Annotated in this window: 96 protein-coding genes and 1 pseudogene (2 of these 97 cut by a window edge); 78 read left to right on the top strand and 19 right to left on the bottom strand. The window is 41.7% G+C overall.

All coding sequences use genetic code 11. The features are described from left to right. From glyA to IJI01_RS09550, 12 genes are all read left to right on the top strand, one after another. A protein-coding gene (gene glyA, locus IJI01_RS09605; RefSeq protein WP_292189357.1) for a serine hydroxymethyltransferase crosses the window boundary here: on the top strand, window positions 1-354 show its 3' end. It extends 885 nt beyond the left edge of the window; only the last 354 of its 1,239 coding nucleotides appear in the window; its start codon lies beyond the left edge, outside the window; the stop codon is at window positions 352-354. Between the two features lie 708 nt (window positions 355-1,062). Beyond that, window positions 1,063-2,343, top strand: a complete 1,281-nt coding sequence (locus IJI01_RS09600; protein WP_292189354.1) for a glycoside hydrolase family 3 N-terminal domain-containing protein — start codon at window positions 1,063-1,065, stop codon at window positions 2,341-2,343. 53 nt (window positions 2,344-2,396) lie between these two features. After that, complete coding sequence (locus IJI01_RS09595; RefSeq protein WP_292189351.1) at window positions 2,397-4,511, top strand: hypothetical protein; 2,115 nt, start codon at window positions 2,397-2,399, stop codon at window positions 4,509-4,511. Window positions 4,512-4,523: 12 nt separating this feature from the next. Further along, entirely contained in the window at window positions 4,524-5,420 is an 897-nt protein-coding gene (locus IJI01_RS09590; protein ID WP_292189348.1) for a hypothetical protein, read from the top strand. After that, window positions 5,417-7,240 carry a DUF2194 domain-containing protein gene (locus IJI01_RS09585; RefSeq protein WP_292189347.1) on the top strand — a complete coding sequence of 608 codons (1,824 nt, stop codon included), beginning with the start codon at window positions 5,417-5,419 and terminating at the stop codon, window positions 7,238-7,240. Before IJI01_RS09590 ends, IJI01_RS09585 begins: the two co-directional genes overlap by 4 nt. A 5-nt stretch (window positions 7,241-7,245) precedes the next feature. Next, window positions 7,246-8,643, top strand: a complete 1,398-nt coding sequence (gene pelF / locus IJI01_RS09580; protein ID WP_292189345.1) for a GT4 family glycosyltransferase PelF — start codon at window positions 7,246-7,248, stop codon at window positions 8,641-8,643. Between the two features lie 3 nt (window positions 8,644-8,646). Beyond that, the gene (gene pelG, locus IJI01_RS09575; RefSeq protein ID WP_292189343.1) at window positions 8,647-10,107 is read left to right on the top strand and encodes an exopolysaccharide Pel transporter PelG; all 1,461 of its coding nucleotides are present in this window, start codon (window positions 8,647-8,649) and stop codon (window positions 10,105-10,107) included. After that, the gene (locus IJI01_RS09570) at window positions 10,104-11,936 is read left to right on the top strand and encodes a CotH kinase family protein (RefSeq protein WP_292189340.1); all 1,833 of its coding nucleotides are present in this window, start codon (window positions 10,104-10,106) and stop codon (window positions 11,934-11,936) included. The genes pelG and IJI01_RS09570 overlap by 4 nt, the downstream gene beginning before the upstream one ends. 9 nt (window positions 11,937-11,945) lie before the next feature. Next, a complete protein-coding gene (locus IJI01_RS09565; protein WP_292189336.1) occupies window positions 11,946-12,671 on the top strand; it encodes a polyphosphate polymerase domain-containing protein in 726 nt (241 codons plus the stop codon). 24 nt (window positions 12,672-12,695) lie between these two features. Continuing rightward, window positions 12,696-13,367 carry a DUF4956 domain-containing protein gene (locus IJI01_RS09560; RefSeq protein WP_292189334.1) on the top strand — a complete coding sequence of 224 codons (672 nt, stop codon included), beginning with the start codon at window positions 12,696-12,698 and terminating at the stop codon, window positions 13,365-13,367. A gap of 16 nt (window positions 13,368-13,383) precedes the next feature. Continuing rightward, window positions 13,384-14,820 carry a DUF4832 domain-containing protein gene (locus IJI01_RS09555; protein ID WP_292189331.1) on the top strand — a complete coding sequence of 479 codons (1,437 nt, stop codon included), beginning with the start codon at window positions 13,384-13,386 and terminating at the stop codon, window positions 14,818-14,820. Between the two features lie 108 nt (window positions 14,821-14,928). Then, window positions 14,929-15,810 (top strand): YitT family protein, encoded by an 882-nt coding sequence (locus IJI01_RS09550; protein ID WP_292189329.1) that lies wholly within the window; start codon window positions 14,929-14,931, stop codon window positions 15,808-15,810. Window positions 15,811-15,866: 56 nt separating this feature from the next. Here the strand turns inward: IJI01_RS09550 and IJI01_RS09545 are convergent, their stop codons facing one another. Next, window positions 15,867-16,865, bottom strand: a complete 999-nt coding sequence (locus IJI01_RS09545; protein WP_292189326.1) for an AraC family transcriptional regulator — start codon at window positions 16,863-16,865, stop codon at window positions 15,867-15,869. After that, window positions 16,862-17,749, bottom strand: a complete 888-nt coding sequence (locus IJI01_RS09540) for an aldose 1-epimerase family protein (RefSeq protein WP_292189323.1) — start codon at window positions 17,747-17,749, stop codon at window positions 16,862-16,864. Before IJI01_RS09540 ends, IJI01_RS09545 begins: the two co-directional genes overlap by 4 nt. A gap of 205 nt (window positions 17,750-17,954) precedes the next feature. Between IJI01_RS09540 and IJI01_RS09535 the strand changes: the two genes are divergently transcribed. The 5 genes and pseudogenes from IJI01_RS09535 to IJI01_RS09515 all read left to right on the top strand — a co-directional run bounded on the left by IJI01_RS09535 (window position 17,955) and on the right by IJI01_RS09515 (window position 22,849). Further along, on the top strand, window positions 17,955-19,205 hold the full coding sequence (locus IJI01_RS09535; protein WP_292189320.1) for an L-rhamnose isomerase: 1,251 nt from the start codon (window positions 17,955-17,957) through the stop codon (window positions 19,203-19,205). 22 nt (window positions 19,206-19,227) lie between these two features. Then, window positions 19,228-20,075: pseudogene (gene rhaD, locus IJI01_RS09530) on the top strand (rhamnulose-1-phosphate aldolase). 152 nt (window positions 20,076-20,227) lie between these two features. Next, entirely contained in the window at window positions 20,228-21,655 is a 1,428-nt protein-coding gene (gene rhaB / locus IJI01_RS09525) for a rhamnulokinase (protein WP_292189317.1), read from the top strand. 103 nt (window positions 21,656-21,758) lie between these two features. Then, window positions 21,759-21,944, top strand: coding sequence for a CooT family nickel-binding protein (locus IJI01_RS09520; RefSeq protein WP_013281167.1), 186 nt, complete (start codon window positions 21,759-21,761; stop codon window positions 21,942-21,944). An 11-nt stretch (window positions 21,945-21,955) separates the two neighbouring features. Further along, window positions 21,956-22,849, top strand: coding sequence for a DUF362 domain-containing protein (locus IJI01_RS09515; protein ID WP_292189313.1), 894 nt, complete (start codon window positions 21,956-21,958; stop codon window positions 22,847-22,849). A gap of 24 nt (window positions 22,850-22,873) precedes the next feature. Here the strand turns inward: IJI01_RS09515 and IJI01_RS09510 are convergent, their stop codons facing one another. Genes IJI01_RS09510 through IJI01_RS09495 form a run of 4 tightly spaced genes read right to left on the bottom strand, consistent with a single transcriptional unit; the run spans window position 22,874 to window position 26,280 of the window. Then, the gene (locus IJI01_RS09510) at window positions 22,874-23,113 is read right to left on the bottom strand and encodes a hypothetical protein (RefSeq protein WP_013281163.1); all 240 of its coding nucleotides are present in this window, start codon (window positions 23,111-23,113) and stop codon (window positions 22,874-22,876) included. Between the two features lie 15 nt (window positions 23,114-23,128). Beyond that, on the bottom strand, window positions 23,129-23,356 hold the full coding sequence (locus IJI01_RS09505) for a hypothetical protein (RefSeq protein WP_292189309.1): 228 nt from the start codon (window positions 23,354-23,356) through the stop codon (window positions 23,129-23,131). 27 nt (window positions 23,357-23,383) lie between these two features. After that, a complete protein-coding gene (locus IJI01_RS09500; protein ID WP_292189307.1) occupies window positions 23,384-25,072 on the bottom strand; it encodes a 2-hydroxyacyl-CoA dehydratase family protein in 1,689 nt (562 codons plus the stop codon). After that, the gene (locus IJI01_RS09495; RefSeq protein WP_292189304.1) at window positions 25,069-26,280 is read right to left on the bottom strand and encodes a 2-hydroxyacyl-CoA dehydratase family protein; all 1,212 of its coding nucleotides are present in this window, start codon (window positions 26,278-26,280) and stop codon (window positions 25,069-25,071) included. The genes IJI01_RS09500 and IJI01_RS09495 overlap by 4 nt, the downstream gene beginning before the upstream one ends. A 236-nt stretch (window positions 26,281-26,516) precedes the next feature. Between IJI01_RS09495 and IJI01_RS09490 the strand changes: the two genes are divergently transcribed. From IJI01_RS09490 to IJI01_RS09450, 9 genes are all read left to right on the top strand, one after another. Continuing rightward, window positions 26,517-27,284, top strand: coding sequence for an AAA family ATPase (locus IJI01_RS09490; RefSeq protein ID WP_292189302.1), 768 nt, complete (start codon window positions 26,517-26,519; stop codon window positions 27,282-27,284). A gap of 20 nt (window positions 27,285-27,304) precedes the next feature. Beyond that, a complete protein-coding gene (locus IJI01_RS09485) occupies window positions 27,305-28,498 on the top strand; it encodes a 2-hydroxyacyl-CoA dehydratase family protein (RefSeq protein ID WP_292189291.1) in 1,194 nt (397 codons plus the stop codon). After that, window positions 28,498-30,273, top strand: coding sequence for a 2-hydroxyacyl-CoA dehydratase family protein (locus IJI01_RS09480; RefSeq protein WP_292189288.1), 1,776 nt, complete (start codon window positions 28,498-28,500; stop codon window positions 30,271-30,273). The genes IJI01_RS09485 and IJI01_RS09480 overlap by 1 nt, the downstream gene beginning before the upstream one ends. 216 nt (window positions 30,274-30,489) lie before the next feature. Further along, window positions 30,490-31,284, top strand: a complete 795-nt coding sequence (locus tag IJI01_RS09475) for an acyl-CoA dehydratase activase (RefSeq protein ID WP_292189285.1) — start codon at window positions 30,490-30,492, stop codon at window positions 31,282-31,284. An 18-nt stretch (window positions 31,285-31,302) separates the two neighbouring features. Continuing rightward, a complete protein-coding gene (locus IJI01_RS09470; RefSeq protein ID WP_292189282.1) occupies window positions 31,303-31,470 on the top strand; it encodes a hypothetical protein in 168 nt (55 codons plus the stop codon). 34 nt (window positions 31,471-31,504) lie between these two features. Continuing rightward, a complete protein-coding gene (locus tag IJI01_RS09465) occupies window positions 31,505-32,227 on the top strand; it encodes a hypothetical protein (RefSeq protein ID WP_292189280.1) in 723 nt (240 codons plus the stop codon). Window positions 32,228-32,249: 22 nt separating this feature from the next. Then, window positions 32,250-34,313 carry an oxidoreductase gene (locus tag IJI01_RS09460; protein ID WP_292189277.1) on the top strand — a complete coding sequence of 688 codons (2,064 nt, stop codon included), beginning with the start codon at window positions 32,250-32,252 and terminating at the stop codon, window positions 34,311-34,313. 322 nt (window positions 34,314-34,635) lie between these two features. Next, window positions 34,636-36,141, top strand: coding sequence for an ABC transporter substrate-binding protein (locus IJI01_RS09455; protein WP_292189274.1), 1,506 nt, complete (start codon window positions 34,636-34,638; stop codon window positions 36,139-36,141). A 24-nt stretch (window positions 36,142-36,165) separates the two neighbouring features. Next, window positions 36,166-39,105 carry a bifunctional diguanylate cyclase/phosphodiesterase gene (locus IJI01_RS09450; RefSeq protein ID WP_292189271.1) on the top strand — a complete coding sequence of 980 codons (2,940 nt, stop codon included), beginning with the start codon at window positions 36,166-36,168 and terminating at the stop codon, window positions 39,103-39,105. An 81-nt stretch (window positions 39,106-39,186) separates the two neighbouring features. Here IJI01_RS09450 and IJI01_RS09445 read toward each other — a convergent pair whose 3' ends face one another. Further along, window positions 39,187-40,104, bottom strand: a complete 918-nt coding sequence (locus IJI01_RS09445) for a PilZ domain-containing protein (protein WP_292189268.1) — start codon at window positions 40,102-40,104, stop codon at window positions 39,187-39,189. 93 nt (window positions 40,105-40,197) lie between these two features. Between IJI01_RS09445 and IJI01_RS09440 the strand changes: the two genes are divergently transcribed. From IJI01_RS09440 to IJI01_RS09405, 8 genes are all read left to right on the top strand, one after another. Continuing rightward, on the top strand, window positions 40,198-40,890 hold the full coding sequence (locus IJI01_RS09440) for a YggS family pyridoxal phosphate-dependent enzyme (RefSeq protein ID WP_292189265.1): 693 nt from the start codon (window positions 40,198-40,200) through the stop codon (window positions 40,888-40,890). Between the two features lie 100 nt (window positions 40,891-40,990). After that, window positions 40,991-42,631: an EAL domain-containing protein gene (locus IJI01_RS09435; protein WP_292189262.1), complete on the top strand. Its 1,641-nt coding sequence runs from the start codon at window positions 40,991-40,993 to the stop codon at window positions 42,629-42,631. After that, the gene (locus tag IJI01_RS09430) at window positions 42,628-42,900 is read left to right on the top strand and encodes a hypothetical protein (protein WP_292189259.1); all 273 of its coding nucleotides are present in this window, start codon (window positions 42,628-42,630) and stop codon (window positions 42,898-42,900) included. Before IJI01_RS09435 ends, IJI01_RS09430 begins: the two co-directional genes overlap by 4 nt. A 125-nt stretch (window positions 42,901-43,025) precedes the next feature. After that, window positions 43,026-44,177, top strand: a complete 1,152-nt coding sequence (locus tag IJI01_RS09425) for a GGDEF domain-containing protein (RefSeq protein ID WP_292189256.1) — start codon at window positions 43,026-43,028, stop codon at window positions 44,175-44,177. Between the two features lie 282 nt (window positions 44,178-44,459). Beyond that, window positions 44,460-47,180: a right-handed parallel beta-helix repeat-containing protein gene (locus tag IJI01_RS09420; protein WP_330623116.1), complete on the top strand. Its 2,721-nt coding sequence runs from the start codon at window positions 44,460-44,462 to the stop codon at window positions 47,178-47,180. A 4-nt stretch (window positions 47,181-47,184) separates the two neighbouring features. Then, complete coding sequence (locus IJI01_RS09415) at window positions 47,185-48,450, top strand: hypothetical protein (protein WP_292189253.1); 1,266 nt, start codon at window positions 47,185-47,187, stop codon at window positions 48,448-48,450. Window positions 48,451-48,453: 3 nt separating this feature from the next. After that, window positions 48,454-49,119: a DUF6320 domain-containing protein gene (locus tag IJI01_RS09410; protein ID WP_292189251.1), complete on the top strand. Its 666-nt coding sequence runs from the start codon at window positions 48,454-48,456 to the stop codon at window positions 49,117-49,119. Window positions 49,120-49,134: 15 nt separating this feature from the next. After that, window positions 49,135-50,340 (top strand): pectin acetylesterase-family hydrolase, encoded by a 1,206-nt coding sequence (locus IJI01_RS09405; protein WP_292189248.1) that lies wholly within the window; start codon window positions 49,135-49,137, stop codon window positions 50,338-50,340. Between the two features lie 41 nt (window positions 50,341-50,381). On the opposite strand, the gene IJI01_RS09400 is transcribed toward IJI01_RS09405, so the two are convergent. Further along, window positions 50,382-50,552, bottom strand: a complete 171-nt coding sequence (locus IJI01_RS09400) for a hypothetical protein (RefSeq protein ID WP_292189245.1) — start codon at window positions 50,550-50,552, stop codon at window positions 50,382-50,384. A 152-nt stretch (window positions 50,553-50,704) separates the two neighbouring features. Between IJI01_RS09400 and IJI01_RS09395 the strand changes: the two genes are divergently transcribed. Together IJI01_RS09395 and IJI01_RS09390 are read left to right on the top strand one after the other, a co-directional pair. Continuing rightward, window positions 50,705-51,871 carry a hypothetical protein gene (locus IJI01_RS09395; RefSeq protein WP_292189242.1) on the top strand — a complete coding sequence of 389 codons (1,167 nt, stop codon included), beginning with the start codon at window positions 50,705-50,707 and terminating at the stop codon, window positions 51,869-51,871. Between the two features lie 77 nt (window positions 51,872-51,948). Beyond that, window positions 51,949-53,337: a uracil-xanthine permease family protein gene (locus IJI01_RS09390; RefSeq protein WP_330623115.1), complete on the top strand. Its 1,389-nt coding sequence runs from the start codon at window positions 51,949-51,951 to the stop codon at window positions 53,335-53,337. Window positions 53,338-53,452: 115 nt separating this feature from the next. Here the strand turns inward: IJI01_RS09390 and IJI01_RS09385 are convergent, their stop codons facing one another. Next, on the bottom strand, window positions 53,453-53,755 hold the full coding sequence (locus IJI01_RS09385) for a hypothetical protein (RefSeq protein WP_292189235.1): 303 nt from the start codon (window positions 53,753-53,755) through the stop codon (window positions 53,453-53,455). Window positions 53,756-54,015: 260 nt separating this feature from the next. Between IJI01_RS09385 and IJI01_RS09380 the strand changes: the two genes are divergently transcribed. From IJI01_RS09380 to IJI01_RS09345, 8 genes are all read left to right on the top strand, one after another. Continuing rightward, window positions 54,016-55,863 carry a carboxylesterase/lipase family protein gene (locus IJI01_RS09380; RefSeq protein WP_292189232.1) on the top strand — a complete coding sequence of 616 codons (1,848 nt, stop codon included), beginning with the start codon at window positions 54,016-54,018 and terminating at the stop codon, window positions 55,861-55,863. Window positions 55,864-56,092: 229 nt separating this feature from the next. Continuing rightward, window positions 56,093-56,674: a glycerol-3-phosphate responsive antiterminator gene (locus tag IJI01_RS09375; protein ID WP_292189229.1), complete on the top strand. Its 582-nt coding sequence runs from the start codon at window positions 56,093-56,095 to the stop codon at window positions 56,672-56,674. Window positions 56,675-56,717: 43 nt separating this feature from the next. Further along, window positions 56,718-58,220: a glycerol kinase GlpK gene (gene glpK, locus IJI01_RS09370; RefSeq protein ID WP_292189226.1), complete on the top strand. Its 1,503-nt coding sequence runs from the start codon at window positions 56,718-56,720 to the stop codon at window positions 58,218-58,220. Window positions 58,221-58,276: 56 nt separating this feature from the next. Beyond that, window positions 58,277-59,716, top strand: coding sequence for an NAD(P)/FAD-dependent oxidoreductase (locus IJI01_RS09365; RefSeq protein ID WP_292189225.1), 1,440 nt, complete (start codon window positions 58,277-58,279; stop codon window positions 59,714-59,716). Between the two features lie 5 nt (window positions 59,717-59,721). Next, window positions 59,722-60,990 (top strand): NAD(P)/FAD-dependent oxidoreductase, encoded by a 1,269-nt coding sequence (locus tag IJI01_RS09360; RefSeq protein ID WP_292189223.1) that lies wholly within the window; start codon window positions 59,722-59,724, stop codon window positions 60,988-60,990. Between the two features lie 55 nt (window positions 60,991-61,045). Beyond that, window positions 61,046-61,411, top strand: coding sequence for a DUF1667 domain-containing protein (locus tag IJI01_RS09355; protein ID WP_292189220.1), 366 nt, complete (start codon window positions 61,046-61,048; stop codon window positions 61,409-61,411). Between the two features lie 476 nt (window positions 61,412-61,887). Beyond that, window positions 61,888-62,616 (top strand): hypothetical protein, encoded by a 729-nt coding sequence (locus IJI01_RS09350; protein ID WP_292189218.1) that lies wholly within the window; start codon window positions 61,888-61,890, stop codon window positions 62,614-62,616. After that, window positions 62,609-63,586, top strand: coding sequence for a pyruvate kinase (locus tag IJI01_RS09345; RefSeq protein ID WP_292189215.1), 978 nt, complete (start codon window positions 62,609-62,611; stop codon window positions 63,584-63,586). The genes IJI01_RS09350 and IJI01_RS09345 overlap by 8 nt, the downstream gene beginning before the upstream one ends. Window positions 63,587-63,649: 63 nt before the next feature. On the opposite strand, the gene IJI01_RS09340 is transcribed toward IJI01_RS09345, so the two are convergent. Then, window positions 63,650-64,930 (bottom strand): endo-1,4-beta-xylanase, encoded by a 1,281-nt coding sequence (locus IJI01_RS09340; protein WP_292189212.1) that lies wholly within the window; start codon window positions 64,928-64,930, stop codon window positions 63,650-63,652. Between the two features lie 240 nt (window positions 64,931-65,170). Here IJI01_RS09340 and IJI01_RS09335 point away from each other — a divergent pair, with 240 nt between their 5' ends. From IJI01_RS09335 to IJI01_RS09325, 3 genes are read left to right on the top strand one after another with little or no spacing between them, the layout of a single operon-like run. Further along, window positions 65,171-66,952 (top strand): MATE family efflux transporter, encoded by a 1,782-nt coding sequence (locus IJI01_RS09335; RefSeq protein WP_292189208.1) that lies wholly within the window; start codon window positions 65,171-65,173, stop codon window positions 66,950-66,952. 41 nt (window positions 66,953-66,993) lie between these two features. Next, window positions 66,994-68,022, top strand: a complete 1,029-nt coding sequence (locus tag IJI01_RS09330; RefSeq protein WP_292189205.1) for an RluA family pseudouridine synthase — start codon at window positions 66,994-66,996, stop codon at window positions 68,020-68,022. 54 nt (window positions 68,023-68,076) lie between these two features. Beyond that, window positions 68,077-70,557 carry an adenosine deaminase gene (locus tag IJI01_RS09325; protein WP_292189203.1) on the top strand — a complete coding sequence of 827 codons (2,481 nt, stop codon included), beginning with the start codon at window positions 68,077-68,079 and terminating at the stop codon, window positions 70,555-70,557. A 25-nt stretch (window positions 70,558-70,582) separates the two neighbouring features. On the opposite strand, the gene IJI01_RS09320 is transcribed toward IJI01_RS09325, so the two are convergent. Together IJI01_RS09320 and IJI01_RS09315 are read right to left on the bottom strand one after the other, a co-directional pair. Next, the gene (locus IJI01_RS09320; RefSeq protein ID WP_292189201.1) at window positions 70,583-71,923 is read right to left on the bottom strand and encodes a DNA polymerase Y family protein; all 1,341 of its coding nucleotides are present in this window, start codon (window positions 71,921-71,923) and stop codon (window positions 70,583-70,585) included. Beyond that, window positions 71,907-72,821, bottom strand: coding sequence for a CPBP family intramembrane glutamic endopeptidase (locus tag IJI01_RS09315; protein ID WP_292189199.1), 915 nt, complete (start codon window positions 72,819-72,821; stop codon window positions 71,907-71,909). Before IJI01_RS09315 ends, IJI01_RS09320 begins: the two co-directional genes overlap by 17 nt. Before the next feature lie 138 nt (window positions 72,822-72,959). On the opposite strand from IJI01_RS09315, the gene IJI01_RS09310 reads away from it, so the two are divergent. After that, complete coding sequence (locus tag IJI01_RS09310) at window positions 72,960-73,739, top strand: class B sortase (protein WP_292189197.1); 780 nt, start codon at window positions 72,960-72,962, stop codon at window positions 73,737-73,739. A 235-nt stretch (window positions 73,740-73,974) separates the two neighbouring features. Next, entirely contained in the window at window positions 73,975-74,535 is a 561-nt protein-coding gene (locus IJI01_RS09305) for a CAP domain-containing protein (protein ID WP_292189196.1), read from the top strand. A gap of 339 nt (window positions 74,536-74,874) precedes the next feature. On the opposite strand, the gene IJI01_RS09300 is transcribed toward IJI01_RS09305, so the two are convergent. From IJI01_RS09300 to IJI01_RS09290, 3 genes are all read right to left on the bottom strand, one after another. Next, a complete protein-coding gene (locus IJI01_RS09300; protein ID WP_292189194.1) occupies window positions 74,875-75,321 on the bottom strand; it encodes an aspartate carbamoyltransferase regulatory subunit in 447 nt (148 codons plus the stop codon). A gap of 12 nt (window positions 75,322-75,333) precedes the next feature. After that, window positions 75,334-76,281: an aspartate carbamoyltransferase gene (gene pyrB / locus IJI01_RS09295; protein ID WP_292189533.1), complete on the bottom strand. Its 948-nt coding sequence runs from the start codon at window positions 76,279-76,281 to the stop codon at window positions 75,334-75,336. Between the two features lie 72 nt (window positions 76,282-76,353). After that, the gene (locus tag IJI01_RS09290) at window positions 76,354-77,361 is read right to left on the bottom strand and encodes a DUF5050 domain-containing protein (protein WP_292189192.1); all 1,008 of its coding nucleotides are present in this window, start codon (window positions 77,359-77,361) and stop codon (window positions 76,354-76,356) included. Window positions 77,362-77,530: 169 nt separating this feature from the next. Between IJI01_RS09290 and pheA the strand changes: the two genes are divergently transcribed. The 8 genes from pheA to rho all read left to right on the top strand — a co-directional run bounded on the left by pheA (window position 77,531) and on the right by rho (window position 86,724). Then, the gene (pheA, locus tag IJI01_RS09285) at window positions 77,531-78,658 is read left to right on the top strand and encodes a prephenate dehydratase (RefSeq protein WP_292189190.1); all 1,128 of its coding nucleotides are present in this window, start codon (window positions 77,531-77,533) and stop codon (window positions 78,656-78,658) included. A gap of 45 nt (window positions 78,659-78,703) precedes the next feature. Further along, window positions 78,704-80,248 (top strand): Ppx/GppA phosphatase family protein, encoded by a 1,545-nt coding sequence (locus IJI01_RS09280; RefSeq protein WP_292189188.1) that lies wholly within the window; start codon window positions 78,704-78,706, stop codon window positions 80,246-80,248. Window positions 80,249-80,255: 7 nt separating this feature from the next. Continuing rightward, window positions 80,256-82,409, top strand: coding sequence for an RNA degradosome polyphosphate kinase (locus IJI01_RS09275; protein ID WP_292189186.1), 2,154 nt, complete (start codon window positions 80,256-80,258; stop codon window positions 82,407-82,409). A 4-nt stretch (window positions 82,410-82,413) separates the two neighbouring features. After that, a complete protein-coding gene (locus tag IJI01_RS09270) occupies window positions 82,414-83,001 on the top strand; it encodes a Maf family protein (RefSeq protein WP_292189184.1) in 588 nt (195 codons plus the stop codon). A gap of 46 nt (window positions 83,002-83,047) precedes the next feature. After that, window positions 83,048-83,302, top strand: a complete 255-nt coding sequence (locus tag IJI01_RS09265) for a hypothetical protein (RefSeq protein ID WP_029230929.1) — start codon at window positions 83,048-83,050, stop codon at window positions 83,300-83,302. Between the two features lie 87 nt (window positions 83,303-83,389). Continuing rightward, window positions 83,390-84,202, top strand: a complete 813-nt coding sequence (locus tag IJI01_RS09260) for a Cof-type HAD-IIB family hydrolase (protein WP_292189180.1) — start codon at window positions 83,390-83,392, stop codon at window positions 84,200-84,202. A 21-nt stretch (window positions 84,203-84,223) separates the two neighbouring features. Further along, entirely contained in the window at window positions 84,224-85,072 is an 849-nt protein-coding gene (locus IJI01_RS09255; protein ID WP_292189177.1) for a PHP domain-containing protein, read from the top strand. 182 nt (window positions 85,073-85,254) lie between these two features. Beyond that, window positions 85,255-86,724: a transcription termination factor Rho gene (rho, locus tag IJI01_RS09250; RefSeq protein WP_292189174.1), complete on the top strand. Its 1,470-nt coding sequence runs from the start codon at window positions 85,255-85,257 to the stop codon at window positions 86,722-86,724. A gap of 52 nt (window positions 86,725-86,776) precedes the next feature. Here rho and IJI01_RS09245 read toward each other — a convergent pair whose 3' ends face one another. Further along, window positions 86,777-87,193 (bottom strand): LysM peptidoglycan-binding domain-containing protein, encoded by a 417-nt coding sequence (locus tag IJI01_RS09245; protein ID WP_292189170.1) that lies wholly within the window; start codon window positions 87,191-87,193, stop codon window positions 86,777-86,779. A gap of 219 nt (window positions 87,194-87,412) precedes the next feature. On the opposite strand from IJI01_RS09245, the gene IJI01_RS09240 reads away from it, so the two are divergent. The 15 genes from IJI01_RS09240 to IJI01_RS09170 all read left to right on the top strand — a co-directional run bounded on the left by IJI01_RS09240 (window position 87,413) and on the right by IJI01_RS09170 (window position 106,544). Further along, window positions 87,413-88,153 carry a YjjG family noncanonical pyrimidine nucleotidase gene (locus IJI01_RS09240; protein ID WP_292189167.1) on the top strand — a complete coding sequence of 247 codons (741 nt, stop codon included), beginning with the start codon at window positions 87,413-87,415 and terminating at the stop codon, window positions 88,151-88,153. Between the two features lie 318 nt (window positions 88,154-88,471). Beyond that, window positions 88,472-89,830 (top strand): ABC transporter substrate-binding protein, encoded by a 1,359-nt coding sequence (locus IJI01_RS09235; RefSeq protein WP_292189164.1) that lies wholly within the window; start codon window positions 88,472-88,474, stop codon window positions 89,828-89,830. Window positions 89,831-89,941: 111 nt separating this feature from the next. Continuing rightward, the gene (locus tag IJI01_RS09230; RefSeq protein ID WP_292189160.1) at window positions 89,942-90,856 is read left to right on the top strand and encodes a carbohydrate ABC transporter permease; all 915 of its coding nucleotides are present in this window, start codon (window positions 89,942-89,944) and stop codon (window positions 90,854-90,856) included. A gap of 2 nt (window positions 90,857-90,858) precedes the next feature. Further along, the gene (locus tag IJI01_RS09225; RefSeq protein ID WP_292189158.1) at window positions 90,859-91,707 is read left to right on the top strand and encodes a carbohydrate ABC transporter permease; all 849 of its coding nucleotides are present in this window, start codon (window positions 90,859-90,861) and stop codon (window positions 91,705-91,707) included. Window positions 91,708-91,799: 92 nt separating this feature from the next. Continuing rightward, a complete protein-coding gene (locus IJI01_RS09220; RefSeq protein WP_292189155.1) occupies window positions 91,800-93,560 on the top strand; it encodes a sensor histidine kinase in 1,761 nt (586 codons plus the stop codon). Window positions 93,561-93,598: 38 nt separating this feature from the next. Continuing rightward, window positions 93,599-94,390 carry a response regulator transcription factor gene (locus tag IJI01_RS09215; protein ID WP_292189152.1) on the top strand — a complete coding sequence of 264 codons (792 nt, stop codon included), beginning with the start codon at window positions 93,599-93,601 and terminating at the stop codon, window positions 94,388-94,390. A gap of 7 nt (window positions 94,391-94,397) precedes the next feature. After that, window positions 94,398-95,066, top strand: a complete 669-nt coding sequence (sdaAB, locus tag IJI01_RS09210) for an L-serine ammonia-lyase, iron-sulfur-dependent subunit beta (protein ID WP_292189149.1) — start codon at window positions 94,398-94,400, stop codon at window positions 95,064-95,066. Between the two features lie 24 nt (window positions 95,067-95,090). Then, entirely contained in the window at window positions 95,091-95,966 is an 876-nt protein-coding gene (sdaAA, locus tag IJI01_RS09205) for an L-serine ammonia-lyase, iron-sulfur-dependent, subunit alpha (RefSeq protein ID WP_292189146.1), read from the top strand. Between the two features lie 69 nt (window positions 95,967-96,035). Continuing rightward, window positions 96,036-96,758: a glycosyltransferase gene (locus tag IJI01_RS09200; protein WP_292189143.1), complete on the top strand. Its 723-nt coding sequence runs from the start codon at window positions 96,036-96,038 to the stop codon at window positions 96,756-96,758. Then, a complete protein-coding gene (locus IJI01_RS09195) occupies window positions 96,746-97,972 on the top strand; it encodes a protoporphyrinogen/coproporphyrinogen oxidase (protein ID WP_292189138.1) in 1,227 nt (408 codons plus the stop codon). The genes IJI01_RS09200 and IJI01_RS09195 overlap by 13 nt, the downstream gene beginning before the upstream one ends. A gap of 43 nt (window positions 97,973-98,015) precedes the next feature. Next, window positions 98,016-100,187, top strand: a complete 2,172-nt coding sequence (locus tag IJI01_RS09190) for a hypothetical protein (RefSeq protein ID WP_292189135.1) — start codon at window positions 98,016-98,018, stop codon at window positions 100,185-100,187. A 222-nt stretch (window positions 100,188-100,409) separates the two neighbouring features. Next, window positions 100,410-102,197: a methyl-accepting chemotaxis protein gene (locus IJI01_RS09185; protein WP_292189132.1), complete on the top strand. Its 1,788-nt coding sequence runs from the start codon at window positions 100,410-100,412 to the stop codon at window positions 102,195-102,197. A 145-nt stretch (window positions 102,198-102,342) separates the two neighbouring features. Beyond that, window positions 102,343-103,989: a cellulase family glycosylhydrolase gene (locus IJI01_RS09180; RefSeq protein WP_292189129.1), complete on the top strand. Its 1,647-nt coding sequence runs from the start codon at window positions 102,343-102,345 to the stop codon at window positions 103,987-103,989. A gap of 344 nt (window positions 103,990-104,333) precedes the next feature. Further along, window positions 104,334-105,215: a sortase domain-containing protein gene (locus IJI01_RS09175; RefSeq protein WP_292189126.1), complete on the top strand. Its 882-nt coding sequence runs from the start codon at window positions 104,334-104,336 to the stop codon at window positions 105,213-105,215. 132 nt (window positions 105,216-105,347) lie between these two features. Then, on the top strand, window positions 105,348-106,544 hold the full coding sequence (locus IJI01_RS09170) for a GGDEF domain-containing protein (RefSeq protein ID WP_292189123.1): 1,197 nt from the start codon (window positions 105,348-105,350) through the stop codon (window positions 106,542-106,544). Between the two features lie 205 nt (window positions 106,545-106,749). Here the strand turns inward: IJI01_RS09170 and IJI01_RS09165 are convergent, their stop codons facing one another. Both IJI01_RS09165 and IJI01_RS09160 read right to left on the bottom strand, forming a co-directional pair. Continuing rightward, complete coding sequence (locus tag IJI01_RS09165; RefSeq protein WP_292189120.1) at window positions 106,750-108,441, bottom strand: methyl-accepting chemotaxis protein; 1,692 nt, start codon at window positions 108,439-108,441, stop codon at window positions 106,750-106,752. Between the two features lie 218 nt (window positions 108,442-108,659). Next, window positions 108,660-109,991, bottom strand: a complete 1,332-nt coding sequence (locus IJI01_RS09160; RefSeq protein ID WP_292189118.1) for an MFS transporter — start codon at window positions 109,989-109,991, stop codon at window positions 108,660-108,662. A gap of 193 nt (window positions 109,992-110,184) precedes the next feature. Between IJI01_RS09160 and IJI01_RS09155 the strand changes: the two genes are divergently transcribed. Continuing rightward, window positions 110,185-111,048 (top strand): serine hydrolase domain-containing protein, encoded by an 864-nt coding sequence (locus IJI01_RS09155; protein WP_292189114.1) that lies wholly within the window; start codon window positions 110,185-110,187, stop codon window positions 111,046-111,048. Window positions 111,049-111,107: 59 nt separating this feature from the next. After that, window positions 111,108-111,953, top strand: coding sequence for a deoxyribonuclease IV (locus IJI01_RS09150; RefSeq protein WP_292189111.1), 846 nt, complete (start codon window positions 111,108-111,110; stop codon window positions 111,951-111,953). On the opposite strand, the gene IJI01_RS09145 is transcribed toward IJI01_RS09150, so the two are convergent. Further along, window positions 111,950-112,729: an REP-associated tyrosine transposase gene (locus tag IJI01_RS09145; protein WP_292189108.1), complete on the bottom strand. Its 780-nt coding sequence runs from the start codon at window positions 112,727-112,729 to the stop codon at window positions 111,950-111,952. The two genes, IJI01_RS09150 and IJI01_RS09145, sit on opposite strands and share 4 nt — an antisense overlap. Before the next feature lie 209 nt (window positions 112,730-112,938). Between IJI01_RS09145 and IJI01_RS09140 the strand changes: the two genes are divergently transcribed. From IJI01_RS09140 to IJI01_RS09125, 4 genes are all read left to right on the top strand, one after another. Next, entirely contained in the window at window positions 112,939-113,742 is an 804-nt protein-coding gene (locus tag IJI01_RS09140; RefSeq protein WP_292189104.1) for a PrsW family glutamic-type intramembrane protease, read from the top strand. Between the two features lie 190 nt (window positions 113,743-113,932). Further along, the gene (locus IJI01_RS09135) at window positions 113,933-114,424 is read left to right on the top strand and encodes a GNAT family N-acetyltransferase (RefSeq protein ID WP_292189100.1); all 492 of its coding nucleotides are present in this window, start codon (window positions 113,933-113,935) and stop codon (window positions 114,422-114,424) included. Further along, window positions 114,421-114,951 carry an NUDIX hydrolase gene (locus tag IJI01_RS09130; RefSeq protein ID WP_292189099.1) on the top strand — a complete coding sequence of 177 codons (531 nt, stop codon included), beginning with the start codon at window positions 114,421-114,423 and terminating at the stop codon, window positions 114,949-114,951. Before IJI01_RS09135 ends, IJI01_RS09130 begins: the two co-directional genes overlap by 4 nt. Before the next feature lies 1 nt (window position 114,952). Next, window positions 114,953-115,343: the 5' portion of a GNAT family N-acetyltransferase gene (locus tag IJI01_RS09125; RefSeq protein ID WP_292189098.1), read on the top strand. It continues 92 nt past the right edge of the window; the window shows 391 of its 483 coding nt (coding positions 1-391); it begins with the start codon at window positions 114,953-114,955; its stop codon lies beyond the right edge, outside the window.

Raw genomic sequence — 115,343 nt, 5'->3', positions numbered from 1 at the left:
CTTTGCAAGGGACTTATGGACAGAGGCATCAAGATTGTATCTGGTGGTACAGACAATCACCTCATGCTTGTTGATCTCACAAACTTCGGTCTTACAGGAAAAGAAGTAGAGGCTTGGCTTGACGATGCTCATATCACTGCTAACAAGAATACTATTCCTAATGAGCAGCAGTCTCCATTTGTTACAAGTGGTATCCGTCTTGGAACTCCAGCTGTAACAACACGTGGAATGAACGAGGAAGATATGGACAAGATTGCTGAGGCAATTGCTATTGTTATCAAGAATAAGGGTGAGAAAAATGATGATGCAAGAGCTATCATCGCAGAGCTCACAGCTAAATATCCTCTTAAGTAATCAGAATAAGATTAGTTTTTGGTGTTTTTGAAATAATACGCGCATCATTTCCAAAAAGGATGATGCGCGTTTTTTCTTGCTTCCAGGAGGTGTCTAAATTGTATATAATGAATATACAATTATAATAATTAGCAGAAAATAGAACAATTATAGCTCTATTATCAAATTAATTAAAAGAAATACGAAATATGTATTGACAATTTGATACCCCATGAATATAATAAAAACATCTAAAGAAACAAAATACTTCTCCAAAGATATACAGATCCATTGGAGAAAGAAAGGTAGGTACAGTCCAAAGGGATAAGTAGTTAAAATATTCAAAGAAAGGATGGTACGGACCACCAAACTAAGAAGTTAGGTTCTATTTAAAAGTTTTAAAGTTTTAAAGTTTTAAAGTTTTGTTTTAGGAATTAGGTTTTAGAAATACAGCTATCGAGTACATGATAGGTGGTAATTGCAATATCAACATCTTGCAGCCACAGCATATGAATGCAAAAGTTAATGGAAAGAAGGAGCTGAGAAACCGGAGGATTAGTCCATTGGACGAAATAAAGGAAGTTAATAAGTACTCGGCATAGGGCAGAAGCAGGTTTTATCGATGAAGCTTCTGCCCTCAGTTTTTGTGCTTTTTTTCTTCATAGGAAACTCTTAATATGGTAAAATTTATTTAATAGATTTACTTTAGAGGGAGTTTTTTGGGGAGATATGGGAAGATTAGAAGAACAAGATTTTGATGAGAAGAGACTGGCTCGCAGACAGCGTAGGAAAAAGAGTCAGCTCATGGCTTTGATCATACTTATTACCACATTAGTTATTGTTATAGCAGCTGGTGCCTTCGGAGTTTATTCCATCAGGAAGGTTACAAGCGCAAGAAAGGCAGAAAAAGAGGAAGCTGCAGCTATTGCTTCCAGTGAGAATCAGGAAGTTGTGATTGAGACTCCTCAGGAAACTACTCCGGAGCCGGAAGTTATGACTTCTGGAGATGTTCTTGAAGAGATCGTTAACAGCTGTATCTCTGAACTGACACTGGAGGAAAAGGTTGCAGGTCTTTTTATGGTCAGTCCAGAGCAGATCACTGGTGTAGCGACTGTTGTTAAGGCTGGTTCAAGTACTCAGGATGCTCTGTCTAAATATGCTATCGGAGGTCTCTACTACTCAGCCAAGAATATTAAATCTCAGGAACAGATTTCTGAGATGATCAAGAATACTACCGATATGAGTAAGTATCCTATTTTTACTGCAATCATGGAAGATGGAAGCGGAAACGGCGCAATTGCAGCATCTGTAGGTGGCCTTGAGATAGGAGAGGTCAATAATTCTGACACAGCTTATAATGCAGGTTCAGCTGTTGGAAGTGCAATGTTCAAATATGGCTTCAACTTCTGCATAGCACCAGATCTTGATATTACAGAAAATGGCAGATATGGAACTGAAATGGAGACAGTGGCAGATATTTCGGTGTCTATGACATCAGCTCTTCATGACAGTGGTGTTACAGCCTGTGTTTATCAGTTCCCTGTCTGTGGAGACACCAAGTCAGCAATGGTTTCCAATGAGATGACCAAGGAAGAGCTTACTACTACAGCCTATGTTGTTTATCAGAGAGCAATTGGCGATGGTGGTACAGGCGCAGTGATGATGAGTAATGTATCTTTTCCTACTATCACTGGTGATAACACTCCGGCATCCCTTTCCAAGGTTATGATCTCAGATGAGCTCAGAGGAATGCTCGGCTATGATGGTCTAGTTCTGACAGGCCCTCTCAATGAAGGTGCTATCACTGAGAATTATTCATCTGAAGAGGCTGCTGTTAATGCTATCACAGCAGGAGCAGATATGCTTTTCCTTCCAGCGGACTTTGAGCAGGCTTACCAGGGAGTACTGGAGGCTGTTCAGAATGGAGTTATTACAGAAGACAGAATTAATGAATCATTAAAAAGAATATACAGACTAAAGTATTCAGGCAAAGTTGACGAAATAAAATAAAGGATACTATCGATATTGCATAGCTAATTGTTTACCTGAGGATTAAAGCCGTTATGGATACGCTATTAGTAGGCAACACGAGTTATTTTAGAAAAGATGAGATATCTGTCGCATGCCATGGAGATATGGTAGTGGTATGTGACTGTACTCGTGACGCCAATAAAGAGGGTAGCATAACCTGGTTTGATCAGCCTGTAATGTCAGCCAAATTCCGTAGATTGTTTGATACCTACGGCTTTGAGCGAGTAATGTTTTTCTCCAGAACTCTTACGAGAGATTCTAATGAGGTCGGAGAAATAGAGGAGCTTAGGCGCGTTCTTTCACTTAGCCAGAAGCACCATGTTAAGCAGTTTATCTATATTGTTTCTGACGAGGCACTTGTTGACGTTGATAACAGTGACTCTATCATTTTTGATTCCACAGAGAATATCTGCAGATACTATGCAGAGACTTACCACATCGATGTCAAAATTATATATTCGCCTTATCTTTTGAGTGCTTTTAATCGTGAGGATTATTGGTGCCGTATTTTGCACAGCGTAGAGAACAAAGAAAAGGTTGAGATCAAATCTCTGGAAGATGAAGTGGCTTATTTCTTAAAGCCAGCGGATCTTGCAGATTTTTTGACGCGCCTTTATGCAGATTGGGAGCCTGAGACCAAAGAGTCAGATAAAGAGATTTCTTTTGAAAAGATATATCTAAAGAGCGGCGCAAGGACTACTTATGGAGAAATAAAAAATAAGATTCTTGAAGCGTATCCTCATGCAGATATTACCCTGTCCAAATCTGGAATAAAGGGAAAGATTGTCCACGGAGAAAACAAGGCTAGAGAGATTTATGGCTGGTTTGCTCATCATGATGCCTGCTGGGACTTTGAAACGTATATAGCTCAGTTCCAGGCGCTGTATCATCAGAAGCCTACACTCTCAGAACGAATCAGAAAAAGATTCAGGCGCTGGGGCAAAATAATGGTTCCAATAGAGATCATTGGCGGCGCTGCATTTGTCGAAGCCTATAACTATATGTCTAATGGCAGTGTGCAGTTCAAGGTAATCGATGTAAGGCTCATGTTTGTAATGATAATGGCTCTGATGTATGGGACCAGAATCGGCTCTTTAGTAGCGATAATCGAGATCATATCGCTTATTGTAGCCTATCAGCTATCTGGCACCAATGCACTTTTACTGTTCTATGACCCCAGTAACTGGGTAGCGTTTATTCTTCTTTTGGTAGCAGCGGCATTTTGCGGATATATCAAGCAGAAAAGAGAAGAGGACATTCTTTTTGTAAAAGAAGAGAGCGAGACCGTTAAGTCAGAGAACGTATTTATAAATAAGTTGTATCAGGAAGCTATGAACTATAAGAATCAGTATAAAGCTGACCTTATAGGTAGTAGAGACGGATTTGGCCGAATTTTTGATGTTGTTAAAAGACTTAGTACCACAGTGCCGGAGGAAATCTTTGCTGAATCAATCCCTGTAATGGAGGATGTTCTTAATAATAAGTCCATTGCCATCTATACGATTAATGATCCTAATGCCAGATTTGCAAGACTAAATGTCTGCTCAGAGCAGATGGGACGCGTGCTCAAGAAGTCAATAAACCTTGATGACTACAAGGAGGTTCTGGATACACTTAGTGAAAACGACATCTGGTTTAACAATAACGTGCTGGAAGAATATCCGACCTATGTGGCAGGTATCAAATCCGAAGGTATGGTAACTGTCCTTATCATGATCTATCAGGTTGAGTATCTGCAGATAAGTACCTATTATTCCAACCTTATAAGAATCCTGGCGGGCCTAATGGAGAACTTCATTCTCAAGGCTTGGGATTATCAGAAGGCTGTGGTTGCAGAAACTTATGTGGAAGGTACAGGTATTACCAAGACAGAGTACTTCAAGCAGCAGTTTGAGATTCAGAAGGAAATGATGAATAACAGACTTACGAGCTTCAGGCTGATCAAGATCCAGAGAGAGGATAGGAGCCTTGAAGAGATAGATGAAATGTTCCAGTCCAAGATCAGGAACAATGACCTTGTTGGAATTGGAAATGATGGAAACATATATCTTTTGGCTGCTCAGGTTGATAAGACCAGTGAGGGCATCGTATTAAAGCGATTTAGAGATATGGGACTTAAGTGTGACATTGTCCATAACGTAGTATAGGAGCATTACCTGATGGGATACGTGCTTTTGGGCGTGCATATTTTAATAGCGGCAATAGCTTTTTTCCTAAAGAGGAAGAACATTCTCCAAATTGATTACCTTATGTGGGTGATCCTTTTGTGCATTCCTGTTTGGGGCCTGTTTAGTGCGGTCATTATCAGTGTTATGGTCAAAAGAAATCTTGTGGGCAGGAACAGTAAAGATCTTGAGGTAATGCATAACAATACGGAAGGCTCGGAGTACCTTATGATAGAAGCTCCAGAAGGAGAGAATGTAGTTCCTCTTGAGGATGCGCTTATTATGGATGATGCTGCCACCAAGAGATCAGTAATGCTGGACGTACTCATGAGTAATACAGAAGGTTATCTGTCAGTCTTAAGTCAGGCCAGAATGAATGAGGACGTCGAGGTTGTACACTACGCTACCACAGCTATGGTGGAGCTGTCCAAAGACTATGAACTTAGACTTCAGGAATACAGTTCTGAATATGCAAGAGATCCGGAAAAAGAGGGACTTCTTGATGAGTACATTATGTTCCTTGAACAGTACATCTCAAGCGATATCATTCAGGGTCAGCTTTTGGAAATTCAGAAGAATACTCTGATGCAGCTTCTGATGGAAAAGGTTAACAGAAATCCAAGTCCTGAGACCTATGAGAGATTTATAGTGGCTCTTCTTAGTAATAAACAGTTTTCTATTGCGGATGAAGCGCTTAAGAGCATGGAGAAGGCGTGCCCTGATGACGACAGATGCTTTAAGCTTAGATTCAGATACTACTACGAGACTGGCTCCGGCAGAGAACTAAGAGAAATGGTAACAAAGGTTAAGAACAGTAATGAGTATTATTCCAGAGGAATCAGAGATCTGATAAGCCTATGGGATGATTCTCAAAAGGAGAGCAGCGCATGAAAAAGACAAAGAGATTTCATGAGCTGATTCTGGTAGCCTTTGGATTTATCCTTATTTTCACGCTTCTTTTGATAGAGCGAATTGGAATCCTGTATCAGGGAACGGCTTCGGATATGGCTCTCCTTACGGATGACAAGATAACAAATGACAAAAAGACTGGCAGCAACAGTAAATGCCTCGTTATCTGGGAAGAAGGCGATGCTACCAGTGAAAAGGCTCTTAAGGTCTATGATCAGATACTTACTGATATGCGAGTATCCCACGACGATATGAACATCGGGGAAAATACGCAGGACATAGACAAGGTCATCTCTAAATATAACAGTGTTGTACTGGCTATGAGTAATCTGGAGATACTTGGAAAAGATATAACCAAGGTTACAGGCTGGGTTGGCGATGGCGGAAGGCTCTTGTTTGGAATTCCCCCCTTCAAGTCTTCCAATTTTGAATTTATCTCAGATAAGCTTGGAATTGTGAGTTCTTCAAACAATTACGCCAAGGTAGATGACTTCGTTTCAGAAGAAGGCTATATGCTGGGGGCTCAGCGTACATATCCCATAATAGACGGCTATGAATCATCACTGTCTGTTGTACTGGACTCAGATGCTACAGTTTATGCCCACACTGCAGATGACACAGTTCCACTTGTTTGGGCAAGAGACTATCAGAAGGGCAGATTTGTTGTCTGCAACTTTGGATATACAGAAAAAGCCTACAGAGGAATCTTTTCAAGTGCATACACTCTTTTAGATGATGTTTTTATTTACCCTGTAATAAATGCTTCGACCTTTTATCTTGATGACTTTCCATCTCCTGTTCCCGCAGGAAATGGCGAGTATGTCAAAAGAGATTACAAGATGGGTATAGCAGACTTCTATTCGAGAGTCTGGTGGCCTGACATGCTTGCTCTTGGAAGAGACCACAACATCGAGTACACAGGCCTTATTATCGAGACCTATCAGGACACAACCGAGGGAGAGCTTAAGGCTAACGAAAGTACAGCAAATTATTACTACTACGGCAATATGCTCCTCAATCAGGGAGGCGAGCTTGGCTATCACGGTTATAACCATCAGCCTCTTTGCCTTGATAACTTCGTTTACAATCAGGAGCTTGGCTATAATACCTGGGATGACTATAAGACGATGCACTCCTCTATAAAAGAGCTTATAAGGTTCTCTACGAGTATGTTTCCTAATCAGGAAATGTCGGTGTATGTGCCACCTTCAGATGTATTATCGCCTGAGGGAAGGCAGATGCTGGGAGTGGATTTTCCGCAGGTTAAGTGTATTGCAAGTATTTATCTGGAAGGGCCTGACGAGTACGTTCAGGAATTTGAAGTAGCAGAGGACGGAATTGTAGAGACTCCGCGAATAGTATCAGGCGGAATTCTTGACGATTACATGCGTATTACTGCTTTTGCTGAGATGAATCTTCACTTTGTAAGCTCACACTTCATGCATCCCGATGATCTTCTTGATGAGGACAGAGGAGCGGATCTTGGCTGGGAAGTACTTAAGGCCAATCTTGATGACTACATGGGATGGGTTGATGAATCTGCAGTAGATATCAGGCATCTGACAGGTTCAGAGATGGCCGGAGCAGTACAAAGGTATGTAAATCTGATCCCAGCATATGAAGTAGAGACCGACAGTATTAGCCTCACGGACAAGGGACTTATAGACAGTGCATATTACCTCATCAGGGCCAATAAGGGCGGACTTGATAATGCATATGGCGGAGAGCTTATAAAGCTCAACGACTCACTTTATCTTTTAAAGGCTCAGTCAAGCAAGGTGACAATAATAAGGAGTAAGTAATTTACATGAGAATCTGCCTTATTTTGGAGGGAAGCTATCCATATACCTTTGGTGGTGTATCCTCCTGGACTCACAACTACATAAAAGCACTTCCTCAGCATGAATTTGTGTTGTGGGTCATTGGCGCCAAAGCTTCAGACAAGGGGCGGTTTAAGTATGAGCTTCCCGATAATGTCAAAGAGGTACACGAAGTCTTTTTGGATGATGCGCTTCTCATCAAGCCCAGAAAAAAAGATAAGTTCAAATTAACGGAAGAAGAAAGAGAGACCATTAAGCACTTTATTGACTGTAATAAACCTGACTGGAACGTTTTGTTTGATATGTTTCAGGTCAAAAGATATAACCCCGCGAGCTTTCTTATGAGCGATGACTTCCTTGATATACTCACGGAGCTCTGTAAGGAAAAATACCCATATGTTGCCTTTGCGGATATCTTTTACACCATCAGATCAATGCTGATACCGGTTCTTCATGTAATACAGAGTGAAGTTCCACAGGCTCAGATATATCATACAGTTTGTACCGGCTACGGCGGACTTCTTGCAGCCCTTGCCAATTTTGTTACAGGTAAAAAAGTAATCCTCACTGAGCATGGTATTTATTCAAGAGAGCGAGAAGAAGAAATAATAAGGGCCAGATGGGTTGTACCAGAGTTTAAGAGGCACTGGATAAGATTCTTTTACATGTTATCTGATGCCATCTACGGAAGAGCAACCTTTATAACCTGCCTTTTTGGAAATGCCAGCAAAATACAGCAGGAGCTGGGAGCAGATCCTGACAGATGCAGAGTTATTCCAAACGGAATACACTATGACAACTTCTGCGATATTCCCCTTAAAGAGGATGACGGCATTGTAGACATAGCAGCAGTTATCAGACTTGCGCCAATCAAGGACGTCAAAACTCTCATATATGCTTTTAATGAGCTTAAGAGCATGAGAAAAAACGTAAGGCTCCATATCCTTGGGGGTACAGATGATGATGAATATGCCAAGGAATGTTATGACCTGGTCAAGACATTGAGATTATCGGATGTCATGTTTGTTGGACAGGTCAATGTAATTGAGTATATGGCCAAGATAGACTTCACGATACTAACAAGTATCTCGGAAGGCCAGCCACTGTGCGTACTTGAATCCTTTGCCGCCAGAAGGCCTGCGGTGACAACTGACGTTGGCTGCTGCAGACAGCTGATAGAAGGTGAAGCAGATGACGTATACGGAACAGCTGGCTACTGCGTACCACCTATGCACAGAGAAGCCCTGGCAATTGCCATGGACAAGATGTGCGCAAGCAGACAGGAACGAGAAGAAATGGGAATGGTAGGGCAAAAGAGAGTAGAAAGATTTTTTAAGCATAAAGATATGATGAAGAAGTATTCATCTCTTTACAGAGAGGCATGATTTATGGCTGGAATAGGTTTTGAGCTAAAAAAGCTTTTTAAAGCCACAGGCGTATTATCAATGCTAAGAGCCTACGGATACACCGGTATGATCACGGCAGGTCCTATGATTCTTGGCTTTATATTCCTGTTGTCTATTCAGGTCATTGCTGAAAGATTTGGGCTTGATAAGCCAAATACTGAGCTACTTGTCAGTATCATTACCTATTCACTACTTGCATCAATGATCTATAGCAGCATCTTTTCTATGGTCATGACCAGATTTGTTGCAGACCTTTTGTATGAGCACAAGGAAGCAGATGTTATACCATCCCTTGAGGGCATTTTGGTATTTCTTTTGCCATCAGGAATAGTGCTTTGGGGAACCTTCCTATTCTTTTCAGGAGTTACATTTCTGCAGGGACTACTGGCGCTGATGCTGTTTGCAGAGCTTCTCACCGTGTGGACGGAGATGAATTATCTGTCAGCAATCAAGGACTATAGAGGAATTCTCTTATCTTATGTTGTTTCAATTGTTCTTGCCGTTGTGACAGCGCAGGTTGGCGGATACTTTTACGGCGGAAGCATAGAGCTGATGCTTATTAGCGTTGTTTTTGGCTACGGAGTCATGATGACTCTTGATATGGCTTTACTATATGGATTTTTCCCTAATTCGCAGAAGAACTTTTTCGACTTCCTGCCATGGTTTGATGAGTATTCAGACCTTATGGTTATAGGTCTTACCAGCAATATAGGTCTTTTCGCCCATCTGGTAATTGCCTGGTTTGGAGGAATCGGGCACAGGATAAAGGGACTGTTTTATGCAGCTCCTGAGCATGACATTTCAGCGCTGTTTGCCTTTCTTACCATACTGATCACAACCATCAATTTCGTGGCATCAGTAGAGGTTAATCTCTATCCCAAATACAGGAAGTACTACGACCTCTTTAATGGTCACGGTTCAATCTTTGAGATAGAGCAGGCGGAAAAAGAGATGCTGACGGTTCTGGACCACGAGCTTATCTACACAGCAAGAAGACAGTTCTATGGAACTGCGTTCATATTAGGCGTTGGACTTATTATTCTGGAAAGACTTCCACTTGGCTTTGATGCGCTTATGGAAGGGTATTTCAGAATACTGTGTGTTGGATACGGTGCCTATGCTGTAGCCAACGTCCTTACACTGGTTTTAATGTACTTTACGGCCTACGAGGATGCCATGAAGGCAAATATTGTCTTTGCGGTAACTACAACAGCGTTTTCTCTGGCATCACTGTTTTTTGAGGCCAAATACTACGGTTTTGCCTTTGCTCTTGGCAGCATCATCTATCTGATATATGCAATAAACAGGCTGATGGTCTATACCAAGAGGCTTCCGTATCACATACTGAGTGCGCAGCCTATCATGGCAGTGCACAAAAAGGGACTTGGAACCAAGCTTTATATGTATTTTCTTTCATTGGAGAAAAAGAGGCGTAGTCTATGAAAAAAGATACTCTGAAGATCATACTGGCTCTTGTTTTTCTGGGAATCGTTATGCTGATTGGCAGTAACTATTCCTTGATTAAAGATACTTTTTTCCCGGAAAAAGAGGGTGAAATTGAACAGGTGCAGATAAATACAGAAACACCTTCTGCTGCAGAAATTGCTTCGCAGGTTGTAAGTAACATGGTAGATGGCGGGAAGAGTCAGGATGATACTGACTATGAGCATCTTAGGGACAAGAGACTCATATATGATGATAACAATAGCGTTATCACTATGTATCTGACTGTTAGAGAGGGAAATGTATCCGAAGGCACTAACCATACCTGGGAAGAGATCAACACTTTTTCTGCCTACGACTATGATGAAATGGGCGTAGAAAGATATAAGGTGGAAGCTCTTTTGCAGGTGGGAACAGAAAGTGGAATCCCTGCAGGAAACCTTGGGTATGGAGAGACTGCTCCCAATGCCACAGTTCAGATAAGAGGTCAGACCTCCAGCCGTAACCCTCAGAAGAACTACAAGATTGAGCTCAAGCCTAATATGGGTTCATGGAATGGGCAGACTACAATAGCTCTCAATAAGCATATGACTGATGGCCTCAGGTTCAGAAATAAGCTTGGCTTTGATCTTCTTACAGGAATAGATCAGCTTATGAGCCTTAGGACGCAGTTTGTACATTTGTATGTAAATGACCTTACTGACGGAGAAGATACAGGCTTTGATGACTATGGCCTGTACACTCAGGTGGAGCAGCTAAATAAGACAGCTCTTAGAACCCATGGCCTTGATAGAGCCGGTAATCTGTACAAGATAAATTTCTTTGAGTTCTACAGATATGAGGACGTTATAAGACTTACTACTGATGGAAGGTATGATCAAAAGAAATTTGAAGAATACCTTGAGATAAAAGGAAATGATGATCACTCCAAGCTGATTGAAATGCTTGAGGCTGTTAATGATTATGGTATCCCTATAGAAAGAGTAATAGATGAGTATTTTGACATGGAGAATCTTACCTATTGGATGGCCTTTAACATCCTGACAGGTAACTATGATACCCAGAGTAGAAACTCATATATATACAGCTCTTTAAACGATGATATCTGGTATTTCTATCTGTGGGATTTGGACGCAGTATTTAGAAACAATGAAAATGAGATAAAAGGATGGTCAGAAGCTGGAAGCTGGGATAGAGGAGTAAGTAACTACTGGGGAAATATCCTGTTCCGGAGATGCCTTAAATCTGACAAGTTCAGAGAGGAGCTTGACATCGCAATCCAGGATCTAAGGCAGTACCTTACAAAAGACAGATTAGAGAAAATGGTGGATGAGTATAGTGAAATAGTAATCCCATTTCTCTATGCTGAGCCTGATGTTGACTATTCACCTGTTACTCAGGAGGAATATAAAGAAATAGCGGATAAGCTCCCTGAGCTGGTGGAGGAATATTACCAGCAGTATCTGGAGTCACTTAAAAAGCCAATGCCATTTTATATAGGTGATCCGGAGCTTAGCGGCGTTAAGATGAACTATACCTGGGATTTAAGCTATGACTTTAACCAGGAAGATATAGTGTACAAGGTAGTCATTGCAAGAGATTTAGAGTGCACAGATATAGTTACTTCCTATGAAGGTGAGTGGAACTCTTTTTCCGAGGTGGTACTTCCTGCCGGAGAGTACTTTATCAAGGCATCAGCCACCAACGAAAGCGGATACACTCAGGATGCCTTTGACTACTACGAAACAGAAAATGGTAAGGTGTATGGCATAAAGTGCTTCTTCGTCAATCTTGATGGAAGCATAAGCGTATACGAAGTTACAGAGTGAGTGGTGAGTATGGAACAATACCGGCATGAGCTTAAATATCTTATAAGCTATCCTGAATACGAAGAGCTGCGGATAAGGATGCTTCCCTATTTTAGTCTTGATCCCAATGCAAGGGACGGGGAGTATACGATACGAAGTCTCTACTTCGATGATTACTGGAACAGTGCCTATGAGGAAAAAGAGATGGGTATACTGGCCAGGAGAAAGTATCGTATCAGGATATATAACTATTCAGATAAGAGTATTAAGCTGGAACGCAAAAAGAAAGTAGACAAGTACATATTCAAGAAAGCGGCAAGTCTTTCAAAGGATGAATTCTACAGGATTCTTGATGGAGATTATAGTTTTCTCTTAGAAAGTGATGATCAGCTCCTTAGGGAATTCTACATTGAGTGTATTTCCAATGTCATGAGACCAAGGGTGATAGTGGACTATGAGAGAACCCCTTTTATCATGGATGAGGGAACTGTGAGAATAACCTTTGACAAAAGAGTGAGGGCTGCCATCGGAGGCTACGATATATTTGATGATAGCTTGCCAACACTTAATGCTATAGATAGTGACAAGCTGATAATGGAGGTCAAGTATACGGAGTTCCTTCCTCAGATTGTAAGGAATATGGTTCCTCCAAGAAGCAGCGAACTGACAGCAGCATCCAAGTTTGTGATCTGTTGTGATAAGACAGCCTATTTACGAGAACAGGTATATTACCGTGATGAGAAGTATATTCTGTGATAGTGGGACATATAGGAGAAGAGTATGAGCGTAAGAGATTTTATTAAGAATTCGGTTCTAAATTCAGACACTTACCTTCAGGTAGATGTATGGAAGATGGCGTTATCACTTTTTACAGCACTTGTTCTGGGAATACTGATATTCCTTGTGTATAAAAAGTTCTACTCAGGAGTCGTATTTTCCAAGAGCTTTGCTGTTACCCTTATCGGTATGTGCGTCCTGACCTGTATGGTAACACTGGCCATCAGTACCAATATCGTTATTTCTCTTGGTATGGTAGGTGCGCTTTCTATTGTAAGATTCAGGACGGCTGTAAAAGACCCGCTGGATCTCTTTTACCTGTTCTGGTCTATCACTGGAGGAATAACTGCAGGTGCTGGTATGTATGCCCTTACCCTTATTGCATCAATTATTGTTATAATAATGTTAGCAATATTTTATTCGAAGCCATCCAAGGGCAATGTGTATATCGCCGTTATTCACTATGAAGGTACGGAAACAGGGGATGAGATCATAAGGGCCTTTGGTAAGAATAAGCATTTTATCAAGTCAAGGACTATGCGCGGCGATATTACAGAAATGGCTGTTGAGGTGTTCTGTAAGGATCAGAACCTTGTCTTTGAAGAGAGAATAAGGGACATCCCTAAGGTAAAAGACATTACGCTTATTCAGTACAATGGCGAATATAACGGATAATAAGTAAAGGAATAGTATGAAAAAGAATGGGTTTATTTTTTTCCTGATCCTGGCAATGGTAATAGGTGCAGGAATAAGAGGGTATCAAATGTATATCAGGAATCTGACTGGAACTACCTACAAGTACAAAGAGGGAACAGAAACTGTTATGAATCCTTATATCGGTTATGCTCCCGATACTAACAGTATCAGTCTGTGCGAGAAGTCAAGCCTTGTATACTGCGAGATTACCTGGGCAGATCTTGAGCCAGAAGAAGGCAAGTACAACTGGGATCTCTATGATAAGTTCCACAATCTGGACAGATGGCGCGACTTTGGTAAGAACGTGGTCATCAGATTTGTGTGTGACAAACCAGGCCCCAAGGAGCACATGGACATTCCTCAGTGGCTCTACGACAAGACCGGGGATGGCGAGTTTTATGATATGCAGTACGGAAAGGGATATTGCCCTGATTACAACAACAAGGTGTTCATTGCAGAGCATGAAAAGGTGATAAAAGAGATAGCTGATCACTTCAGAAAGGATTCTCTTTTATCCTATGTGGAGCTTGGAAGTCTTGGACACTGGGGAGAGTGGCACACCTATTACATGGCTGGTATTCCTCAGATGCCACTTGCTGATGTAAGAGCCAAATACGTTAAGCACTACACTGACAATTTTGATTATTGCAAGCTTCTTATGAGAAGACCATTTAATGAGCTTCCTGATGGAGCAGGCGTATATAACGATATGACAGGAATAAGCCATGATACCAGTATATGGCTTAAGTGGATAGATGAGGGTGGCGATTATAACGAAACAGGTGAAGTCGGCGCGCTTAAGGCTGTTCCTGAAATTTGGAATACAGCTCCTATAGGCGGAGAGTTTGCAAGCTCTGTTCCAATCAGCACCATGCTGGACAAGGACTATGACCAGACAGTAGCTCTTTTGCAGAAGTCTCATATGAGCTTTATCGGACCAATGGTTCCTTATACCAAGAGAGAGAAGCTGGAGTTCTTAGAGGCAGCAGATTCCATTCTCAAGTATGTGGGCTACAGATACAGGATCAGCGAGTTTAATATCAGAAAATCAATTGGTCGAGATACTGTGGAGCTTACAGCTACCATAACTAATGACGGTGTATGTCCTATTTACTTCGACTGCGTGCCTTGTCTTTATCTGGACCTTCCAGAGGACAGTGGTATTTCTTTTGAAGGAAAAGAGGGTGTTCGCGCGGCAGAAGGTACAGAAGCTGAGGGCATGATGGTGTACAGGCTCAATATTGACCTTAAGACAATGCTTCCAGGGCAGCAGGCGCAGGCTATTGTTAATATCCCAAGAGAAGTACTCAAGTGTCAGGGGGCCAAAATATATGCCGGAATAGAAGAGGGAATCATAGGGGAACCTAGTATCAAGCTGGATATGGAAACAGAGAGAAAGAAAGACCTTAGCCTCCTGTGGGAAAAAGAATAATCACATACTTGTATACATTGCGAAAAAGCCTAGGAAAGAGGAAAATCATGTGTTACAATCGTCTTTGGCTCAAATGAGAGTCAAAGTAATGCGTTGTTGGAGAATTATATGTCAGACAGACAAAAGAAAATTGTATTTACTCTTAGAAAGGATCTGATTCGCCTTATTGTGGTAATCGCTGCAGCCTTTATCATGGCGATGAACATCCTGACATTTATCAATGCAGGAGGTCTTTATCCGGGTGGAGCACAGGGACTTACGATCATCATTATCCGTGTGGCAGAGAAGTATTTTAATCTGACTATTCCATATACTCCTGTCAATCTGATTATAAATGCGATCCCTATCTATATAGGCTTCAGATTTATAGGCAAGAAGTTTACACTTTTTTCCCTTATTATGGTACTGATGAACGGCGTATTCGTCGATATTCTGCCGGTTCATTCAGTTACACACGATCCGCTTCTTATAGCTGTTTTTGGTGGTATTGTTAACGCAGTTGCCATCACAATGTGTCTTGATGTGGATGCTACAAGTGGTGGTACTGACTTTATTTCCATCTTCTTATCACAGAGAAAAGGAATCGATGCGTTCCCGATTATCCTTGCAGGAAACGTTGTTTTGCTTGCTATTGCAGGTCTTTTATTTGGTTGGGACAAGGCGCTTTATTCCATGATATTCCAGTATGTATCAACGCAGGCGCTTCACGTCCTGTACAGAACCTACCAGCAAAAGACATTGTTTATTATTACAGATGTGCCCGACGAGATTTGCCATCTGATTTATAATCAGTCAAGCCATGGCGCCACACTTATTGATGGCGAGGGCTCTTACGGACACGAGAACAAGAAGATTGTATATTCTATCGTAAGTGCTTCTGATACCAGAAAGCTCATTCCTATGATCAAAGAGCTTGATCCTCATGCCTTTGTTAACTCCATAAGGACAGAGGAAGTAATGGGTAACTTCTATATGAGACCAAGAGATTAATAGATTTGGATATAAAGAGAGCTACTGTCGTGATGGCAGTAGCTTTTTTGTATTACTTATTTTGATTCTAAGCGGTAGTCTCTGGGACTACAGCCGTAGGTTCTGCGAAACAGCCTGTGGAAGAAGCTTGTATTATCATAACCTGTCAACACAGATATATCAGCGATTGATATGTCGGTGTTTTTAAGTAGTTCGCAGGCTTTGTTCATGCGCTTATTCTGCAGTAGCTCCTTGAAGGTGTTACCGGTATTTTTCTTGATGATACGGCTAAGGACATATTCATCCTCGCCAACAGTCCTGGCAAATTCTGATAGAGAAGCATCTCTGTACTGTTCATCTATATATCTTAGAAGTCTGAACATTATTTCCTGCTCAAAAGACCTTCTGGACACACGAATGGTATCTGTGTGTTGCAAAAGAGTCATAAACAGTAGCCCCATTGTCACTTGATTGATCGAGCCAGTGGACCAGGGGGACGGGGTTAGTGGTCCATTTTGAGATGAAGGCAACATATTCAGGATCAGATTTTCCATGATGTTCTGAATCTGTGGAATACCTGATACTCCAAAGTACAGGAAGTTACCACCAATATCCTTCTGAGTTAGGCAGCTTATGAGGAAGTCCTTGAGAGGCGATTCCTCGCGCTCTAGCATGGCAAAAGAGGTATCGAAGAACTCCGGAAGTATCATGAAATTGATTGCAATATCATTTTCACCTGCCGGAAGGATTTCCTGCCGCGCGTGCTGATTGAGGAACAACAGGTCGCCCTGATGGAGCGTTATGCGCTGTCCGTCAATGATGTGAACAGTCTCTCCCTGACACATGTAGATGAATTCCACATAGTTGTGAGTGTGGAGCGGAAAGTGCACAAAACGCACGTGAGGACGCATGTCGATCAGCTTGCCGTTCTGAAGGACACGGGCTGAATCGATGGTGTCGGATGTCTTCGTATCTGGGCTATAGTATAGCTCGCGATTTATGTAAGGCTCACCATCTAAAATTGCCTGTTCCTCGTCTGTAATTGTACTAAGAAGCTCTATCAGCTTGCTATTCATGATACAGTGATCTCGTAGGAGATAGTTCTGGCTGCTGCAGCGTCAAGTTTCTGCTCGCCGTACTTTTCTGGAAGCTCTCCTCTAAAGCCCTTATTGTCACATCTTCCAAACCATGGCTCAAGGCAGACATATTCTGCATCTATTGTAGGCTTGGACCAAAGACCAAAGGATGGGAAATCAGGGCAGCTTAAAGTGATATAAGGCTTACCGTCTGGTGTGCAGAGGCTGACCTTTTTTACCTGATTGTTGTCAAAGATAAGAGCATCCTTATCAAAGAGGTGCTCAGTGATATCAAGGTATCCATCCTTAAGAGTAAGAGGATTAGGATTTTCAAAATCTACTTCTCTTGTTGCCTGTATAATAAGGACGTATTCAAGGTTGTCGCCAGCGCCTTCAAACTTAACCTTGTAGTCAGTTCTTTTCTCTCCATCAGATATAGGACATCTAAATGCCGGGTGTCCTCCGATAGAGAAGTAAAGGGGGTCTGAGTCAGAAAGGTTCTTAACTTCCCAGATTACGTTAACTGTGCTTCCTGTGAGCTTATGAGTAACAACAAGCTCAAAATCAAATGGGTATTTCTCTTTGGTTTCAGCAGTTGCCTTGAGAGAGAAGCTGACGCTATCCTCAGTTTTACCAGCAAACTCAAAGTCCATATCGCGGGCAAAGCCATGTGATGACATGTGATATGTCTTTCCTTTATATCTGTACTCGTCATTTACCACATTTCCAACAAATGGGAAAAGAATAGGTGCATGTCTGTTCCAAAACTTAGGATCAGCCTGCCAGAGAAGTTCCTTATTTCTCTTTTTGTCAAAGATGCTGCTAAGCTCAGCGCCGTGCTCAGCAACGCCTATTATCAGATACTCGTTTTCGATGAATTCCATAATCTATATTCTCCTTTTGAATTATTGCAAACGTGAATTTTCCTAGGCTTGCAAGATGTTCATAATCATACTTCTGATGATAATAGCTCGGATGATAAATTGCAAGAAAGGACGTAAAAATTGTTTTTTACCGACCTTAAATAATTGTAATATTCCGAGTATGCTCTTATTTAAGAGGATATTTTGTCAGAAAGGGGAAAAGAAAATGACAGTTAAGGAAAGATATGAAGACGCAAAAGCACGTTATGCAGAGATTGGTGTTGATGTAGATAAGGCATTAGAAGCACTTTCTAATATCAAGCTCTCAATGCACTGCTGGCAGGGGGATGATGTAATTGGTTTCGATCAGAAAGGACCTCTTACAGGTGGTATTCAGACAACAGGTAATTATCCATACAAGGCTACAACTCCAGAGGAGCTTATGGCTGATATGGATAAGACTTTTTCATATGTGCCAGGTAAGCACAAGATAAATCTCCATGCTTCTTATGCAATTTTTGAAGATGGAGAGTGGGCTGACAGAGATGCTCTTAAGCCAGAACATTTCAAGAAATGGGCAGAGTTTGCCAAGGAAAGGGGACTTGGAGTTGACTTCAATCCTACATATTTCAGCCATCCTAAGTCAGATGTAGCTACACTTTCATCTGCAGATGAGGAGATCAGACAGTTCTGGATCAGACATGGTCAGGCCTGCATCAGAATTTCTGAGTATTTTGCAGAGCAGACAGGTCAGACCTGTATGATGAACATCTGGATTCCTGACGGACTTAAGGATGTACCAGGTGACAGAAAGGCTCCAAGAGCAAGACTTAAGGATTCTCTTGATCAGATTCTTTCTATAGATTATGACAAGTCTAAGGTAGCAATCGCTGTTGAGTCCAAGGTATTTGGAATCGGCGCTGAGTCATACACAGTAGGAAGCCACGAGTTCTACATGAACTATGCTGCCCAAAATAATGTAATGTGCCTTATCGATACAGGACATTTCCATCCTACAGAGAACGTTGCAGATAAGCTTTCTTCAATGCTTCTTTTCAATGACAAGATGGCACTTCACGTATCCCGCCCTGTACGCTGGGATTCAGACCACGTTGTTATCTTCAACGACGATGCAAGAGACCTTGCTCAGGAGATCGTTAGAAACGGCGCAGACAGATTCTACATTGGAATGGACTACTTTGATGCCAGCATCAACAGAATTTCTGCTTGGACTAACGGCATGAGAAACTTCCTTAAGGCTCTTATGTATGCTGAGCTTCAGCCAATGGATAAGTTTACACAGCTTCAGGATAGCTGCAATTTCACAGAGCTCATGTCACTTCAGGAGCAGCTCAAGATGATGCCATTTGGTGATGTTTGGGATTACTACTGCGAGTCTAAGGGCGTAGCTCTTGAAAAAGACTGGTTTGCAGACTGCGCAAAATATGAAAAAGAGGTTCTTTCAAAGAGAGCCTGATTTATAAAAGGAGATATGAAAAATGAAGGTTTTGGATTCGAAATTTGCACAGGGATTCTGCCGTCTGTGCGTTGATGGATTTTATCAGGGATGGCATGAGAGAAATGGCGGAAACCTTAGCTATAGAATTAAGGCTGAGGAGATTGCCGCAGTAGCAGATGATCTTGATGAGTCAGGCGAGTGGAAGGAAATTGGTACAACAGTCACTGGTCTTGCTGGTGAGTACTTCATGGTTACAGGCTCAGGCAAGTACTTTAGAAATGTAGAGATTGATCCTGCAGCTAACGTATGTATCATCAGGGTTGACGATGCTGGTGAGAAGTACAAGATTGTATGGGGGCTTGTAGAGGGAGGAAGACCAACCTCTGAGCTTCCTTCACACCTTATGAACCTCGAAGTATGTAAGGCTCGTAACCCTGAGATCAGAGTTGTATATCACTGCCACCCAGCAAACACAATTGCTCTTACTTTTGTACTTCCACTTGATGGCAAGGTGTTCACAAGAGAAATTTGGGAGATGGCTACAGAGTGTCCAATCGTATTCCCTGAGGGTATTGGCGTTGTGCCTTGGATGGTTCCAGGCGGAAGAGAGATCGCAGTTGCTACTTCTGAGATCATGAAGAGACAGGATGTAGCAATCTGGGCTCATCATGGAATGTTTGCATGCGGAACAGACTTTGATATTACCTTTGGCCTATGCACACGGTAGAGAAGGCTGCTGAGATTCTTGTTAAGGTTATGTCCATGACAGACAGAAAGAGACAGACAATCGAGCCAGCTGACTTCAGAGCACTTAACGCTCCATTTAATGTTAATATCAGTGAAGATTTCCTCTACGATAAGAAAAGCGACATCATAGGAGAGGTATGAATTAGGACGCTGATAATTTGATATATTGCAAAAATATGCATCTAATCCTCCGATGATGCTAAGCATCAAATCGGATTATCTGCATATCCTTTTGCCGATAATATCAAATTATCAGCTGTCTTTCTATAACTGAGAATATGGGAGGTTACAATATGATGAAATATTACCTTGCAGTTGATATAGGTGCTTCTTCCGGACGCCACATCCTCGCCCATATTGAGGATGACAAGATTGTCTTAGAAGAAGTTTACCGTTTCTATAATGGAATGGATGAAAAGGGTAAGCATCAGGTATGGGATACCGAAAGACTTTTTTCAGAAATTCTTGAAGGCATGAAGAAGTGCAAGGAGCTCGGTAAGATTCCTGCTACTATGGGTATCGATACCTGGGGTGTAGACTATGTGCTTCTTGATAAGGATGATAACAGAATTGGCGATTGTATCGCCTACAGAGATGGCAGAACAGAAGGGATGGATGAGGAGGTCTACAAGATCATCTCAGAAGAGGAACTCTATGCCAGAACCGGAATTCAGAAGGCTATCTTTAATACCATTTATCAGCTCATGTCCACCAAGGTCAGAAAGCCAGAGAAGCTTGAAAGAGCCAGAACCTTCCTTATGGTTCCTGACTACTTCCATTTCCTTCTTACAGGAGTTCGCAAGCAGGAATATACAAATGCCAGCACAACTCAGCTAGTCAACGCACAGACTGCAGATTGGGACCACGAGCTTATCTCGAAGCTCGGCTATCCTGATGAGCTCTTTGGAGAGCTCTCTATGCCTGGAACAGTAGTTGGACCACTTAAAAAGGACGTTGAGAATAAGGCTGGTTTTAACTGCACCGTTGTTCTTCCAGCAACTCACGATACAGGCTCAGCCGTTATGAGCGTTCCCTGTACTGATGAGAATACTCTTTATATTTCATCAGGCACCTGGTCTCTTATGGGCTGCGAGCTTGAAAAGGCCAATTGCACCAAGGAGGCTCAGAAGGCCAACTTTACTAATGAGGGCGGCTATCAGCACAGATACAGATTCCTTAAGAATATCATGGGACTTTGGATGATCCAGTCTGTTAAAAAAGAATTTGAAGAGGGCTACGATTACCCGGGAAAGAGCGCGGCTGACGATTTTTCTTTTGCCAACCTCTGTGACAGAGCGGCCAAGGAGACAATTGATTCTGTAGTCCCAGCCAATGACGCCAGATTCCTCAATCCTGATTCCATGGTAAAAGAGGTACAGAAGGCCTGTGAAGAAAGTGGCCAGCAGGTTCCACAGACGCCTTGGGAGTTATCCAGAGTTATCTACAGAAGCCTTGCTGTTTGCTACAAGCAGGCAACAGAAGAGATTGAAGCTATCACAGGCAAACACTTTGACAACGTCAACATCGTTGGCGGCGGATCAAATGCTGTATATCTTAATCAGCTGACAGCCAAGGAGACAGGAAGAGTAGTCAATGCCGGCCCTGGAGAAGCTACAGCCATTGGCAATATCGGTGCTCAGATGCTTGCAGATGGCGTATTTGCAGATCTGAATGAATTTAGAAAATGTGTTTTTGATTCCTTCGGAGTTGTGAGATACTGAACTGTAAATGCAAATCACCAGTATTATAGATTTTACTCCGATTGAGTAATGATTCCGGAAAAATAGTATAATAGTATTAATTAAATTAGCAGGAGGGGAGCTTATGTGTTTGTCGACAGCTGTAAGAGCAGATAATCCGGATGAGATACTTATGGAGTATGTTCAGTCTCTTTCTATTGATGGAGATTCTATTACTTTAGTCGATCTGATGGGGGAGAAAAAAGTTATCAGGGGAAATCTTACCTTTGCAGATTTAACTGGAGCGGTTCTTAAGATTGATTGCAAATGAAGGAGACGTTTATGGGATCAGTTTCTAAAGTTTATTTTTCCAGAACAATAACACCTGAGCAGGTTGTTAAGATGTATGAGGCACTTGGCAAGAAGCTTGAGGGAAAAGTTGCTGTCAAGGTTCATTCAGGAGAAGATGGAAATCAGAATTTCCTAAGACCTGAGTTTTTCAAAACTATGGTTGAATATGTAAACGGAACAGTAGTAGAATGCAACACTGCTTATGATGGTGAGAGAAACTATACTGATAAGCATACCAAACTGATAAGGAAACATGGCTGGAATGACTTTTTTGTAGTTGATCTTATGGATGCTGAAGGCCCTGATATGGAGCTTCCTATAGCTCATCCGAATCATCTAAAGAGCGATATTGTTGGTAAGAATCTTGCAAATTATGACTCGATGCTTGTGTTGTCTCACTTTAAAGGCCATCCAATGGGAGGCTATGGCGGAGCACTCAAGCAGTTATCAATAGGATGTGCATCTACAGCGGGCAAGGTCAATATTCATTCTGCAGGAAAATATGTCAAGGCAGAGGAGCAGGGAATTGTCTGGGGAGATCTTCCACCTCAGGATGCATTTCTTGAATCAATGGCAGAGGCAGCTTCTGCAGTAGTTGATTATTTTAAGGGCAACATGGTCTTCATTAATGTAATGAAGAATCTGTCTGTTGACTGTGACTGTTGTGCAATAGCAGAGGATCCTTGTATGGCTGATGTTGGAATTCTGGCTTCTACTGATCCTATAGCTATAGACAGAGCTTGCATGGATTTGATTTATAAATCAGAAGACCCGGGACGTGACCATTTCCTTGAAAGAGTTCAGAGGCAAAATGGTGAGCATACAATTGACGCCGCTGCTGCAATGGGATTTGGAGTTAAAGAATACGAATTGATAGAAATTTGAAGAAAAATATGTAAAAGAGCTGCCTTATGGCAGCTCTTTTAGCGTTTCATCCAGAAGTTTATTACCTTTTGTGTATTCGTCTATTGCCTGTGAAACCTTGGCGGCAAGATCAGGGCTACCCTGGTCTTCAAGTGCATGTACTATAGCATGGAGCTCCTCAGTATGCTCTTCGTTGTGATGATACATATGATGGAGCAGTGCTTTTAATTTTTCGGGAGAATCTATGCTTCCGTGTTCGTGATGATGGTGTTCATGCTCTGACATTTTATAAGCCTCCTATTACAAAATCTGTGTGTATTCATCGGGAGCAACCTTATCCTTCTGGAGATAAGGAATGCTTGTATTATCTGCACGCTTCATGTTGTCAAATCTCTTTATCATCATTGGCTCCCAGATGTAATACATGAATTTACCATCAAGATCCCAGTAAAATACTGCAAAGAGAATGCCATAAACTACTGCAGTAAATCCAAGGAATTTTCCCAAAAGTTTCCATATAGATTTCATTTTGTCTACCTCGTTTTGTTATTTCTTTTACCAGCTCTTATCATCGTCGAAGTCCACGAGTGTAGGATCAAGCGGCTCTTCGTGCATGACTGTTGTCATATAGTCATTGATGATCTGGCGGATTTCTTTTCTTGAAACAGTTCTCTTTTCTGGAAGAGCGTGTGGAATCCAGATAGCATGGATGTCACGTTTTCTGAATTCATCCTCGAATACACCGTGGATACCCTGCATTCCTTTACACTGAAGCTGATCGTACATGATTACCATATCACAGTTGAAGCGTTCCATGTAGTCAAAGAGTGAGAGGATATGTTCATGACCACCAACAGCCATGGCTCTCATAGGTGCCTTCTCGTTCATCCAGGCAAGGTCTTCAAGAGCGTGCTCGTAAGTATCGGTTCTAAGGTACTGATCAAACATAAGTGAATCCATGTTGATTACACAGTTGATTCCCCAGCAGTTATAAGCCCATGTGCACCAGTGTGAGTAGTAGAGAGGAGCACAGCTCCAGGCAATAGCACGATGTCTTGTCTTAGGGAAGGTTTCAATCTTATTCTTGACTGTCTTGTTCATGATGCGCTTAACGTGCTCATCCATCTCATGCCAGATTGGCCTGTCGCCTACCTGAGAATAATAGATACGGTAAAGAGCCTGCGCAACGCCGCTAATAGGATAGTAAGGTGTGTTAGCTGCAACATCCCATTTTTCCCATTCAAATTCTGTCAGCTTATTGTAAGCCTCTGCGTGCTTAACATACTGATCCCAGTCAAACTTGATACCATACTGTTCTTCAATGAACTTCCAGCAGTTCTCAATTTCCTTCTGACAGTGCTTCTGAACCAGAGGGTCATCGTATCTCATAGGCTGAGGAAGTGCATAAAGAGGGCGGTTTAAGAACCAGTCCTGAAGAACACTTGTAGCAACCGAGCCATCACAGGCTTCATTAGAGGTTACCATGGCAGGAGCAAAGTCTGGATAGTCATCCAGTACAAAAAGACCATATTCAGCCTGACACATAGGACAAGGATCTGATGGAAGGCCGATGGACTGGGCAGCATCGATGTAGTTAAGTACAGTGTGGCTGTTAACGTGAACAGATACAAAGTATGGAATCATCTCAAGAGGGACTTCTTCCAACTCGTCCATGAAGGGGTAAAAGAAGCTTCCGCCAACTGTTTCGTTGTGGGCGATATTCTTTTTCCAGGTTTCTGGTTCTTTTCCTCCATGAATCTTCTTATCTGAAACGAACATACGCTGGAATTGGCGAATGGATTCACTTACCATTCCACGGTAGTGCCAGGCAGAAGCTCTCATGGCTTCTCCGCGCATACCCTCCATACCTCTGTCAAACCAGTGCATAACAGTAAGGTAGGTCTGTCCCATCCAGCGGTAGCGCATTACGCCTTTGGCAAAGTCTACAACGCTCTTGGGAGTACCATCACCGTACTTCATGATATCAGTTACCATGTGTGCGTAGTTGTACAGCCATACCATATTGAAATAGTACATGGTGTCTTTGACGCCTCGCCACTCACGGTGCTTGTAAAGACCAGTATCTCCAACGTAGAGATCGCCAAGGCGTCTCTCTTCATGGGGCTTACCATACCAGAAATCTTTGACTGCTTTTTTAACATCTTTAGGTTTATTCTTATCTTCAGGAGCTTTTTCTACAACAAAAAGCTCTCTGTATTTGGCTTTTATATCATTAAGCTTCATGCTGTAACCTCCTTTTTGGAATTGTCATTATTCTTAAGAGCTTTAAGTTCGATACTTTCAACAAAGGCCTGGAATCTGGTTCGAAGCTGTCCAACGGCGTTGTTGACGTATTCTTTTTCTATGGAGCAGACAGGGATACCATATTCCTTTTGCATAACGATAGTATCAATGGTGCGCTCATAGCTCCAGTACTCACAGAACTTCATCTGGGAAATGATGATTCCATCTGCCTTGTATTCTTTTACAATGTCAGCAAGCTCTTGTTTCCTCTGTCTCATGACATGCTGCTCCATGAATCTTGGACAGCTACTGGTCCCAAGGTAGTGCCTTGCAATAGCGCGGAGAGGAGACTCACCGTCTTTTACCACAATCTCTTCGCGGCCTGGGAGAGAGCCGTAGCAGTGTCTGTCAGCTACAACAAGAGCTCCACATTCCTCAATGAGCTTGATGAAATTAGGATCATCCTCTTCGGAGCCGGATAATACAACCTTACATCTGTAGGTCTTTTTGACATCGGGCTCACGAGTCTTTAGCTGTTCAGCAATGTCGCGAAGCTTATCGATAATAAGATATTTAGGACAAACCAAGGTGGAGAGCATAATAATAGAAAACTCTGTGCCTGTGATTGTGGGCTCATCGAGCTTTCTGTAGCTGCCAATCTCTGTAATGAGCCTGCAGACTTCGTTGTGTTCTTTGATCGCAGTTAAAAGAGCTTCATCACTGGTATCAATACCAAAATGCTCATGAAGCTTGTCAAGAACATGAACCTTAAGCTGGTTCTCATAATGCTCTATTGAGTTGTCGTTTTTCTTGAATGGAACATCCGTGAATTCACAGAAGAAGTTTGGATTCTGGATGATATCCATGAGCTGTAAATGCTCCTGGAATCTACAGGTGACGGTACAGGTTTCTGTAGCCATCTGAGCGTCAAGGAAGTTGAAACCGCCTTCGAGAGCACGCTCTAATAAACACCTGCCATACATACAGGTGCGGCCTGACATATAATAAGTTGCCATGTCTGGTGAAGTGCTGCGAGGAGCACGAAGGCGCGCAGAAACGCAGCCTGGCAGGTCTAAGAGCACTTCGGGCATAAAGTAGCAGGTGTAGCCGAGAACTTTTTTGCCATCGTCCTTAGCCTTGCGAATAAGTTCGTTATTCGCTTCCTGTAACAAGTCCTCGAGCTCAAAGATATGCACGAGATCTTTCATATTTAGTTTTTCCCCCTTATAAAAATTGTAAAACCCATGTATTTAGGCACTGGTAAAAAATGTGCTTTTACATATATTTGATTTTATCATAATGTGGCGGAAACTTGAATGAAAATGCGTTTAGTAAATTGCACTATAATTTTAAATAAAATTCTACAAAAGTGACATGGGAAAAAAACATTAATTGTTCTAAAATAATTATATGTACATTTGATGGTAGGGGGATTGCTTTCTTAATGGGGGAAAAAACCAAGATTATTGCACTAACGGGTAAGGGGGGTGTAGGCAAGACATCTCTTTCAGCTTGTATTGTGCGTGTTTTAACGGATGTATATCCGGATTCTAAGATTCTTGCAATTGATGCAGATCCTGCAGTCGGTTTATCGGTTGCACTTGGCGTCAGACCAGAGCTTACTTTGGACGAGATCAGGAAGAAGGTTGCTGAGGACGTTACGGGGAAACTAAGGGACACACAGGATATTCTTGCAGAAGCCAAATTCCAATTATACGAGACAATGGTAGAGAAGGACGGGTTTGCATTTCTGGCTATAGGAAGGCCAGAGGCTGCAGGCTGTTATTGTGCTATCAACACATATTTGCGCAAGGTTATCGAGATGCTTGTGGATGATTTCGATTATGTGGTAATCGATGGTGAGGCCGGCATCGAGCAGATCAACAGGCGTGTACTTGAGAAGGTAACGCATCTTATCTGTGTGTCTGATCAGAGCCGTAAGGGCCTTCAGATCATCGAGACCATCAAAAATGTAGCAGATGACCTGGTAATGTACGACAAAATCGGCCTTATTATCAACCGCGCACCACTTCCAGACAAGGTTGACTCAGATTCAATCGGCGGTGTTCCAGTGGTGGCCGTCATAAAACCTGATGATGTGATGACTGAAAATGACATAGAGGGAAACAGTGTATTCAAGTTACCTGAAGATTCATTGATTCTTGAAGGCGTACGAAACGCTCTTCGCAACATGGATGTTATAGACCAGTAACTTATAAAAGGAGGATATAAATGCAAGATTTAAAGCACATGATCACCTTTGAGAAATGGCTGGAGGATGCATCCAATCCTCTGGTGCAGGAAGCACAGGATGAAGGCAAGTATGCAATTGGCTATACCTGCTACCACATGCCAGAGGTGCTTCTTAATGTCGACAACTGTTTCTCAGTGAGAATGCGAGCTCCAAGAGTTGGATCGATAGATATATCTACCTATTATATGTCCAACTACACCTGTGAGTTTGCAAGATCTCTTTTGGAGAACAGTATTGAGGGCGGATATCGTTTCCTTGATGGAATCGCTGGTGTTGATGCCTGCTCAGCCATGAACAGATGCTACGAACACATTGAGATCCTTAAGTGCAACGAGAAGCCACACTTCTTTGTGACTCACACTGATGTTCCTTACAAGGTTGAAGAGTACAACTTCGATCAAGTGGCAACTCAGATGAGACTTAGGCTCCTTGATGTGATGCATGAAAAGCTCGGTACAGATGTTTCTGACGCTGCAATCCGCAAGGCTGTAGAGCTTCACAACGAGATGTGTCGTGTTATCACTGAGATTGGTAACTTCCGCAAGGAAGAGAATCCTCGCATAACTGGATATGAATTTCACGTTATCTGTCTTGCAAGCTATTGCTGCCCGACAGCCAAGATTCTGCCACTCCTCAAAGAAACATTAGAAGAACTCAAGAATAGAAAGCCTGATGAAAAGAATCCATTCAGGGCAAGGGTGGTTGTTATTGGCTCAGAGGTAGATGACCTTAACTTTACGCGACTTCTTGAGGAAGCAGGAGCTATGGTCGTTGCTGACAGATACTGCTATGGTTCTTTCCCTGGAAGAGAAGAGATCAAGCTCAATGACGATGAAGATGTAGTAAGGCAGATTGCAAGACATTACATGCTGACTTCTGAATGCCCAAGGTACATGGCAGAAGAGAAGGTTCAGCAGAGAAAAGATACAGCGGATCGCCTGGCTAAAGAGTTCAAGGCAGACGGTATCATTTACGAGCAGATGAAGTATTGCGATTTTTGGGCATTTGAAAGACCTCTGGCAAGCCACATTCTTACTGAGGAATATGGATGGCCAACCCTTTCGATTGACAGATCCTATAACGTACATAATTCTGGTCAGCTGCGTACCAGATTCCAGGCCTTTGTTGAGGCATTGGAGATCAAGAAGATTAGAAGAAGGGAGGTAATGTAATGCATTACATTGATCCCAAGAACTTCAGATTAAAAGACCATATCGACTGGAAAGCCCAGGCTGAGAACATGAAGGAAATAGCCGGTATTGTGGGCGAGATAGTCAAAGAGACAGATTGGAGCGACGTTGCCAAGGCTGCTCACAAGGATGCCAAAGGTATCAAGAAGCGCCTTACTCACGAGCTTGATCTTCTCAAAAATATGTCTCCTGATGAGGTCAAGGACCTTGTATTAAACGGAGAAAAACAGCTTGGTAAGCTCTATGCCAACGGCAAGATGGCCACAGTTAGACGTGAGTGGCGAGGCGTCAAGGACACAGGCGTTGACTTCTACGAATGGGCCAAGATGTGGGGAATGCTTCTTGCAACCTTCTCACAGGATCTTGTTCCAGCTATGATGGGAGCTGTTCATTACAGATGGATGATTTCATACTTCTGTTGTCATTCCTTTATGGACAAGAACACCCTGGGACTTCGCGGAAGAGCCCTCAAGATGCATCATGAACTTATATACGCTATCTTTAGATACGTTGCCGAGAATCTGGTTCTTTTGATGAAATCAGATGAGAAGGTTGGTAACTGCACAGAGCTCTCCAAGAAGATAGTTCTTTTTGATGAGATGACAATGTCGCAGATTATGGCTGGATTCCCAGACCTTATCGGAATCCCATATCAGCTGATGCCAGTATTTCTTTTGTCAGAGATTGATCAGCTGGCCTGCATGCCATATATTGACGCTGTTGAGTCCTATGGACTTCCGTCAGATACATGCCCTGTTCCGTCATCCGAGTGTGGTGCAGCAGTAGTTGATGCGCTGCCTCACATGGGCGCCTGCTTTATTTCAAGCTCAATGCCTTGCGATGGTTCAGTAATGGCATCATCCTATACGAGCCGTAGATTCAGAGATCTTCCTACATATCACCTGGCTTTCCCGGTTAGATATGAGGACGAATCCATTATGGATGCAGCGGTCAAAGATATTAAGGGATGTATCAAATTTATCGAAGAAAACACTGGGGCTAAGTGGAACTGGGATGCTTACTTTGCAGCTATGAAGAGGTTCAACATTGAGACCAAGTACGAGCTTGAGAAGTGGGAAATCAACCAGACACCTGATCCACAGCTCATCGGTCCATGCTACGAGTTGTTCCGTAAGTGGAACTACGAGATGGACGGCGGACTTGATCCACGAATCATCAAGACCTTCTACAATGTAGACAAACTCATGAAGAAGGCCTATGAGATGAAGGATGAGCCATGGCGTGGCAAGATGAAATACAGAGCTATCGTATGGTCTATCCCAGCTCACTACTATGCGAACTTCTCCAACTGGTTTGCTAACTGCTGGGGCGTAGATATTCTGGTAGAGATGGAGTCACTTAACTTCACCAAGCCTCTGGAGACAGAGAATCAGGAAGAAGCCCTTAAGGATCTTGCAAGACTCTATGAGCGAATGGTAATGAGACGTCACACCAATGGTGGTTACGATCATGTTGTTACCGAGCTCTGGAGACAGTGCGAACTGTGGAATGTAGATTTTGTTCTGATGTATCAGCACGTATCCTGTAAGAACATGGCAACAGTTCAGGGCTTATTTGAAGATCAGGCGAGAGAGCGCGGAATCAAGCTTCTCTGGGTAAGCCACGATCTGATGGATCCAAGAACAGTATCCAGAAAAGATATGCGTGCTCAGGTCAACGAGTTCATGAGAACCGTTATGAAGGCCGAGCCTATAGACCCGTCGTTAGAAGACTTCGAGGATGACACCACCTGGTAAGAGAGGGTAATACGTACTGATATAATAATAAAATAATAATGATACAATATCGAAATTGATTATGTATTTGATGCGATTTTAGTGCTATGGAGTAAAGACCAATTCATCTTTGAGTGCCATTGCACGATAAGATGAATGTATTGGGCTTTACGAAATGAATAGCACTATGAGCAGAAAAACATAATCAATGAGATATGAATAGAAGGGAGTATATAAATGAAATACTTTGGAGGATGTGATGTAGGTTCTACCTACACAAAAGCAGTTATTATTGACGAGAATGGCAAGATGGTGGCTAACACCACTATTAAGAGTAAGATCATTGCTCAGGAATCAGCAGAAATGGCTATGAAGGAAGTAGTAAGCCAGGTTCCTGATCTTAGCAGTGCCAAGGATCTTACATATCTTATTGGTACTGGATATGGACGTAACAAGGTTCCATTTGCTGATGAGAACATTTCTGAGATTTCCTGCCATGCTATGGGCGTACATGTTACAAATCCTAGCGTTAAGGCTATCATCGATATCGGTGGACAGGACGTTAAGGGTATTGCCATCGACAGCGACGGAACAGTTAAAAACTTTGCCATGAACGATAAGTGTGCTGCTGGTACAGGTAGATTCTTTGAGGCTATGGCAAGATCTTTTGAAATGAGTCTTGAGGACTTCTCCAAGCTCTCACTTAAGGCTAAGAACGTTATTCCTATCACAGCTCAGTGTACAGTATTTGCTGAGTCAGAGGTTATAACTCTCGTAGGAGAGGGCAAGCCTATGGATGAGATCGCAGCAGGTATCGAGATGGCTGTTGCTAAGAGATGCTTTGTAATGTCCAAGAAGGCTGGAGCTACAGATTCTATCACACTTACAGGTGGATGTGCCAAGAATGATGGCCTTAAGGCAGCTATTGAGCAGGTTCTCAAGCTTAAGGTTGTTGAGCTTTCAATCGATCCACAGCTTATGGGAGCTCTTGGTGCAGCTGAGTACGCAAGACAGAAGGGCCTTGCTAAATAATTAAAGAGAGGACAATTCATGGATAAAGCGCTAAAAATCTTTTTCAAAATAATAAAAGTGCTGACTGTAGTCACAGGCGTTTTATTTGTTATCTATTTCTGGAATCTTGATCAGAAGCTGATGGCATGGTTATATACCGTGGTCAATAAGATCTTTGACAAAAAGAAATCAGATATCAGATTCTGATAGAAAACAAGATACATGAAGGAATTACGATAGCATGAAATTATACGATGGAATTATATCAGACACCCTGAATGCATTTAATAGTTTTGGGGATGACAAGGTAAAGATATACCCTTATGAAGGTAGCTCCTGGAAAGACAACGGCAGTAGCGAGTTCATAATGCAAAGAGATGTTGCGCTTGAGCTTGGAAGCGGCGGACAGCCATCCGTTAACTACACGCTGGTTACAACATCAGGGATTGTAGATAAGGATGAAATACTTGTTTATGGCGCTGATATAAATGAAATTAAAGGCGATGTGGCCTTTGCCAGAGTGGTTGTTCTGGAGACAGAAGATTTGGAAGAGGACAAGGACCAGGAGAAGGCTTTTGCAGCCATTCGTAATCTGGAATTTGTCAGATACCATGTTTTTCCCAAGGGCTACATGGTAAGAGTATCAGCAAGAAGCAATCAGGAACAGATCAGGATCAGTGAGGGAGCCTTTGCAAACGGTATTACCTTTGCCAAGGTTGGAGCTCTTTATATCAAAAAATATAAAGAGGTTCCAGGGGTTAAGAATGTCCGCATAGCTTTCATTACGGATAAAGAGCTGGTTCAGAAGTTACTTCCTAATGCTGAGAAGGTTGATACTATCACCAAGACACTTACTCACATTTTGGACGGAATGCCTACTGACTGCGGTCATTGCAGCATGAAGCCTGTATGTGATGAGGTGGAAGGTATGAAAGAACTTCATTTGGGTAAAAAGCAAAAATAATTGTCATAAAGGGGGAATGGAATTGAAGCAGGAATATGAAGCACTGTTTACGCCCTGGAAGATCAGAAATCTGGAGATCAAGAACAGGATTGTCCTTGCTCCTATGGGCGGAACTTGTATATTTGGTTGGATGGAGCCTGGGGGAAGCCACTTTGATAAAGAGGCTGCAAGACTCCTTCTGAAAATTGCCAAACATGACTGCGGTCTTATAATACCAGGAATTGCTCCGGTAAAAGATATGCTGGGCGGTAAATGGTTATACCAGAATCCTGGTAAGTTTAAGCAGCTTGCTGGCTTTATGGATCAGGTTCATGATACAGGAGCCAAGATGTTTGTACAGTTAACTGCCGGATTTGGAAGGTCTTTTGCCCTGACAGATCCACTTGCTATGTTGATCAGAAATAAGGCTCTCGGAGCAGTAGCTAAGCCTTACATTGATCCTGAATATCTGACAGCTGCGCCTTCAGTTCTTCCTAACAGATGGGCTGATGACATTATGACAAGGCCTTTAACAGTAGATGAGATTCATCAGATAGTGTACGCATTTGGTGAAACAGCAAGACTCTGCAAAGAGGCTGGAGTTGATGGTATAGAGGTTCATGCTGTTCATGAGGGATATCTTCTTGATCAGTTTACACTTGGCTATACCAACCACAGAACAGATGAATATGGCGGATCTTTTGAGAACAGATACCGTTTTGCTGTTGAGATAGTTAAAGAAATCAAGAAAAAATGCGGAGAGGACTATCCGGTTTCCCTTCGTTATTCAGTTCGTTCCATGACCAAAGCTTTCCAATATGGCGCCATGCCTGGTGAGAAGTTCGATGAGATCGGACGAGATATGGAGGAGTCTGAGAAGGCTGCCAAGTACCTGCAGGATGCGGGCTATGATATGCTCAACTGCGACAATGGTACCTATGATGCCTGGTACTGGGCTCATCCACCACAGTACATGCCTCAGAACTGTAACCTTGAGGATGTAACTCATATTAAGAAGTTTGTAGATATCCCTGTAGTATGTGCAGGTAAGATGGAGCCTGATGTGGGCGCTAAGGCCATTAAGAATGGCGATATTGATGCTATGGCTGTAGGAAGACAGTTCCTTGCTGATCCTAAGTGGGTGGCTAAGCTTGAAAGAGGCAGAGAAGAGGATATTCGTCCATGTATCTGCTGTCACACAGCATGCTTTAACCTGACCAAGCACGGCAACAGTGCTAATGATCAGGATCTTACAGAGTCAGCAGGAATGTGTAAGTGCGCGGTTAACCCTCGCAGCATGCAGAGCAAGAAATACCGCGTAGTTCCTGCCAAGGAGCCTAAAAAGGTTGCAATTATCGGCGGTGGTATCGGTGGTATGGAGGCAGCAAGAATCCTTGCTCTTCGCGGACACAAGCCAGTTATCTATGAGAAGACTGGTGAGCTTGGCGGCGTATTTATCGCAGCTGCAGCCCCTGAGTTTAAAGAAAAAGACAAAGCCCTTATCGAGTGGCAGAAGAGACAGCTTCGTAAGCTCGGTGTTGAGATTCACATGAATACTGAGGTGAGAGCAGATTCTCTTCCTCAGGCAGATGAATATATTATCGCTACTGGCGCAGAAGCTAATCGCATTCCAATTCCAGGAGCAGCTGATTATGCTATGGATGCCACAGATTACCTTCTGAACAAGAAGGATGCCGGTAAAGACGTTGTCATTATCGGCGGCGGTCTTACAGGCTGTGAGATTGCTCTTGATCTTTTCAGAAAGGGTAAAAATCCTCAGATTGTTGAGATGAAGGATGATCTTATTGCAGTTAAGAATATGTGTCTTGCTAACACAAGCTATCTTCGTGACTGCTTCAAGACCAATAAGGTTCCTGTATATCTCAAGGCTTCTGTTAAGGAGATAAAAGAGGATAGCGTAGAGATAACAACTGGAGATGGAAGACCAGTTACACTTCCAGCAGACAGTGTAATCATGTCAGTTGGATATCATGCAACACCTCTTCTTCAGGCAGCTAAAAATGTACATCTTCTTGGAGACTGTAAGAAGGTTGGTAATGTCAGAAGTGCCGTATGGGGCGCCTGGGACATTGCAATGAAAATCTGATATATCATATCAAATAAAGAACCTCCATGTGCCATATGCGCATGGAGGTTTAATGGTTTATGGACATTTAAGATTTTTTGCGTCCCGTTCATGTTACAATTAAATGGTAATATTATGCCATAATAACGTCAATTATATACTGGGAATATACGAAAGAAAGGAGGCTGCCATGAAGAATGATCATTTTTGTAGGTTATTCCTATGCGTTCTGCTGACAGCTTCGATTTTCGTAGATACTTCGTGTGGATCGCAGACATCAACAAGCAAAACGCTCCAACAATTTGAGCCCAAGAAATATGAAATATCACATTTTCTGGTGGCGGTGGAAGACGAGCCTGACACAGTAGATTTCCAATGCACATCTATCCATTACACCATTGCTCAGAATGTATTCAACCGTCTCGTAGAAATGGAGAACGATGAGGCGGGGAATATGCAGATACTTCCTTCCCTGGCCAAGTCCTGGGAGATTTCCGATGACGGAAGGGAATATACTTTCCACCTACAGGAAGCTGTAGAATTCAGTAATGGAAAACCGCTTACAGCGTCTGATGTACAATTTACATTTGAAAGGCTTTTAACGCACCCGGATTCCTGTAATAGCGATATAGTCGATATAATCGTCGGTGCTGGTGAACTGGAAAGTGGGGAGACAGACCATCTGGAAGGCTTCAGGATTCTTGATGACCTGAACTTTGTCATAACAATAGAGCAGCCATTTGAGGCCTTTTTAGCCTGTCTCTCAATGCCCGGAGCCTCAATCCTTGACCAGGAATCGACTATGGCGGCAGGAGATCTCTTTGGGAAAGATCCAAAATGGACGATAGGGACAGGCTCTTTTGTCCTAAGAAAATGGACGCCCGGAGAAGGAATGCTCCTGACTGCAAATCAGCACTGCTGGATGGGCATTCCTAAATGCGAAGGACTTGATCTTCGCTTTGTCAATGATGCCCGTGAGATCCGAAGAATGTTTGAAAATGGAGAGATTGACGTGCTTGATCTCGATGAGCTTGGCAACGCTGCAGAGTTCTTTTTACATGGAAGTGAGTATCAGGACAGGCTGTTCAGCGTTCCACGTATTGGAATAACGTATATTGCGATAAATGAGAGCATAGAACCTCTGAGTGATGTGCGAGTGCGTAAGGCCATGCAGATGGCAATAAACCGTCCGGTTCTGCTGGCTGCGGTTTATGGCGGTCGTGGACAGATTGAGAATGGAATATTCCCGCATGGGCTTTATGGCTATAACCCTGATCTTCCGGAAATCCCTTATGATCCGGAGGCGGCAAAAGAGCTTTTGGCAAAGGCCGGCCTCGAAGACGGTTTTGACCTTACTGTCAGTGTGAACTCTGCTTCGACACGATGGGAATTACAGGTCCTTGAGATGGCAAAATCCATGTGGGATGAAGTAGGTATAAGGGCAAAAATAAAAGTTATAGACGAAAGTGACTTTATGAGCAAGAGAAAGAATGGAGAACTTGCATGTTATACGGCTCAGTGGATGGCAGATTTTAATGATCCTGACAATTTTATCTACACATTTTTTGGAAATAGCCATAATACTACTTATCGTAGTCTGTGCTATTCGGATGAAAAGGTCATGAAACGAATTCAGCAGGCTCGTGTAATTTCAGATTCGAAGGAGCGTATCAAAGAATATCAGGATCTTGAACGCATAATTGTTCAGGAAGATGCTGCCTGGATTCCTCTTTATTCCAGAACACGTTACTACGTTACATCGGAGAGACTTCAGGGGATACAGGCATCCTGGAATGGTTCGGTAAAAAACAAGTATTGTGAAATGTCCATAATAAGTGATGAGGAGTAGGTTTCTTGAAAAAGGAGTTAGTCAATGCATTCAATCCGCTCTAAAATCGCAATAATTACGGTTCTGGTAATCCTTACGAGTGTTCTGTCTGTCTTTGGCGCAAGTTATTTTATTATCCAGAGAGAAACAGACCAGAATTCCGTAGATATGATGAATCTGATAAATTCAGATACTAACAAAGCTCTTGAAAAGTATTTTGAGAGTATTGAGCAGTCTGTAGAAATTACGTCCAATATCGCTATTGATGATCTTGACAGCGTTGTATTGGCTAATTATGGTGCAATAAAAACCGGAACGGATATAAGCGCACAGACACCTGATCAGATCAAAGCTTTGGATGATTACTTGGAATCTTATTGCAATAGAGTCCAGGGATTATTCTCCGGAGTGGCGGAAAATACACAAGGAATAAACTCATATTACTATTGCATCAGCCCTGAGATCAGTAAAAATGTTCATGGATTCTTCTACATGAAAGAAGGAAAGACGGGCCTTATTGAAAAAGATCCGCTTGATGCGTCAAATCTCACACCCAGTGAGCAACTCGGTGCAACCTGGTATGATACTGCCGTTGACATGGGAAGGCCCGGATGGGTTGGCCCATACATTTTCCAGAAAGAGTGGGTATATTCATACTTTGTTCCCATTTATAAAGCCGGTATGCTGATCGGTGTACTTGGAATGGATATTCCCTGTGAGATTCTTATGGATCAGGTCAAAGATATCAGTATCTACGACACCGGTTTTGTTTGTCTTCTTGATAAAGACGCAAAGGTAATCTATCATCCTGATCTTCCAATCACAAGCGATCTTGATGAATTACAGCTCAGCGTTTCGTCTGAGACCTTCACAAAAGAAAATAGCGGTAATGATCTCATACGCTATGAAGCCCATGGCACAAAAAGGCAGATGTCTTTTTCCACACTGTCAAATGGTATGCACGTGGTCTGTATTGCGCCAACAGAAGAGATCAATGCTCCCTGGATCACACTTATCAGAGATATTGCACTGATTACCGTGATAGTCATCTTTGTTTTCGTTTTTCTGATTCTCCTCGTGATAGGAGCACTTACCCGTCCTTTGAAACAGCTCACAAATGCTTCAAAGAGGCTTGCCGATGCTGACTATGATGTTGATCTGACATATCAGGGCAAGGATGAGATTGGCGCACTGACTAATGCTTTCATGCGAATGAGGGATCAGCTGAAGCTTTATATTGAGAATCTGAATCATCAGATCTTCTATGACACAATGACAGATATTCCTAATATGCGTCACTTTTTTAAGCTGGCGGTAGAGGAAAAGAAACGCATCCTTTCAGAAGGACTTGATCCGGTAATGGTCTATATCGATATTATAGGTATAAGATACTATAACCGACAGTATGGATTTGAAATGGGCGATAAGCTTATTATGGATTTCTCCAAAATTCTGGCCGAAAACTTTGGAGAACACCGAATTTGCCGCTTTAGCGGAGATCATTTCACTGCAGTCGCAGAAGGAGACAAGGTAGATGAGATACTCCAAAAAGTTTTGGATGAATGCAGAACAGCCGTGGATGGAAAAGAGCTGCCGATTCGCGTGGGAATCTATAACAACGCCCTTGAAGATGTAGATGTGAACGTTGCCTGCGATCGTGCAAAATTTGCAGCCGACAGGAAGAAGGGAGAGTTGTCTTCAACAATTACATATTATGATGAAGACATGCTAAAGAGGAACGAGATCAATGTTCACATCATCCAGAATCTGGACCGTGCCATTGAAGAAGGCTGGATCAAGGTGTACTATCAGCCAATCGTGCGCGCTTCCAATGGTCAGGTATGTGATGAAGAGGCTCTGGCACGCTGGATAGATCCTGAACTTGGGTTCCTTTCACCGGGATATTTTATTCCTGCTTTGGAACAGGCCAAACTGATTTATAAGCTTGATCTTTATGTGCTGGAACAGGTACTTAAAAAGATGAAGAAACAGAAAGAACTGGGATACTACCTGATATCCCAATCTATCAACCTGTCCCGTATGGATTTTGAGAGCTGTGATATCGTAGAGGAAATACGAAAGAGAGTTGATGCTGAAGGCATTGACCATTCGCTTATTTCTGTGGAGATTACGGAAAGTGTAATCGGTGAAGAATTTGACTTTATGAAAGAGCAGGTTGCCAGATTCCAGAAGCTTGGATTCCCGGTTTGGATGGACGATTTTGGAAGCGGCTACTCATCTCTGGACGTACTTCATCAGTTGCACTTTGATCTCATCAAGTTTGATATGCGCTTCATGGAGCGCTTTGATGAGGGCGAAGAAGGAAAGATCATCGTAACCGAGCTTGTAAATATGGCTATAAGTCTGGGACTTGATACTCTTTGCGAAGGCGTTGAACTGGAAGAACAGGTAGAATTCCTGCGCGAGATCGGCTGTACGAGAATACAGGGCTACTACTATGGAAAACCTACTCCTTTTGAGGAAATAGTTGCCAAGATTGAAAGGGGAGAGGCGCTTACAGTAGAGAACCCTGAGGAGGCAGATTATTATGCTTCGATAGGACGCCTCAATCTGTATGATTTCTCAACGCTTTCTAATGGAGAAAATGATGAGATCATGACGCAGTACTTCAACTCACTGCCTATGTGCATTATAGAAGTCAATGACACAAAGTTGTGGTATAACCGTTGTAACCGTTCATACCGTGATTTCCTGAAACGGACGTTAAATATTGACTTCAAAACATTAAAAAGAGATATACTCGATACTAAAGACAGAGAGGAATCGACATTCCTTAAGGCTATTATGCATTGTTGCAGGGAAGGTGGACGTTTGATTGTTGATGAAAAAATGGGTCAGGATACGTATGTCCACACATTAATCCGTCGAATTGGAGTCAATCCTGTAACAGGTACGTCAGCAATCGCTGTGGCAATCCTGACAATAGCTAACGAGTCAACATCGGGAATGGCTACCACAAAATGAGAAAATGAGAAAGCAACAGGCCCTTATAGGACCAGAACAAACCACCGGCTAAGCCGGTGGTTCTGATTGTTTTATCAGTATTTATACATCATGAAGATCTAAGAGATTCTCAATAGCCTTGGCCTGTTCAGCCATTCGGGCTTCTTTACGTTGTTCCCTGAGAGTCTTAGGCTCACGACTTATATGTTCAAGGTTGGCAGGATCAAGAGGATTACCGTTTGTGATCCTTCTCTGAGGTGAGTTCTTTTCAGAAATGACCTGACGAGCGAGATCTTCCTCAACTTCAACGATCTGTTGCTGCTTGGATATATCCGGATTAAGATCTGTAGGAATGATATCTTCTCTGATAGGAGTAGCAACGACTCCGGAATTCTCGATATCGCCGTACTTCTCGCTCTTTTTGGTGTTGAGAAGCCCTATAAGGTCTACGTTCATGTTGGAGATGCTGCATCCAAGAGCTGGTCTGTTTGCTACAGAAAACATTCTTACAACGGTGGCTGTAACCTCATACTGATGGAGAAGCTCGCCGTATCTGAAGGTTATTTCAACTGTATCTCCGATCTTAACCCGGGAAGCATTATCTATGATAAGAGACATTCCACGCATTGAAATGTCATGCACTATGCAGTTCTTGATGGTTGCTGAATTACCATTGGTTCTGAATACACCTAGCTTTTCAAGATAAAAGCGCTCAGCCCTACGTGAGTTTTCAGGTTCAAGCTCAGAATTACAACGTATCAGATGGAAATTACCATATCTTGTTTTGACCGGGGTAACAGAAGTTGATGTAAACTTATAGATCCTGCCATCTCTTTTATTCTTGATCTGAATCTGTGATGGCTCAAGAAATTGCATGTATTTGCCAAAGTATTCCATAGGCTTGACGAGAAGGCCAGAGTTGACTCCAAAAATAGCCTCTGTCATCAGTACGACGTTGTGCTGATTGATAGAAGCATGTATTTTAACTTCGGATCCAGCTGCGATATCGTTGATATTCATCGTTCCCCCTCGTTAAACGTCAACATGTTTATCTATAAATATGATATAATGGGCGTGTTATTTTAGCAAGGAAGCTTAAGGAGAAAAGTGTGTATGATAAAAGAGAATCTTGAAGTAGTAGAAGCTAATATACAAAACGCCTGCAAGAGAGCAGGAAGAGATAGAAGTGAAGTAACACTTATAGCTGTCAGTAAAACCAAGCCTGTAAGTGATATCAGAGAGGCTATGGCCTGCGGAATTACTGTGTTTGGTGAGAATAAGGTCCAGGAGATAAGGGATAAGACAGCTGAGATTACAGAGCCACTTTCATGGCACATGATAGGTCACCTTCAGGCTAACAAGGTTAAATATCTTCCAGGTGTTGCCTGCATGATACATTCAGTAGATAACGTCAAGCTTGCAGATGAGATTGAGAAACAGGCAGCCAAGCATGAGCTGGTGATGGACGTTTTAGTCGAAGTGAACATGGCTCATGAAGATACCAAGTTTGGAATTTCTCCTGACGCTGCAATAGATTTTGTAAAAGAAATAAGTGCTAACAAGCATCTTAATATAAGAGGCCTGATGACAATAGCGCCTTTTACTGATGATCCTGAGAGTAACAGAGTTTATTTCAGGGGGCTTAGAGAGCTCAAGGATAAGATAAATGCGCTTAATATCCCAGGCGTTAAGATGGATACACTTTCAATGGGCATGACTGGGGACTACGAGGTTGCTATTGAAGAGGGTGCAACCTTTGTCAGAGTGGGCACCGGAATCTTCGGAGAGCGAAATTATTCTAAATAAAAAATGTGAAATATTAAATAAACGTAAACGAATTTACACTAATTATGCCGGATAGTATAATTTACTTATACTATTTGGCATTTTTTTGTGTGGGGAAAATATGGACGGTATAGCTCTTTTATCCAAGGTTTTCGAAGCTCTTGCAGACTCGGGCAAGGGAAGATATCTTTTTATAACTGATTTGAAAACTGGATTATCCAAGTGGTCTAAGGACTGCGTGGATGAGTTTGGATTGCCAGATGAACATGTCTTAAATGCAGGTCAGGTGTGGGGAGAACATGTACATCCCATAGATAAGGCCAGATATGACCAATCCATGCATGATATTTTCGAGGGACGGACAGATTCCCACGACCTTGTATACAGAGCCAAGAACAAAAAAGGTGAGTATGTAACTGTTTCCTGTAAGGGCAAGGTTATACGAGATGAAAACGATGAGCAAATGTTTTTTGTTGGAACCATGATCAATCACGGAATAGCCAGTGAATACGACAGCGTAACTAATCTTTTTACCAAGGAAAAGCTCATTGATACCCTTGCTGACTATAAGGATGACAAAGAAAGATACAATATTCTTTTTCTTGGAATATATAACTTTATAGATATTAATAATGTCTATGGCTATGAGTTTGGAAACAAGGTGCTAAAGACCTTTGCAGAAAAGCTCCTTGAATATGTTGATGAGGCGGAAGTTTTTTCTGCTGGTGGAACCAAGTTTGCTGTAGTTTCTACGTCTCTTAAGCTTAAAGAGCTGGAAAAGATATATGGAGAGCTTGTTGAGTATGGCAAGTACTCAATTGAGGTAGATGGAATACATGTGGCAATAATGCTGGGAGCCTCCTGTACGGAAGTTATCAACTTTGCGGTAGATGAGCATACTGTTTTTTCCAATGGACTTAGAGGTCTGGAAGAATCAATGTATGAAAGGCATGGAGAACTCTATGCTTTTAGCAACAGCACCATGGATAAGAGCCATGAGAGGCTTGTTATTCTGAATGCGCTAAGGCATAGCATTATTGAGGACTGTAGCGGCTTTTCGCTGGTTTTCCAACCGGTTATAGATGCAGATGGTGAAGGCTTTAAGGGAGCAGAAGCGCTTGTAAGATGGAAAAAAGATCCGTTTGGCAGTGTATCTCCTGCAGACTTTATTGCCTGGCTTGAGGATGATCCTCTTTTCTATGATCTTGGTTTATGGATTGCCAGAAACGCCATGAAGCTGTGGAAAGAAAATGTATTATCAGTCAGACCAGAGCTGAATCTCAGTATAAATATTTCATATACGCAGCTGGAGAGATCTAACTTTAGAAAAGATATTATGGCAATCATAAGGGAAATAGATTTCCCAACAGACAGATTAAAGCTCGAACTCACAGAAAGATGCACTATTTTGGATAAGCACTTCCTTAGAAATGAGATCATTTATCTCAAATCTCAGGGAATAGATACTATAATTGATGATTTTGGAACAGGCTTTTCTGCTCTGGAATTATTGCTTCTTCTTCCGGTAGCTGCTATCAAGATTGACAAATCTTTTGTGAATGGTATAGAGGAAGATTTCTGTAAACAGGCTGTAGCTGAGGCAATGATAACCTGTGCCAAGAAAATTGGCCTGCATATTACTGCAGAAGGTATTGAAACAGCAACTACGAGAGATGCATTAAAGAAGTTTGGTGTGACGTCATATCAGGGATATTTTTATTCCAAACCTGTTTCTATTGAGGAGTATAAACAGTTAGTATGATTAAGACACAACCTTTAACTAAAAACTACACATTAGATCAGCTTAATCATCTGATAGATACGGGCCATGTTTTTGTGACTCCCTTTGGGCTTAACAGGTCCTGCTATATTGTGGTTAACCACAAGCCATTTATGGTTATAGCTACGGACATTTCCATCAGGGGAGTGCAGCTAAGCGGAGCTTGGTATACATGGGAAGATTTGGAAGCAATGGGTGGAGTATATGAATCAGAGTTTGAAGCGTTATCAGCAATTGCAAATGGAGCGTAAACGAAGGGCTTTGGGGCTCTTCGTTTTTAATTTATAAAGAATGTATAAATAATGTATAAACATTGTTACAACAAAATTCTTTCGTGATAAAATTGTTCTTACATCGGCAATTTGGAGGTCAGACTTTGGAATACGTCTCTTATTATGTGATGGCCCAGATAGCGTGCATATTTTTAATGGGCATTATCCTTTTTAAAATACATAACAATGTAAATAAGCAGTTGTCACAGGTATATTTAGGAAACCTTGTTTTCGTGCTCATGTTGTACTTTGCAGCAGAAATCTTTTGGGCCATCGTTGATGGTGGCGTTATTGTTTCAACCAAGCCTTTATTGTATCTGTCCAACATTTTTACATACGTGCTTTTGAATATTGCTGCATACCAGTGGTATCTGCTCTCAGAGGCAATACAAAAGAACAAAGCGGTAGAAAATAATCCTACCAAGCTGGTTATGAGTATTCCTGTGTGGCTTTCAACAATTCTTTGCGTTACTGCATATAGAACGGGACTTGCATATTACGTTGATGATACGGGCAAGATTGTAGGTGGTAAGCTTTATTTCATCCTTATCTTAGTTCCTTTTGGCTATATGATAGCTGCTTCTATCAAGGCATTTGGAAGAGCACTTAACAAAGATAAATATGCAGAGCGTAATATTTATTTCATGATCGGATTTTTCCCTATAGCACCTATTGTGCTGGGTATCGCACAGGCTATTTACTGGAGAGCGCCATTCCTTTGCTATGGTGCGGTGGCTGCGGCCTTTTATGTTTATACTTCAATTCAGGACAACCTGATTTCGCTTGATCCTCTTACACAGGTCAATAACAGGAATCAGATGTACAAGTACCTGACACAGAAGATGAAGAATCCAGATCCTGGCCTTTCACTATTTCTTTTGATCATTGATGTAGATAAGTTTAAGAGCATCAACGACACCTACGGTCACGTAGAAGGTGATAATGCACTTGTTCTTATTGCAGATGCTATCAAGAATGCTTGTCAGGGACCAAGGAACAGATTCTTTGTTTCAAGATATGGCGGAGATGAGTTTGTAGTAGTTGCTGAGATGGGCTACAGGGCAGAAGCAACCTGGCTTGCGGAACAGATCAGAACTAATGTCAGAAAAATCGGAACTGAGCATAATCTTCCGTATACACTCGCCGTAAGTGTTGGAATAGCACAGTATGATTATTCAGAACCAATACCTATCCAGTCATTTATAGCAAGAGCAGATTCAGATCTGTACAAGCAGAAAAAGCTAAATGCCGGATAATATGTGATAAAAATGGCCGAAGCCTTTATGTTACAAAGGTTTCGGCCTTATTATATGCCTTAAAACAATCTGCCAATGGCACTTACGAGTAAACCTGCGAGGATGAAGCCCGCCAGAATCGCTATTGCATATATATATTTCATTCTTCCCATAACGAATACGCTCCTTTTATTACTATATACATAATTATACGTTATTTATTATAAAAGGAATATGCAAAAAACATGGTATAATTAAGAGTGGATAATGTTTTCTTCAGTAACATTACAGGAGGGGGTATATATGCAGATATATGTAGCTGGTAATGTGCTTCGAAGCGGTGATGGTACAGTCAATCATCCATTCAAGACCATACAGGAAGCTGCTCAGCTTGCCAATGCAGGCGATACAGTATTTGTTGGCCCTGGAATATACAGAGAGTGGGTTAAACCGGTTAATTCCGGTACCAAGGATAAACGAATCACGTATATTTCGACCTCAAGAGCAGAAGCGGTAATAACTGGTGCGGAGGAACTGCGAGGATGGGAGCAGTTTGAAAATGTATGGCGCATCAGAATTGCTAACAGCTTCTTTGGAAGCTATAATCCTTACGTAGACACTGTTCACGGGGATTGGTTCTCGGTTTCTGAAAATGTTCCACACACAGGTGATATATATTTAAATGGCAAATCCATGTATGAGGTCTTTGACCTTAACACATGTATGCATCCAACAAGGGATAAGAGATCATGGGATCCTGGCTTTACAGAGTATGTCTGGTTCACAGCGCAGGAGAACGATGAGACTGTTATCTATGCCAATTTCCAGGGCAAGAACCCTAATATAGAAAATGTTGAGCTTTCAGTCAGGAAGGCTTGTTTTTATCCGGGAAAAGAGGGACTTAACTACATTACTGTTTCTGGCTTTAGCATCAGGTGCGCTGCCACTCAATGGGCTCCACCAACTGCAGCTCAGGAGGGCATGATAGGCCCACACTGGTCCAAGGGCTGGATAATAGAGGACTGTGATATTTCAGAGTCCAAGTGTAGCGGCATTTCCCTTGGCAAGTACTATCAGAAGGGTAATAACAATAAGTGGACTACGAACTGGGTAAAAGATGGAACGCAGACTCAGAGAGATGCTGTATGCATGGCAGTTAATGACGGCTGGGACAAAGAGACTGTAGGATCACATATCGTAAGACGCTGTGATATTCATGACTGCGGACAGACAGGTATCGTAGGACACCTTGGCGGTGCTTTCTGTGTGATTGAAGATAACCATATTCACCATATCAATAACAAGCATAACCTTGCAGGTGCTGAGATTGGCGGAATCAAGCTTCATGCTGCGATTGACACTATCATAAGGCGCAACCACATTGACCATTGTACCAGAGGTATCTGGCTCGACTGGGAGGCGCAGGGCACAAGAGTGTCTCAGAACTTCCTTCATGACAATGTTCCACCGGAAGGAACAATTATTGATTCAGGTCTTTCACTTGGTGAGGATATCTTTATAGAGGTATCTCATGGACCTACAATAATCGACCACAATCTGCTGTTGTCAGATATTGCCTGCAGACTCAGTACTCAGGGAATAGCCTTTGTACATAACTTTATCGCTGGTTCTTTTACCTATGTAGGAAACGGAACTGACAACGGTGGCAAGAGATTTGCAACCAACAGATATACTCCATACCATGTTCCGCACTCTACCAAGATTGCTGGTTTCATGACTATTCTTCATGGAGATGCAAGGTTCTACAATAACATTTTCCTTCAAAGGAAGGTTCGTCAGGATCTTTTGGAATACTGTGTTTCCAGAGAATCAGATACTATGGATATGAACAACTTCATATGTGGCACAAGCCCATATAATGCATATCCTACAGCTGCAGAGTATTTCTCAGGCTTTTATAAGGGAGCAGAAAAAGACAAGGGCTCCAAGGATCATTACTATGATCATCTGCCTGTTTATCTGTCTGGCAATGCATATTTTAACGGTGCAAGGCCTTGCGATAATGAGAAGTGCCACGTGGATAAAGACCACAAGATCAGCTTCTATATCGATGAGGATGATGGAAGATATACACTTCATACGAACCTTTATGAATATCTTCCAAGAAATATAACAACTCCGGTTAATTCTACTGTACTGGGTGTGGCTTTTGAACCAGAAGCACGGTTTGAGAATCCTGATGGTACAGAGATCATCTTTGACAGAGATTATTTTGGAAGGAAAAGAGGAATAAGTCCTGTGGCAGGACCTTTTGAGGAATGCAGGACTGACCGATTTACTGTTCAGACTCCAGGCTTTGGTTCCTACATGATAAGACATGAGGAGAAGGCTAGAATCTCTGAAAAGAAGGAGGATGAAGAGGAAGTATTAGAGGAGGTTAAGGAGCAGAAGTCTACTATTTATGTAGAACCTACAGATGAAGCTCCTAACCTTGAAGAGCTGGAAGAACCCAACTTTACAATAGATGAGGATGAGTTTGAACAGGATAATAAGGTTAGTGAGATTAATTCTAACGTGCTTCTTACCGGCTGTGATGCCTGCGGAATCAAGTTCCCGTTTGAGGGAGGTCTTTTCCAGGTAAGTGATATGTTTGTTAAGGGCAACGAAGTGTGGCTCTATGACAACACCAATGAGAAGCTCGTTGAACTTGACCTTGAGTATGGTATTTACCATAATTTGAAACGCTGGTCTGTTGGTGCTCTTCAGTCGCTTGATGTATCGGAAGATCCCAATATTGAGGGACTTGTGAGAACAGCGGGTACACTTTTATGTATCTTGTCCAAGAGTATGACACATGACTCAGCTGATACCTGCGACACTATTCAGAGTAAGGTTAATAGCGGAATAGAGCCTAAAGGCATCAAGATGAGATTTACTCCTAAATATCTTAAATTTATCAGGAACAAGAAATTCATTTCCCTAGAGGATGTTATCTACAGGATGAGCAGAGGGTCAATGGATGTTGTTACTGAACGACTTGAAAATGTGAAAAAGGAAAACTGACTAAATGGAAAACAGCAACAATTGGTACAAGCTGGATAATGCAGCCAAGATAGTACCTTCAACTGCAAAAGGTGCAAATACCAGAGTATTCAGACTGACTTGTCAGCTGACTGAGCAGGTGGATGAGGATATTCTGCAGCAGGCGCTTGACGAGATCATAGAAGAATTCCCTATCTTTAACTGTGTCCTCAGGAGGGGATTGTTCTGGTACTACCTGGAGGAAAGTAACCTCCGTGAAATAGTTGAGGAAGAGAATACTCCAGCCTGTATGCCTTTGTACATACCTGGTCGTAAGAACCTTTTGTACAGAGTTAATTACTACAACAACAGAATAAATCTTGAGATGTTCCATGTTCTGGCTGATGGTACAGGAGCTTTTATGTTCTTCAAAAATCTCCTTACCAGATACATCGTTATCAAACATGGAATAGATGCGGATATTAAGCCAACTGATGAATTTTCTATTGAGGAAAAAAATGTAGATGCCTTTACGGACTTCTATAGTAAGCAAAAGGGCTTAAAACAGCTCAAAGAGATGCGTTCTGTTAAGGCTTACCAGATAGGTGGCGAGATTGACGACAATCTTTTGCCACATCTGATCGAGGGAACTATATCAGCCAAGAAATTCCTTGATATAGCGCATGAGTACAACACAACAGTAGGTGTTATGTGTGTTGCAGTTTATATCAAGGCTATCATTCAGGGAATGAACAGAGCTCAGAGTAAGAAGCATATTGTTATTAGTGTTCCTGTTAATCTTAGACAGTACTTTAAGTCTGGAACCAGCCGTAATTTCTTTGGCGTCATCAACATTGATTATGATCCTGCTGAGTACGACGGTCAGATGAGCAGTATTATCAACAAGGTAGACAAGGATTTCAAGGAAAAGCTTTCGCAGGAGAACATTGAGAAGACCATGAATTCCTATGCTGCGCTTGAGCATAATATCGGAATCAAGATGATTCCACTTCCTCTTAAGGATCTGGGAATTGGCTATTTTGACAGAACAGCCAAGAAGGGAATTACAAGTTCCATGTCAAACCTTGGTCAGATCAAGATGCCTGAAGAGGTAGCAGATTATATTCAGGGCTTTAGTGCCTTTATGACTGCTGCAAGCCAGCAGATCACTGTATGTTCCTACAAGGACAGACTTACCTTTGGTGAGTGCTCTCCGTACAAGACTCATAAGAGTATGCTGAACTTCTTTAGATGCCTTACTGAGATGGGGCTTGAGGTTGAGCTTGGAACTAATGATTACGACAAGGAGTAAGAAATGCAGTATTGTCCTAAATGTAAAGTCAATATAAGAGGGCGTAAGGCCTGCTGTCCACTTTGTCAGGGACAGCTCAAACAGATAGATGGTGAGCCGGAAGCTCCTTTTCCAACACTTAGAAAGAAAAAGGTCAGTAGCATAACTTTGTTTAAGATGGCTACGTTTTTATTCATTGCCTCAGAGATAGTGTTTGGAACTATCAATTACCAGACAGAGAATAGATATCCATTTATTGGTGTTACCATGCTGGGAATTCTGGCTGCCTGGGTTACAATTGTTGCTACACTGTACCTTAGAAATAACCTGATCAAGGTCATTACTTTTGAGGTAGTTGTGGCCATTGTGGTTGATATTTATGTTGATTATCGAACCGGTTATCATGGCTGGAGTGTAATGTGGATGGTTCCTAGTACGCTTCTGGCACTGGCTATAGCTACAGTTATAACCGCCAAAGTATTAAAACTAAGGCTCGATGAGTATATTCTGTATCTGGTGCTGGATCTTATTATGGCGCTTTCACAGATCATCTTTATCAGAATGGGTCGTAATTTCTTTACCTGGCCTGCTGTTATCGTGATAATGATCTACCTGATACTTATTGTAGGTCTTGTGATATTCAGGTTCAGAGATCTTAAGAGAGCATCAGAGAAGATGTTTAATATGTAATCATACAGGTGAGGAATGAGTTTAAAAGACAGACTGAATAAGGACAATTTCAAAAGGGGAATTGTCTTTGCATCTAAAGTTGGAGATTTCGTTGAAAACAGAATAGGCAAGGCTATAGAAGACAGCTCTTTTAAGGCAGAGGTGTTACCAGACAATCCAGAGAAGATGACCTGGTATAAGGTACCTTTGGAAAAGGGAATGTCAGGTGATGGATCTGAGTATCATATTTATGTTAAGCTTGCTGATCCGGATAAGCTCTGTGTTTTCTTATCTGGAGGTGGTGTTGCCTACAATGAGTACACAGCAGCAAGACCTGTTACTGGTGGCAAGGTTGCTGCCGGACTTCCCAACTATTATTGGAATAACCTTCGCCCATTTACTCAGATAATGAATATCAATGTGGGAATCACGGATATCTTTACAGATAAGAATCCTTTCAGGGAATGGAGCTTTGTTGTTATAACTTATGCTACAGGGGATTTCCATGTTGGTAATAATGATTATCCTTATGTGGGAGAGGATGGACAGGATAATGTCCTTCATTTTCATGGATATGTTAATTTCCTGGAGAGCATGAATGTTTCTAAATCTCTTTTCCCAAATCCCAGCACACTTCTGATAGCGGGCAATTCTGCCGGGGCGTTTGCAGTTCCAGCGCTTGCAGGCGAGATTGTGGATGATTATTATCCCAAGGCCAGGAATATTACTCTTTTTTCAGATAGTGGACAGCTCCTATATAAGAACTGGAGGAAGACAGCCAGGAACATCTGGATGACCAAGGAATCTACCTGGAAGGCCATTCATGGAGAGAATATCACGCTTGACTGGTATAAGGATCTATATGCCAAGTATGGCGATAGGTTCAAATACCTTTATTCAAGCTCTATTTATGATTATCTTCTGAGTGCCTATTACAACGATATTATCAACAAGAAATATAAGACAGACCAGGATGTTCAGCTGGAGTATTACAAGCAGCTGCAGGTAATGGTAAAAGAGCTTAAGGAGATAACTCCTAAGTTTGGGATGTTTATAGATGACTGGAGAATTCCGCTTATCACCATGGGTGGAACTGTGCACACCAGTGTAAGAGAGCCACATTTTCTTTTGTTTACAGAGAATGGCATTACTATGGCCAAGTGGCTGATTGATGCCTGTGAGGGCAAGGTTTATGATGTGGGAATGGATCTGCTCCATGATGACAATAAAAAAGGCCGCTGATAAACAGCGGCCGGTAATGTCTGGTATAGTAGACTGTGTGATCAGTCTACGAAGCATTCCTCAATCTGAGCTACATACTCACTACGAAGTTCCTCTGGAATATCATACTCATCCAATGCCTCAGCTACTGACCAGTGTTCATTGGTCATGGAGCGAAGGATGTTGCGTATAACCCCTGAATCAAGAGCCTCAATATCGGCAACATTACTCATAATCTACACCCTCCTCAAAAAACATAACGTACGAAATAAAAATCATTTCTTAACTACAATATATTGTAGTACAAAAATAAAATGATACAAGTATTGACATTTATTTTGAAATAATTTTTGTAAAATATGCACAGAAAACGAGAGGGAATTTCATGCATATAACTACAATTGCTCTGATAATCTCTATACTGGGACTACTTACGTCCTTTGGTTTTGTAGGAATAATCCCGTCAGTTGCAGCCTTTGTTCTGAATATTCTCAATTTAAGAGAAGAAAAGTCCATAAGGACTATTAGAGCACTGGCTATTTCTTTTGCCGGAATCCTGCTTCCTGCCGTCATGTATCTGAATTGCTATGGCCTGCATCTGCCCTATGACAAGCCTGAAAAGCTTGGAATGCTATCACAAATTATCTATGACAATTACTCACGACTTGGCTTTAATATGAACGGACTTATCAAAGATGATAGTCTCGAGCTTACCGATAGTTCTGCAGAGGAGCCTTCCGGCGGAATGTACTATGTGGCAGAGGGTGTTGTGGAAACGGATGATGGAGTTAAGCTTGATACAAAATTAGATGAGACAGAAGCCGGAACTGATCTAACTGAGGGCGAAGGAGCAGCTGGAGATAAGATATTAAATGAACTTGGCGTGGATAGTATTTTTGAGAGTATAGATAGTTTGGACGAGGGAAATGATAAATGCTATGGAGCTGATATGTCGGGCGCTTCTGACGATGATATGCCTTCTTATGGAGGCCTTCCTATTGGAACACTTATAGTAGGGCAGTATTTCAGAGAGGATGACCATAACTGTAATCCTGTTCTGGTACTGCAGAATGAGACAGGTAAAGATTGCAGGTTTGAATGTCTTTTTACAGCAAGAGATGAAGATGGTAATGAGCTTGCAACCTCCAACAAGACAGTAGAAATAGTTAAAAACGGTGAAAAGTTCGTGTTTGAGGGCCGTTTTGATAATGATGAGCTGGGAGGCGTTCTGCCGGCAATGTATGAGTTCCTGATCTCAAAGAGAGAACCATATGAAGAAAATCTTTACGATGAAGTTACAGTACTTGGGGAGATAGTTGAAAATTCAGCCTTTGTTACAGCCATGAATACCAGCAAAAAGAAAGCTAAGGTTGATGCGTATGTTTTGTTTTTTGATGGAGATGAGCTTGTGGACTGCATCTGGATGATTCCTCAGAATTCGGGCGAAGTCTGCATAGAACCAGGTAGTAGTGCGGCAATCAAGGGGGATGCTTACTACAAATTTGACAGGATAGAAACATACTATACAGCTTATGAAGCGGTGGGAGAATAAATGTTGATTAAATGATGCATTAATGCGATTATTTATGTGGTAATTATTTGTATGAAAAAAGTATGGGAGAAAAACGTATGGGAGAAAAACAGGCTATTTACGACGCAACAACTCTGGGGAAACCCAAAATGCTGATCCTTGGTCTTCAGCACATGTTTGCCATGTTTGGTGCAACGATTCTGGTGCCAATCCTGGTTAACAGCTATTTCGGTGGAGAGGGACTTTCAGTCCAGGTTACACTCTTCTTTGCAGGTCTCGGAACACTCTTGTTCCACGTATTTTCCAAATTTAAAGTTCCAGCATTTCTTGGTTCATCATTTGCATTTCTTGGGGGATTTGCAACGGTGGCAGAACTTAATACAGGCAAGTTCGCTAATATGACTTATGGAGAAAAGCTTCCATATGCTTGTGGCGGAATTGTAGTTGCAGGACTTCTTTACCTGGTTCTTGGTGTGATCATCAAGGTTGTGGGAGTTAAGAAGGTAATGCGTTTCTTACCACCTGTAGTAACTGGTCCTATCATCATCTGTATCGGACTTTCACTTGCTCCTTCAGCAGTAAGTAATGCTTCAATGAACTGGTTTCTGGCTTTCGTAGCTCTTGCAGTTGTTATTGCATTTAATATCTGGGGAAAGGGAATGTGGAAGATCATTCCTATTCTCATGGGCGTAGTTATTTCTTATGTAGTTGCAGTTGTAATGCAGCTTATTGGTTTCACAAATGCAGATGGAAGCGCAATACTCAACTTTGAGCCTATCGCACAGGCAAGCTGGGTAGGACTTCCTCCTTTCCTTATTGCCAAGTTCGATATCACAGCCATTCTTGTTATGGCACCTATTGCACTTGCTACAATGATGGAGCATGTTGGTGATATCTCAGCAATCTCTGCTACAACAGGTAATAACTTCATCGAAGAGCCTGGTCTTCACAGAACACTCTTTGGTGATGGACTTGCAACAGCAATGGCAGGTTTGTTCGGTGGCCCAGCTAACACAACCTATGGTGAGAACACAGGCGTTCTCGAGCTTTCCAAGGTTTATGATCCTAAGGTTGTTCGTATAGCTGCTTGCTATGCTATAGTTGTTAGCTTTATTCCTAAGATTGCAGATGTCATTGGTACAATGCCTACAGCAATCATCGGTGGAATCAGCTTCGTACTCTATGGTATGATCTCAGCTATCGGAGTTAGAAATGTTGTTGAGAACAAGGTTGACTTTACTAAGTCACGTAACCTCATCGTTGCAGCAGTTATCCTTGTTTCAGGACTTGGCTTCTCTGATGGAATCACATTTGTAGTAGCAGGAACATCTATTACACTTACATCACTTGCTATTGCAGCACTTCTGGGAATTATCTTAAATGCTGTTCTTCCTGGTAATGACTACAACTTTGGTGTTAACCACAAGGGCGACATCAACAGAGGTGTAAGCTTCAACAATCACGATGAGGAAGAAAAGAGAGCTTAATCAGAGCATAATATAAGAATAATAAAACCATCCGTAGTATGTGGGGCATCTCACATAGGCGGATGGTTTTTTGTTTGAGGATTTATTGGTGTTTGATTTTTGTTTTGGTCTGATATCAGGAAGTAGGAGCGTCAGGCTTACCACTTTCAACCATCATGTTGATGGCTTCAAGAGCAACCTCGTAGATACTTGCAAGATCCTTAGCTCCTTCATCGTCCTTGCTCGCAAGCTTACGGTACTGATTATGAAAATAGATACGGGATTGTTCAATGGTCTGTTTGGTGATCACATGGCCATTACAGAAAATGCTACCTGTATCTGCATTATATTTACCTGCTGTGTATTTGGCCTTTTGGGCTTCGCCCATTCCCATTGATTTAGCTAATGAATGAATCAGATCTTCTCTTCCAAGTGACATATTAGCTCTCCTTCGTAACATGATTACGTCTCTAATAATATTATATAACAAACATTGTTGAATGTTTAGATGTATATTTACGGGGATTGGAGAATTATCACCATTAACAAGATAAGGGTAATTTGTCGATATACATGTATATGATCTTATTTAATGAAATTTAAAAAATAAATTGCATACAATTCAAAATAGTGGTATAACATTTATTACGACTTTAGTTTAGTAAAGCAATGGATTGAGAAATACATGGAGGTAACAAGATGATCTTATATTATGTATGTGTACTCCTTATAGGAGCCTTGTACATTGCGTTTCTGGAGCTTTCCAAGAATATTATTGCTGGCTGGATAGTAGGAATACTGGCGACGGTTGCCATGCTCATTTATAGAAGCTTTTTTTACAAAAAGGGAAGCGGAGCCAAGGCTATTCTGATTCCTTTTGCTATTTATTTTGCTGTGCTGGCTCTGAACTGTGCGCTCACTCAGCCACCTGTTGGAAGAATTCCTGCGGTAGATAATAAGAATCCCGATGTTACTGAGGTTATGACCATTCCTCAGGGACAGCTGACAGGAGTATATAACGAGGATCATTCTGTTAAGGTGTACGCTGGAATACCTTATGCCAAAGCTCCTGTTGGTGACCTAAGGTTTAAAGAACCACAGGCTCCTGAAAGCTGGGATGGAATTAGAGCCTTTGATCATTTCGGTCCAAGAGCAATGCAAACGTCAGGTGCAATATGGTTTGACTCTCTGTCACACATACTTGGCTGGCACGATTATCAGGTGAAATTCGGCGATGAATATGTAGAGGAGGTCAGCGAGGACTGCCTGTATCTTAATGTCTTTACACCTGAAAATATTGGTGATGAACCTCTTCCAGTTATTGTCTATGTTCACGGCGGATCACTTACAACTGGTCAGTCTTCATATACTGAGTACAGAGGAGAAGACCTGGCTAAAAAAGGCGTCGTATTCGTAAACTTTGCTTACAGACTTGGAGTGTTCGGATATTATGCGGCTGACGATCTCAAGGCTGAATCTCCAAATGGAACAACAGGCAACTACGGACTTCTCGACCAGATTGCAGCCCTTCAGTGGGTTTATGACAATATTGAATATTTTGGCGGTGATAAGAATAAGATCACTATAGCCGGTGAATCAGCAGGCTCTTCAAGTGTTAACGCGCTCTGCGTGTCTCCGCTTACAGAGGGGCTTTTTAGATATGCTATAGCTGAGTCCAGTGGAATTGTGGCAAAAGAGCCATTCCATACCTTCAGATATTATGAGGATGCTTTTGAGACTGGAGATAAGGTAAGAGAGGAGTTTGGAGTAACTTCATCTGCGGAGCTTAGAAATATTCCGGCCGATAAGCTTGTTCAGACACAGACTCAGAACTCATCAATGACTGTTGATGGCTATGCTATCGTCGAGCAGCCGTATCTTACCTATGAAAAGGGTGAGAATCATGAGCAGGCCCTTCTTAATGGATTTAACGTAAAAGAGGCAGATGCTTTTCTTTTAAATACTGAGGCAACTAAGGATAATTACGTTGATCTCTTGGCTGAGGATATCAAGGAATATGCGCAGGAGCTTGCCGAGGTTGTACCTCCAACGCTTCCTCAGCGTGATCAGTACTTTATCATTGATGCACTTGGAGAAGCCAAGGGAGCGCTTAATGTGGCCTATAGTGCTATGTGGTTTAGCTATTCCCACTATGTATGGAACAACTACATGATAGAGCAGGGAAGACCAGCCTACGAGTACTACTTCACCAAGACAAATGACATTTTGTCCAACTATCACGCTGGTGAGCTTCCTTATGCCTACGGCAATCTCTGGAGACATCCAGGACTCTATGACGAAGAGGACTACAAGCTTTCTGAAATCATGCAGAGCTACTGGGTAAACTTCGCCTATACCGGAGATCCTAACGGATTTCTTTTAAATGCTGATGGTTCCAAGACTAGTGAACTCCTCCCAGCCTGGGAAAAGAGAACTGCCACCCAGGACCAGCTCCTTCAGCTCGACACAGAAATCAAAATGGTCGACGACCCCAACATGGAAGCCTACAAAGTCATCGACAAATTCATGGACTCAAGAGTGGAGTAGTAATTTCATACAAAAAGAATAATTGATTTTGTGGAGATGTCACAAAAATTATGAAATGATCAGGAAACTATTTAGAATATGTTGCGTTTTTAGGGCGACGAGCCTATTATAGTTTTATGGATAAAATATTAATTATGAACCTTAGAGATGAGAGCAAAGGGTAAGCAAGAGGGAGGACCTCTGCTTATTTGTTGCGCTCATCTTTCTTTGTTTCTAGGGAAATTACTAAATGGAAAATTGCGAGTTTATTGCAAAGATAGAACAAAATCCCATAATTGCAGCGGTCAAGGATCATGAAGGTCTTGAAACGGCGCTAAAGGAAGATGTTGAGATCATTTTCGTACTGTATGGAGATGTATGTACTATCGCTGATATTGTTGATGAGATCAAGGCTGCAGACAAGGTAGCCATGGTACATCTGGATCTGATAACCGGGCTCAACAATTCAAGAGATGTGTGCGTTGATTTTATTAGGAACAATACAGCGGCGGACGGGATCATCACAACTAAGAGTAATCTTATCCCACACGCCAAGGAGCTGGGACTTAGCACAGTACTTAGATATTTTATCTTAGATAGCATGGCACTTACCAATATTGAGAAGCAGTCCAAGGCATCAGGAGTTAAGCCTGATTGCATCGAGTTCCTGCCGGGAATTGTAATGCCCAAGATGATCAAGAAGATCAACAAGGTCAGCAGAGTTCCAATTATCGCAGGTGGACTTATCTCAGATAAGGAAGATGTTATGAACGCCTTAGAAGCGGGCGCAATCGCTATTTCATCTACAAATGAAGATGTATGGGGACTGTAAATACAGCAAATAGCTTTAACATGTATAAAAAGGAGTTTTGAGTATGGCAAAGTATGTAATGGCATTGGATTCTGGTACAACCAGTAACAGATGTATCCTCTTTAACGAGAAGGGAGAGATGCTCAGCATCGCGCAGAAGGAGTTTACACAGATATTCCCTCAGCCAGGCTGGGTTGAGCACGACGCTAGTGAGATCTGGCAGACACAGCTGTCTGTAGCCCGTGAGGCGATGAATAAGATAGATGTTACATATGAAGATATAGCAGCAATCGGTATTACCAACCAGCGTGAGACAGTAATCATGTGGGATAGAAAGACAGGACAGCCTATTTCACACGCCATCGTCTGGCAGTGTCGTAGAACCTCAGATTTCGCTGAACAGATGAAGGCAGAGAATCCTGGAATTGTTGAGCTTTTCCAGCAAAAGACTGGTCTTAAATTTGATCCATATTTCTCTGGAACCAAGATCAGATGGATGCTTGATAATGTTGAGGGCGCAAGAGAAAGAGCAGAAAAAGGAGAGCTTTGTTTTGGAACAGTTGATTCATGGCTGATCTACAAGCTCACAAAGGGTAAGGTTCATGTAACTGATTACTCTAATGCTTCAAGAACTCTTTTGTTCAACATCAACACACTTGAGTGGGATAAGGAGCTGTGCGACATCCTTGATATCCCAATGAGCATTCTGCCTGAGGTTAAACCTTCTAGCTGCGTATATGGTGAGACAGATGAAGAGTTCTTTGGCGGACCTATCAAGATTGCCGGTGCAGCCGGAGATCAGCAGGCAGCTCTTTTCGGACAGACCTGTTTTAACGAGGGAGATGCCAAGAATACTTATGGAACAGGCTGCTTCATGCTGATGAATACAGGTGATAAGCCTATTTATTCCAAGAATGACCTTCTGACAACTATTGCCTGGGGAATCAACGGAAAGGTTACATACGCTCTTGAGGGCTCTGTATATGTAGCTGGCGCTGCGATTCAGTGGCTTAGAGATGAGCTTAGAGTAGTTGATTCTGCTCCGGATTCAGAATATTTTGCAACTAGAGTTAATGATACTAACGGATGCTATGTAGTACCTGCTTTTACAGGTCTTGGTGCGCCATACTGGGATCCATATGCCAGAGGAGCTATTGTGGGACTTACACGTGGTGTCAACAAGTACCACATCATCAGAGCAACGCTGGAGTCACTGGCATTCCAGACCTATGATGTTCTCCATGCTATGGAGCTTGATACAGGTAAAAAGATTACATCACTTCGCGTAGATGGCGGAGCAAGTAAGAACAACTTCCTGATGCAGTTCCAGTCAGACATTATCAACACAAATGTTATCAGACCTAGTTGTGTTGAGACTACAGCACTTGGTGCAGCTTACCTTGCGGGCTATGCAGTAGGCTTCTGGAAGGACAGAGATGATGTTTGCAGCAACTGGTCAATTGAAAAGACCTTTGCTTCACAGATGCCTGCAGAGCAGAGAGAAAAAGAGCTTAAGGGCTGGCAACAGGCTGTTGCATCCACAAGAGGATGGGCAAAGGAAGCCTGATAAATAAGTAATTACTTGATAGAGAAATACAGATAGATGTAGAAGAGGAGATTATTATGTTTGACGTAATTGTAATTGGTGCCGGTGTATCCGGAAGTGCGATTGCAAGACAGCTTTCACGCTACAACGCAAGTGTATGCGTTCTTGAGAAGTGCGAAGATGTCTGCGAAGGAACATCAAAGGCTAATTCAGCTATTGTACATGCTGGTTTTGATGCTGATGAAGGCTCACTCATGGCTAAGCTCAATGTTCGCGGAAATGAGATGATGGATGACCTTGCAAGGGACCTTGATATCCCATTTAAGAGAAATGGATCAATGGTAGTATGCATCCACAAGGAAGAGCTTGACGGTCTTAAGACTCTTTATGACAGAGGTGTTAAGAATGGCGTTAAGGGTCTTAAGATTCTTACAAGAGAGGAAGCTCTTGAGATGGAGCCAAACCTTTCTGAGAATGTTGAGGGAGCTCTTTTTGCTCCAACAGGTGGAATCATCTGCCCATTCGAGCTCACTATCGCTATGGCAGAAAATGCCAACGTTAACGGCGTAGAATTCAGATTCAACACTAAGGTTGAGGATATCAAGAAGGGCGAGGATGGCCTTTGGCACCTTAGAACCAATAACGGCGAATACATTTCAAAATACGTTGTAAATGCAGCTGGTGTGTACGCTGACAAGATCCACAACATGGTAAGTGCTGACAAGATGCACATCATCGAGAGACGTGGTGATTACTGTCTTCTTGATAAGCAGGTTGGCGGATATGTTTCACACACTATTTTCCCTCAGCCAACTAAGTATGGTAAGGGAGTACTCGTAACACCAACTGTACATGGTAACCTCCTTGTAGGTCCTACAGCTATTGATATTGAGAACAAAGAAGGCACGGCTACAACAGCTCAGGGAATCGATGAGCTGACAGCTAAGGCTTCTGAAAATGTTAGAAATCTTCCAATGAGAAATGTCATTACCTCTTTTGCCGGACTTCGTGCACACCTCGAGAGACACGAGTTCGTGATCGAGGAGGTTGCTGATGCTCCATGCTTTATAGATGTAGCTGGAATCGAATCTCCAGGTCTTTCTGCATCACCTGCTATCGGCGAGATGGTTGGAAATATGCTCAAAGAGAAGATGAATCTCACAGAGAAAGAGAACTGGATTGGAACCAGAAAGGGCATCACAAGAACAGAGGGACTTTCTGTAGAAGAGATGAATGCTCTTATCAAAAAAAATCCAGCTTATGGCACAATCGTTTGCAGATGCGAGTCAATCACAGAGGGCGAGATCCTCGATGCAATTCACAGACCTCTTGGCGCAAGATCACTTGATGGTGTTAAGCGCAGAACAAGAGCTGGAATGGGTAGATGTCAGGCAGGCTTCTGCTCACCAAGGACAATGGAAATCCTCAACAGAGAGCTTGGACTTTCTTATGAGGAAATCACTAAGAGCGGCGGTAAGTCAAATATCGTCATTGAGAGAACTAAAGGGGAGGTATAAGGATCATGAAGACATACGATATAGTTATAGTTGGCGGTGGTCCTGCAGGCCTCGCAGCAGCAGTAGCTGCTAAGGAAGCTGGAAATGACAGCATCCTTATCCTTGAAAGAGATCACGAGCTTGGCGGAATCCTGAATCAGTGTATTCACAATGGTTTCGGACTCCACACTTTTAAAGAAGAGCTCACAGGTCCTGAGTACGCTTACAGATTTATCAAGCAGGTACTGGACCTTGGAATCGAATATAAGCTTAACACAATGGTTATGGACATTGCTGAGGACAAGACAGTTACAGCTATGAACAGAGAAGATGGAATGTTCCAGATTCCTGCCAAGGCAGTTATCCTTGCAATGGGCTGTAGAGAGAGGCCTCGTGGAGCCCTGAACATTCCTGGCTACAGACCAGCAGGTATCTTCTCAGCTGGTACAGCTCAGAGACTTGTTAATATCGAAGGCTACATGCCAGGTAGAGAGGTAGTTATCCTTGGATCCGGTGATATCGGACTTATCATGGCACGCAGAATGACACTTGAGGGAGCTAAGGTTAAGGTTGTGGCAGAGCTCATGCCTTACTCAGGCGGTCTTAAGAGAAACATCGTTCAGTGTCTTGATGACTACGGAATTCCTCTTAAGCTCTCACATACAGTAGTTGATATTGAGGGAAAAGAGCATGTGACAGCTGTTACTATCGCTGAGGTTGGCCCAGACAGAAAGCCAATTCCAGGTACAGAAGAAAGATATACATGCGATACACTTCTTCTTTCCTGTGGACTTATCCCTGAGAACGAGCTTTCAAGAGCTGCTGGAGTACAGATGAGTCCTATAACATCAGGCCCTGTAGTAAACGAATCTCTTGAAACTAACATTCCTGGCGTATTTGCCTGTGGTAACGTTCTTCACGTTCACGACCTTGTTGACTATGTTTCTGAGGAAGCAAAGCGCGCAGGTCAGAACGCAGTTAAGTACATAAATGATGGCTGCAAGGAAGCTGGAGATGCTGAGGTTATCGAGGTTACAGCAACTGACGGTGCCAGATACACAGTTCCTAGCACAATCAATGTAGATAGAATGGATGACCTTCTTACAGTCAGATTCAGAGTTGGTGATGTTTACAAGAATTCTTTTGTCAGCGTTTATTTCGATGATGAGAGAGTAATGCACAACCAGAAGAGAATCCTGGCACCTGGTGAGATGGAGCAGATTGTTCTTCGTAAGACTCAGCTCCAGGAGAAGAGCGGACTTAAGAAGATTACCATTAAGATTGAGAAAGATTGATAAATCAGGCAGCCATTAGAATATGGCTATGTATTGAAATATAAGGAGACATATCATGGAGAAAAGAGAACTCACTTGTATAGGATGTCCTATGGGCTGCATGCTGACAGTCAGCATGGAGAATGGTGAAGTTACTGAAGTTACAGGTAACACCTGTCCTAAGGGCGATATATATGCCAGAAAAGAAGTAGTTAACCCTACCAGAATCGTAACCAGTACAGTTAAGATTACTGGCGGTGATAAAGAGAGAGTATCCTGCAAGACTGCAAGCGATATTCCCAAGAACAAGATATTCGAAGTAATGAAGGATATCGATGCAGCTTGTGTTGCAGCTCCTGCTCACATCGGAGACGTGCTTATCAAGGACGTTGCTGGAACTGGCGTAGACGTAATCGCTACAAGAAATGTTGAGATAGCTTAATACAGTTAATTGGACGGTTCTTGCTTACATCAGTTATACTGAAGGTAGTAAGAACCGTTTTTTTGTTTTAAATGCTATAAATCTTAGGATATTACTGACTCTCATATGTTCTCTTTTCTTGCTAAAAGAGGTTGAGGTATAAAATTACCAGATACTAGGAGTTTTATACGTTCTTTTTTACCCTGTAAGAGGGGGGAGTTATATAAAACATAGGATAATAGGTTGTTTTATACGTATTTTCCCTCTGTAAACGGGTGGCGATTTCGTATAAAAACGGCAGAACGGCCCTGTTTTATATGCTTTTGATGCTTTTTTACATGGGAAAAATACATATAAAAAGTATGAGATAGTTCGAATTTATAGCAGAAGCTAATTTATAGCAGAAGCATATTTTTAGCGGGAGCCAATTATTAACGGGAGACAGATTCAATTATGCCGGTAAGCCGGATCCAATTTTGATGGGAGCAGAATGAATTATGAAAAAATATAGACTAATTACAATCCTGGGGCTAATCCTATATCTTACAGGCTGCGCAGATAAGGCGGAAGTACAGGAAGAGACAAGCTTAGGAGCGTCATTTGAGCATGTTGAATCCATAGAAGCAGTAGATGCTATAGAAATGTCTGATGAGACTAAGGAACTTGGCAGCACTGATGAAAACAGTATTAGCGAGGGTGAAAGCAACGACGAAATCTACGACAAGTTCCTTGCTGGAGAAATCAGTGCAGTAGGTTACTTCGAAGGTAGCAAGTATGAAGTTTGGTTCAATGAGCTTCCACAGGATCCGGAAGAATGGGATAGCTATAGCGTGAGCGATGAAAAGATAGACCTTGATAATGATGGAGAGACTGAGCTTATCTTGAATGGCCCCTATGGCGGAATGTACCTGGATGCAAGAGATGGTGGAGTTTATGTCCTTGCTCAGGGAGAGGGAACCGCAGGTGAACTCAGTTACACAGTATATGAGGGTAGAACATACATCACCCATAGAGATGTATCCCATGGCGGCCGCCAGATATACTGGTTTGATCTATATGACGGAACAGGGGCAGTAGTTGACTCTTTTGAACTGTCGGCAGAATACTGGGATAGTGATGATGACAGCTATGATGAAAATAGCGACTTTACCTATAGAGGTGAGAAGATAACCATGGATGAGTACGAGAAGCTAATGAAAGAGATACTAGGGGTAGATAATGATTGATGTATTTGGAACACTAGGACCAAGCTGCACGGACGAGGAAACACTATATGAAGTGTTCTCTTTGGGCATGACTGGAATCAGGATAAACTTATCTCATGTTATGTTAAGAGACTGCGAAGAGAGCATTAAGGTCATAAAAAGAGCTGCCAAAAGAGCGGGTGTTTCGCCCAAGATACTCATAGATATGCAGGGACCGGAGCTAAGAATTGGAAAGCTTGATATTCCTGTAATACTTGAGGAAGAAGATGAGTTTATTCTGGGCGCAGCAGGAATAGATGTAGATAATCGAATTCTTGAGGCTATGAAAACAGGAAATGAAGTGCTTCTAGATGATGGCAAGATACTGGCAAAGGTTGTTGAAGCTGATAGTGGCAGCGCTAAACTTAAGGTAATTCGTGGAGGTCAGCTTTCTGGCAGAAAGAGCATAGCTATTGTCGGTGCAACAGTAGATATGCCAGCACTAACAGATAGCGACTTGGAGAATATACGAATAGCTGCTGATTACAATGTAACTGGAGTAATGCAGCCCTTCGTCAGAAGCGCAGATGACCTTAAAACTGTCAGAGAAGTGCTGGATAAAAATGGCGGACAGAACATTAAGATATATGCCAAAATCGAGAACACAATAGGCGTAGAGAATCTGGAAAGTTTTTTTGATTATGCGGATGAGATAGTCATAGCAAGAGGAGACCTCGGAAATGCTGTGCCACTCTGGAATCTTCCTAAAATACAAAAAGATATATCTGCTAGATGCAACACCCATAATATGCCGTTCATGGTAGTTACTCAGATGCTTGCCTCTATGGAACACAGCAAAGTCCCCACCAGAGCAGAAGTAAGCGACATCTACAATGCAGCCATCGACGGCGCAAGTTCTGTAATGGTAACTGGGGAGACTGCCGTAGGAGATTATCCTGTAGAAGTAATCAGATATATGGTAAATACAGTAAAAGCTGCTTGTGATGAATAAGAAATCGACAGATAAATTATTAAAGGACATGTGAGGTGATTCACATGTCCTTTTACTATTATCTTAATATGTCTCCATAACAGCTCTGACCTTTTTGAATGCAGCCTTCGGCTGGTAGTCTTTGTCGAAGAGACGAGTGTTTGTCTGGTCACCGTCGCGGTAGTGGTCAACAAGACCAAATACTGTAACGTTGGTGATGTTAACTGGGCCGCCACCCTGAGTGTCCATTTCCTTGAACATTTCGAATACTTTCTCGTAGGCTGTTGCCTGCTTCTCGAATTCAGCGTCAGTTTCTTTATCAACACCGATAGAGAGCTCAGTAACCTGAATCTCGAGGCCAAGCTCAGCGAACTTGGTCATTGCTGTCTTGATCTCATCGATTGAAGGGTACTTGATTCCCCAATAGCCCTGCATTCCAATACCATCGATGAGTCCTTTTTCATTGAGGGAAGTTGCAAGAGCAACGATTCCTTCAGTTTTTGGCTCCTGGAAAGTGTTGTAGTCATTGTAAAAGAGCTTAACATCGTCTGCAGCATATTTTCTAGCGTAGGTAAATGCCATCTCTACATATTCAGGTCCGATTGTGTCGTACCATGGGTTAGGATCCTGACCGCACTTGGTTCTGCACTTGAAGAAGCTGTCTGGATCAGCGCTTTCAGGGTCAACAGCTTCATTTACAACATCCCAGCAGTAGATTACTCCAGGATATTCTTCCTGACAGTGAGTCATAACCTGCTTGATATAGCTCTCCATACGGGCGAGCATTGTCTCTTTATCTACATAGTCGCCGTCATCTGTATAGCCTTCTCTGAAGAACCAGTTAGGCGCCTGTGTGTGCCATACAAGTGTGTGGCCTCTCATCTTCATGCCGTTTTCCTTGCACCATTCAAGTGTAGGATCAATAGAGGCAAAAGAAACAGCGACCTCCTTATCACCGCTCTCGAGATTCTTCTGGCATCCCATCTGATCAAGGATGTAGCAGCTCTTCATGAGATTGGACATTGTAACACTGTTAAAGTGCTTCTTGGAAAGTTCCATATACTGTGGAATATTAAGACACTGATTAAAAAGGTCACTTCCATTGATGCCAACTCCAAGAGTGAAGTAGTCAGCGCAGAGATCCTTAAGCGCTACGTCATCAACGAATTCCTCAACGGCTTCTGTAGAAGCCTCTGCAGCATCAGCACTGTTCTCAGCTGTAGCTGATTCTTCAGCACTGCTAGCCTCAGTAGCAGCAACTGTAGCTGAATTCTCTACGGCTGCAGCATTTCCGGCATTGGGACCCCCGCATCCCACCAGAAGAGTAGCAGCAAGAATTCCTGCTAATACACATTTTCTTTTCATACCTGTAAATATCCTCCATACCTTCTATAAATCGCTCGGAGTCTTAGTATCTGATCCAAGCTGACAAATATTACTATATTCCGCAGCGCGAGGTAGAGCCAATCACTACTTGCTAGGTTTTTCCTTGTTCTTGCGAAATAATGTGTAATTCTTTTTTCACAAAAGCTTAATTATTGTCGCCTGGGCTCTATGTTATCATTAAAGTGATATAGTATACGCGAAAAATGGAGAATGAATGATATGAAAAATAAAACTTCGATGAGTAGTGTTTTGTTTTTTAAGCTTCTTCCAGTTCAGATTATGGTAGTTGCAATGGGCTCTATTAATTCGATTGTAGACGGTATTATAGCTGGACGGTTTATTGATGCTGTTTCTGTAGGAGTAATAGGTCTGTTCTATGCAATTGTGCTGGGACTTAATGCTGCAGGTTCTGTCCTTTTGGGTGGAAGCTCTGTTTTGAGTGGAAGATATATAGGAAGCGGAAATATCGACAAGACATCAGGGATATTCTCGTTAACTGTTAATCTTACAGCAATTATCAGTATCTTAGTTTCATCAATTCTTTTAGTCTTCCCTGGAGCAGTGGCTGCGTTTTGCGGCGCAGATGAGACACTTAAAGCTAGTCTTATCACATATATATCAGGTTATGGAATAGGTGTTTTCCCAATGATGATGTCGCAGCAATTGGCGGCATTCCTACAATTAGAGAGGCAGAGCAAAAGAAATTACATTGGAATAGCTACAATGATCATCTGCAATATTACCTTGAATATAGCATTAGTTGCTGTGTTTAATATGGGGATATTTGGACTTGCGCTTTCTACCTCTATATGCAACTGGATATATTTTATTATTCTTGTGACCTATTATTTTGGTAAAAAATCACAGCTTAAATATAGTTTTAGAAGTGCACTTTGGGGCGATGCCTGGAATATGCTAAAAATAGGCTTTCCGGGAGCTTTACTTGTACTTTGCCTTTCGTTTAGGGATGTTGTTTTAAATAGAATAATTCTTAATGTAGCAGGACAGGATGGTATGTCGGCTAAATCAGCTCTAGGCATGGTTGGGGGACTGTTCATTGCATTGTGCCTAGGAACAGGTACAGTAGTTCGAACCCTGGGAAGCGTTCATGTGGGCGAGGAAGATAGGGATTCGATAAAAGAGCTGATTAAGCTTGGACTTACGAAGGTTCTGATATTGTCATGTATTATTGCAGTTGTTGTAATGCTTCTTTCTGGGGCTGTAGTCAGGATATTCTTTGCAGACCCTACGTCTAATGTATTCAAATTAGCGCATCAGTACTTTATCATCTATGCTGCGTCGATTCCGCTTATTCAGGTTGTTCAAGTGGAGACTAACTATCTGCAGGCTATGGGAAAAAACACCTGCGTAAATGCATTTTCTGTAATAGATGGATTTGCGAGTGTTGTACTTCCAGCACTAATACTTGCACCTATAATTGGTATATTAGGTGTATGGCTGGCAACACCGATAGGAATAGTAATATCAGCGTTTGTATATCCTGTTTATGCTATTATCCACTGGCGTCGTATACCACGTAATGTCAACGAATGGCTATTATTTGATGATGGCTTTGGAGTAAAAGACGAAGACAGGCTTGCTGTTAGTATTACGAATATGGAAGATGTAACAAACACAGCAGAGCTTGTTCAAGGTTTTTGCAAGAAACAGGGATATGATAATAAAGTATCTTTGTATGCAGCACTTTGTCTTGAGGAAATGGCCAGAAACGTCATAGAATATGGCTTTACCAGTGATAATAAAAAGCATTATCTAGAGACAAGAGTTGTCAGCAAGGACGATTGTATTCTTTTGAGAATTAAAGATGACTGTATTCCATTTGACCCGGTTAGCATGAAAGAACAGCTTAGACCTGAAGATACTACAAAGAATATTGGAATAAAGATGGTTATGAAACTGGCGGATGAGACTAATTACCAGAATCTGCTGGGACTTAATGTTTTGACAATTACGATTGACAGAGCAAAGACCAAAATGTAGGCTAGAATGATATATGAAATACGAATAGAAAGATTGTAGAAATGGAATCTGGTTATAGAGAACTACGATATACGTACAAGGTGACTGATAAGGACAGAATTACAAGTGTCAGCACAGATAAAAAGAAGACAGATAATGATGATGCTGTAATGGCAGGCGATATAATGCGTGAGATCATGAAGCTTTCAAGCCGCGAGATATCAAGATGCAAGCAGTTTGATGACGGAGTGATGTGCATTCGCCATAATTTAGAACAATTGGATTGTAATGGTGTTGAGGAACACTCGTTGTTAAAAGAAAAAATGGCTCCAATTAGGCTCATAGATAAGCTGAATCCTGACGATGAGCTGATTGTCAGAGTCTATGAAGACAATGATAACGCAGGAGATATTGTTCCAGCCGATGGACCTCTTGATATAGTGTATGAGGATGAGGATCTAATAATCATCAACAAGCCTGGAGATATGGTGGTGCACCCATCCTATGCTCATTACAAGGATTCACTTAGTAACTACCTTGCCGGCTATTACATTAAATCAGGTCAGAACCATGTTATTAGAACTGTTGGAAGACTTGACCGTGAGACTTCCGGTCTTGTCATCTTTGCCAAAAACAGGCATGCAGCAGCTCTTTTAGCAGGGCAAAAAGAGAACATGTCAAGGCGCAAGGAATACCTGGCTATTTGCAGTGGCGTGTTTGAACAGCCGCAGGGGACAGTTAATGCACCTATACGCAGAAGGCCTGATGAGCGCATGATAAGAGAGGTTCATCCTGATGGAAAAGAAGCAATAACTCACTACAAGGTGGAGAAACAGTTTGAAGATTATGCACTTGTGAGACTTCAGCTGGATACAGGAAGAACCCACCAGATTCGTGTTCACATGGCGCATCTTGGACATCCGCTTCTTGGGGATAATTTCTACGGCAAAGAGATACCTGATAACCACGAGATGACGAGAGCTGCTCTGCACGCTGGTTACATTGAGCTGGATCAGCCTATATCAGGTGAGAGGATTAAAATCAAAGCTGATTTACCACAAGATATGAGAAGATTACTTGATGATAATTGATATGCTATATGAGTATATTGCAACAGTCACAAATGATTACAGAGAGGAATACTGATGACATACTTTACATTTTTCTTTTTGGATAATGAAAAAGATATTGTTGTGAATCTGTACAAGGATCTGGATAAGCTCTTTTACGTCCTGGCAACTCCTAATCATCACTCTGGAAATCTTATAAGCAATCTGGCTAGAACCTGCAAACTGCCTCTGTCGCAGGATACGGACGGCAAGTTCATCATAAAGGGCGAGGTTCCATGCTATATAAATGCTAACTGCGAAGAAATATATCTTTTCAAGCTGGGAGATGTGGAGGTTGCCACCATTTATCCTGACGGAAGAGTCACGACCAAGGCTCTGGTCCCAGCTATTGCCAAGACACTTATGAGTCAGACCAAGGACTATCAGCTAGATATGTCCAAGACTCTTTTCAAGACCTATATTCCCAAAGAGCTCAAATTCAGAGCTGATCTGCATACCCACATGAACGGCAATCTGCCGGCAGATGTGCTGATCGCACTTGGAATCTACCATCAGATTCGTTACCCGTTATATTATGTCAAAAAGCTTGAGCTGGAGCTCACACCAGAGCAGTGGATCAAGGTAAATGCCCAGAGAGAAAAGGTTGCAAGACAGTTTGTGACTTCCGACCTTAAGGGCAAATATCTGGACAGAAAGATCAACGATAATACCTTTATCAACTTTGCTGACCTTATCCTTAATAATCTTGATAATGCCGAGCTCAATATTGTTAAGATACGTGGCTCACTTGGAATTATCAGGGATGGTCAGGCCGTCTTTACCAATCTTGAGAAGGTGTATCTATATCGCTATGTCTTTGCCAAGGGAAAAGAGAGTGAGGAGAAGATTCCGTTTAACAACGTATCCCAGATTCCTGACAGAGATGTACAGAGTACCCTCAAGCAGATGCTGAAGGATAAGGAAAATCCAGATTACACAAATAACACTATTTTCCAGGATAAGCTCCTTTGGATTGCTAGAAATTATAAGAAACAGGGTGTTGAATACGCTGAAATCAGCGATACAACCCTGGTTAAAAAGTATGAGTCTATTGAAATGCTCAGACAGGTTCATGAGGTAATGCCTGCTATCTACAGGGAAACTGGAGTTATGATCAGATTTCTTGCAGCTATGCGGAGGATTCCTCTTACAATCATCAAGGATGCTGTTACTCCTGAGAACTATCTGGAACAGAACCTTGAGGTTTTGAAGGCTACATCCCTTGACCCATATGTGGCAGGCTGCGACTTTGTAGGAGAAGAGATCAATGATATCATCGTGCTCAAGCCTGTATTTAAAGAGCTTGCCAAGATAGCCGCCAAGGATCCGACCTTTGTTATCAGAGTTCATGCTGGCGAAAATGACAGCCTTAGGGACAATATAGCTCATTCAATACAGTGTGTTAGAGATTCTCTTTCAAAGGGACAGCCGATGCCTAGAATAAGGCTTGGTCACGGCCTTTACACCTATTCGCTTAAATCACAGAAGGGAAGAGAAGTTCTCAAAGAGTTAAAAGAGAATAACGTTGTTCTGGAGTTCCAGATAACCAGTAATGTAAGACTCAATAACCTGAATTCTCTTGATAAGCATCCGCTTAAAGAGTATTTGAAGCATGGAATCAAGTGCGTAGAGGGAACTGATGGAGCAGCTCTCTATGGTACTACTTCCCTGGATGAGCAGCTATCTTTGGAAAAACTCCTTAATCTGTCTGAGAATGATCTTCGCCTTATGAAGGAGACAGAGAGCACCAGTATAGAAAAGAGTAGACAGGCCTACTCCGATAAGAAGGCATCCTTTGCCAAGCTTTTAAATGGCAGAGACATGGAGGATGTACTTCTTGAAAAGATGCAGACTGTTAAGGTTTCAAGAACCAGTAAGAAAGCAGAAATCCGTCTTGATGCTAATGCAGAGCTTAAAGACCAGATCTCAGAAATAACCTGGGACCGTTTCCCGATTATTCTCATGGGCGGAAGCTTTAATACAGAAAACAGAGCTACAAGGATGACAGATGCAGCAATCAGGCAGCTTGATGAACTTCTTAAGTTCCTTAATCCTGATGAAGTATGTTTTGTAATAGGACATAAGCTTGGAGGGTACGAGAAATACCTGATAGAACATAACAAAAAGAACTTCAGGATATATGCGGTTGTTCCGGCACTGATTAGTCCTAAGGAAATTGAAAAGCTTCAAAAAGCTGGTGTGATCATCAGAGTATCAACTGAAGCTGAAGGAATGGGAATATATAAGAGTTTTAACTACGAGATTTTTGAAAGACGTCCGTCCATGGTTGTTGCTTTTGATGGTAACAGTGCAGGAGCAAACCTTATTCAGGAAGCCAGAAACGGAAAAGGTAAAGCAGCGATTTTTGTCTGGAACCACTGCAAGACTCTTAGGCAGAAAGCCCAGTCACTTCACGGCTATGTATATCTTTTTGATGAAGAAACAACCCTTGTGAAGATCCTTAGAAAGCTCCAAAAAGAGTACGGAGATTTAAGGCCAGCAGGTGCTGAAAAATAGATGATAAAAGGGAGCAAACCTTGAATTATTTGAGGTTGCTCCCTTTAAATATGGTTCCTTTCCCGTAGCGGGAATCTATTGCTTCGGACATCTTGTCCAGTTTTTTCTGCTTTTCAATTTTCTTTTCAAATTCTTCATTTACATTTTTATCAGGCTGGATGTTCCTGGATGTGCCCTGTTCTTTACTCATGACATCAAACAAACTAAGCTGTCTGTAGGAACCATCGTCAATCTTGGATACTCCAACGCCCACAAGTCTCACAACTTCGCCTCGGATAAATAGACCATCATCTCCAAGCAGGAGCTTATCTGCTAGGATTTTGGCATATTCATATATGGTATTCTCATCATCAATCAGGTCAGAGCCCTTCATCTGGCATGAGTGGCGCTTGAAGTTACCAGTTTTGACGCTGACAGTTACTGTCTGGCCATATACATGATCTCTTTTAAGCCTTCTTGAAACACTGGCCGACAGATGTTTGAGAACTGGTACGATTTCTTTATCGTAGGAATCGGCAGTCAGATCAGAAGAGAGAGTAGTTTCGTTGGAATAACTCTTGGCATCCTCGTAGTGCTCACTGACTTCGGTGTTGCCATAGCCGTTGGCACTCGCATAGATGTATCCACCGCCATTTTCTCCAAGAATTGAATATAGAAACTCAGGATCGGAAGTTGCTGCATCGCCGATAGTCCTGATGCCTACTGACATGAGCCTTGATGCTGTTGATTTGCCACAACCATAGAGGTCACCTATTGGAAGAGGCCACATTTTGGTCTCGATTTCTTCTGGGAAAAGAGTATGTGTCCTGTCAGGCTTTTGGAAATCGCTTGCCATTTTGGCAAGGAGCTTATTACAGGAAATGCCAATGTTAACAGTAAAACCTAGGGTGTTTCTGATTTCATCCCGGATCATTTTGGCTACATTAAGTGGAAATGGATATTCGTCTGTTTCCGAATATGCAAAAAGATTTCTGGAGCCGGACATGTCGATATAGGCCTCATCTATTGAGACCTGCTGAACCACAGGAGAGTACTTGCTGATTATCTCAATGAAAGCTCTGGAATATTCTCTGTAGGTATTAAAGTCGCCTGGGATGAGAATCAGATCAGGACATTTCTGGAGAGCCTTAACAACGGGCTCTCCAGTTACAATTCCATATTTTTTAGCTGGGATAGATTTGGCGGTAATGATACCGTGGCGGCTTTTGACATCGCCGCCAACAGCAGAAGGAACTGTGCGCAGGTCAATACTGCCTGGCTCATCCTTAAGCTTTTTTACCGCAGACCAGGATAGAAATGCAGAATTAACGTCTATGTGAAATATGATGTTTGTGTAAGAATCAGCAAAATTAGTTCCAGGGGTCATAAGCCTTTACTTCTTTATTGTGGAATAATACGTATAGTACCACGCAGCCAGCAGCCATTACAACAGTTGAAAGGATAGTTCCTTCAAGTCCGAAGGCTACACTGTAGGCAAAAGAATCTGTGGCCGAAGCAGCATCAAGCTTGAAAATTGAAAATGGAGAAACTATACCGCTGTTAGGAAGGCCAAGGATAATGTTCTGAGTGTAGTTCCATGCTGCGTGAGCTGCCATCGCACACCAGATGCTGTCCAGATAATAAACCATCAGTGAGAAGAAAATTCCTGTGATAAAAATGTCGAGAAGGGCTAGATTGCTAACACCAGGATTGCCAACGTGTATAGAGGCAAATAAGAGGGCGTTTAATACTATTGCAACTGCTGGATGTCTGTAGCCTCGTCTGAGCCTGTAATACAGGAAACCTCTGCAAACCAGTTCTTCGGCAGATGACTGAATAAACACAGCTATGAATATGATTACCAGCTGAAGAAATGGAAATGAATCATAGTAAATACTGATATCTTTGTTGATCATTGCTGTGATAGCGCAGATCATGTTAGTTACAAAGCCAATTAACAATCCAAGTAATAAATACTTAACGTTATTTCCCTTGGGTGCAGTCCAAAGAGCCTTGAGAACAGGTCTATTTCCCTTGGAAACAACTATACATAACAAGGTAATGATCCACATACCAATGAAAAGTAAGTACATGGTTGTAATCTCTAAAAAGCCTGTTTCATCCTTTGCAATGGCATTTCCGAACAAAAGCCCTATTATGAGCTGCCCAAGGACTTCACCTGCGATGATCATTATATATGTGAGGAACATTGGAATGATAAAGAAATCATTCCATCTGAATCTATCTGTGTGGATTTTTTTGAAGATGCTCTGTTTTTCTTCCATTTTAGGTCCCCTCCTTTAATTTCATACAAGTTTAGTATACAGCATGTGTGAATAAGTGATAATATTAATTTATGAATCGTATACATATTATTGATATAATATTAACGATTTCAAGATTTGATCTTAGAGGGGAAGATTATGAATAAAACTGTCTTAAAAGTCTTGCGAATTCTGGCTATCATACTATGCCTTGGCATAATCGTGTATGAAGCAGTCAGAATCTATGATGATCAAAAAGAATATGCCGTGGCTGACGACGAGTATGAAGAAATTGAGTCTATGGCAGTCACCTGGCCCAAAGAGGAAGATAGTGCGCAGGTAATTTATTATCCACTTATTCAGATTGATTTTGATAAGCTTGAGGAAATCAACGAAGACGTGGTTGCATGGCTATATTTTCCTTGTCTTGAAATCAGTTATCCCGTGGTAAAAGAGAATACAGTAGACGAATACATTCATCTCACCTTTGATAAACAGGTAAATAAGGCTGGATGTTTGTTTGAAGATGTTCTCAGCGATGAAGAGTTCAGAGGAATGCATGATATAGTTTTTGGACATAACATGAGAAATGGATCCATGTTCGGAAGTCTCAAAAAGCTGTATGCCACTGGTAATGAGCATTTGCTGGAAGAAAACCCCTACGTTTATGTATATACCAAGGATTACGTTTTCCAGTATCGTGTATTTGGCTATTACATCACGAAAGTAGGAAGTGAAGCTTATAAAGTTGTTGAAACAGACGAATCCTACGAGGACTTGCTTGAATATATCCAGTTACATTCGGCATATCCAAGACCGGCAGATGCTGACTTCTCGGGTAAACCTAGTCTTTTGACATTATCTACCTGTAGCGGCCAGTCTGGAAGCGGCAAGAGGTTCGTAGTACACACGTACAAGACCGCAGCATGGGAAAGATAAGATGCATCAAATTTCGAAAATGGATTGTTTTTATAGTATAAATCATATGATCAATCATATGTGAATTATAATTTCAAAGTGTGTTAATTAAAAGTGAAATAATATACTAAAATAAGCATAAAATCTATCGCTGTGTTATTGATTTGGGTTATTTGTTACGGTACCATTATTATAAGAAAATGATTAAGTGGGTTACTATATTAACTCTAGGATTAATCAAGTAGGAGATTAAAATATGAAAAAGTTTAAGAAAGTGTTTGCAGTATCAATGGCGCTGGTTTTAGCATTCACCTTCGTTGCATGTGGATCATCATCTGCTGATTCAGTTATCGATGATCAGGCTGCTGTAAGAGGAATGGATGAAGGCGTCGGTGAAATCTGGATCGATGATGAGGCTATTGCACTTGCTGGATCTGCTGCATCAAGCCAGGCTGCAATCGATGCTTGCTATGCAGTATTTAATCTTATGAATCAGGAGAGAGTAGCAAGAGGTCTTGCAGCACTTGTATGGAGTGATGCTCTTACAAATGCAGCTCAGGTTCGTGCTAGTGAGATCACATCAGTATTCTCACACACAAGACCTAATGGATCAGATTTCTGGACAGTTGATAGTAATGTTCAGTACGGTGAGAATCTTGCTAAGCTGTATCAGTCGGCTGACAGTGTTTACACAGCTTGGATGAATTCACCAACTCATGCAGCTAACATTATGGATGGCGGATACAAGACAGTTGGTATCGCAGTTTGCCAGACAGGTGATGGAAGTTGGTACTGGGCACAGGAGTTTGGATATTAATGAGAAGTGCGAAACGATAATAAAAATCGGATGCTTGCTTGCAAGGCATCCGATTTTTTTATTGTTTCATACGGCGAAGCCGCACCAACGAGGAACAAGCGAAGCGGTTCCGAGTCTGGTGGCACTTCGAATGTGGTAAAATGCATCAAAAAATGGAGAGCTCTCTATTTTTGATGACATAATTCAAGCTTTTTCGATTCTACTTGCATCTATTATTGAAAATATTGAAATAATGATGCACTTGATTTTGTTATTTCTTTGGAAAAGGCATCAAAAATGCGGATTCTGCTATTATAGATGCAATTTGCAATGAATCAATAATGTGTCGTTAAGTTGTCGTCAAACCTTCGCTGCAGCATCTCCATCACTGTACTTCTCGTCACAGTATTTGCAACGGTAAATTTCCTTCTTCTCATCAGCGAGGTAGAAGATCTGTGGGAGTTCCTGTTCGATAGAGGAGATACATCTAGGGTTATGGCACTTGATAACTCCGGTGATCTGCTTAGGAAGTACAAGAGAGCGTTTCTCGATGATTTCGCCATCCTTGATTACGTTTACTGTGATGTTGTGGTCGATGTAGGCGAGAATGTCGAGATCAAGTGATTCAATGTCACATTCAATCTTTAAGATATCCTTTTTACCCATGGCCTTACTTTTAGCATTCTTGATGATGGCTACTGTTGAGTCGAGTTTATCAAGACCAAGGTGTTTGTATATCTGCATGCTTTTTCCGGCCTGGATGTGGTCGAGAACGAAGCCTTCTTCGATTTTTCCAATATTTAACATTTATTTCCTCCTTTAGAATTCCCTTAGTAAACCTTCGTTCATGTGAGCATCAGTCATATCCAGCAAGGTGAGGATCAGGGCCATTCTAACGTAGAGGCCATACTGAACCTGTTTGAAATATGCGGCTCTTGGATCGCTGTCGATTTCTACAGAGATCTCGTTTACACGTGGAAGTGGATGGAGAATGAACATTTTCTCTTTTGCAAGCTCCATCTTGGCCTTGTCCAGAATATAGAAGTTCTTCAGACGTATGTAGTCTTCTTCGTTGAAGAAACGCTCTTTCTGTACTCTTGTCATGTACAGGAAGTCGAGTCGAGGCATAACATCTTCGAGCTTAATTACTTCTTCATAGGTAAGACCCTTAGAATCGAGCATTTCAGTTATGTAGTCAGGAACCTTGAGCTCCTTGGGGGAAATGAAAATAAAATGAATACCAGTGTATCTGGTAAGAGCATTTATAAGAGAGTGGACAGTACGTCCAAATTTAAGATCGCCGCAAAGACCGATAGTAAAATCGCCAAGCTTGCCATATAAAGATCTGATAGTTAAAAGATCTGTAAGTGTCTGAGTGGGATGCTGATGTCCGCCATCACCTGCATTGATAACAGGAATGAGAGAATTGGAAGCTGCTACCATTGGAGCACCTTCTTTTGGATGACGCATCGCGCAGATATCTGCGAAACAGGAAATAACACGTATTGTATCGGCTACGCTTTCGCCCTTGGCTGCTGAAGATGATCCGGCATCTGCAAAGCCGAGAGTCTTGCCCCCGAGACGGAGCATTGCGGTCTCAAAACTAAGTCTTGTTCTGGTACTGGGTTCATAGAAACAGGTGGCTAAAATCTTGCCATCGCACTTGTGCGAATAGGCTGCCATGTTGTTTTCGATGTCATTGGCTACATCGAATAATGCCTCAAGCTCCTCGACAGAGAAATCAAGAGGGTTCATCATGTGTCGCAAGTTATTCATACCTTCTCCTCATACATTAAATGATTGTGAAAAATACCTCTTTGCCAGAATGGAACGTCCCCATCAGTCGAAAGTCAGAACTGAAATCCGATTTGTTCCATCCAATGGCATATGATACACCACATCGTCATTCCCGTAAACCTTAAAATACAGATAATGTGATGTTACATTCAAACTATTTGTTACACCCTCAAAAAGAACGGTTTTGCCATAGCCATCAAGGTCGCACATTTTAAGCGCGGAATTCTGGCCGTTGGCGTAAGCGTAGTAAACATGCTGATCATCAAGGGTGTAGTAGTCAATACGCTCTGAAGTAACGATCTCGGTTTCCCCAGTCATGAGATTGGTACGCCAGAGGCTATAATTGGAATCTCCGTTCATATAGTAGATATAGTTACCTTTTACAACAGGGAAGAAGAGATGTCCTGGTAAAACATCGCTTATTGTGTCCCCAGCCTGAGTGTTCATAGCATGAATCCTGTGATCCTCAGATACTCCTGTATAGAAGATATAACCATTGTCATAGCATACAGGAGAGATGGCTTCAGGTGCGACAACAGACCTATTCTTTTTATCTACACGGATTTTGTTGAGAGCTCCGCCATCCAATTTTGTTATATAATATATATATTCTCCGCATAACTGCATTTCTCCACAGAAATCCCTGAGAAGACATGTCTGATCGCTTCCATTTACCTTACATCTGTATATACCATATTGGTTGGCTACGGTACCAAGACCGCCTACAGAGCCGGACTTCTTGGTTGAGTCCATGTAAAAATACAGAAAACCATTGGCTCCGCTTATATATTTAACGCGCATACTTGTAAGTCGCTTGGGATGAGTTTCATCGGGATCCATAGAATATAGACAGTCAGAATCATAGGGATTAGCAAAATATACCTTGCCATCCATTTCAAAAAACAGGCCACCATTGTGGAGATTACCGGCAGAATTGCCATGATCGGAAGGGGCTCTTGGGACTCTTTTATCCAATATAGTAAATATCACTACTGCAACGATCAGAAGTGTGACAATAATAAAGGCTAAAATAGTTCGTCGTCTGTTCATAATATGCCCCTCGCATATAAAACAAGCTACCCAATATTGTGTCCTTAACTTAATTATATGCGTACCAGTTATTGCTATCAAGCGGTTTTTATCTTACACTTATTTTGTGGAATTATGAGTAAAGATACGCCTATGAGGGCAATATTTTATATAGAAAAGGATGGATCCAATGGACTTACAACAGCTTCGAGTAGAGATAGATAGTGTAGACAGGCAGATAGTTGACCTCTTTGAAAAGAGAATGGAGATTGCCTCACAGGTAGCTGATTACAAGATCGCTAATGGCAAGAAGGTTTTCGATAAAGAAAGAGAAGCTCAGAAAATAAAGGCTGTAAGGGATATGGCCTCATCTGATTTTAATAGAACCGGAGTAGAGGAGCTCTTTTCCCACCTTATGTCTATGAGTCGTAAGCTTCAGTATCAGAAGCTTGCAAGCGCTGGCGCAACTGGAAGACTTCCATTTATTGCTATTGATTCAATCGATAAGGATAATTCCAGAGTGTGCTATCAGGGAGCTGAGGGCGCTTATTCAGAGATGGCTATGAAAAAGTTCTTTGGCGAGAACGTCAAGAGCTTCCATGTTGAGACCTTCAGAGATGCTATGAGTGTTCTGGAAGAGGGAAGTGCTGACTATGCTGTCCTTCCTATAGAGAATTCCACAGCTGGAATCGTAAGTGAAGTATACGATCTTCTGACAGAGTACGAGAACTACATTGTTGGAGAGCAGATCATCGAGATAAGACACTGTCTCATGGGTGTTCCAGGGGCTAAGCTGGATGATATCAAGACTGTATATTCACATCCACAGTCTCTTATGCAGAGCAGCAGATTCCTCAATGAGCACAGCGATATTCAGCAGATTGGTATGAAGAACAACGCCTTTGCTGCCAGAAAGGTAGCTGAGGATAAAGATATTACTCAGGCAGCTATCGCAAGTTCAGCTGCAGCAGGAATCTATGGCCTTGATATTATTCAGGAAGGTATCAACCAGGCGGATTCTAACTCTACAAGATTTATTATTGTGGCCAATCAGAAGGTCTTTTTAAAGGGCGCTGGCAAGATCAGTCTTTGCCTTGAGATTCCTCACGAGGCCGGCTCACTTTACCACATAATGTCACATTTCATTTATAATAATCTTAATATGACCAAGATCGAATCAAGACCTATCGAGGACAAGGATTGGGAGTACAGATTCTTTATTGACTTCGAAGGAAACCTTGAGGACAGTTCTGTTCGCAATGCATTGAGGGGACTCAGAGAAGAAGCCAAGATGATGAAGATCCTCGGCAACTATTGATCTGATATTTCCGGGGTAAAAGAATTAGTATATGAGGGGCAATATATGACAGGAGAGGTTTTTGCAGCAATTGATGTGGGATCCTATGAGATGGCACTTAAGGTGTTCGAGCTCTCTTCTAAAAATGGCGTGAGAGAGCTGGATTACGTCAGACATCGCATGGATCTGGGCAGTGAGACCTATGCAACTGGTCGCATTTCCCATAGGCATGTTGATGAGATGATCAGGATTCTGTGTGATTTCAGGCAGATCATGAAAGGGTATGGTGTTACGCACTACCAGGCCTATGGTACCAGTGCGGTCAGAGAAACCAAAGATATTGTGGTTGTTCGTGACCTTATAGAGCAGAGAACAGGGATACACATTGATATCCTCAGTAACTCAGAACAGCGCTTTCTGGATTACAAATCCATCGCCCTTAAACATGGCAATTTTAAAGAGATTATTGCAAAGCCCACAGCCATAGTGGACATTGGCGGTGGCAGTATTCAGATTTCACTCTTTGAAAAAGATACCCTGGTTGCTACTCAGAACCTTCGTACCGGAGTTCTGAGAATCCATACAACCATGGAGTATGTTCATGCCACAAGGCTTAAATATATGGACCTTGTGTCGGAACTTGTTAATTCCCAACTATCAGTATTTTCCAAACTATATCTCAAAGATAAAACAATAGAAAATATCATTATCATTGACGATTACGTTTCGCCTATCATTCAGAGGTTCAAAAAAGATACCGTTAACCCTGGCTTTATTACAAGGCAGGAGTACATGGGATTTTTGGAGCAGGCCAATCAGGTCAGTGATATTGTTGTAGCCAAAAAGCTGAATATCCCTGAAGATAACGTACCTCTTTTGTATGTTTCAGGGGTTCTCATAAAGTGTATTCTTGATGTTACCAAGGCAGCAAATATCTGGGCTCCCGGTATTACGTTGTGTGATGGTATTGCTTATGAATATGCTGAGCAAAAGAACTTCATAAAATCACCACATGACTTTGAACAGGATATCGTTGCCTGTGCTCAGAACATATCCAAGAGATTTATGGGTAGTAAATCAAGACGAGAGACTTTGCAGAAGATCGCACTTAATATCTTTGACAATACAAAGAGTCTTCATGGGCTTTCCCAGAGAGACAGGCTGCTTCTTACAATTGCCACAATTCTTCATGACTGTGGTAAGTACATCAGCGTAGTTTATCTTGGAGACTGCTCTTTTAACATCATCATGTCTACTGAGATCATAGGTCTTTCACATTTGGAGAGACTTATAGTAGCCAATGTAGTCAGATACAATCACGAGGACTTTGAGTATTATGGCAGCCAGAGCCAGTATCTGGAAGGACTCTCCAAGGAGGATTATCTAAGAGTTGCCAAGCTGACAGCGCTCCTTCGAGTAGCTAATGGTCTTGACAGAACTCACAAGCAGAAGTTTAAGGATGTTAAGGTAAGTCTTGCTAATGATGAGCTTATTATTAACGTTGATACCAAGGCAGATATCACTCTTGAAAAGGGACTATTTGATAACAGAGCTGCATTTTTTGAAGAGGTCTTTGGTATAAGACCTGTCATCAGACAAAAGAAAATGTGAGGTGGGTATGGCTAAGAATAAGTCTAAAAAGGAATTCGATTTTGAAGATCCTAAATACTATATAAACAGAGAGCTGAGCTGGCTTCAGTTTAATGAGAGAGTTCTGTCAGAGGCAGAGGATAAGGATAATCCTCTGTTTGAAAGGCTCAAGTTCCTGAGCATATCAGCAAGTAACCTTGATGAATTCTTCATGGTAAGAGTTGCTTCCCTCAAGGATATGATAAATGCTGATTACAAGAAGCTTGATATCGCCGGAATGACTGCCAAAGAGCAGCTTACTGAGGTTCTGTCTACTGTCCACAGCTTTGTAGATGAACAGTATAGAATCTATAACAAAGAGCTTGTTCCAGATCTTTTATCCAAGGGACTTATGATCTGCAGAGCAGAGGATCTGAATGCCAAGGATGGTGAGTATGTAGACAGATACTTTGAGGAATTTGTTTACCCTGTTCTGACCCCGATGGCAGTAGATTCATCAAGGCCTTTCCCTCTTATCAGGAACAAGACACTTAACATTGCAGCTCTTCTTAAGAAAAAAGAGGGCAAGGATGATGTAGATTTTGCTACAGTTCAGGTTCCTGACGTTCTTCCAAGAATCCTTGAGATTCCGGGAGGCGGCAAGGAGAGAGAAGTACGCAAGGTTATCTTCCTTGAGGAAATCATCCAGAGGAATGTAGATAAGCTGTTCCTTAACTATGATGTAATCACAAGTTCACCATACAGAGTTGGTAGAAATGCGGATCTTTCTATCGATGAGGATGAGGCAGAAGATCTTTTAAAAGAAATCGAGAAGCAGATCAAGAGAAGGCAGTGGGGACAGGCCATAAGGCTTGAAGTTGCCACAGGAATAAATAGAAGGCTCTTAAAGCTCATAGTTGATGAGCTTGGAGTAGAAGAAAACGAAATCTACGATATTGATGGACCGCTTGATCTGACCTTCCTTATGAAGATGTACAAGCTTGAGGGCTTTGATGACCTCAAGGAGCATAGATATAAGGGGCCACAGCCAGTTCCTGAATTTATCGGACAGGATAATCTCTTTGATGTTATCTCAAAGGGCGATATCCTTATGCATCATCCGTATGAGACCTTTGAGAATGTCGTTAAGTTCGTTGAAGACGCTGCTGTTGATCCGGATGTTCTTGCTATCAAGCAGACACTGTACAGAGTAAGTGGTAATTCTCCAATCATCGCAGCTCTTGCCAAGGCTGCTGACAACGGCAAGCAGGTAACAGTACTGGTTGAGCTCAAGGCCAGATTTGATGAGGAGAACAATATCGTCTGGGCCAAGATGCTTGAGAAAGCTGGTTGTCACGTTATCTACGGACTTGTGGGCCTTAAGACACACTGTAAGATAACTCTTGTTGTGAGAAGAGAGGAAGATGGTATCAAGAGATACGTACATCTTGCAACAGGTAACTACAATGATTCAACAGCCAAGCAGTATACGGATGTAGGTCTTTTCACCTGTGCTCCAGCTTTTGGTGAGGACGCTACAGCTGTGTTTAATATGCTCTCAGGTTACTCAGAGCCACTTGGCTGGAATAAGCTGTCTCTTGCGCCATTATGGCTCAAGGACAGAGTTCTGGACCTTATCAAGAGAGAAGAGGACCATGCTCTTAATGGAGAGCCAGCCCATATCGTTGCCAAGATGAATTCAATCTGTCACAAAGAGGTAATAGCTGAGCTATATAAGGCAAGCTCCATGGGAGTTAAGATTGATCTCATTGTAAGAGGTATATGTTGCCTTCGCACTGGAATTCCAGGAGTAAGCGAGAATATATCAGTCAGATCCATAGTTGGTAATTACCTTGAGCACAGCAGAATATTCTATTTTGAAAACGGTGGAAGCCCTGAGTATTACTGCAGTAGCGCAGACTGGATGCCACGTAACCTTGAGAGACGTGTGGAGATTCTTTTCCCCGTTGAGAATGATAAGCTTCGCAAAAAGCTAAGACATATCCTTGATGTAGAGCTTGCTGACACTGACAAAGCTCATGTGATGAATGATAAGGGCGTATATGTTAAGGTGGATTGCCAAAAGATAGATGCATCTGATAGAATCAACTCCCAGAAAGTATTTGGCGAAGAAGCAGCCAAAAATTCAAAGGTAATGAATTCTCAGAATTCCAGAGTGTTCATACCAGAAATGAAGGTTTGATAATATGAGATATGTTTTAGCATCAGGATCACCAAGGAGAAGGGAGCTTCTTGCCAAGGTGATTCCAAATTATGAGGTTATTCCGGCAGTGGGCGATGAAAACGCTGATAACACCGAGCCTAGCAAGATGGTTGAGGAGCTTTCTTTCAAAAAAGCTTCCGAGATTTTTCACAAAATTTTTACGAATGAGACAGATAGACTAGTTGTAATCGGCGCAGACACCGTTGTATCATATAATCGTAGAGTGCTTGGTAAGCCCGCGGACAGAGCGGATGCAACGCGGATGATCAGAGACCTTTCAGGTAACACTCACGCGGTGTACACAGGTGTGACAGTTTTCTATACTGACGAGAAGGGGGAAGCGAAGTCTTTTACCTTCCATGAAGAAACACTGGTGGATGTAGCACCTATGACTGACAAGGAAATAGAAACTTACGTAGCGACAGGTGAACCGGATGACAAGGCAGGAGGCTACGGTGTCCAGGGACAGTTTGCTATATTTATTTCAGGTATCAGAGGTGACTACTACAATGTAGTTGGGCTTCCAATCGCAAGACTCTATCATGAAATGCAGGAGCATGAGCTTTTGTAAGGAGAAAACGCATAGCTTCGAAAAGGATTTTTGGAGGATTTTAATTATGCACGAGTATGATGAGGCAGTTCTGAGATGTTTTTTGGAAAATCAGGGGCAGCTTTTTCCTGAGGATGTTGCGTCCAATATGGAAGAGGCAGAGGCATTTTTAGAGGACTGCATGGCTGTTGTTGTGGACGGCGTTGATGAAGTTGAAGAGTACTTTGAGGAATCAGGCGTTGATACCGAGGGTGGTAATGTGCTTGATGCTGATGAAGTATTTGATATAGGCGATGGCAGATACCTTATAGTTGAGGGCTGATGTTATTCGCGATTAAATGATCAGAGAATCTTTACCCATTTTTCGCGCAAATTTGGGTAAAGATTTTGTTTTGTCTTGGAGATAGATGTGAGTAAAAAGATATTTTTCTTTGACCTGGATGGAACTCTTTTGAACAAGCAAAAAGAGATAACGCCAGGGACAATGGAGGCACTTAAAAAGTTTACTGAAGCAGGAAATCATTTCTGTATCAACACGGGGAGAGCAATTGACAGCGCCAAGGCTGTGTACGAGGGACTTGGACTTGATTTCAAGGGGAGCTTTCTGTGTGGTTCAAATGGTACAGAAATTTATAGTGTAGATGAAGGAAGGTATGTGTTTAAGACCGGAATTCCTCTGGAAATGGTGGAACCAATACTAGACCTTGCGGATGAGTATGGTATACATTGTCATACCTACAATGAAACACATATTGTTTCAAGGCATGACGGCGAATGCATGGATTATTACAGGAGAGTTATCAAGACTCCGCTTATTGTAACTGATGATGTTATGAGCGAACTTCAGGCGCCGCCATCCAAGATGATCGCCATTGAGCTTCATGACCATGATAAGCAAGAGCGCTTTAGGAAAGCCCTGTACGAGATGACAGAAGGTAAGCTTACCCTGCTGTATTCCAATCCATATTACATGGAGATTTTTCCTGCAGAGGCGGGAAAAGGAAGCGCGGTCAAAAGACTTGCTGATATTCTGGAAATACCTCTTGAAAACACCTATGCAGCTGGAGATGAGCAGAATGATATCTCGATGATCGAGGCTGCAGGCTGCGGAATAGCCATGATAAATGGTACTGAGCTTGTTAAGAAAAGCGCCAATGTGGTTACCAGTGAGGATAATAACAATGATGGCCTTGCGCCCTTTATTTTGCAGGCTATAGGCTGATATTTTGAAACGGAGAAAACAATGAGAGCTATAGATTTACATACACATTCAACATGTTCAGACGGTACATATTCTGTTCAGGAACTTATGGACTATGCGTATGCCAAGGGACTTGCAGCTATTGCTCTTACAGATCACGATACAGTTAAGGGACTTAAAGAGGCTGACGAGTATGCTAAAGCCAATTATCCAGATATGGAGTTTGTTCCTGGTATAGAGTTTTCTACTGTCAATGAGGGCAAGGACGTCCATGTCGTAGGGCTTTATATGAACTACAACGACCAGGAGCTTCTTGATACCATCGACTCTTTTATGAACTCCCGTGTCGAGAGAAATATCAAGATGTGCAAAAAGCTCTCTGAGGGAACTGGTTTTGATATTACCTATGAGGCGCTTTGCGATGCTAATCCTAACACAGTTATTACAAGGGCTCATTTTGCCAAGTACATGTTAGAAAAGGGATATGTGAGTTCCAAGCAGGAAGTTTTTGACAGATATATTGGAGATCACTGTCCATACTATGTTCCAAGAGAGAACATTACTCCAGAGATGGCTATTGAGACTATTATCAAAAATGGTGGTGTTCCTATCCTTGCGCATCCAATTCTTTACCACTTGAGTGATGAGAAGCTGGAGGCTTTGGTAGTACGTCTTATTGATGCTGGTCTTGCTGGACTCGAGGCTATTTATTCCACCTATGAAGCATATGAAGAGCGTCAGATGAAAGAGCTTGCAGAAAAGCATGGTCTTCTTATTAGTGGTGGATCAGATTTCCATGGTGACAATAAACCCGCTATAGATCTGGGTGTTGGCTATGGTAAGTTGTTTGTTCCGGAAAATGTTTTGGAGCAAATAAAAAATTATAGTTGATTTTATAAAAAAAATATTGTATGCTACGTGTTGAAAAAATTAAACAGGATTTTGATGATTTATATTCTTTAAACAAATGCAATATAGTTGCGGTCGTTTATTTTTCCCACAGTTAATTTTTTGCTTTACTAATTTTTATATGTTTTAAATTAGCGCCTTTGTTGCGCAGAAATGGAGATGTTTTGAGAGAAAGATACGAGACACTTAAACTTAATGACCTTAGAGAAATTGCCAAGAAAAGAGGCATAAAGGGGGCTACAGCGCTCAAGAAATCTGAGATAATTGATATTATGTGCGAGATGGATGAAAAAGAAAACGCACAGAAGCAGGAACCTAAGAAAGAGGCTGAAAAGGAAGAAAGCCCTAAGCCAGTACCTAAGAAGAAAAATATAGTTGTTACAGGTGGAAATGCTAAGCCAGCACCTAAGACAGCTGAGAATACAGAAGATAGAAGACCAGCTAGACCAGAGAGATCAGAAAGACCTGAGAAGACAGCTGAGGCTGAGAAGACAGAAGAAGAGATCGCTGATGGCGATGATGCAAATGGTATCCTTGAGGTTATGCAGGATGGCTATGGATTCATCAGATGCGAAAACTATCTTCCTGGTGAGAATGATGTATATGTAGCACCAAGCCTTATCAGGAAGTTCAACCTCAAGACTGGTGATATTCTTAAGGGCAGATGCAGAGCCAAGAAGGAGACAGATAAGTTTGCAGCTCTTTTGGTTCTTGATTCTGTTAATGGATACAAGCCAGAAGTTGCTATGGGAAGATGGAACTTTGAGAATATGACACCTATTTTCCCTAATTCCAGAATCAAGCTTGAGCAGCCTGGATCATCAGTAGCTATGAGAATCATGGATCTCATCAGCCCAATTGGTAAGGGACAGAGAGGTATGATCGTATCTCCTCCTAAGGCTGGTAAGACAACACTTCTCAAGGATGTAGCGAAGTCTATCTTAAAGAGTGACAACAATATTCATCTGATCATCCTTCTTATCGATGAGAGACCAGAGGAAGTTACAGATATCAAGGAATCTATCGAGGGACCAAACGCAGAGGTTATCTATTCAACCTTCGATGAGCTTCCTGAGCATCACAAGAGAGTAGCAGAGATGGTTATGGAGCGTGCTAAGAGACTTGTTGAGCACGGCAAGGATGTTGCGATCCTTCTCGATTCCATCACAAGACTTACACGTGCATACAACATCGTAGTTCCTCCTTCAGGAAGAACTCTTTCAGGTGGTCTTGATCCTGCAGCTCTTCATATGCCTAAGAAGTTCTTTGGTGCAGCTCGTAACATGAGAGAGGGTGGATCACTCACAATCCTTGCTACAGCTCTTATTGAGACTGGTTCCAAGATGGATGACGTTATCTACGAGGAATTCAAGGGAACAGGTAACATGGAAATGGTTCTTGATAGAAAGCTTCAGGAAAAGAGAATCTTCCCTGCTATCAATATTCCTAAGTCCAGCACCAGAAGAGAAGATCTCCTTCTTACATCAGAAGAACTTGCTGCTATCAATAGCCTGCGTAAGGGCTTCAATGGCATGAAGGCTGATGACGCTGTTGACCAGTGTATCAACCTCTTCTCCAAAACCAGAAACAACACTGAGTTCGTTAGAATGGTTGAAAAACAGGTTCGCTTCTAATATTTATAGGATAAGTACAAGAGACATGGCATTTCGTCATGTCTCTTTTTTCTTATTTATATTCATCATAGTAGGGCACTACTATATTTTCACCAGCCTTGATGAAGTTGGAATCTGTAAGCTGATTGATCTTGCAAATTTCGGAAACGTAGGAACCAAAATCTTCATATTCCTCTTCATCAAAGTATTCCTGAGCTAGCTGACTTATGTTGTCACCGGCGTGTACTGTCAGAACCTTGTAGTATTTGCATTTTGGAACAAAATTATCATCCTGGGCAACGCTCATAAGAGAATAGCTGGAAAAGAGAATGATAAAAAGAATAAATGCAATACCTAGGAAAAGAGCGATTTTCTGTCTTCTGACGATTCTCAGGCGTCTCTTTTTATTCTCGCGGATTCTGATCTCGCTTTTTGAAAGAAATCTTGGATCATTATAAAGACTTGCTGCTTCCATCAATGCTTTTGTCATAACACTTACCTCCAAAATATATCAAACAAACTACGGGTTAAATGTAGGAAGTGACCGGAATTACGGCCTTTGGGACTTCCGATGATTATATTCTGCCACATGACGTGGGGCATATTTTGGACAGCTTGACAAAAATATTCACCTATGTAAACTGTTGTAATGTGTTTGGGCAAACTGTTGTAATGTGTTTGGGCAAGTTTCGATTTAAAGGAGTTAAAAATGATCAGAGCAATATTTTGGGATCTTGATAATACACTGCTGGATTTTGATGTGGCAGAAAAAGAAGCTCTTACTACGGATTTCAGGGAGTTTGGTCTTGGAGAGTTTACTGATGAAATGCTCTCTGAATATATGGTAATTAATAGAAGACGCTGGCAGGCTCTTGAGCGTGGAGAGATGGAGAAGCAGGAAGTTCTGGAAGGAAGATTTAGAGAATTCTTTGGACTTAAGGGCTTTGATACATCTATAGCTGCAGCTTTTAATGACAGATATCAGGAACTTCTTGGAGAGACAATCTGCTTTAGGGATGATTCCTATGAGCTTGTTAAGGGCCTTAAGGGCAAATATCTTCAGTGCATGGCTTCTAATGGAACCAAGAAGGCCCAGACCGGTAAGCTTTTGAATTCAGGTTTTGATAAGCTCTTTGATCTTTGCTTTATATCAGAGGAAATTGGCATAGAGAAACCAGCTGTAGGCTTCTTTGATGTGGCACTTGATGAAGTGGATAAGTGGCTTGAGGCTAACGAAGCTGATATAAGAGGAGAGTATCTTGGTCCTGTTAAGCCTTCAGAGATCCTCATGGTTGGCGATTCTCTTACAAGTGATATGAGAGGCGCCAATAATGCAGGGCTTATTTCCTGCTGGTATAACCCAAAGGGAATGGTCAATGATCACGGGGTTACTATTGATCATGAGATAAAAGATTTACATGAGATAGCAGGAATTCTTGGAAGAAGTTAATGTTGTTATCAAAGGAAATCCTGTCATTAGTAGCGCACATGGATAGCAATTGTGACAATAAAGCCACCTCATAATTGAATAATATCCGTCATATTTATGTTCAAAATTTTTACTTTCACATCAAATATTTACATATCATTATGCAATTAGACCGAAAATCTGATGCATAATGATATTTTTTTGTGAAAAAGTAAAAATAATGCTTAATGATGTAAAAGATTTACATTCAATATAGTTCACAAATATTTTATATTTTAGTTATGAACAAGCGACGTAGTCGCGAAACAATTTTCTTATTCAAATTACGGGAGGTTTGAAATGAAGAGACGTATTGCTTCAATCGTTATGGCTGGCATCATGACACTTTCTTTGTTCGGATGCGGAAGTGCTACTCCAGCTGCAACAACTGACACAGGTTCTGCTACAACAGAAACTAAGACAGAAACAACTACTACAGAGACTAAGACAGAGACAACAGAGACAGCTGCAGCTGCAACAGACGAGCCTATCACACTTAACATGTGGTGTATCGCTACTGAGAGTGACTCAAACCGTCACGCTTATGAAGCAGCTATCGCTGAGATGGCAGAGAAGTATCCTAACATCACTCTTAACTGGGAAGCTTTCGAGAATCAGTCTTACAAGACAAAGATCAAAGCTGCTGTATCTGCTAACGAAATGCCTGATATCTTCTTCACATGGTCATGTGCATTCCTTGGTGATTTCGTAGACGCTGGTAAGGTATATTGCCTTGATGATGTTTATCCTGAGTTTGCTTCAGAGCTTCCAGAGAACATGCTTGGTAACACAACATATGATGGAAAACACTACGGCGTTCCTACAACAATGAACATCGTTGGTCTTTTCGCTAACATGGATCTTCTTGGCGAAGTTGGCTACACAGAAGTTCCTGGCACATACGAAGAGTTCATCGCTTGCTGTGATGCTCTTAAGGAAAAAGGAATCATTCCTTTCGGATGCGCTGGTAAAGAGACATGGTGCGTAACAGAGTACCTTGAGTCAGTTATCGAGAAGAGCGTTGGTGCTGATGCTCTTAACGACATCTTCCTTGGAAGAGATACATGGAACAACGCTGAGGTTGGCGCTGCTGTTGATACATTCCAGGAGCTCGTTAACAATGGTTACTTCGATCCTTCAGGAATCGGCCTTACAAATGACGAAGTTAAGAACAACTTCATCGCTGGCAAATATGCATTCTACATGAATGGTACATGGAACTGCGCTGACTTTGCTTCTAACGAAGAGTTCCTTCCTAAGGTTAAGGTTGCTGAGTTCCCAGTTATCAACTCTGACAAGGCTAAGCTTGGACAGCTCATCGGTGGACCTTCAGACACGCTTGCAGTTGCTGCATCTTCACCTAACGCAGAGGTTGCTGCTAAGTACGCTATGGAGCTTGGTAAGCTCATCTGCCACTATGGTTACCTTGATGGATGTGGACTTCCAGCATGGACACCTTATGGTGACACAAGTGCAGTTAACCCTCTTACACAGACAGTTGCTGAGATCTGTGCAAACGCTGATACATTCGTACTCTTCGGAGATACAGCTATGAGCGCTGATGATGCTAACACATATCTTTCATACGTAGATCAGGTTTATGGATGCCAGGTAAACGGCGACCAGTTCATCGAAGGTCTTGCAAAAGAAATAAGATAAAAGCATAAACTAAATTTCCATCTCTCAGGTCCTTCCTTGCTTCCGCGTTGGAAGTAGGGAAGGACCTTTTATAAAAAAGAATTCAAGTGGGTTGTTTGAGTGAGGATTGGTATGAGTGATAATAAGGTTAAAAATGAGAAGAAAAAGCGGAAAATAGAAGAGGGGCTTGCTATTTTCGTATTTCTTCTTCCAGGACTCCTTCTCTTTGTAAGCATCCTGATCGCACCTATTGCTGTTTCTGTTTACAGAAGTATGTACGATTGGAATGGTTTTTCCGAGGGAACATTTATTGGTTTTGACAACTATATAGAATTATTTACAAATGGTTCTATCAAATTCATGAATTCTCTTAAGAATTCTCTTATATTGGCGTTTTTCTCAGTGTTTATTCAGCTGCCTCTGGCGCTTGGACTGGCTCTTATACTGGGAAGACGTGAAAGCAGAAAAGAAAGAGCCTTTCTTTCTATATTCTTTATGCCGGTACTGATTTCAACAGTTGTTATTGGTCAGTTATGGCTTAAAATTTACAATCCTGATTATGGTATCCTGAACAGATTCCTTGATGCTGTTCACCTTAGTAGTTGGAAGCATGTATGGGTAGGAGATATCAAGACTGCTCTTGGAAGTATCATTGTTCCAACAGTATGGCAGTATGTAGGCTATCATATGCTCCTGATGTACGCAGGTGTTAAGGGTGTTGATATTGATCTTAGAGAAGCAGCTATGCTTGATGGCGCAACAAAGTGGCAGGTTGACAGATACGTGGTTATTCCAATTATCAAGCCAATCCTCAGAGTAAGCGTTATCTTTGCTGTAACCGGATCACTTAAGACCTACGACCTTGTTCGTATCCTTACCGAAGGTGGTCCATTCCAGTCAACAGAGGTTCCAAGTACACTTTTGGAGAACATGTTATTCCTCAGAAACCGTTATGGAATGGGAAGTACTATTTCAGTAATGCTGATACTTCTTTGCTTTGCTTTTGCACTACTGATAACTGCAGCATTTAGAGAAAAGGATGTATAAATATGGAAAGTTACACATTAAAAGAAGAAAATCCCGTGATCAAGATCATTATTGATGTGTTTTTGGTTATCTGGGCTATCATAAATCTTTTCCCAATATATTTCATGTTTACTTTTTCTCTTAAGTCAAACGAAGAAATATTTGGTGAAAACATAATTGGACTCCCAAAAGAGTGGCTTTGGTCCAACTACACAACAGCTCTTCATACAGGAAATATGGGACTGTATTTCTTTAACAGTATTCTTGTAACAACACTGGCTATAGCTATTTCCATTATGGCAGCTATGATGGCCTGCTATGCTATCACCAGAATCAAATGGAGATTCAGTAGGCTCACAAATGCATTCTTTATGCTGGGACTTACGATTCCTATTCAGGCATCTATCGTTCCTGTATATGTAGTAATGAGTAGAGCTCACTGGCTCAACAAATATTCAACACTTATTATTCCTTATTCAGCGTTTGCACTTTCAATGGCTATCCTCATCTGCACAGGCTTTATGTCTGAGATTCCTTATGCTCTTGATGAGGCTGCCAGAATCGATGGCTGCGGACTTTTCAGAACATTTTTTACCATCATATTACCGCTGATGAAGCCGGCTGTATCTACGGTTGGAATATATTCATACCTCCAGTGCTGGAATGAATTCATGTTTGCCAATGTATTCATTTCCGATTCGGCCCACAGAACCCTCCCGGTTGGTATTAAGGCTCTTTCAGGCCAGCATACAACGGATTGGGGACCGATTGGAGCAGCACTTGTGATTGCAACTTTCCCTACTCTCATAGTTTATCTATTTCTCAGTCGTAAGATACAGGCTAGTTTCATCGCGGGAGCTGTGAAAGGATAAGAACCCACTTGGACGCCACTTTTTGTGCTGTTTTACTTTAATAAACGGCCAAAAAGTGGTATCTTTTTTGTGTAAGGGAGTTTGGGGAATTTATGGGGAGAGAGGTTTCTTTTGGCAAATTAAAGAGTAGCCATAAGAGAAGAGTGTCTTTGTCTGCCAGTCTGCAGAAGGGGATACTCGGTCTTATTTTGGTTGTTACCATTTCTTTTATTATTTCCACCTACTATATAGCAGATAAGGAGCAGAAGAACTATTGTAAAAGAGAGTCTGAGAGCGTTCTGAAGACTCTTTCCAGCAATATTTATTCTGATGTTCGTAAATACATAGAGCTTTCCAGGCTTGTCATGACTGAGGACAGGTTGGTTGAGTTTCTTAGGGCCGATGCTGACAGAGTTGATATTGGTATGATCAATGATGCCAGATACGGCGTTATGAGTGTTTTGAATGTTACTGAGAGCGTGGACGGTGTCATGATCTTCAGAGAAGATCTGATAATGGTTGCGACTAACAGATTTACATATAACTATGACTACGAGCTCATGAACAGTGATGAGTGGAGAAAAGATATATACGATGGAAGAGGAAGCGCCATAGTAACACTTAACAGCAACAATGTGGCTTCCAAGGCTGATAACAGGCCAGTTGTTACAATTGCCAGAGCTATATATGACATAGACTCCCAGGAGAGAAAGGGAGTTATGCTGATGAATATCTCCACCAGCCTTTTTGACAAGATGCTGTCACAGCTGGGATACAGGAATATCTGCATCATGGGCGAGGATGGTACATTCCTTGCAGGAAATAGTAGTTACACACAGTTCTTTGATGGCAATATAGCCCAGGGATGCATTAAATATAAAGATGTTGACTATAATGGGGCCAAGATGCTCTTATCTACCACAAGAGTCAGTGATTATCCCATTATTGTCATGAGGCTTGCACCCTATAGTACAGAAGGAATTCCTTTTAGTATTATTTACGTTTTGTTAGCTCTTTTGCTCATCTTTATCATTACGGTATTCTTTGTCAGCACATTTATCAGGAGGAACATTACTGATCCGGTTCTTTTGCTGTCAGAATCCATGGACAAGAACAAGAAGACAGGAGAGCTTAAAAAGGTTGATGCACATATGCCTTCGGACGAGCTTGAAATGCTCAAGGAGGACTATAACAGCCTTATTGATCATGTCAATGAGCTTATTGATACTCTCATAGAAAAAGAGAAAACGCTGCAGCGAGCAGAGATGAGGGTTTTGCAGGAACAGATCAAGCCACATTTTCTTTATAATTCCATAGAGACAATTGGTTATATGGCGCTGGATGCAGGGGCAGAAAAGGTTCACGATGCACTTGAAACCTTGGGAAGCTTTTACAGAAATTTCCTTAGTAAGGGCGACAGGGAGATTCCATTATCCAGGGAAATATGGATAGTTAAAGATTATCTGGCTCTTCAGAAGCTAAGATATGGGGACATCATGGATGATGAGTATGATATAGCTGAGGATACGCTTCAGGTGGTGGTTCCCAAGCTGATATTGCAGCCACTGGTTGAGAACAGTATTTATCATGGTATCAGGCAGAAGGGCGAGAAGGGTATTATCAGGATCAGTAGCAGACTTGAGGATGGAGAGCTTTATCTGACTGTCAGAGATACCGGCGTTGGTATGAGTCAGGAAGAAATTGATGATATTCTTTCTACGGAGAAAAATGACAGCAGATCAGAAGCGGATAGCTTTGGACTTTGGGGTACGATCCAGAGAATCCGAATATTTGAAGGTGAAGAGGATATAGTTAAGATTGAGAGTGAGATAGGTGAATACACTCAGATAGAATTCAGAATTAAGGCAAAATAGGTATCATAGGTGGTTTCGAGTCATAAAGTGGGGTAGGTATGGATAGAAAATACAGGGTTATGATAATTGATGATGAGCAGTCAGCCAGGAAACTAATGAGGGCTTCCATAGACTGGGATAGTCTTAACATGGAGGTTGTTGGGGAAGCAGCCAGTGGTATCGAGGCTATCAATACAATTGATGAGCTCAGGCCAGATATAGCATTTGTAGATATCTCAATGCCATTTATGGATGGAATTGAATTCACTCAGGTTGCCACAGGCAGATATCCGAATCTGGTTATCATTATCATGACAGCCATCGACAAATTCGAATATGCAAGGAAATGTGTGAGCCTTCCCGTATTTGAATATATGCTCAAACCAATGGTCAGAGCGGAGATTACAGAGGTTTTGGAGAGAGTTAAAGGAAAGCTTGATAATTCTCCTGATTTTTGGGATGATAATAAGGCAAATGATGGAGTGGCATCTTCCAAAGCCGATTCCACAGATACTATCAAGGCATATGTGGAAGAAAACTATGGTGATCCCAAGCTTAATCTGGCTTTTATAGCACAGCATTTTGGCTTTAGTTCCAGCTATTTATCCAGAAAGTTTAAGCAGGACACCGGCAAGAATTTCATCGAATATCTTACCGGTATCAGAATGACCAAAGCCATGGATATAGCAAGGAATGGACACAAGATGTATCAGGCGGCTGCAGAGGTTGGTATTCCTGATCCAAACTATTTCGGAAGATGTTTTAAAAAGTACGCCGGAATGAGTTACTCTGATTACGTTAACGCAGAGAGCTTTGGCGGCAAGATGACAGTGCACAAAACAGGTGCATGAGGTTTTTATGAATGTTTTTGATATTATAGGTCCCGTTATGATCGGACCTTCAAGCTCTCATACAGCAGGAGCTGTGAGACTTGGAAATGTAGTTAATAAGCTTATTGATGACAGGAAGCTTAATAAGGTTGAGATTATTTTCTCTGGTTCTTTTGCCCAGACCTACAAGGGGCATGGAACTGATAAAGCGCTTCTTGCAGGAATTATGGGCTACAAGAGCTATTCTCCTGAGATAAGGGATGCTCTGACAATAGCAGATGAAAGAGGAATCAATTACTCTTTTACCAAGGAGAATATCAAGGATGCGCATCCCAATACAGCGGTTGTAAGGTTCTATCTGGAGGATGGGACTGAAGGAACTATGCAGGGAGCCAGCATAGGTGGTGGCAATATTCTGGTCAATCAGATAAATGGCATGAATGTAGAGTTTAACGGAGATAACAATACGATTCTTGTCATGCATGAGGATAAGCCTGGAGTTATCGCAAATGTAACCCATATGATGCACTTTGAACATGAGGATCTTAATATTTCCAATTTCCATCTGTCCAGACAGGAGAAGGGCGGAGATGCTATCATGACTATCGAGATAGACAATCAGCCACCAGAGGAACTGGTAGATGAGATAAGAGGAATAGAGCATGTCAAAAATGCTATTTTGATCAGACGCGTGTGATCGCAGCAAGAAGTAGAGGTAGTAATGCTTAAATATGAATCAATACAGGAACTGGTCCTGGAAGCTGAGAAAAGAGATATCAAGATAAGCCAGCTCGTTCTGGAGGACCAGGCAAGGTGCATGGAGAAATCCGAGCGCGAGATATATGAGAAGATGGAAGAAAGCTTCCAGATAATGAGAGAATCAGTTAAGGCTGGAATGGACAAGAATCAGAGGTCTACTTCAGGTCTTACTGGAGGCGAAGGTTTTCTTATGAATGAATATGCCAGGAATAATGGAGGCCTAAGCGGCAGCTTTATGACTAAGGCTATCGCAAGGGCTCTTTCTGCGTCATGCTGTAATGCCAGCATGGGCAAGATTGTGGCAGCCCCAACAGCAGGTAGCTGTGGTATCCTTCCTGGATGTCTTGTTAGCCTTTATGAGGACAAAGAGTACGATGTAAAAGATATAGTGATGAGTATGTTTACTGCTGCTGGCTTTGGTATGGTAATAGCCAGTAGAGCCAGTATAGCTGGAGCACAGGGTGGATGCCAGGCAGAATGCGGAAGCGCTGCGGCTATGGCGGCTGCTTCTCTTGTAGAGCTTGGTGGCGGAAGCCCATCTCAGTGCGCAGATGCTCTGGCTATAGCTATTTCGAGCCAGATGGGGCTTGTATGTGACCCGGTTGCAGGTCTTGTAGAGATTCCTTGTATTAAGAGAAACGCTTCAGGTCTGATGATTGCTTTTTCTAGTGCGGATATGGTACTTGCGGGGCTTGATGCCAAGATTCCAGCAGATGAGTGTCTGGATGCAATGGCAGAGGTTGGAGATAGCCTTCCTAAGAGTCTTAAAGAGACCGCCAAGGGAGGTCTTGCAGCTACTCCAACAGGCAAGAAACTGAGAGACCAGGTATTTGGCTAACTTTATTGGACTGGTTTATGTCAGTGTGATAAAATGAAGCGTTGAATTTAAGTAAAAGGATATTCGAAAATGTGTAATGACAAGAAGACCATCATAGTAATGCCCGTAGCCAATGAGGCAGCTACTATGGCACAGGTCATAGATGAGATAATGGCACTTCCTTATGAGAATCTGTATTACTATCCGGTAATAGATGATTATTCCAAGGATGATACAGAGAAGATCATAAGAGAAAAGGCAGAGAATAACCCCAAGATCAAGCTTATTTACTATAAGGAGTCAAAGGGAGTTATCAGCTGTTACCTTGAAGGCTATAGACAGGCTCTTTTGGATGGGGCAGACAGAATTATTGAGATGGACGGCGGACTTAGCCATGATCCCAAGCAGATTCCCATGTATATGGACAAGCTTGATGAAGGCTATGACTGTGTATGGGGCTCCAGATTCATTAAGGGAGGCGGTGTAAGCGACCTTCCTTTATATAGACGAATACTTAGCGGTGGTGGAACTATTCTTGCCAACGTGGTTCTTGGAACCAAGCTTAAGGATATGACAAGTGGCTATGAGGCATTCCAGAGACATGTACTTGAGAACATCAATCTGGACCAGATTATGTCTACAGGGCATATGTATCAGACTGAGCTTCGCTATTATTGCAGAAACCTTAACTGCATAGAAGTGCCGATCCACTATGTAGGCTCATCTACAGGACTTAAGCCCAAGGCTGTTGTAGAAGCTCTCGAAATCTTATTTAAGCTTAAAAAGCACGAAAGGTACATATGGAAAAAGTAAAGTATTTGATACTGGGTGGGGGTCCTTCCGGACTTACTCTTGGAAGAAAGCTCCTTGACCTGGGAGAAAGAGACTTTCTTGTAATAGAAAAAGAGGACACTGTAGGTGGACTCTGCAGATCAGAAACAGTAGATGGCAAGCCACTTGATATTGGTGGCGGCCATTTTCTTGATGTTAGAAGACCAGCTGTATGTGAATTTGTTTTCCGTTTTCTTGAGGAAAAAGAGTGGAATTCTTTTGACAGAGATTCCAGGATCAGCATTCATGGCATGGAGATAAATCATCCGTTTGAGGCCAATATCTGGCAGCTTCCAGAGGAATATCAGGATAAATATCTTGAGTCAATTAAGAATGCCGGCTGTAATACCGGGGCTGAGAAGCCAGTTCTTTTCACAGAATGGATCAGATGGAAGCTGGGAGATGAGATAGCTGATAATTATATGCTACCATATAATGGCAAAATGTTCTCTGATACTCTTGATGAGCTTGGAACATACTGGCTTGAGAAGCTCCCTAATGTAAGCTATGAGGATACATTAAGGTCCTGTCAGGAGCATAGGATGTTTGGTACTCAGCCAGGCCATGCACAGTTCTATTATCCCAAGGAATATGGATATGGCGAGGCTTTCATCAGAATTGCTGACAGCATGAAGGAAAATGTGGTTACGGGACTTTCTGTAGCTGAGGTTGACCTTGAGAACAGAGTAATTACTTGTGATGACGGCAGAAAGATACAGGCAGATAAGATAATTACTACGATTCCATGGGATAGCTTTGAAGTGGTTGGAGTATCTGATGAGTTCAAGAACGCAGTTTCTGCACTTAAGCATTCAGCAGTGGAGATCAGATACGTGGATGAGGATCCTCAGACACCTGCTCACTGGGTATATGTGCCAGATGAAAAGAAGCCATATCACCGTATTTTGTGCAGATGCAATTTCTGTCCCGACTCCAAGGGCTATTGGGTTGAAACTGTTAAAAAGAGAACAGCAGCCTATGCGGATTCTGAGTGGGCTGGTAATTATGCATATATGAATGAATATGCTTATCCGCTTAACACAATAGATAAGCCACAGAAGATAAGCTTTATTCTGGAGGAAGCTAAGTCTAAGGGCGTTATCGGCCTTGGCAGATGGGGCGAACATGAGCATTATAACTCAGATGTTGTAATGGAAAGGGCTATGAAGCTTGCTGACGAGCTTATCAGGGCCTGAGGTTTGATGAATTGAGATTTGAAAGGGGAGAGCTTAGTAGCGTATGAAGAATAAGATTAAGGTTACTAAGATACTTTTATGCGTGTTGGTTGTAGCGCTGACATGCTTTGCTCAGATTATACTGGGCAGAGAAACTGGACTTCATAATAAGTCGGAGGATGTTCATCCTCCGCTTTTTGATACTCCGTCTTATGTAGAAGTTAATGAAGGAGATATTCTTAATCTGGAGCTTGTAGCCAAGGAAGATACTTATCTTGGCAGTATGAATGTTGTTCTTGTTAATACTGATCCTGCAGGAAAAGGAACCATAGAGTTCAGGTTAACTGATGCTTCTGGAAATGAGCTTTGGACAACAGTCATGGATGAATCTACTGTAGTTATCGGTGAATGGACTAATATAGGCAGCCCTGATTTTTACATGGAAAAGGGCAAAGACTATAGGCTATCTATTAATGCAAAAGGTTGCAGTCCTTATTTTATCAAAACTCAGATAGATGCTACCAATAAGGTGCTGCCATTTTATGAGAAGGTAGAAGGGGCTGATACAGGCATTTCCCTTGGAACTTCTATTATTTCTGATAAGGCTCTTACCTATGCGGATGTTTTCTATTATTCCAGAGTTACTACGGTGCTTGTAGGTATAGCTCTTATCTGTCTGATTCTTTTTGGCTATGGTAAGTGTGTTATGACGCTTCGTAGGCTACCAGAGCTTAAGGCTATTGAGTCTGTTGGAAGTGATATCTTTTTATGCGTGCTGTATATCACTCTTTGTCTTTCTATATGGATAAATGGATATCTTGAGGGAATCAATATTAGTGCTGATTCAGCAGGCTACCTTAGAGAAGCCGTCAATATGGTGGTTGGAAATGGATTCCACTACGATGGTCTTGCTGGTTATAACAACACCTGGTTTGCCAACTGGCCGATTCTGTATCCTGCTATGATAGCTTTGGTAATGAAGATTACAGGAATGGAAGTGTATGCAGCTTCCAAGATTTTGTCGATGATACTTGTAGGTGTGCTTATTTTGATACTCAGGTTCACTTACAAAAAGGATGCGTGGTTTTATGCGCTCTTTATGACCAATCTGGGGCTTATGTATCTGTATTGGTATTCCTGGAGCGAGCTCCCATTTATTATCTTTATGGTGTTATTTGCCCTTAGCCTTCACAGGGTGCTGGCAGATGGCGAGAATAAGGCTATTAGCCATGTATTTCTTGGTGCAAGTGCCTTTTTATGCTTCCTTACAAGATATTTTGGAATGTTCACCTATTTTGTAATAGGGCTCTATATGCTGATTCTTCTGATCGATAAGCTCTGGGGCAGCAAAAAAGGTGACTTTAAGAAGATTATTTATCTTGGAATTACAGCTTTTGTTTCAGGATGTATGTGTATTTTGTATCTTCTTAATAACAAGATTCAGAATGGAATGCCCTCCGGAGTATCAAGGTCAATGTGGTGGGATGATTATCAGTCATTAACTAATGACCTTGTGAAAGCTCTTTTGGCTGAAATATTCAATATCTTCCATACCGAGGTACCAGCTTATATTGCTGGCTTGCCCTACGGAAAGAGTGTGCTGATAGTATTTCTTGTGATAATTGTTGCTGTTGTTTTTATCCTTGGAAATGCCAAGAGATTATCAAGAGAGTCAGTACTTATTACAACCGGCGTTGTATATTACGGAATGTTCATTGTTATCCGTTATTTCTCTTCAATGGATACTTTCTACTACAGATTTTTTGCTCCGGCTACTTTCCTGTTAACTCTCGGTATTGCAGGTCTTTTGCATGGCAAGATGAGAGATGTGCGAGTGAGGAATGGGCTTTTACTAACTGTTATGTGCTTTATCTGCATCTTTGCATGGAGTGATCAGACAGAGCATATTCGTACCAATAAGCTTCCTTATTACGATATTGTTCAGATGAACTGGGATGAGGAATATGCAGAGATCCCTGATAGAAGCGTAGTGATCTTTAGTACACTGGATTACAGATCACAGTACTACAGGGCAGATGTTGTGGAAGGCACGATTAGTCCTGATGATACCATGGAGTCACTGCGAGAGAGATACCATGGCAGTAATCAGATGTGTATTCTTTCATCAGATGCTACAGCCATGGTAGAGGCTGGAATTTATGATGCCAGCATAAATGAAGCAATTACAAATAATGTTGTAGATGGCAGGAAATACTGCGTTATTTCGTTGAATTAGTTTTTGCTTTTATATCTTGAATCAGTATTATGAAATCCCCTTGGACAGGCAGAAACCAAGGGGATTTTTTGTAAAGATTAAAAATTACAAAATACTATAAAAATACGATTAATCGTATAGCTTGCAATCAAATTGTGGTGTAGAATTTTATTGTTATAAGTGTATTATTGTGCGTTTAAACGAATGACATTACTAGCGTGTCACGGGAAAAGGAGAGAAATAATGGCTTCTAACAATAATAAACAGGAGAAAATTCCATTTATCAAGACTGTAGCAGGTATGAGTGCTGTTTCATATGGTGCACTGCTAATTCTGTTTGCAGTTTCAATCTTTATCGTTGTGAATCAGATGAATCAGATGACAAGTACTTCTATCGCTACATCTACAGTTGTAGAAGGCGTTATGAACGATATGAGAGTATTTGAGGTAGACATGCGAATCCTGGATAATGACGGATTTGCGCTTGCTTCTGTGTATGACACTATTAAGGCAATGGGACAGGTTGAGCAGAAAATTCCTGAAATGGAGAAGTGTATCACAGAGATGGATAGTGCTGTAGAGGGAATTGTGTCCACCTTTAATACGGCTGGATATAGCAGTGCTACAGCTGTAGAGGCTGCTAAGACATTACAGGATAACTATACGCCATATAGAGAAGGCTACAAAAATGTAATTACTGCGGCTGGAACTGGCGATGTCAATTCAATCCTTATGGTTGTATATGGTGATGCTTCAACTCAGCTTGCAAACATGAAGGATCAGCTGGCAATACTTAATGAAGAAGTTGCTCTTGTTGAAGAAAAATCTCATCAGACTGTTGAGAACAGAACGCACGCAGCTATTGCAGTTATAAATGTTCTTATGGTTGTATATATCATTTTCATTGTTGCATTCCTTTTCTTTAACTACCAGATGGTTGGTAAAAAGGTTAATCAGATGGCTGACGAGATCAACGATATTATTTCAAATATCCAGAATCATAAGGGTGATCTTACAGTCAGAGTTCAGACCCATACAGCTTCTGAGCTTGTTTATATCAAAAATGGATTCAACCTTTTTATTGAGACTCTTCAGAAAATCCTTAGAGAAGTTAAAGATGGTACAGTTGTACTTACAGAGTCTTCTGAGGATATGACTAACCAGATTGTTCTGGCTAGAGACAATATTACTAATACTTCTGCAGCACTTGAGGAATTGTCAGCAAGTATGCAGAATGTATCTGATACAGCAAATGTAATGAATGATAAGCTTGATGATGTTAAGAATGCTACTGGTAACATCAACAATGGCGTTGAAGATGGTACAGCCAAGGCTGAGGAAATCAGAGCAGAGGCTATCGAGATTAAGAATGGTGCTCAGGTTAAGAAGGATAACACAGGCTCCAAGATGGAAGAACTCTCAGGAGTACTTGAGAAATCTGTTAAGGATAGTGAGAAGGTATCACAGATCAATGAGCTTACTAAGGTAATTCTTGATATCGCATCACAGACTAACCTCCTTGCTCTTAATGCTTCTATTGAGGCAGCAAGAGCGGGTGAAGCTGGTAAGGGCTTTGCAGTTGTTGCGCAGGAAATCAGTGCTCTTGCTGATAACTCCCGCCAGACAGCCGGTAATATCCAGAACATCAGTAATGAAGTTACTGAGGCAGTTAAGTCCCTTGCAGATAACGCTATGCAGGTGCTTGAATTCATCAATACAACAGTACTTGCTGATTATGATGCATTTGTTGATACTGGTGAGAAATATGAAGAGACAGCTAGACTTATCAATGAGATGCTTGATGGTATTTCAGAGCAGACCCAGAATCTGAATGAGATTATGGAACAGATGGCTGATTCAGTTACTTCAATCTCTTCTTCTGTTAATGAAGCATCAGATGCAATTAATACATCTGCTGGTCATTCACAGGATATTGTTGATGAGATTACAGGTATCAGTTCTGCTATGGATACTAATAATGACGTTACAAGTAAGCTCAATGACAGTACTAAGCAGTTCATTAATATCTGATATTACGATTGCAATTGTTTTCAGATAATAACGAATAAAGTTGAATAATTTACGAAAATATTACGGAATTGTTAATATATTATTGACAATTCCGTTTTTTCGTTAATAATTATATATGTCGCGACAAAATATATGGGAGGTGCTTATGATGCACAATTCAAAATGCATTAAAAGGGTATTAACAGTTGTTTTAGCATTATTTGTTTTTGTTATGGCGATACCGGCTAGTACGGTTTATGCAGCAGGTGGAACAGACAAGACTGCTGCGCAGGTTGTCTCAGATATGACAGTTGGTTGGAATATTGGTAACAGCCTGGATTCTTATGGACAGAGCTATAATTTCCCATACACCAGCTCAAATGAGACTTATTGGGGAAATCCTGCTACAACCAAGGCTCTTATTGATGAAGTTGCCAAGGCTGGTTTTAACACAGTTCGTATTCCTGTATCATGGGGACAGTATACTTCAGGTTCTGATTATAAGATTCCTGATTTCTTTATGAAGAGGGTAAAAGAAGTAGTTGATTACTGTATCGTTAATGATATGTATGTAATCCTCAATTCTCACCATGATATCAACTCAGATTACTGCTTCTATGTTCCTAACAATGCGAACAAGAGTCGTTCTGAGAAATATTTCAAGTCAATCTGGACACAGATAGCAAATGAGTTTAAGAACTATGATTATCACCTCGTATTTGAGACCATGAACGAGCCTAGACTTGTTGGTCACAGCGAAGAGTGGTGGTTCCCTAGAAATAACCCAAGTAATGACATCAGAGAAGCTGTTGCATGCATTAACGATTACAATCAGGTTGCGCTTGATGCTATCAGAGCAACTGGCGGAAACAACGCAACAAGATGCGTTATGGTTCCAGGTTATGATGCTTCAATCGAAGGCTGTATGACAGATGGATTTAAGCTTCCTAATGATTCAGCCAGCAACAGACTGATCCTTTCAGTTCATGCGTACATTCCTTATTATTTCGCTCTTGCAAGCGACACTTATGTTACAAGATTTGATGATAACCTCAAGTACGACATCGATTCATTCTTTAATGATCTTAATTCTAAGTTCATTTCAAGGAATGTTCCTGTAGTTGTAGGCGAGACAAGTGCTACTAACAGAAATAACACAGCAGAGCGTGTTAAGTGGGCTGATTACTATTGGGGAACAGCTTCCAAGTACAGCAACGTTGCTATGGTTCTTTGGGACAACAACATCTACCAGAACAATTCAGCTGGTTCAGATGGTGAGTGCCACAGATATATCGACAGAAATTCTCTTCAGTGGTCAGATCCTGAAATCATCAGTGCTATCATGAAGCATGTTGATGGAACTCCTGCTACAATCAATGGTCAGCAGATTCCTTCTACTGATCCAGTAGTTGATCCAGATCCAGTAGATCCTACTCCAGTAGATCCAGATCCAGTAGATCCTACTCCAGTGAATCCAGACCCGGTTGATCCTACTCCTGTAGATCCAGAGCCAACACCTGTAACAGGCGGACTTAAGGCTGAATACACAATCAATAACTGGTGTTCAGGCTATCAGGTTCTCATCAAGGTTAAGAATGAATCAAGCTCCAGAACAGATACATGGACAGTTAAGGTTAGCAAGAGTGAAGTTAAGATCGATTCCAGCTGGTGTGTAAACATCGCAGAGGAAGGTGGTTATTACGTAATCACTCCTATGTCATGGAACTCATCGCTTGAGCCAGGAGCATCTGTAGATTTCGGTATCCAGGGTTCAGGCTCTATTGGAACATCTGTTAACGTTACAGTTCAGTAAATAAGCGATTTTAAGGCTAAGGGCAGTCCGAATGGACTGCCCTATTTGACGTTAAAAAACATACCTAGCATGTAGTACAAATGGTATTTCGATAATCGGTAAAAATTTGGAAATATTTTTCATTGACTTTTATATTCCTTTTTAGATAAAATCAATAGCTGTGTGCTTATTGATGAGGGGTGTAAATATAGAAAAGGTGTGGATTTAGAGCGATGCAGAACCTTATATCGTCTTTTAAGAAATTTAATAATAAGCATAGAAAGCTTGTTCCGTTCATTATATATTTTGAGATATTTGCAATTTTAATTGCCAGCATATTTAAGGGCTTTCGCAAGAATTTCAAAATGGTAGCGGTGGTTGCACTGGTTGTGATTGCGATAGTATTTGCATTAGGTCATCTTCTGTACAATGACCGCATGGTCAATGCTTCTGAGAAGGAAGATATGGGAACGGAAATCGTAGAGACTATTTCTGTTGAAGAGATGATTGCTGCTAAGGAAGAAACCATTAAGCTGGTGGAAGCTGCTGTTAGTGCTACCAGCGAAGCGAGCGAGAATGCAGTAGCTACTGAGTCTTCTGATGAAGCTTCTATTGATGAAAGTGTGACAGAAGAAACTGTAGAAGTAAGTACAGAAGCGACTACAGAAGTAAGTACAGGGGCTGCAGTTCTTCCTAATGAAGATCTTGCTAAGTTTATGGCAGAGTATCCTGATACAGTAGCATGGCTCTCATTTGAAGATGACCGCCTTAGCTATCCTATTATGCAGGCTGGAGATAATTCCAAGTATGCCATCAAGGACTACGAAGGTAATGATTCTGAAACTGGATCTCTTTTCCTGGATTATAGGGCAACTTCTGATTTTAGCGATGCTAATTCAATTATTTATGGACACAACATGCGTAACCGTACTATGTTCGGTGCGCTTAGAACATATAAAGAGGATCTTGGCTTTCTTGAAAATCACAAGTACTTCCAAATCATCACTCCTGAAGGCACAAGACGCTATATGCTCTTTGCTTTCATGGATGTTCCCAAGAACTCATATATCTATGATGTTTGCGGAGCAAATCCTGAGAATATGAGAGAGTTCCTTGATACTATCGAGTACAAGACCTACATAGATACAGGCATAGAGCCAACTGTAGATGACAAGATTATAACTCTTTCTACATGTACTAAATCGGACACCTTATTCTTCGTAATGTTTGCTGTAGAAGTTGAATAACTAAAAGATATACAGACCATAATTGCGTAAATTAAAACGTGATTATGGTCTTTTTGTATAGTAGAGTAGTTTGCAATAATAGAATATAATAATATAGTAACTAATTTCTTTTGAGGTGTTTGGAGAACTGATATGACGATGATCCCTATTGAAATGCAGATTAAGCCATTTATTCTTTTGATTATATTGGTATGTCTGATTTCGCTTAATATAATATATTTTAAGACCAATGAGAGCATTGGTAATAAGAGAGAAGTAAGAGCATTCAAGGGTATGCTGATATCATATATGGTATATGCTCTGGTGGACTTCAGACTCCTTATTGGCGATGGGTTCTACACCGCTTTTCCAGAGCTGTTTGTTAAGCTTGTTATATCTGCCGGGTTCGTGTCTATGACCTTCTCGTGTTATTTCTGGTTTATGCATGTATCTGCTAATCTACAGAAGCCATCTAGCGATAGGGCAATACTTATATGGAAAATTCTGATACATATACCTCTTGCTATTGTGCTCATATTATTCCTTACACCACTTCATGTATATGCTTATGAGCTTACAGGTGGAACAGCAGTTTTTAAGCCTATGATTGGAGTAGTACTGCTTCTTGACTATGCATATCTTATCTATGCGACGGCTATTTCCATACATAACAAGAGAAGAGCCAGAACCAAGATGGAAAAGAAAAAGTATAGAAGCCAGATTATCTTTATCCTGGCATTTACTGTAAGTGGTATTCTAATCGGGTTCCTTCTTAATCTTCCAGCAATAGAGCTGTGCGTTATCCCTGTTGTTCTCAAGCTATTTGCAGAGCTTCAGGATTCACAGATTTATACAGACGCTTTGACCAAGCTCTATAACCGCAGGCGTATGACTGATTTCATGGCTGAAGAGATCAGCAAATGCAGTGAAGAGAATCCTTTTGCCATTATGATGATAGATATGGACTTTTTTAAGAATATCAATGATATTCTTGGTCACGATGAAGGGGATAAAGTACTTATTTCTTTTGCCAATTCTATCAGAGAATCCATTGATTCCAGAAATGCCATAGGCGGCAGATGGGGCGGCGATGAGTTCATAGTCGCAGGAAAAGGAAAAGACGTATTTGATGGTTTTAGGGAGCGTATGCTGTCAGCCCTTGAAAATGATAAGGATTTGGAATACATTCCTTCTTTTAGCATGGGCATATACAGCTGCACTTCTTCAGACATAAACTACGAGCAGGCAATTGAAAAGGCTGACGCTGCCCTCTATGAGGACAAGGAAGTTCGTCACGCTGATTCAGGCACCTTCGTAAACATGCTTAAGGAAATAAAGAAAAATCGCTAAATGGACCATGGGGACGGGGTTAGTGGTTTTATTTGGTTTAGTCAGCACCAGTATCAGTACTACTGCTATGATTGTAAGAGGACAATATGGATTGATGAAGAACATCATAACTGAATTACAACAAGAGGAATAATAATAGGGATTAAAGAAGGACGGACATCTGAAATGCCCGTCCTTACGTAATTTTGAATGATTAGTATATGATTTATTCAGTAACCAGCTCGCCTTCAACACGGAAGAATGCCATCTCTTCATCAAGCTCTTTTGCAATATCATTAAGGCCGCTTGCCTTATCGGACAGAATATCCATTGTTTCAGAAAGATTCTGCATAGAAGCACGTGTCTCTTCTGAACTCGCTGCGTTCTCCTGAGAGATAGCTGAAAGGCTGGTAATAGTCTCTGAAATGCTTGTACTTGCCGCATTTGTTCTATCAACGTTTTTAACAATCTCTTTAGTAAGAGAGATAGATTTGTTGATATCTTCGATGAGCATGTCAACCTGCTCGATAGTTCTGTGAATCGTGCTACGCTGGTTGCTCATTGCTTCCTGAACACTTCCTGCTTCTTCCATAGTCTTGTTGGAGTCAGAAGCAAGACCCTTCATAGCTTCCTGAATATTCTTGGCAGCGTCTGCAGACTGATCAGCAAGCTGTCGGATCTCATCAGCAACTACCGCAAAGCCTTTACCAGCTTCGCCGGCTCTTGCTGCCTCAATACTTGCGTTAAGAGAAAGGAGGTTTGTCTGAGCAGCGATAGCATCGATAATGGCAACTGCTTCACTGATTGTTGTAACAGCAGTGTTAGTATTCTTAATAAGTTCAACAATGCCATCAATTGCAGCAATACTATCTCTTGTTGAGGTTCGAAGCTCATTCAGCTTATCCTGGCTGGCCTGTGAGTTCTCCTGCATTGTATCAGCGATAGTCTGCATCTCATCTGTATTTTCGATGATGTAATGAACTGCGTCATTGATGTCATTAACGTTTTCAACTGCTTCCTGAAGAGATTCGGCCTGGCTGGAAGCACCACTTGCAACCTGAGCAACAGCAGTAGTAACATTTTCGGCTGTCTCTGAGATTGTTTTAACGGTTTCATTCAGATAGCCAGCGGAGTTATCAACCTCATTAGAAGAAACTCTTGCATTTCCGATAACGCTGCGGATTTTCTCTGCCATATCAAAAAGAGCTGAAGACATTTCGCCAAGTTCGTCTGCACGATCCTTAACCTTTGCGCTAAGTTCGATATCAAGATCACCTGTAGCCATCTTACGAACTGCTTTAACGTTTTCATCAAGGGCGCCAACAATGCTAAGGACATATCTGATTGTTGTAATAGTGAAGGCGATAATGAGAATACCTGCAAGGATAATCATAGTCTGTACACGGTTAGTGATGTAGGTGCTGATGTTGATCTTTTTAAGACCAACGAATGCCATGCCATATACAGCGCCTGTATCATCAGTGAGAGGCTCATAAGCAACATAGTACTTTTCACCGTTGATAACGACGTTTTTAGCCTGATAGCTCTGTTTGTTTTTTAGAACAGCAGCGATAACAGCATCGCCTGCCTTTGTACCTATAACACCTTCAATACTGGAACGTTCTCTGGTATCACCAACGAAATATGTATAGTCATAACCGGTTGAATTATGCATATCAATTTCGAGTTTATCTGTAGAACCATCGTCTATGTCGTGTGTATACTGAAGTACCATAGCATAGGTCTGGCAAGTAGCTTTAACACCCTGCTCAACTTCGTCTTCCATACCACGGCGCAGATTAACTACTGCAAGAGTTGTAATAAGACCACCAATGAGAATCAGAGATATCATTACAAGGCCGGTCAGGAAAATTTTGAGGGACATTTTTCTACTTTTTTCTTCCATATTACTGTTCATTTCGAACCTCCTTTTAAGGTTGGAAAAGTGTGCGGCTCAATTACAATCATACCATTAAAACGAACATAATATATTGTTAAAACGATAGTATTTTTGAAAAATAAATTAAATTTATATAAAGAAAATATGGCATTTCAGAGCGCTTTGAATATGATGTAGTTTGGGCTTTTGAGGCACTAGATATAGAGAGAAAACAAAGGTGGTCCTAGGGGACGGGGTTAGTGGTCCATTTTTGCATGTTCTTTGTGGGCGAGGAACAGAGGAAGTAGCGTAATAAGTACGATCACAACTCCTGCAATGAAAAGTGTATTGGTAGGAAGATACTCTGTGAAGCCGTATTCATCCACAAATTCGCCACTTCTTTTGATAATCGGATTGGAGATGAGAGGGGCGATGATCATTGGAATCAGAACGTAAAAGATAATGCGGATTCCCTCAAACTGACCTCTGGCATCTTCAGGATAAAGTCGCTTGGACCATACTGTGATAGTCTGAAGGAACAGTATGTAGCCGATTCCAACAAAGAGAACACCGGCGAGAAGATGAGGATTCCATATAGTAGCTGGGTTAACGTTAGTAGGAGATACCAATAGGCTGATGATCAGAAGGCCTATGGAGTTGACTACAAGGGCAACAAGTATGATAAGGGAAGACTTATCTGCCTGAATCAGTTTAATTGCAGGGATTGTAGTAAACATGGCAATGAGAAGGCCGATGCCTTCAATAAGTCCCATGGTGTCAGCTGTAAATCCAAGATAATAGATCATGAAATTTCCCAGGTGAGAGAAATATACATTAAAAGAGATGAAGTAAACTGCGAGCATCAGATTTACGAATACGAGCTCGCGGTGCTTCAGGTACTCTTTTACATTGAATATTGAAAAGAACTGCTCGGAGAAGGAGCCTTTTATGGATGGCTTCAGTTCTTTTGAATCCTTCATGCACAGTAAAGATACGAGGCCAAGAACTATAACGCTTCCACCGATAACTGTGAAAAGACGCATGTAGTTGTCGTCAGCGCCCACAAGGAGACCACCAAGGATAGTGCCCACAATGGTGCCGATTACCGGCTGAACTGCGATGGCAGCGCCGAGAGCTCCGGCATTTTGAGGATTCATGTGGTCGTTTATCCAGGCATTGAAGCCTATATCATTTCCCATAGATCCAAAGAAACTCATAATGGCATCAGCAGCAATGACAGCGAAGGCTACTCCTATGATTGCACTTTGATCGCTGTTGGACGTCCTCATAAATTCTGTACATCCAAAAAGAATCGTGAAGATTCCCCATAGAATATAACCAATAGAAACAAGACTCTTTCGATTGCCTTTTCTATCTGATATACATCCGAAAAGAAATGTCGAGATAGTAGTCGCTGTGGCAGAAATCGCCAGCATCCATGAAATGATTGTAGGATCTTTGGCTATCTTGGCATAGACAAAGGTATTAAACCACTGATTTTCCATGTTCCAGCACAACTGTCCTGCTAGTCCCAGAAGCCATATCAGCGACCAGAAAGTGACTTTGTTCTTGGTAGAATCTGTATTCATATGAAATCCCCCACACATACTATTTTTCGTATATATCTATGATACTACAGAAATGGTCCTAGGGGACGGGGTTAGTGGTCCAAAAAGAGGTTGTTCATTTGGAATGTAGCATCTAAACTATAGTAGAGTGCTTGGGGAAACGGCCATAAGGGAAAAACATATAATCGGGGCTGTAGTTTGGAGGAACTTTCGTATGAATTTTGACTCCTTTATTGGGGATATAAATGGAAACAATTGGGACGTCTATGGTGTGGAAGTGTATGAGGACGGCGTTTTGACGCATAGCTACGGGGATACGACAGAGAATCTTCACGATATATATTCAGCGACCAAGGCGATAATCTCAATAGCCGTGGGAATTGCCACTGATGAAAAGAAATTTGATATCAGTAAGTCAGTACTGCACTATCTACCACAGAATAAGCTCTTGCAGATTTCTGATAAGCAGAAAAGAACATTTGAAAAGATTACTATTCAAAGGCTCCTGACAATGTCTGTCGCTGATTTTCCATTTAGACCAGAGGGTAGCAGTTATATTGATTTTGCCCTTCAGACAGAAATTGCTGATCCTGATGAAAGAGTTTTTAATTACAACAATATAAGCGCATATCTGGTGGGTGTTGCCCTTACTGAATTTCTTGGCATGGACCTTGGCGCATTCATAGAAGAGAGGATATTCAGACCACTCGGAATCACACGCTTCGAGTATAATAGGTGCCCGGAGGGCTATTTCTATGGAGCTTCCGGAACTAAACTTACAGTGAATGAACTGAGCAGGCTCGGACTTATGCTGTACAACAAGGGTATTTTTGACGGTAAAAGAATTCTTTCAGAAGCGTATATAAATGAAGCAACTTCTATTCAGCAGATGAACCGTGAAGGCGGCTATGGCTTTTTTATCTGGAAATATCGTGATGGATTTAGCATCAACGGCAAATGGGGACAGAAGTGCTATGTGCTTCCTGAACGCAAGCTTATGATTTCTTATCTGGCCCATATGGAAGAAGGCTCCCAAATACTGAAACGAAGCATGGAGAGCAATATACTGGAAATATGAAGTATGGACCAGGGGGACGGGGTTAGTGGTCCATTTTAGGTTGAGGAGACACAGCAGTTATGATTTATATAGGATGTCATTTGACAGTTACAAACGGATACGAGGCAATGGGCCATCAGATGGTGGATTTTGGAGGTAATACCTTTGCGTGGTTTACCAGAAATCCAAGAGGTGGCAAGTCCAAAGATATAGTGCCTGCGGATGTTAAGGCTCTTTTGAGTGTTCTGGAAAAAGAGAAATTTGGCAAGCTGGTAGCGCACGCAAGTTACACTATGAACCTATGCTCCGCGAACCCTGAAACAAGGGCCAACGGCCTTGATATGTTGGTAAAAGATATAGAGAAGATGGAAGCATTACCTGGCCAATACTACAATTTTCATCCAGGCTCACATACAGGGCAGGGAGCAGAAGTTGGAGTCGAGCAGATAGCAGAAGGGCTTAATAAAGCTCTTTTCCCGGAGATGAAGACTACGGTTCTGCTGGAGACTATGGCTGGCAAGGGCTCTGAAGTTGGTAAGAGTTTTGAAGAGCTTCGGGCAATCATCAATCTTGTAGATTGTAAGGACAAGCTTGGAGTTTGCTTTGACACCTGTCATACATGGGATGCGGGCTACGACATAGTTAATGATCTAGACGGCGTGCTGGATGAATTTGACAAGATCATTGGCCTTAACCGCCTCAAAGCAGTTCATTTCAACGACAGCAAGAATGAGCGAGGCTCTCACAAAGACCGCCACGAGAAGCTCGGACAGGGCATGATCGACATGGATGCTATGAAACGTATCGCCATGCATCCAGCTTTCGAGGGACTTCCATTTATCCTGGAAACGCCTAATGACGACGAAGGCTACATTCAGGAAATAGCAACCGTTAAGAACTGGTTTGGACCTGGGAGACGGGGTTAGTGGTCCATTTTGCATAGTCTTTTCACAGTGGTCGCTGAAACATCCATGAGTCGTGCAACCTGATTAATGGTCAAACCTTTTTCGCGAAGTCCTCGAATATAGTCATTACGCTTTGTCTTTTTGAGATTGATAACGTCGGAAGTCGACGACAGATTTGTATACGATCTGAAGATTGATAAAGCTTTTTCATCAGTAAGAAAGTGAGCTGTTTCACGATGATCATTTACGAATAATTCATCATCAGCGACTTCGTTTTCATGTGAAAAATAGCGAATCAGAGACTCTTTAGACCCACATATGCTATATGCAAAAGATACATTGACTACAGAATCCTTGGCGCCATAGTACGCGTTATAACTGCTCCAACGATATTCGGAGGGGAAACGGATGACGTTAGCCTTAACTGGATTGTTATGTATGTAGGCTAGCACAGATAAGAAAGATCTGTCATTTTCTATAGCAACGCTGTGAAAACGTTCCTGGAAAAGATGCCCACTACGAGAATATTTGTTATTGTACCATCTGACAAACTTGCTCCCCAGACTCTGGAAAAGACTAGACAGATTATCCTGGGAAGATTGAATCAAAAGGTGTATGTGGTTGTCCATTAGGCAATAAGCATATATCTGGCTATCATATTTCTTAACGCAGTCTGATAAAATAAGTAGGAATTTAGTGTAATCGGAATCTTCTTCAAAGAGGATATGCTGATTAACAGAACGAAGTATGATGTGATATATGCCAGTTGAACTCATAATTCTGGGTTTTCTTGGCATAACTACTCCTATAAAAGATCATTTAGATTAAAAAAATAACTTTTTGAATTATATACGTACAGAAAAGGAATTGCAATATGATAATGAAAAATGGTCCACTAACCCCGTCCCCTAGGACCATTGTCGGACAATTCGAGATTTTACGCTTTTTTAATAATTTGCGTGGCAATAAATGGTGTAACATTTATTTAGATAAATTTTGAGGGAGGATGAAAAAATTGTTTATTGTTGCGCTAATTGAAATTGTTGTTGATTTACTGATCTTAAGATGGGTTCTCAAAAAGAAGGCGGGGGAGCCTTTTTCCAAAAAGAAAGTAGCAAAGTACTTTTTCTTCGGCGTGTTGGCGCTTGTGGTTGCGCTTATCGTTTCAATGATTTCCCCTATTGAAAGAGATATGTTTTTTGGATTTAACCCTATTATAGCTGGATTCCTGACAGCATTTCTTACAGCAGCACTGTTTGAGGAATGCTTTAAGTATCTCTTTTTCCGACTTGCACTTATAAAGGATACTGAAGTAAAGAGCTGGAGGGATGTGATCATTGTTGCCGTTATCGTTGGCGTAGGTTTCACCTTGATCGAGAACATTGAGTTTGCTATAAGCGGCAGCGGAAATCTCTTGAGAGCTTTTTTGCCAGGACATATTCTGTATCAGTTCTTTATGGGATATTTCTATGGAAAGGCCAGGGTAACAGGGGAAAAGAAATATGACGTGCTTTCTCTTGTAGTTCCAATCCTGGCGCATGCTGTTTTCGATATGCCGATCATAGCTCTTATTGTTGCGACAGGGGACATGAATTTAGATAACCTTACATCAGCTGATGTTGAAGCAATCATGCAGCTTCCATATTTTGGTTACTTTATCCCGCTTCTGGTATTTACTATAGCTGTTATGGTTGCTATGCTTGTGGGACTCATTGCTTTTGCTAAGACAATGAACTCCTGGAGCAAGAAGGGCGAAAAGCAGGAACTACTGAAAAAGGTAGAAGATAAAACCACTGCAAATGCAGTATAACGTTCTGCAAAATGGACCTAGGGGACGGGGTTAGTGGTCCAAAAATATATTAAGTGAATTATAAGAAGCTCTCGAAGTATAAAAACTCGAGAGCTTTTTTGCTGAAGAAATTGTGAAGCCGCGTGTTTACTGGTAAAATAGTGATTATTGTAAGGGGAGATATGAAAAAATCTATTGGGAAGGATAATTTATGACTTACAGATTAGGCACAATGCAGGATTTGGATGGAATCTGCAATTTGGTTAAGAACGCCATTGTCGAGATGGAAAAGAATGACATTTACCAGTGGGATGAGGTGTATCCTGCCAGGTATGATTTTGAAGAGGATATAAAGAAAAACAGTCTATTTGTGGCGTATGAAGAAGATGAACTTGCCGTGTTCTATGTAATAAGTGATGAGAGCGATGAAGCGTACAACAATGCTAAATGGTGCTATGGTGATTCTTATTATGTGTTGCATAGATTCTGCGTTTCGCCCAATATGCAGAACAAGGGCATTGGGAAAAGAGTTCTTTTGCATATAGAAGAACAGATCAAGGATATGGGCTACAAAGCGGTAAGACTGGATACATTTACCGAGAATCCTTTTGCCCAGAGACTGTACCGCCATAATGGATACGAAGCCAGGGGATACGCAGACTGGCGCAAAGGAAGATTTGACCTGATGGAGAAGGCACTATGAGTAATATGAAAAATGGACCACTAACCCCGTCCCCTAGGACCATTGAGCTATGGGACGCCTATGACGCTAAACTAAACAAGATTGGTGATGTGACACTGGTTCGCGGTGAAGATGTACCTGATGGGTATTTTCATTTAGTGAGCGAAATTATAGTTAAGCACACCGACGGAAGCTATCTGATAATGCAGAGAGACAGGAGAAAGCACCTGGGCGGAATGTGGGAAGCTACAGCAGGAGGCTCTGCTTTACAGGGAGAAAATCCACTTACATGTGCTCAGAGAGAGCTTCGTGAAGAGACGGGAATAGAAGCTAGTGAGCTTATTGAAATTGGACGAGTGTTACACCACAGTCATAAGACATATTACGTTGATTACCTATGCGTCACAGACGTGGATAAGAATAGCATTGTTTTACAAGAAGGTGAAACAATGGATTATAAGTGGGTTACTGCAGATGAACTTCGCAAGATGTCCAGAGATGAGATGGCAACGATGCGAAGCCTTAACTTCATAGAGGAGCTTACTTGATATGTTGAGACTTGAAAGAGTAAATGGGAAAAATGTCTGGGAACTGCTGAAGTTAAATGTTTCAGATGAGCAAAAGAGCTTTGTGGCAGCTAATGATACTAGCATTATTGAGGCATACACAGCTATTACAGGTAATGGCTATGCATTTCCTTTTGGTATTTACGATGGAGAAATACCAGTTGGCTTTCTCATGATTGGATTTGATATCGATGATTATTGGGAAGATGCACCAGAAATAGCTAAGGGGAATTATAATCTGTGGCGCCTCATGATAGATAAAAAGTATCAGGGTAAAGGATACGGAAAAGAAGCAGTGAAGCTTGCCCTGGATTACATTCGCACCAAGCCATGTGGCGAAGCTGAATTTTGCTGGCTTTCATACGAACCTGAAA

The organism is Butyrivibrio sp. (assembly GCF_017433805.1).
GTDB lineage: Bacteria > Bacillota > Clostridia > Lachnospirales > Lachnospiraceae > Butyrivibrio.
Note: the sequence above shows the minus strand (reverse complement) of the source record. Positions and strands in the feature narration are given on the sequence as shown.

Bases quoted from the DNA above. Each gene is read 5' to 3' on its own strand.
- IJI01_RS09600 (WP_292189354.1), top strand. From the start codon at position 1,063: ATGGGAAGATTAGAAGAACAAGATTTTGATGAGAAGAGACTGGCTCGC.
- IJI01_RS09595 (WP_292189351.1), top strand. From the start codon at position 2,397: ATGGATACGCTATTAGTAGGCAACACGAGTTATTTTAGAAAAGATGAG.
- IJI01_RS09590 (WP_292189348.1), top strand. From the start codon at position 4,524: ATGGGATACGTGCTTTTGGGCGTGCATATTTTAATAGCGGCAATAGCT.
- IJI01_RS09585 (WP_292189347.1), top strand. From the start codon at position 5,417: ATGAAAAAGACAAAGAGATTTCATGAGCTGATTCTGGTAGCCTTTGGA.
- pelF (WP_292189345.1), top strand. From the start codon at position 7,246: ATGAGAATCTGCCTTATTTTGGAGGGAAGCTATCCATATACCTTTGGT.
- pelG (WP_292189343.1), top strand. From the start codon at position 8,647: ATGGCTGGAATAGGTTTTGAGCTAAAAAAGCTTTTTAAAGCCACAGGC.
- IJI01_RS09570 (WP_292189340.1), top strand. From the start codon at position 10,104: ATGAAAAAAGATACTCTGAAGATCATACTGGCTCTTGTTTTTCTGGGA.
- IJI01_RS09565 (WP_292189336.1), top strand. From the start codon at position 11,946: ATGGAACAATACCGGCATGAGCTTAAATATCTTATAAGCTATCCTGAA.
- IJI01_RS09560 (WP_292189334.1), top strand. From the start codon at position 12,696: ATGAGCGTAAGAGATTTTATTAAGAATTCGGTTCTAAATTCAGACACT.
- IJI01_RS09555 (WP_292189331.1), top strand. From the start codon at position 13,384: ATGAAAAAGAATGGGTTTATTTTTTTCCTGATCCTGGCAATGGTAATA.
- IJI01_RS09550 (WP_292189329.1), top strand. From the start codon at position 14,929: ATGTCAGACAGACAAAAGAAAATTGTATTTACTCTTAGAAAGGATCTG.
- IJI01_RS09545 (WP_292189326.1), bottom strand. From the start codon at position 16,865: ATGAATAGCAAGCTGATAGAGCTTCTTAGTACAATTACAGACGAGGAA.
- IJI01_RS09540 (WP_292189323.1), bottom strand. From the start codon at position 17,749: ATGGAATTCATCGAAAACGAGTATCTGATAATAGGCGTTGCTGAGCAC.
- IJI01_RS09535 (WP_292189320.1), top strand. From the start codon at position 17,955: ATGACAGTTAAGGAAAGATATGAAGACGCAAAAGCACGTTATGCAGAG.
- rhaB (WP_292189317.1), top strand. From the start codon at position 20,228: ATGATGAAATATTACCTTGCAGTTGATATAGGTGCTTCTTCCGGACGC.
- IJI01_RS09520 (WP_013281167.1), top strand. From the start codon at position 21,759: ATGTGTTTGTCGACAGCTGTAAGAGCAGATAATCCGGATGAGATACTT.
- IJI01_RS09515 (WP_292189313.1), top strand. From the start codon at position 21,956: ATGGGATCAGTTTCTAAAGTTTATTTTTCCAGAACAATAACACCTGAG.
- IJI01_RS09510 (WP_013281163.1), bottom strand. From the start codon at position 23,113: ATGTCAGAGCATGAACACCATCATCACGAACACGGAAGCATAGATTCT.
- IJI01_RS09505 (WP_292189309.1), bottom strand. From the start codon at position 23,356: ATGAAATCTATATGGAAACTTTTGGGAAAATTCCTTGGATTTACTGCA.
- IJI01_RS09500 (WP_292189307.1), bottom strand. From the start codon at position 25,072: ATGAAGCTTAATGATATAAAAGCCAAATACAGAGAGCTTTTTGTTGTA.
- IJI01_RS09495 (WP_292189304.1), bottom strand. From the start codon at position 26,280: ATGAAAGATCTCGTGCATATCTTTGAGCTCGAGGACTTGTTACAGGAA.
- IJI01_RS09490 (WP_292189302.1), top strand. From the start codon at position 26,517: ATGGGGGAAAAAACCAAGATTATTGCACTAACGGGTAAGGGGGGTGTA.
- IJI01_RS09485 (WP_292189291.1), top strand. From the start codon at position 27,305: ATGCAAGATTTAAAGCACATGATCACCTTTGAGAAATGGCTGGAGGAT.
- IJI01_RS09480 (WP_292189288.1), top strand. From the start codon at position 28,498: ATGCATTACATTGATCCCAAGAACTTCAGATTAAAAGACCATATCGAC.
- IJI01_RS09475 (WP_292189285.1), top strand. From the start codon at position 30,490: ATGAAATACTTTGGAGGATGTGATGTAGGTTCTACCTACACAAAAGCA.
- IJI01_RS09470 (WP_292189282.1), top strand. From the start codon at position 31,303: ATGGATAAAGCGCTAAAAATCTTTTTCAAAATAATAAAAGTGCTGACT.
- IJI01_RS09465 (WP_292189280.1), top strand. From the start codon at position 31,505: ATGAAATTATACGATGGAATTATATCAGACACCCTGAATGCATTTAAT.
- IJI01_RS09450 (WP_292189271.1), top strand. From the start codon at position 36,166: ATGCATTCAATCCGCTCTAAAATCGCAATAATTACGGTTCTGGTAATC.
- IJI01_RS09445 (WP_292189268.1), bottom strand. From the start codon at position 40,104: ATGAATATCAACGATATCGCAGCTGGATCCGAAGTTAAAATACATGCT.
- IJI01_RS09440 (WP_292189265.1), top strand. From the start codon at position 40,198: ATGATAAAAGAGAATCTTGAAGTAGTAGAAGCTAATATACAAAACGCC.
- IJI01_RS09435 (WP_292189262.1), top strand. From the start codon at position 40,991: ATGGACGGTATAGCTCTTTTATCCAAGGTTTTCGAAGCTCTTGCAGAC.
- IJI01_RS09430 (WP_292189259.1), top strand. From the start codon at position 42,628: ATGATTAAGACACAACCTTTAACTAAAAACTACACATTAGATCAGCTT.
- IJI01_RS09420 (WP_330623116.1), top strand. From the start codon at position 44,460: ATGCAGATATATGTAGCTGGTAATGTGCTTCGAAGCGGTGATGGTACA.
- IJI01_RS09415 (WP_292189253.1), top strand. From the start codon at position 47,185: ATGGAAAACAGCAACAATTGGTACAAGCTGGATAATGCAGCCAAGATA.
- IJI01_RS09410 (WP_292189251.1), top strand. From the start codon at position 48,454: ATGCAGTATTGTCCTAAATGTAAAGTCAATATAAGAGGGCGTAAGGCC.
- IJI01_RS09405 (WP_292189248.1), top strand. From the start codon at position 49,135: ATGAGTTTAAAAGACAGACTGAATAAGGACAATTTCAAAAGGGGAATT.
- IJI01_RS09400 (WP_292189245.1), bottom strand. From the start codon at position 50,552: ATGAGTAATGTTGCCGATATTGAGGCTCTTGATTCAGGGGTTATACGC.
- IJI01_RS09395 (WP_292189242.1), top strand. From the start codon at position 50,705: ATGCATATAACTACAATTGCTCTGATAATCTCTATACTGGGACTACTT.
- IJI01_RS09390 (WP_330623115.1), top strand. From the start codon at position 51,949: ATGGGAGAAAAACAGGCTATTTACGACGCAACAACTCTGGGGAAACCC.
- IJI01_RS09385 (WP_292189235.1), bottom strand. From the start codon at position 53,755: ATGTCACTTGGAAGAGAAGATCTGATTCATTCATTAGCTAAATCAATG.
- IJI01_RS09380 (WP_292189232.1), top strand. From the start codon at position 54,016: ATGATCTTATATTATGTATGTGTACTCCTTATAGGAGCCTTGTACATT.
- IJI01_RS09375 (WP_292189229.1), top strand. From the start codon at position 56,093: ATGGAAAATTGCGAGTTTATTGCAAAGATAGAACAAAATCCCATAATT.
- glpK (WP_292189226.1), top strand. From the start codon at position 56,718: ATGGCAAAGTATGTAATGGCATTGGATTCTGGTACAACCAGTAACAGA.
- IJI01_RS09365 (WP_292189225.1), top strand. From the start codon at position 58,277: ATGTTTGACGTAATTGTAATTGGTGCCGGTGTATCCGGAAGTGCGATT.
- IJI01_RS09360 (WP_292189223.1), top strand. From the start codon at position 59,722: ATGAAGACATACGATATAGTTATAGTTGGCGGTGGTCCTGCAGGCCTC.
- IJI01_RS09355 (WP_292189220.1), top strand. From the start codon at position 61,046: ATGGAGAAAAGAGAACTCACTTGTATAGGATGTCCTATGGGCTGCATG.
- IJI01_RS09350 (WP_292189218.1), top strand. From the start codon at position 61,888: ATGAAAAAATATAGACTAATTACAATCCTGGGGCTAATCCTATATCTT.
- IJI01_RS09345 (WP_292189215.1), top strand. From the start codon at position 62,609: ATGATTGATGTATTTGGAACACTAGGACCAAGCTGCACGGACGAGGAA.
- IJI01_RS09340 (WP_292189212.1), bottom strand. From the start codon at position 64,930: ATGAAAAGAAAATGTGTATTAGCAGGAATTCTTGCTGCTACTCTTCTG.
- IJI01_RS09335 (WP_292189208.1), top strand. From the start codon at position 65,171: ATGAAAAATAAAACTTCGATGAGTAGTGTTTTGTTTTTTAAGCTTCTT.
- IJI01_RS09330 (WP_292189205.1), top strand. From the start codon at position 66,994: ATGGAATCTGGTTATAGAGAACTACGATATACGTACAAGGTGACTGAT.
- IJI01_RS09325 (WP_292189203.1), top strand. From the start codon at position 68,077: ATGACATACTTTACATTTTTCTTTTTGGATAATGAAAAAGATATTGTT.
- IJI01_RS09320 (WP_292189201.1), bottom strand. From the start codon at position 71,923: ATGACCCCTGGAACTAATTTTGCTGATTCTTACACAAACATCATATTT.
- IJI01_RS09315 (WP_292189199.1), bottom strand. From the start codon at position 72,821: ATGGAAGAAAAACAGAGCATCTTCAAAAAAATCCACACAGATAGATTC.
- IJI01_RS09310 (WP_292189197.1), top strand. From the start codon at position 72,960: ATGAATAAAACTGTCTTAAAAGTCTTGCGAATTCTGGCTATCATACTA.
- IJI01_RS09305 (WP_292189196.1), top strand. From the start codon at position 73,975: ATGAAAAAGTTTAAGAAAGTGTTTGCAGTATCAATGGCGCTGGTTTTA.
- IJI01_RS09300 (WP_292189194.1), bottom strand. From the start codon at position 75,321: ATGTTAAATATTGGAAAAATCGAAGAAGGCTTCGTTCTCGACCACATC.
- IJI01_RS09290 (WP_292189192.1), bottom strand. From the start codon at position 77,361: ATGAACAGACGACGAACTATTTTAGCCTTTATTATTGTCACACTTCTG.
- pheA (WP_292189190.1), top strand. From the start codon at position 77,531: ATGGACTTACAACAGCTTCGAGTAGAGATAGATAGTGTAGACAGGCAG.
- IJI01_RS09280 (WP_292189188.1), top strand. From the start codon at position 78,704: ATGACAGGAGAGGTTTTTGCAGCAATTGATGTGGGATCCTATGAGATG.
- IJI01_RS09275 (WP_292189186.1), top strand. From the start codon at position 80,256: ATGGCTAAGAATAAGTCTAAAAAGGAATTCGATTTTGAAGATCCTAAA.
- IJI01_RS09270 (WP_292189184.1), top strand. From the start codon at position 82,414: ATGAGATATGTTTTAGCATCAGGATCACCAAGGAGAAGGGAGCTTCTT.
- IJI01_RS09265 (WP_029230929.1), top strand. From the start codon at position 83,048: ATGCACGAGTATGATGAGGCAGTTCTGAGATGTTTTTTGGAAAATCAG.
- IJI01_RS09255 (WP_292189177.1), top strand. From the start codon at position 84,224: ATGAGAGCTATAGATTTACATACACATTCAACATGTTCAGACGGTACA.
- IJI01_RS09245 (WP_292189170.1), bottom strand. From the start codon at position 87,193: ATGACAAAAGCATTGATGGAAGCAGCAAGTCTTTATAATGATCCAAGA.
- IJI01_RS09240 (WP_292189167.1), top strand. From the start codon at position 87,413: ATGATCAGAGCAATATTTTGGGATCTTGATAATACACTGCTGGATTTT.
- IJI01_RS09235 (WP_292189164.1), top strand. From the start codon at position 88,472: ATGAAGAGACGTATTGCTTCAATCGTTATGGCTGGCATCATGACACTT.
- IJI01_RS09230 (WP_292189160.1), top strand. From the start codon at position 89,942: ATGAGTGATAATAAGGTTAAAAATGAGAAGAAAAAGCGGAAAATAGAA.
- IJI01_RS09225 (WP_292189158.1), top strand. From the start codon at position 90,859: ATGGAAAGTTACACATTAAAAGAAGAAAATCCCGTGATCAAGATCATT.
- IJI01_RS09220 (WP_292189155.1), top strand. From the start codon at position 91,800: ATGGGGAGAGAGGTTTCTTTTGGCAAATTAAAGAGTAGCCATAAGAGA.
- IJI01_RS09215 (WP_292189152.1), top strand. From the start codon at position 93,599: ATGGATAGAAAATACAGGGTTATGATAATTGATGATGAGCAGTCAGCC.
- sdaAB (WP_292189149.1), top strand. From the start codon at position 94,398: ATGAATGTTTTTGATATTATAGGTCCCGTTATGATCGGACCTTCAAGC.
- sdaAA (WP_292189146.1), top strand. From the start codon at position 95,091: ATGCTTAAATATGAATCAATACAGGAACTGGTCCTGGAAGCTGAGAAA.
- IJI01_RS09200 (WP_292189143.1), top strand. From the start codon at position 96,036: ATGTGTAATGACAAGAAGACCATCATAGTAATGCCCGTAGCCAATGAG.
- IJI01_RS09195 (WP_292189138.1), top strand. From the start codon at position 96,746: ATGGAAAAAGTAAAGTATTTGATACTGGGTGGGGGTCCTTCCGGACTT.
- IJI01_RS09190 (WP_292189135.1), top strand. From the start codon at position 98,016: ATGAAGAATAAGATTAAGGTTACTAAGATACTTTTATGCGTGTTGGTT.
- IJI01_RS09185 (WP_292189132.1), top strand. From the start codon at position 100,410: ATGGCTTCTAACAATAATAAACAGGAGAAAATTCCATTTATCAAGACT.
- IJI01_RS09180 (WP_292189129.1), top strand. From the start codon at position 102,343: ATGATGCACAATTCAAAATGCATTAAAAGGGTATTAACAGTTGTTTTA.
- IJI01_RS09175 (WP_292189126.1), top strand. From the start codon at position 104,334: ATGGTAGCGGTGGTTGCACTGGTTGTGATTGCGATAGTATTTGCATTA.
- IJI01_RS09170 (WP_292189123.1), top strand. From the start codon at position 105,348: ATGACGATGATCCCTATTGAAATGCAGATTAAGCCATTTATTCTTTTG.
- IJI01_RS09165 (WP_292189120.1), bottom strand. From the start codon at position 108,441: ATGAACAGTAATATGGAAGAAAAAAGTAGAAAAATGTCCCTCAAAATT.
- IJI01_RS09160 (WP_292189118.1), bottom strand. From the start codon at position 109,991: ATGAATACAGATTCTACCAAGAACAAAGTCACTTTCTGGTCGCTGATA.
- IJI01_RS09155 (WP_292189114.1), top strand. From the start codon at position 110,185: ATGAATTTTGACTCCTTTATTGGGGATATAAATGGAAACAATTGGGAC.
- IJI01_RS09150 (WP_292189111.1), top strand. From the start codon at position 111,108: ATGATTTATATAGGATGTCATTTGACAGTTACAAACGGATACGAGGCA.
- IJI01_RS09145 (WP_292189108.1), bottom strand. From the start codon at position 112,729: ATGCCAAGAAAACCCAGAATTATGAGTTCAACTGGCATATATCACATC.
- IJI01_RS09140 (WP_292189104.1), top strand. From the start codon at position 112,939: ATGAAAAAATTGTTTATTGTTGCGCTAATTGAAATTGTTGTTGATTTA.
- IJI01_RS09135 (WP_292189100.1), top strand. From the start codon at position 113,933: ATGACTTACAGATTAGGCACAATGCAGGATTTGGATGGAATCTGCAAT.
- IJI01_RS09130 (WP_292189099.1), top strand. From the start codon at position 114,421: ATGAGTAATATGAAAAATGGACCACTAACCCCGTCCCCTAGGACCATT.